Below are 115,343 nucleotides of genomic sequence, written 5' to 3' on the forward strand. Positions count from 1 at the left end.
ACGGCCACGCAATGGGAGCACCTACCGGATAGCTGTCAAAACGTGGGTCATCCCCCGCCGCCACTGTGTTGGGGGTCGTTCCCACATCCAATAACGCCGCGCCTTTCAGGGCCAAGTTTTTACGCGCGGTAAGAACGTCATGGACGTCAGACAAATTTTTATCTTTGCGCAAATAATCACTCTTACCCTGCTGTTCACCCAATGACCCTTTGGGACGCAGATCGGTAATAACGCCATCTTCGTCGATGCTGGCCAGTGCAAACACGTAATGCGCTACCCCATTGCTGGTGTAGTGGGCAAGTTCGGGGGCAATAGTGAATTTAATGCGCGTCTGGTAAGCGCTGGTTAGCGTCCCGCTGTAGCTCACATCCGCCCAGACTTTGGTCGGTATCGCCGTTAGCGCAATATTGGCGTTAGCCGCCAGTGACGCACGCAGACCGCCGATGTACCCCAGCCCCTGGGTAACAAAATGCTGGCTTCCTGTCTTGGCAACCAAAAAACCATCGTCAAAGAAGGCACCGGGACCGTAGGTGTCCACGTTGGCCAGTCGCAGGGCTTCATCCATGCCCGACAGGCGGGCGGTAAAATCAATCTGCCAGCTTTCGGCCGGTGTGGAGATTAACGTCTCGCTCACCGCGCCTTTGTACTCCATCAGGAATGAGCGAGTTAACACGTTGCCCTGCTGGCCGTTGGTGTTCTTCACTTTGCTTTGCAGCGGTGCATGCACAATCATGGCCAGCGTGCCGCTGGCTTTATTGACCAGACCAATCCAGTTAAAAGCAAAGTCGCCCACATCCGCGCCAATGGTCACGGAGTACACCACGGAATTATCGTTCACCACGCCGGTTTTGCTGACCGCCTGGCGATAAACGATGTGTGCCGCTGGCGGCAAGCCTTCTTTGCGGTCAATCCCTTTGGACGGATCCAGCCCCGGCACGTTGGCCAGCACAAATTCATCCAGGATCACCGGCTGGTTATCGGTAGCCTGCTGTGTCTTCCACTGTTCAAAGGCTTCGGTAATTACGGTCTGAGACATTTCTCGTCCTTACGATAATGTTGCGCCAAACGTGGCGGGGGTTGATTGAGTGCCAAGGGTCGCCGGATAACACACGTATTCGCCCTGATTCCACCCCGCCCGGATATTCAGCCCAGAGGTTGTGATGACTTCAAATTGATAGCGGCGGCAGGTCCGACCATATTTACGGATAATTTCTAAGAGTAAATCGCTGTTATCGGCGATCTGGCTGTCTGTCACCCGCACCATGATCACGTCCCAATCCACACCCTCCTGACGCTCCAGCAACTCAACGTAACCAATCCCCAACCGGTCAAAGATGGCGATAAATCCCGCCGCTGAACCGGCGTCACTGGCATTGATAAAGGCATAAGCCACGCGCTTTCTAAACAGGGTTAGCGGCTCACCGTTAAACCGGGTTATATCGCGGTCATAGGCCAACAGCTTTAGCAGCGGTTCCGCACACATCAGCGGATCAAACTGGCGCAGTGGCCAGCTCACCCACTCATAAACGCCCTGCCAAAACGTGCGACTTGCCCGCAGTAGCGCGGCCGGTTCGCCTTCACTCATCCATGAAGGCAACACCAAATTTTTTAATCGCGCTTTGAAATCAGGCACTCTTGATCTCCACCGCCAGTGAGTTTAATCGCGGCACCGTCAGCTCACTGACGATATCGCCCAGAGAAAAGGTGATGGAATCCACCTCAGCAAACGTCTTGTGGATTTCGCGGGCCAAATTAGAAAAAGAGAACCGCGAATAGGGCCAGGTCTGTTTCACGTCATAGTCCGTATTTTCCCGAAAAGCAGCGCGGATCAGGTCGCTGGCATTACCAACCAACGCGGCTTTTTGCTCATCGGTCATGTTGTCCGGGTTGGTGACAAACAGCTGAACGGCCAGATCGTGCCGGGTTTCCGGCATCGCCATACACTGCATATCGTCACCGTGGCCATGGTGGCCCTGGGTGTTAATGTGGTCGTTCACTGCGTCAATAAAAGGCTGGGAAATCACGCCACTATCCAGCAATAAATAAGCATTAGCCGTTCCGGGGCCACGTGGCGCGTCATGCTTAAAGAAAATACGCTCAACGCTCAGGCCCACAATGCTGGCGATCATGCTGCGGTAAACGGCATCGGTGTGGTAATTGCCAACCAGGTTGAACTGATTGCGGCAACGGTCACGCAAGTCATCATCCGATTCCTCATCGGCACCCGGCGTCAGCAGCCAATCATCTTGGTTTACCGCCTGGCTGATACCCGTCACCGCCACCGGCAAAATACGGTAATAGCCAGGGGCAAGGTTAAACGCACCGCCCGCCTGGCTTGCCGTGACGGGGATCAGTTCGCTAGCCAGTCCCGCCGCTAGCGTGGTGTCAGCATCTACCGTGACCGCGTAAATCACGCCGTTAATGCGCTCGGTCTGGATAACTGTTCCCGCTGGCACGGTGACGACATGTTTGGCGTCTTCTTTGATGAAGCGGATCGCCCCCCGGGCAAAGCTGGCGGGCTTAGCTTCCAGATTTACACCCCAGGCAAGCAGACGCAGCATTTGGCCGCTCGCCGTGGCCAAAAACATATTGGCCAGCACGGTATTCACCAGAACATCTTTTATCCAAAGTACCGGCGTTGTTACAATCGCCGTGACCAGCTTCCAGAACGGCGACATTTTTGACGTGTTGGTTATCATCCCTTCAGCGTCTACGATGGCGTTGAACTGGTCGCGGATCTCGTCCTTAGTCGTCGGCATCCCGCTATCACTCAGCACCTTTTCAAAATCAATCGTCGGTTTATTATTCATAATTCACTCCTACGGGGATTTTGCCAAAAGCATAAGTTTCTGCGTCAACCCAAAGCCGCTTTAATGATTCCTCGGTAATGTTCACAGTACCGGGAATAATGCGTTCATCTTCTTCAACTAAAAGTATTAATTGCGTGATGACGTCAGCGCGTAACGTGGGGCTTCTTTCTGCCACTAACTGAGTGGTTAATCCACTTTCAATAATGGCGTGGACAATATCCTGACCAATGCTGATTTTATTATTACAAAGTTCCGGCTCATTACCGGTATTTAAAGTAAAATTGCGCCCCGTAATTAGCAGGTCAATATATAACGCATCCGTCATGCTCCTAGCTCCTGCCATTCCATTAAGTCAGTCGGCGTCATTCCCTTTTGTGGGTAAATATTAACGGTATTAATTCTCTTGCTGTTATCAGTGGTGGTTTTCGCGTTGCTGTTTATTTCTTTGCTCAACCCGCCACGATCAATTCCCCGTGTAGCCCCCCCAGTAGACATTTCATTTTGCAGCGGCTTAGGCACATCGCCCACTTGTTTGGCTTCGATGTTTATACCTGGAATAAGATTTAACTTATCGATGATCCAGTTATAGGTCCCGGCAAAGGAATTCTTAAGCCATTCCCACAACCCGCTAAACACGTTGCCAATACTTTCCGCCATGGCGGCCATGCCGTCGAACGGGGACAAACTGCCCAGACTGTCAACCAACCACGTCCAGCCATCGGCGATCCACTTCCAGGCAGTCATAAACACGTCTGCCACCCAATTCACCGCAGCCGCCAGTGCCTGGAAAGCGTCGGTTTGCATGATGGCCGCCTTGACCGCATCCCAATGCTGAATGAGCAAGTACAGGCCCACGGCCAGTAATGCGATAGCGCCAATGATCAACAGGATTGGCCAGCTCAGGAAGTTAAAGGCGACACCAGTCGTCATAGCCGCTATACGGATAGCCAGCAACACACCGCGCAAAATGGCCATCCCCGCCGCCCAGGCACGAATAGCGCCGTTGTAAAGCCACACCGCCGCCGTTCCCAACTTCATCACCAGGGTGAAAGCGGCCCAAATCCCTTTCAGGCCGATCATGATAAATTTGGCCACGCCCATCACCAGGTTGGCCAGCGCACCGGCCCCTGCCAGACTTAAGATGGCCAACGCAACATATCCCACCACTTTGGCGATATTGGGGAACAAGGTCATCCAGCGGGCAAATTTCTGGCCGCCGTCTGCCAGGCCGTTCAACAAGGGATAAAGTACCGGCAACAGGGTTAACCCAATGGCAATTCTGATCGCCTCAAAAACAGCCATCAACCGATCCCAGGGTTTCGCCATCTTCTGCGCCATTTCCTGCGTGCGTTTAAGGCCATCACTTCCGCCCAGCACGGTGATATTGCGTTGCAAGGTGTCCACGTTGCCATAAAGCTGCTTCACCACCGCCGAACTGTCACCAAACGCCGCATCTAACTCCGCCTGGGCCTTAAGGTTGCCCTCAATGCTTTTACCGTATTTTCCCTGCAACTTTTCCAGCATGGCGGGCATTGAAAGCATGTGACCCTGTGCATCCAGGAAGCTTAAGCCCAGCTTTTTGGCCCCCTCCTGCGCACCGCTCAGGAAGCCTTCATAGGATCCACTCGCTTCTGTCCCAAGCGAACGTTGCAGTTCGCCCAGCACCGCCAGCTGCTCGTCCATGCCAACGCCAAAGTTTGAGCCGACGCCGCGTGAGCCTTCCATTAAATCTTTAATGACCCCCATGTCCGTGCCGAACTGCTGTTTCATGAAGGACATTTTCCCGGCCAGTTGCTCAGCAAACTGCACCTTGCCCATGGCATTGGCATCGGCGCTGAATTGGCTGAACATTTGGCCCATGAATTCCGCCGCGTCGCCCGATGTGCCTTTAAGCGCGGCGGCCACCGTGTTGGCCACCCTGACCACTTTCGGCAGTTCTTCGCTACTCAGCCCGGAAACGGCTGCGTTAATATCCGCCGTGGACTGCACGAACTCCACCGCCGACTTACCGTATTGCATACTGAATTTCAGAGCGTCGGCGGATACCTTGGCCAGCACATCATCACCAATGCCCCGCGCAGACGCCTCCTGCATCGTGTCATACATGTCGATCGCAGGGCCAAGCGCCCCTTTAATCGACATACCCACGCCCCACAGCCCGCCCACACCCACGGCAATTTTCCCAAAGGCGTCCTGACTGTGTTGCGCGAAGCCGGTCACCGACGTTTGCGCCTGTTTAAGCGGGCGCGTAATTCGGTCGATCAAGCTCAGCGTAAAATCTAAATCCGCCATCAGTCGCCTTTAAATGCCAGGGCAATGCCATTTGCAATAGCAATGCGTTGAAACTCCCAATGACGATTATCCAGCCACACGGCGCGGGCTAAATTTTCCGTATCGTCATTTTCATGCGGTAAATAATGGCGGCGCAAAATAAGATACTGCTCCAGACCGTTATTTTCGATGGCGCGAACCCGCGCCTCTAGTTTTTTAGTTCGATATCCAATTTAGGCGCATATTTATCATTCACCGCCGCCGCCAATTGCAGAGCCGAACCGGGAATATCCAGCACTTCATCCAGTGCCACTTTACTGTCTGCGGAAACAATACGGCGCAAATAGTTATTTGCCGGGGCCAGCTTATTGTCCATCGACATTTCATTGATGAATTTGTTATAGGCGGTGGTGTTTGGCTCAAAAATTAAAGCCTGACCGTTTACGGTTAATTCAATGGTGTGTACTTTGCTCATGATTTAATTTCCTTCGCTGGTTTATTTCGTCAATTAATTGGTTATGCCGTGCGGCACATTCCGCATATTGTGGGGTTATTTTTAAAAGCACCTCGGCAACGTCTTTACCTAATACACCGTTAAGGCGCGGTAATTGTTCCGGGCATTTCGTTAACAGATTTTCTTGATAGGGTTCGCTCGGCACTTTCGGCAGCGGCGTTGTACATCCTGACAAAATCGTCAGACACGCACTCGTTAGTAAATACCGGTTTAACCAATTCTGTCCTGATTTCCACAGGCTGCGCATGTTTCAACGCCTCCAACTTATCTTCTAACGCCCTGGCGGATTGGCGGCCTATCTCTTGGCTCTCAATCCGGGCCTTATCTCCGGCCACCGTAGCAGCGCGGTTGATCACCAAATCCAGACTATCGCGATACCAGTCGCCGACTTTCCACCCCGCCGTAAACACGGCCAGAAGGGCCAGGCCAATGACGGCCAGTTGCTTGGCCATCACTTCACCCCGTTATGTTCCAGGCTAAAATGATTGCCATCTGGACGGGTTTTAAAGCGCCCGCCCCAGGTGCCGCCGAGCGACTCCCAATATTCACCTAAAGGTAAATATGCCTCGGTTTTTGTCTGGTACTGGCCGCTGATAAACAGGTTAAAATCCACCGCCAGGCGCTGTGTGTGTAAACTGTTGCTGATCCCCTTACCGCTTTTGGCATTCAGTGCCGCCTGTTCCGGTGTGCGGTAGGCTTCGCCAAAGGTCAGCCGGTAGCCGCGTTCCCCTGCCCACTCAACAAGCTGGGCAATCAGCTGCGTAAACAGCTGCTGTTTTTCGTTCAGTGTCATTCTGGTTTTCCCTTTCCCGGTAACAAACTGCTTCCCCTGCGTTTAAGCCACACCTCGACAACCTGGTGGCCAGCAATCCCCAGCGCTGCACCTACGCCCGCGATGGCCAGCGGAGAAATGCCGGGGATCCAAATCAGGACGGCACCGGCCGCCACTGAGGTGGCCGAACCCAAAATAATGCGGCCAACAAAAAGCTTCGCCGTAATGGGTTCACTACTGTTGAGCGCCTTACCCAGGGCAATCAGTGCGCCCAGGATAATGAGGCTTAACAGGCTTTTTTCATGCTCTTGCATCCCTGCCATTCCTTATCCAATCAGGTTGCGCGTGTCTTCATCTTCCAGATATGGCACGCCGTTGATCCGTACAAAGTTCGGGTCGGTGATGAAGTACTTAATTTTGTGTGTCATGACGCCGCCACCCTTCGGATCAGCGTCCAGGATATTGCTCAACACCAGCTTGCAGCCGAAAGCCTCAATCTTTAATTCTTCGTTTCCGGCCTTGGCGTAGAACATCAGATCGACCGGTTCAATACCGCGCCATGAACCGGCACGGCGTGCAATGGCGGTCAACTGCCCCAATACCTTGGTAGTGACTTCAATCTCCCCCTCTCCAGCCACATCACCCGATACATGGCCATCAGGCACGCCCTGGGTTTGGGCGGCCGCCGTGTTATCGGTAATGTCTAAACTCACCTTTTCGATGTGGATCAGATCGCCGTCCATACGCACATCGGTGGATTGCCCTGAAATACGTTTCATCTGTTATTTGCTCCCTGCTGCGCCACTGTTCAGTAACAGGCTTACCGTGATGCCTTTCGGGCATTCATAGGTGCGCACCACAATATAAATCTCCACCTGCGTGGCGGATTTCCAGGTGATCGTCACGTCCCCATCCTGCGGCGTCATGACTTCACCGGGGAACGTCACACCGTTAATCTGCGTGGAGATCGCCATTTGACGTAGCACCTTGGCAAAATATCCCTGGTGCGCGGCGATACTGCTCGGCGTGCTGTTCAGCGAACGGTCCGCAATCTTGGCAATCGCCTGGAGACGCACGCGCCGTGCCGCTTTATCGACAATGCGCAGGTATTCAATGGCCTGATAATCCCCACCTTCTGCGTCCAGCGTGCGGCCGTCTGACCAATAAAAACCGTCGTAATCCGGGTACCACATCGGTACGCTAAAGCGCTTTTCCTGCAACGCTTGCAGCGTGGCCAGGTCCAGCACCGCACCACTGCCATCAACGGGTAAATCATCACGCCCCATATCCAGCAAAGCACCGGTTTGTACCCGCGCCGGACTATCGGCAATGGTCACCGCCCGATTGCATAAGCGCCCCGCCAATACGCCTGGCTCATTGCCAAACAGACGCGGCACCAGTTGCACGGACGGCGCGGCGATCTGCGCCTGTAATGTGGCTAACCGCGCCAGATAATCCGCCCATTCTTCGGCAACCTGCGGACCTTCTACCGCCAGGATAAACCAGCACCAGCGGCCCAACTTAGCCAGCAGATTGGCACGCAGACTGGCGGCTTCGTTGATCGGCTTTTTGTCGCTGATATCATCCGACAACACCACACCTTCCACCGATGCCACGGCCTGGGCAGTCATGACCGCCTCCACCCATGAGTCAGGTTCAATACCTTCGGCCGGTTCGGCCAGGACGTGCACAAAGCCGCTCCAGTTCTGCCCAGCATTCAGCATGGCGGCGTTAACATCACGCTTGAGCGCGCTATCAGCGCCCAGCAACACGTCTAAATCAGTCTGGGTATTCACCGGCAGCGTTTTGCCCGCGTTGGTCTTTCCTCTTCCTACGTACAACACTGCACGCTCAATCTCTTTGGTTTCACCCTGTAGCTGGTTAACCTGGTTAACGCCAACCGTTGGCCATGTCATGCCGTTCCCTCTTATCCTGCGCCGTAGCCAATGCCCTGCAATTGACGCGCTAACGCTTTGTTGAAATCCTCTTGCGAGATACCCAGGAAGGGACGCGCTGGCACATCAACCGACCACGACGTTTTCACCGCCTTGCCAGACAGCACCCGGATTAACAGGCCCGCTTTGGCCATCGTCATGCTTTCCTGAATTTCTCTAAACGCTGGCTTGCGCCACCGCTTGCCCTTTTTGACCTTGTACCCCAGCGCCCGCAGCCGTTTAGCCTGGCGCGTGGTGGCCGGTAAACTCGCCACCCGGCTTTTTTTCTCAACCTGACGGCGGTTCACCGTCACGCTCATGCCGTTTTGCTGGGCATAACCCACCGTGCCAGCCGCAATGGATTTCTTACCATTGCGATAGCCGCCGCCGCTTAAGTACACCCGCACGCCGTCGATTTCGGGCATTTCGCGGATGTGTAGCAGTTTGGGCATATTGCGCAGCATCTTCCCTTTGCGCTTGGTCTGGCGTCCCTGCCATTTCTGCCCGTCTGGCCCGGCCTGGTTGCGCACGTTACGTTTGGCCGCTGGCATTAATCCGTACTTGGCTAAGCGCCATAACAACCGCTGACGCTTTTTCTGCGGTAGCGCCAGGCTGTTCAGCTGCTTACGCAACGCTTTCAGTTGGGCGGCATCCAGTTCACCCCGGATCACGGTGTCTCGCCGCCAATCGGTGCGCCCTGGCTATCCACGCCGTAAACGTGCGCCTCGCTAGCCAGCCAGATTTCGGGATCTGCCAGCCGCCACATGGCCCCATCCATGGGGATATTTCCCTTTTCATCCTTGACCATGTTCAGCGCTTCAACCATCGGCACCGAAATGGCCAGCACCGCCGTTTCTTCATCGATCACATCAATGTCGAAATCCGGCAATTCATCATCAATGCCCATTTCTTCAAACAGTGACCGATCAACCTGACCCAGCCAGACCAGCAGCAACGCGGCCAGGTTGCGCGGGTCATACAATCGATATGGGAACCTGTCCCAGGTTAGCGCCGCGTCATAACGGATAACCGCCAGACGATACTGATCCAGCCCTAAATCCCGCTGTGCCGGGATGAATTTCATTTCATCCATGAAACTGGCAAACCCTGCGCCCTGAAAGGTACGTTTTGGCATGTACTCAGTGATGAAAGCGGTCAGCTCATCCAACTGGCTCATATTTTGCGTACTCCCACACGGCGCTTTCCTTTAATGGCCCGGATAGCAATCGAACCCTCTGACAGCAGGCTGTTACGGGTTTCCTCGCTTTCCTGCCCTGGGTGCGTTTCCCGGCGTCCAATGCTGGCAAACTCCCCCATCAAATCCGCCTTAGCGCGGGCATACACCGCACGCTTATAGCGGGCGCATAACAGATTCCCGTCCATCATGCTTATGCCTGGCGCTTCACTCGCCTGGCCAATTCCCTTGGCCTGGTATTTGTCCCTGACTGACACCAGCAAGTCATTCACTTCACCGGCTGCGGTCAGCAGCGCCGTGGCCACTGTCCCGGCGTCGATATCGGCCGGAATACTCCGCTGTTCCTGAAACTCTTGCAGGTTCAAGTCCGGCCAAAAATCCTCGTTTTTTAACGGCTCATCGTCGTATTCAATCGGTGTTCCGCTAAACATAAAATCCCCCCGAAAAGAGAAGCGGGCATAACGGGATCCACGGTACATAACCCAAGGGCATTACCTTCCCCGCGCCCGCCCCGGCTTGCGGTAGACTTTAAAAAGTGTGGGTATGAGAACCCGACACCGAATGAGTGTGCGCACCAGGCAAAGCATGACTGTGAACACCGGGCAGCTCATGGCCATGTTCGCCATATCGGTGGTGAAAACCATGCGCACTATCCTGGATCTCGTCTTCATCAAACCAGCTATCGACGGCGCGACCATCGGCCGCTTTGTAGTGGATCAGATAGGCGTTGGCGTGGTTGACGTATTCAGCACGGGCTTTAACCTGGCCAGCTTCACCGCTGATCAAAACCACAACTTTTGCGGCCAATTCGAACATGAATTTTTTCATTACTTTCCCTGATTTTTTTCAAGCGCCCGCACACGGGACGCAATTTGATTTCGCATGGTGCCAACGCCGCAGCCGCTATGCAGCTTGTGCGCCTGGGCCAGCAGTCCATCCACTTGTTTTAGCAATTCCACATCATCCGTCGCGGTGGCACGCGGTACGCCCTGCGGGTCAAACAGCTGGCGCATACCGGCGAATTTGAACCACTTGGCACGGATCACTTCATACAGCTCCCAGTTCTCCGTCACGTTGGTAAACGTGCGGGAGAAATACGGCTCAATCGGCTGGCCCTCCCTGGCCATGTTTTCCGCCCAGGCCAGCACCGTGTCAGCCGTGAAGGTGACAAAGTTACTTTTCAGCGCGGCCGGGGTGTCCTGCCCCTGCTCAATGGCGATATCCGCCAAATCCAGCGCGGCATCCAGATCGCCCACGTCAAACAGCCAGATAACGCACCAGGCCAGAACGGGATTACGTTGAATAACCCCCTCCGCCAGATACTTTTCAACCGTTGGCATCCAGCGCGGCAAATAGGTATCACGCTTGATGGCGACCTTTTGCGCCAGTGTCAGCCCGTGCAACGCCTCCACGTCCTTTTCCAGCGCGGCGGCCATCACGTGCATACTGTCCGAACTGTCCAACGCCTGGCGCTGTTTCAATTTGGCCTGTGCGGCACACCTGGCCGAATGGCGTTGCGCGGGTGACATCATGCTTATTCCCCTACTTTTTCGGCAGGTTCGGCCACTGTGCCAATGGTCACCGCGCTTTCATCAATCGCCGCGTACAATTCCAGGTACTCAACCGCGTAACCTTCATTGCGCAGGTATTTGTTTTCGTACTGCTTACGGTCTTCGACAAATTCCGCTTTACGCTGGCGGGTGTTGCGCTGGGTATAAATATGCAAGTTATTCAGCGTGGTCACGACCATGCGCTTGCCCGGCATAAACGGCGGGATAATGGCGCGGCGGCCTGCAATGGTGCTTTCCAGCATTTGCGCGGCGATTTTTTCCGTTGGACGGTCAGCCGCCTGGTAAAGACGGTACTGCTCTGCGGCCACCAGGTCAGCCCCAACCAGCACGACCATGCGCGGGTCATTGCGGTATTCCTGCGGAATTTTGGCGTTAATCAGGTCTGACGCCATGGCGTCCAATGACTTGTAATCACCGTTCTGATCCAGCGTGACCGGGTCAGTCATGATTTGCTTGCCGTCTTCGTACAGACGCACGATTTCATGCCAGCCAATATTCACATCTTCGCCGTTCGGGTTCTTTTCGTAGTCGGTGGATTTCGCCACGGATTTACCGTTGAAGCCGATACGCAGCATGTCCAGTGCGAAAGCCTGAGTGGTGAAAGCGGTGACGCGCTGGAAGAACTCCTCTTCTGAACCGGCATTCGCCCAGATAGACAGCAGATCCCAACGCAGTGCGGCGCAGGAGTCCGTTTCTACCAGCTTGTAATCGTTACCTGAAACGCCCACTTGGCGACGGAAACGGCCATCGGCAATACGGCCGGTATGCAGGCCAGAACTGCCCACGCTCACCACCTGACCAGACAGCTGATCAACGTCCGCGACGGTGATCCAATTCAGGAATTCAGAGCTTTCCAGCAGTGCATCACGCAGCTGGGTTTCTTTCGGGTCAGACAATGAGAAGTAATTAGAGACTTCTCCCACGTCCAGACCGTTGGCCGCAGCCAGGCCCGCCGCGAATTGCTTTAAAAAGCCACGCGCCTTTGCATTTAAAATCATTGCTTAATTGTCCTTAATCGCCATCGGCGGTTAATAATTTCCCTGGTCAAATTCTTATAAGAATTTAAATTCCGTCTTCGTGCCTTTTGGGTTACTTTTCGGCAGCGGTGTCACCTGCTTGCTAAAGTTTTTAACGATAGCCGGGAGGTTGTCACGCAGACGCGCAAACTCTTCGGTATCCACCACACCTTTTACGGTTTCCACATCGCTTTGAATATCATCTACGGTTGAGTCCGTTTCATCCGTTTTGGTTTCCAGTGCAGCAACGCGTGATTCCAATGACGCCAGCGCTTCGGCTAACGCTTGTAATTTATCATCGCCCTGCGGCACGTCTTCCACTACAGGTTGTTCGTCTTCAATACTGAAAAGACTGCGCCACGTTGATTTATTTTTTACTTTCCCTGCCATGTCCAGTTCCTTTATTTCGTTAATCACCAGCGGCGAACTATTACCGATGAAGTAATTATCTTTCCGCTTATTAAATCGCATTCGTGTAGTGCCAACGCTTGCGGGTTCATCTGTTACGCCCAACCCCTCCAGATAATGCCGCCCTGTGCCGCGAAAGTTACCATCAGGGGTTAATTCCACTGACGAAAACAAAAGCTTTCCATTGCGATTAGCATAAATTAAATCAGTCGATGGACATAAACGGGCATAGAGTTTTACCAGTCCCGCATCATCCTCACCGGCTTCCACTTCCAAGACTTCACCCGCGTTACCCGCCCAACGCTCATGTTCCGGCCAAAGCAATGCAGTGTATAAATCCGGGTTATAGGTTTCCGCTGCGTCAATTAACATTTCCCGTGTTAAAAAACGTTTATCAACTGTTTCCCCTTCGGTAGCGATACAGATCCAATTCGTCATTAATTGAGAGCCTGACATATCGGAATTTATCTCCTTTCTTCCGTGGATTGCAGTATCGCCAATTATTATCGCCCTCGCACCCTGTGAATATCGGATATAGCCATTAACCGAATCAGACCCGATATTAAGTTAAGAAATAAAGATTTAGGCATCGCATAATTACGGTTATGGACGTTATCCGAAGCCATGAAAATTAAGGGATTAATAAATGGCATATTATGCAGAAGAATTAATCGGGGTGGCGCGTTCGCTTTATTTGAAGCGTGCGACACCAAAAGAGATCGCCAGAGACTTGAATCTGCCCAATGCGCGAATTATTTACTATTGGGCAACAAAATGGAATTGGGCCGATTTACTTAGCCATGAATCCACCGAGGAGGCTATTGAGCGCCGCTATCAATTGCTGGCCGGACGCGATGGAAAAACTGAATTAGAAATAAAGGAAATGGACATCCTTATTTCTCACGCCGTAAAACTGCGGGCGCAATCCAATAAGCATAAAGAGAAGTTAGCCGCCGCAAAATCAGACAGTAAAGGAGAACACCAGGAGCAGGATAACGGCGCAGAGCCGGTGAAGAAACGCAAGTATAAGAAAAATGATATCTCCAGCCTGACCAAGGATGATTTTGATGCTTTCGCAGAAGAACATTTATTCGGCTATCAGAAACACCTACGCCTAAATCTGACGCAGCAGATCCGCAACATTCTCAAAAGCCGCCAGATTGGAGCCACCTGGTATTTTGCGGTTGAAGCCTTTGAGAATGCCGCGCTAACCGGTGATCCACAAATCTTTCTCTCCGCTTCCAAGGCTCAGGCGGAGGTCTTCCGTTCGTACATCGTGAATATTGCAGAGCAGTATTTCGGTGTGACATTGACCGGCAATCCGATCCGCTTAAGCAATGGCGCAGAACTGCGTTTTCTGTCTACCAACAAAAACACGGCGCAGTCCTACAGCGGGCATTTGTACTGCGACGAATATTTTTGGGTGCCGAACTTCGCCAGGCTCAACGAAGTGGCCAGCGCCATGGCCACGCACGACCATTGGCGCACCACTTACTTTTCCACACCCAGCGCCAAAACGCACCAGGCTTACCCGTTTTGGACAGGTGAAGAGTGGAAGCGTGGAGACAAAAACAGGACGGCCATTCAGTTCCCTGACTTCAAGGAAATGCAGGACGGCGGCCGCCTCTGCCCAGATGGCCAATGGCGCTACGTCATTACCCTGGAAGATGCGATCCGTGGTGGCTTCAACCTGGCCAGCATCGACAAGCTGCGAAACCGTTACAACCGCGACACGTTCAACATGCTTTACATGTGTGTGTTCGTGGACAGCAAAGACAGCGTTTTCAAGTTCAGCGACCTGGAGCGGTGCGGCGTTGACGTTGACGATTGGGACGACCATGACGAGGCGTTAGAACGGCCGTTCGGTAGCCGGGAAGTCTGGGGCGGCTTCGACCCGGCCCGCTCGGGGGACACGTCCACTTTTGTGATTGTCGCCCCGCCGATCCACGCCGTAGAAGTATTCCGCGTGCTGCGCGTTCTGCACTGGAAAGGGATGAATTTCAACTACCAGGCGGCGCAGATTAAAAAGCTGTTTGGTCAATACCACATGACGTATATCGGCGTTGACGTGACTGGCATCGGGCGAGGCGTGTTTGAACTGATTGAGCATTTTGCACTGCGTGAGGCGGTGGCCATTCACTACGGCATGGAAACCAAAACGCGCCTGGTCCTCAAGATGATTGATGTTATCGGAGCCAAGCGCCTTCAATGGAATAAAGATAACAAAGAGATCCCCGCGTCATTTCTGGCCATCCGCCACACCAGCACGGCCAGCGGCAACGCCATGACATTCAAAGCAGATCGCACCGTGGAAACCGGCCACGCGGATGCCTTTTGGGCTATTGCGCACGCCGTTATTAATGAGCCGATTAACTTTGAGCACAAACGTAAATCTAAATGGAAATTAGGGAAGAAAGCCGCATGAGCAAGCGCAAACCATCACGCCAGCAAAAAGACCAGAAGCCGAAAGATGCCGCCAGCAGCAAGAAAATGAGCATCATCACCCTGGGTAAGCCGGAACCGATTTTAACCACCGGCACGAATTACCGGGATATCTGGTACGACAATGAATTCGACCATTTCACGCTACCCATGGATCGCCTGGCCCTGGCGCAACTCAGCAATCTAAACAGCCAGCACGGTGGCGTGATTTACGCCCGCCACAACATGGTGGCCGCAGATTACCAGGGCGGTGGGCTAACGCATGAGCAGCTGCGCGGCGGCGTGTTTGATTATCTGTCTTTCGGTGACCTGGCCATCCTCAAGCTGCGCGATTGGTTTGGTAACGTGATTGGCCTGGCCCCGCTGCCCTCGCTGTATTTGCGACTGCGTAAAACCGGGGAATTTGTGGTTCTGCAGGACGGTGAACCGTTAGTTTACGAACCGGAAGATGTTATTTTTTTGAAGCAGTATGACCCGCAGCAGCAAGTTTATGGGCTGCCGGATTATATCAGCGGCATCCACTCCGCATTATTAAACAGCGAAGCGACAATTTTCCGCCGTCGCTATTATCACAACGGGGCGCACACAGGCGGCATTATTTATACCAATGACCCAAACATGACGGATGAAGTAGAAGACGAGATCGCCGACAGGTTGGAAAGCGCCAAGGGCATTGGTAATTTCTCCACCATCTTTGTGAATATTCCAGGCGGTGCCGAAAAAGCGATCCAGTTTATTCCGGTGGGCGATATTGGCGCGAATGATGAATTTAATAACGTGAAAAACATCAGCGCTCAGGACGTATTGAACGCGCACCGCTTCCCCGCTGGCCTGGCGGGCATCATCCCGGTAAACACAGGCGGCCTGCCCGACCCTGAGAAGTCCCGCACCACTTACCGAAAGGATGAGGTTATTCCCCTGCAACGGATGATCATGAATGCGGTTAATAACGCACCGGATATCCCACAACATTTATATTTGAATTTTGCGTTTGAAGATGAAAGCGGTGATGAAAAATGAGCCGAAAAAAGCTAAACTATCCGGGTTATTATTCCCCTGGAGCCATCAACATGCGCGTAATGAAAGTAGTGTGCCGTGAATGCGGGGCTAACGCAGTAATAAAAAAAACGGCGCGTAAACACCGTGATATCTCGGATATTTATTGCGCCTGTTCAAATTATGAGTGCGGTCATACCTTTGTGGTAAATATGACCTTCTCACACACTATTAGTCCTAGCGCAAAATCTCAAGGCAGCTTATTTAAAGGGTTGGTTGATTCTCTGAAAGGTGACGATAAACAACTTCTTCTTTCCCTACTGCAACAAACCGCCTGATCCTTTGCCCCCTTTTTGGGGGTTTTGTTTTTCAAACTCATCCAACTTTCGCACCAAGTCGGCTGACAACTCCGCCACCCAATCAACGACTAATTCCCTATCTCCGGCCTCACACTTCCCCAGTGACACAAGCCGGGTCACCAGTTCAATTCGTTGTAATGCAATGGCCTCAAAAAAAAAATCCCGCACAGAATCCTCCCTCCCTTACATAATCGTTACTGTATGCATGTACAGTACAATATTGTTAGCGTTGATGAAAGCACAACGCGCATGCTTTTTTTAAATTAACGACTTATTCTATATTCCTAATATGCTGAATGCGTTATCTAAATCCCGCTTAGATGCACAGTTTTTATGCTTTCCACCCTCTTCACAGGCAAGACAACACCCTTCCATATCGAAAGAAGATCTCCCCGGTTTTAAGAGGTCACCACATGATCGGCAATACAGCTGCCTTGGCCTGAGCCTTACTTCTCCATCCCGCAAAACCATCTCGGTTTCATCATCCAGGCGCACAATATTGCCTCTCAGCAGCGCTTTGGCCATCTGATCCCCATCCTGGTGCTGAATACCCAATCCCTTTTTCAACTCGGTGATCGTACCTTGAGTACAGTTATTGACAGAACTCCAAGGGGCGGCGGGGCCGCCAGAAAAAGCAGCAGCCGCTTCGCTGGCTGCCAACTTCGGAACAATCGCCCACTTAACCAGGCGTGTTTCTACTTCGGAACTACGGCCAAAGAGCGGGGAATAAATACCCTGCACGCGCTGCACGTCCTCGGCATACTCATTCCCGCACTCAGTAATTTCATACATCAGGCGCACAACCAGATCCCGGCGCTTCACCAAAGCACCGCCCTGGGCCTGAGTGTAAGATGCCCAGCAACCCACATCGGCGGCAGCCAGCACAGCGTCCATAGTTTTGTTTTCCAGAGTTGAGTCACCCATCCGGCGCAGCTCCCGCCAGACAGTGACCGGCGCACCGCCAATCTGCTGAAACTGACGGATACGCCAACGGCTGGCCCAGGCTGAAACCGCTTTGGCCATGTCCTTCATGTTCTCACCCGTTTCATCGTCTGCCTCACCGTCCAGGGCGAACCCGTCGATGTTTTTGGAAATGTATTTTGCGATGTACCCCGTTGCGCTGCCCTTCTCCGGATCGATTGGCTCAACGTGAAAACGCGCCTTAAGCGCGTTAGCTGATTGCAGTTCCTCGGAATCCTCCAGGCGGGCGTAATAGCAAAGAATATCGCGCACCTGTTCAACATCAGAGGGCCGCATAAATAGCAGCATATGCCAGTGCGGCGTCCCGTCATGGTGTGGTTCGACGACGCGGAAACCAAACACGCTGATACCGGCACGCGAAAACGCCGCACGGGCCTTGGCCCATACGCCGCAAAGGTATTTTTGTGTTTGGCGTGGGCTGGCGGCATTCCACTGAGAAACGAACCCGCCGCCGCTGTGCACGGCGTGATAACTGGACGGCGCGGTGATGGTATAAAACTCCCCCGCCATGCCCATTTCCGTGGCCAGGTCTTCAAACCCGCGCATACGCACCATCAGTTCACAGCGGCGTTTTGCCGGGTTGGCGTTGCTGCCGTCCACCCTGTCAGCCAGGGAAAAACGCTCCCCCGTTTCCTGATTTTCCAAATCGCATGATTTAAAAAACTCTCGGTTACGTTTCTTTTGTTCTACCCATTCGCCCATTGTTGAACGACTCACGTAAGCCGATGCCGCCTTTTGCACCTGGCCAACGGCAATCGCCATATGTTCACGCAACAGATCACGGCTTCGTTTCAACTTACCGCGCCACCATTCCGGTGCCATCATGCGTAGCAAACCTGACTCAGCATTTCGCACGGTGAAATTGTTACCCGCGTTGAAGGACTGCCAATAAGGCGGCGTGATATTGAATTGCTTCACCAACTCAGCCAAATGACGGTAAGCAGCTGTCGTGCGCCATTCTAATTCTTCGTGGGATTTGGAATCTTCCGGGAAAGCCGTGCGAGTGAAATCATTGAAGGATTCAGCCATAAAATCAGCAACTACGTGCGCCAGGTTGCGCACTTCATCACGGCCGTAGGTAGGGAGTTTTTCTAAATCTTTCAGGAACGGGATATGTACACCGCCCGCACCCTGGAAATCCGTTGTGTACTGTGCACGCACCTTTTGCAGACGTGGCAATACGTTTTTACCTACCGTAGTGCGTAAAAACGTATTAGCACGGCGGCGGCCCTGTGGGCCTGCCTCCATTAATTTTGTATAACGCTGGCCAAAATAACGCGCCAAATAATCCGGCATCCCTGCCAGATATTTAGCACGCCAGGTGTGATCGGTTTCATTCAGGTGCCATAACTTGCGCTCGGTCAGGCTAATGTCACTCGGGGCGCGGGGGCCAAAGAACTCTTGCTGTCTCGCACGCGCCTCATGGTGCTGGCCGTTAAAATCCGAAGTAATGATATCCATTTAGCAGTTTTCAAATTTCACATTACAAAACTGCTCAGACTCCTGGCGCATAAGCTCCACAATCTCGGCAGCGCTCAATCCTTCGTTGGCCACATGTGTGGCCAGGCGATCAAGGTGGCCGGAAAACTTCACAGCAGCATCGGCCATTGCCTCAGCGCGGGCGCTTCTAATCAATATGGCGGTTTGCTCACATCCAGCCTTTGCAGCATCAAAACCACTCCAGAGGGCTGGGAATTGGTTGCGGTCATTACGTTTCATTTGCATGGCAAAACTCCAAATTTTGGCGGCAAGAAACCCCGGCCACCAAGGGGAAGCCGTGGGAATTCTTAGCAGTTGGTTACTTAATGAAAGTGCTTAACTTCGATTCTTTGACGGGCAACGAGGGACACATTCAACGAATGCAGGCCGTGCAGCTGCTTGGCGCAATCCCACCAACGGGCGATCAATACCGTGATGGAACCCTGGCCAAGAAAATTGGCCAGGTAGTAAGTGGCGCGGATAGACGCAAGGGCTTCAAGCTGGCCTTTACTGGTTTCGGCCTCACGATAAACACGGCACCAAAATGCGCAGCTCACTGCAAACCACTGGTGCGGATTATCAAGATGCATCGAATCATTAAACATTTGCGGTGACAGCGCGATCAAACCGTCGAATTCCTGGCACTTATCCAGGAAAATACGGGCATAATTCGGCGCAACATTCCAGGCTATGAAATCTTCCTTAAGCCCTTCTTTCTCTACCATTATCATTTTCATACTTGCCTCAGTGCATTGAATTATTTGTGTCTTGTTCAACTTCTCGGCGGGCTACTCTGCAAGCTCCTGCACCTTTGAAATCCTCCGGGGTGAAGTAGTTAGTGCTTTTCTGCAACCGCCGAACCTTCAACACCGCGCCCCACAAAGAAACCTTTTCGGCTTCGGTCAACTCATCCCAGGCACATTCGATATGGCGTTGTTTGAGCCCTGCCAGAAAGCAGAGGTAACGCCGGTCTTCCTCATCGACATTGTTCCAGTAATGCTTTACCCGGCTATCACACCCGGAAATCATCTTGCGGGCCTCAGCTATCCACTTAGGTGTTTGTGTTTCCACGCTTACCCCTTTAATCCCATCAAGCGGAACCACCAAGGGCGGCGCTTTGTGTTAACTGTTGGAGAACGGCAGTCACTTAGAAACTGCACTTTGCTGGCCGCAGGCTGCCAGCGCTGACCGTTCGGCAACTCTAACCAACCGTGGCCATGGCTTGGCAGTTGGATAGACGGAGATTGCTTCTGTAAAAGTCGTGTGAAAACTTGCATCGAATTACCTCAGTTCAGACCCGGCATCACACCAAGCGCACCTAATACATCCATGGCGCTGGTTAATGCTGGGGCGGTATGAAAACGCGATTCAACGGACACAACGAGCAAGGACAGATCGCGGATCGCCTGATTGGCTCGGTCTAAAATGGCGTTTCTACGTGTCTGCGTCATAGGCGCAGTGGATATGGCTTCACCGGCGATAACGCCGATTGCAGCCGTGGCACTCAGTGTGTGCATAGATAAGTTATCGGGCTTGGCTTCATTCATTGGAACGGCGGGCAAGCATTTTAGCTGTGCCAGCAAACCATCCAACAATGTGGAATCATCGGTGTGATCGGTAATGACGATCAGCTCTACCAGTGTTAAACGGTGCGGTTGCATTGGATTCAGCTTGTTTCGTAGAACCTGTGCAGTTATGCCGACTTTCTCGGCGACTTCGGTCAGGTTGTGCGCCAGTGAAAAACGGCGGCAAGCTGTATCTAAATGCGGATGTATAGAGGTTTGGTAATCAAACATTGTTGCTTACCTCGAATTTTGGCAAGTTGCTACGCAGAAAGCGCAATATCGCATTCGCTTAAGGCCTGAACGGTCAAGGCAGCCATATTGATTTCTATAAGGCCATTTTTCTGTAAACCTTTGGGTTTAATAGGCAGCTTTCCGTATTCAATGAGGTTACGCGCGGTTTCAATCTTGAGACCGGTACGGCGGCAGTACTCTGCTAATGGAAGGTAGGGATCTGGTATGACGATTGTAATATTAGGACGCATAAGGCAAACTCCAGTTAGGGCCGAATACCGTAAATAGTCGGCAATACAGGGCAATATTCTAAATAACAAACACAGGTTAATGCGCAAAATGCGAATCGTCAACACAAGATTCTCTTTATGCGCATTATTGGCGACTAGAAATGGCAAACTTTGCAGTGAATTTTGATGCTGACAGCACTCCTGTGCTGGATCGCGTGATAGAAGCCTATGGCTTCACTCAAAAAATGCAGTTAGCTGAACATCTACAAATGGCGGCCAGCAGCCTTTCATCTCGCTATAAGCGCGGCGGCCTTCCCTCAGATATAGTGATCAGATGCATGGCTGATACGGGAGTAGAGCTTGAGTGGCTAATTACTGGGCAGGGTAAGAAATTTGATGATGACGAGTTGGACCTCATGAAATTCACTCGCCAGAAACTTATTGATGGCCAGCTGTATGATTCAGGGCATCTTCTATTCGATAAAGTCATGTTCCTGCCTGGCATCCCTTTGCCACACGATCCCGCTTGCATAATCGACAACTCTATCCAATACATCATTGACCGTAAGTTTTCGGAAGTTTACGACGGCGACTGGCTGGTAGAAGTTGAAGGAAAAATAAGCATCAGAACCCTAACAAGGATCCCAATTAAGCGCGTACGAGTAAGCGGCGTTGGCATGGCCTTTGACTGCAATCTTGAAGATGTGAATGTTATTGGCAGAGTAGTAATGAATTGTCGGTTTTGAGTAATAAGGAGCGATAGAGATGCCAGTAAGAAAACTCCCTACTGGTCAATGGGAAGCCGATTTTTACGCCGAAAACCGCAGCGCGGGCAAGCGGGGTAAACGTGTCCGCAAAAAATTTAGTACAAAAGGTGAGGCTCTCGCCTTTGAACGGTATGCCTTAGATAAGGCACAAAACAAGCCGTGGAATGGCGAAAAGAAAGAAAGCAGGCGCTTAAAAGAAATTGCCAAACTTTGGTATGACAATCACGGCACTACTTTGAAGGACGGTGAAAGGCGACTTAATGCCATGGAATGGGCGGCTGAATGCATGGGGCAACCCCTTGCAATAGAATTTAACGCTCAGCTATTTGCAACTTATCGTGCTAAACGACTATCGGGTGAATTTTCGAGAACAACACGGATTTCGAAAGTCACGCCACGAACCATAAATTTAGAATTAGCTTACTTCAGGGCAGCATTTAATGAACTCAGACGCCTTGGCGAATGGTTGCAGCCAAACCCACTAGAGAATGTTAGGGCTTTCCGCACAGAGGAAAGTGAAATGGCATATCTAACTCAAGAACAGATTACCGCTCTTCTAGAAGAATGCAGAAACAGTAGCGCCAAAGATCTAGAAACTATAGTAAAAATTTGTCTCTCAACTGGTGCAAGATGGAGCGAAGCAGAAAGTCTGACAAAATCACAAGTTTCTAATTACCGAATTACCTTCATTAAAACTAAAGGTAAAAAAAATAGAACGGTACCTATTAGTAATGAACTGGCTGAATCCTTACCCCAGAAGAAAGGGGGAAGGCTTTTTGAACCTTGTTATTATGCGTTCCGCTCGGCATTAGGTAGAACAAAAATCACACTTCCTGATGGCCAGTTATCACATGTTTTACGTCACACCTTTGCCAGCCATTTTATGATGAACGGCGGCAACATTCTGGTGCTACAACGTATTCTTGGCCATGTGGATATTAAAATGACAATGCGCTACTCACACTTTGCACCAGATCATTTGGAAGATGTATTGAATTTTAATCCTTTAACTAACCCAAAAGGCTAACATGGATAATATTACTCAATTCAAGGCATACATTAACTATTACAAAGAACTAAAAAGCCCCGGATTTGCAGTACTTATTACAGGAGAATGGGGATCAGGTAAAACTCATCAAATAACACATACTTTAAATAAAGATGAGTACTATTACATTAGTCTTTTTGACATTACAACCGTTGAAGATATCTATGCTGCCGTTTTTTATAAAATGTCTCCGGTTAAAGCATTTTCGAGAGGTGCTGCCGGTAGCCTAGAAGATTCGACCTTGGGTATAGACTCAATGACTTTCGGTCTGGGTAAACTTTTTGGAAAAATTGCCACTGCAATCATAAAGGAAGAAATAAAAAATGACCGAGTGATTATTTTTGACGACATTGAACGTTGCTCAGTTCATATCGATGCAATACTAGGCGTTATTAACAAGTATGTAGAGCACCATGATTGCAATGTTATTGCAATAGCTCATGATGAAAAGATAAAAGATACTTTCGACGATTCCAAAGAAAAAGTAATTGGACAAACATTAAAGATAGAACCAAATACAAGTGAAATATTTAATTACTTCATTGCTGCAGATTATGAAGGAAAAATACCATCAGAAATTCAAAACCATATATTAAATACATTCATTGCGTCAGATTGCAGATCAATGAGAATTCTAAAACATACAATAAAAGACGCTTTTCGTTTATTTGAATGCATAAAAAAAGAACATATAACTAATAGTCCCGCCATGTGTGAGATATTTACCTTTTTCACCGCATTGTCAATCGGATATAGATATGGAAAATTGAAAGAAAATGACATGTCGTTTAGGTCTGAAACTGCTATTAAATATTACTTGAACAAGGAAAAAAACGAAACGGTATTACCAGCGATTATTCAACTAAATAATGTTTATAAAAAAAATGGGTTAACTTTAGACCTTAGCCGTAACATACTAAGGGATGAGACAATAATAAACTGTTTTGCTAAAGGTTATTATGACCAAGTTGAAATATCTCAGGACGTTGAAGCAAATGAACACTTAAGTAATGGAAAGGTGGAGCCTTGGATTAAGTTAATGAACTTTGATAGATATATCCCTGAAGATGTAAATGATGCAATACAAGATATTGATGAACAATTACGAACACTCTCAGTGGTCGAAGATGGAAAAATTCTACACATATTCAATCTAAAACTTCTAATGGTATTAATAAAAGTAGATCCAAGAAGTTACAAAGATATTTATGACCAATTCCAAAATTATCTAAATAAATTACTATTCAATAATTTAATTGGAGCTTATGATCCAGATAGTAGATTTTCAAGATTCAGAGAATCTTCATTTGGTTATGGTTATTGGATTAAAAATGAATATAAAGAAATATCCAATAAGATGTTTGAATTCACAGATCATATAAAAAAAATGGCGCACCAAAAAAACTACCCATCATATATAAGGGAAATACTTGATGCTCTGGAAAACGATCCGTCCAGATTTAAATCATTAATTTCCTCTGGTTATATTGGTGAAGGTAAATATGCTTACATTGATATAATGAAATATATTAGACCTCATAAATTTGTCGAAAAATGGTTAAATAGCCCGATTATCAATTGGCAAACTATATGGGAGGGGTTAGAGGGAAGATACTCCACCGGCATGTTGCTCAATCAGCTATCAGGCGAGAAAATATGGATTTCTAGAGTAAACTTCCTTCTAATGAATTACGCAAAGCATCAGTCAGGTTTTGATCGCTTAAGAATCGAGAGGCTAGTCTGTCGCCCTCGCTAGAAGTGTCGCAAAAGTATCGCACTAAAATAGGAATATTGCCCTCTATTGCCTACTATTGGCTTTTCAACCCGTTGATAAATAGTTAAGTTCTTGTTTTTTCGTCACCTAGCACGATTCTCATAATCGCTTGGTCACTGGTTCAAGTCCAGTAGGGGCCACCAAATTTTAGCTTTAAATTCAGTACATTAAGCCACTTCTCGCGAGGTGGCTTTTTTGTTGGCATTTTTCAGTGGCGATGAAATGGCGATGTAATTTCTGCTGACCCGCCTAACCGCACTCTGCTGGAATGGGTCAAAGCCTGGTACACAGCGCACGGCATTACTTTAAAAGATGGCGAGAGGCGACAGACCGCAATGACTCATGCCTATGAGAGCATAGGTCAGCCGCTCGCACGGGAGTTTGATGCGCAGATGTTCTCTCGTTATCGTGAAAAACGCCTATCAGGGGACTATGCCCGATCCAACCGAGTGAAGAAGGTAGCACCGCGAACCATCAATCTTGAGCTGGCCTATTTTAGAGCTGTTTTTAATGAGCTTGGTCGCCTGGGGGAATGGAAAGGCGAGAACCCGATCAAGAATGTGCGCCCTTTCCGTACAGAAGAAAGCGAAATGGCATTTCTGACGAAAGAGCAGATCGGGCAGTTGTTGGATGAATGCGGCAGAGAAAATAATACTGACCTCGTTTGCATTGTTAAATTATGCCTATCAACCGGCGCTCGTTGGTCCGAGGCAGAAGAACTGAATAGAAGCCAGGTCACAAAATATAAAGTCACTTACACGAAGACCAAAGGCCGGAAAAACAGAACCATTCCCATCAGTGAAAGCCTTCATGACTCTTTGCCGGAAGTGAAAAAAGGCAGGCTATTCAGAAATTGCTACGGTGCGTTCCGTTCCGCGCTGGAACGTACAGATATTGAGTTACCCGCAGGTCAGTTAACGCACGTACTGCGCCACACCTTCGCATCTCACTTTATGATGAACGGCGGGAACATTTTAGTTCTCCAGCGCGTGCTGGGCCACACAGATATCAAAATGACCATGCGTTATGCTCACTTTGCACCAGAACATTTAGAGGAAGCTTTGAGGCTTAACCCTTTAACAAGTACCAACTGATGTGACAATATTCTATGGAAAAAATTTCACATTTTGAATCGATCTTAAGCAAAATGTTTGATTTACCTCTATTAGGATAAGGCTCGAAAACACCTGGAAATTAAATATGTAAGTTCGCATAATAAAATGTGTATGCGTGTTAAAAAAAGGTTAAAGGGCTACAAACTTCTGGACACAAAAAAATGAGGTAACTAAATGGCAATGAATCCAATTGTTAAAGCACAGCTTAAGACTTTCAAAGAAATGAACCCTAATGAAAATATGAACGAATCTGGCCTCTTTGAGGTGATGTCAATATTTGCATTGGAAAATGGCGTTCTTGGAGAGAACATAGATCCATTCAAAGCCCATCTTAAAGGTTCAGAGTTTGGTATTGACGGTGTCGCCATTTCCATTCAAGGAGCACTTTGTACTGATGTGGACGAGGCAGCAGAAATCCTATCAACAGGGAAGAATCACACATCAGAGTTTCATTTCTTTCAGTCGAAGACATCAGATAGCCTAGACTATGGCGACATCTCAAAATTTCTCGATGGGGTACATGACTTTTTTACTACTCAAACCTTAGTAAAAGGTCCGCAATTAGAGAGCCTTGTCGAAGTAAAAGATCAAATTTATGCTACGGCGACTAAAGTAAGCCCATCGCTGAGGTGTTACTATTGCACAACAGGTTCCGGTGAGGTTTCTGGTGTCATTCAACAATTGATTGAAATGAATAAAACCCGCCTAAGTGAATTAAATATCTTTAACGATATTCACATTGAATGTATCGGTGCCAAAGTTATTCAAAATGGATTTCGCTCTGCTACCAATTCATCATCGGCAAAACTAACCTTCCAAAAAGCAATAACCTTGCCAAGCCACGATAAAGTTGATGAGGCTTATATAGGATATGTTCCTGCATCAGAGATATTAGCAATAGCACTTGGAGAACCAGACCAAGAGGGGATTAGACATATAAATAGAGCACTGTTTTACGACAATGTCAGAGACTTTAACCCTGACTCAGAAATAAACAAGTCGATTATTTCTGAGCTAGAGTTAGGGGACGACTCCTCCTTTGTTTTCAAAAACAATGGAATTACAGTCGTTTCAAAAAGCATAGACCGTAAAGGTGATATATTTACTCTTGAAGACTATCAAATTGTAAATGGATGCCAAACCACTAATATACTGGCATATATTAAAAGCAAAGCTGACGGTATTTCGGTTCCACTAAGATTAATTGGCTGTAGCGATACTGAATTTATTTCCAGCGTAATCATTGGCACAAACCGCCAAAACGAAGTTAGGGAAGATCAGTTCTGGGCGATGCGTCCCTTCATGAAAGATTTAGAGGAATATTGCGCTTCACAAAGCAGTGATGCCAGAATTTATATTGAAAGGCGAGATAACCAGTATCGAGAGATTTTAATTGAACGCACGCGTATTCTTCGCCCTTCCGACTTGATGAAAGTTGCCGCAGCTATGTTCTTTTACCAGCCAAATCGCGCCGCACGAGACCATAGGGGTATACGAAAAGAATTCTCAAGCCGAATTTTTTCGGAAGGTCACAACGTTGAACTTTATCATATGGCTGCGCTTGCATTATATAAGTTTGACTATCTGGTACGCACGGCAAAAGTTGACCGGTCGCGAGTTATTTACCGTTTCTATGCCTTATATGCTCTAGTAAGAAAGCATTGGGAAACACCGAATATTCTAGATGCACCACCAAAAAGCCAGCAAAAAGTTAAAGATGCTATCCTGGTTATTTTGGATGATAATGATATATTTGCATCTCACATTGAGGAAGTAGCGAATCATCTCGAAAAGATAATATCTGAGTCAGAAATAAGTACTCGTGAAAAAATTCGAGACTATATTAGAACTGAAAGTGTAGTAGATGCGTTTACTCGTAGACTATTTCCTAAGCAGAGTTAATATCTTAAGTGAGAAGTTTTTATTGTGAAACACAAATCTTAATTAAAAAAATTGGTCAATAGCACTGATTCAGTTAGAGAATAGTTGGTTGATTCAATAATTGTGTAGAACCTGGAAATGCTAGTCATTTCCGGGTTCTTTTGCTCATTGCTCAGGTTCGTTCTCGGCGTTGTTACTGAAGTAGAGTACCAATTTTGTCCACCCACACAAAGATGAGTAAAGATCCGTTCAGGCACAGAGTTGGCAGTCATACCATAGCGCACGCACCCAATAAATGGCGATAAAGTGGCGACTCAATCGGTGTATGACGGCAAACCAAGGCAATCACTGGCAAGTTATTCCATTGATTATTATATTAATTATATGATTTCATTAGAGATAAGTTGATACTCATCATCGCTTGGTCACTGGTTCAAGTCCAGTAGGGGCCACCCAATTTTAGCTTTAAATTCATATAATTAAGCCACTTCTATCGGAGTGGCTTTTTTGTTTTATAGCGATAATGGGCCGCAGTAACGACGGCTAAAAATCTAACCCCGAATCTTCCGCTCAATCACTTTATCCATTCCCGCATCATAATACCGGCTCGGCCAGATCTCTTTGGGCGGTACTTTTAATGCGTCGGCGATCAGCTTTTCCCCTTTCGGCCAGGGGCGGCTTAGTGCGTTGGCGAGTGTCGATGAAGCCAGGCCAGATTCACGCGAGAGTGCGGCGAGCGTAGTGCCCTTTTTACGTAATCCGGCGATGATGTCTGCGGGGTGCCAGTCGGGTTTGATTTTCATTGCGCACCGCCTTTAGTCACAGAAAAAACAGTGAGAAACGGCAGGAAGGTCGGGCTGTGGGATGTTTTTTTCATAATGCAGATTCCAGTAGATGAGGTGTAAAGCTACCACTGGAGTTCTCACGCTCTTGGGTGGTAGCCCAGACGGGGGTGAGAATACCGGCTCTACTGGCTACCGGCCTGACCGAAGTCAGCCCCGCCTGAGCCACCATTGAGAGTTACAAATACAGTATAGAAAGTATTTCTAACAGGTAGGCAAAAGCAGTGACACACAAAGTTGTGTTGTCACCAGTAGATTCGACGAGTTCTCACGCCCGGCTGCGGATTTTGCCGCAGCGACGCCACTATACCGAAGTCAGAATAAGTAACCAAGTCAGCGAAATGCGTTTTGCGAGACGTATTCCAATGCCGCATAAAAAACCATCATATGTTATTTTTTGCACTTAATGGCGGTGCAAAAATCAGTTTATATTTTTGCAAACTAGCCGAAAAGGAGAGCGGTGACGTGAATGATAAAAATGAGGACTATCAGTCATTTCCGGGATCAATGGTTGGAGGTTTTTTTTCATACGGCTAAAAGCCACCGAAGAATGCCTGCTGATCTAATGTCTGTGCTGGCGAGGAAGTTGGACATCATTAATGCGACCGCTAGTTACAGGGATTTACGCTCGCCGCCGTCAAACCGTTATGAAGAATTATCACCACCACTGAATGAATATTCATCCATCAGAGTGAATGACCAATATCGGCTGATATTTATCTGGCGTGATGGAAAAGCCTGCAATGTGTACTTTGATTCACAGGCTTACAAAAAACACAGATAAGTCGTCGGTAATATATTCATTAATAAGTAAGGATCACCGCATGGTACAGGCACAACGCAAACCCACCTCTGTGGGTGACATTTTGTTGTATGAGTTTCTCGAGCCTACCGGCATGAAAATTAACCAGTTAGCAGAAATGCTGCGCGTGCACCGCAATACTGTCAGCGCGCTGGTTAATAACAATCGTAAGTTAACCACTGATATGGCGTTCAGACTCGCAAAAGCTTTTGATACCACTGAAGAATTTTGGCTGAATCTCCAAACCAATGTGGAGATCTGGGAAGTTATGAACGATAACCGTATTCAGGAAGAGATCGACCGGATCCTGCCAGTCGATGAGTTTATTAAACAGAGAAATGCCGCTCAGAATGTTGCATAGCAAGCGATATTGCCGGACCCAGCGTTCACCCACAAAAAAGCTGCCCCTATCGGCAGCTTTTCTATTAAGCCTGAATTAAACCCTACTTCAACCCCATCTGCCCGCGCAGCTCCGCTTTTGCAGCGTCGAATTCTGTCTGGAATTCCGGCTGTTCGGCCATCTTCTGGGCGATGAGTGCTGCGCCAGTGCGGCTCATGACGGTGTCAGAACGGTAGTGGAAACCAGCGACTAAGCGATTCTCGGCGTAGCCTGCAGCACGAGTGAACAGTTCGTTGCGTTTTTCCGGCACCATGTCAGCCAGAACGGTTGCCATCAGGTAGCCCACGGTAGAGTGACCGGACGGCCATGAGCCCGATGTTGATTTTTTCAGCAATGGGTGAATTTGCTCATCCAGCATGTACGGACGCGGACGGTGAAAGAACTTCTTGGCGGAGTCATCCACCACGTCTTCCGTTACCACGACGCGGGCAAACAGCGCTGCCACTTTTGGCAATTTATCAGCGGTGAACTCAGGGCCCATCACATCGGCAAAGCGCCAGACATCTTCCTGCGCATCAGCAATTGCGGCCTTTTCCTGCTCAGGTGTGCGGCTAGCCTGAATGGCCAGCAACTCTTTCAGTTCAGCTTTGGTCTGGGCTGAATCATCCGCCGGTGGCGCTGGCAGATACTTACTGAGATCAACCTCTTTGCTGGTGATAAAAGGTTTGGCTTCTTCCGCAGCCTGCACGGTAAACGCCGCGGAGGTGAAGGTTAAAAACAGTAATGCGACAAGGGACTTATGCAAAGGAGTGCTCCTGATGTTTTTTTGGAATATCAGGAGAGTAATGAGTCAGTGTGACAGCTTTATGACATCGCCCCGCCATGAGAGCGGGGCACGGGAGGTTTAGGCTAAAAGCGTACGGACAAAGTCTTCAATCTCTTTATTCTGGCCGTTTTCAAACAGGCATTTTTGGAAACGCGGACCGCTGACGGCGGTTTTCACCAGTTCCTGATCAATCGCGCGCAGGGTGTCGAGGTAGTTCTCTTTCACCACGGCAGCTTTAACCTGATTGAGGATCCCGGCATTGCGCACCTGCGGCTCTTTACGATCCGCCGGATAGCCTTCGCCTTTCACGCCGGTGAACGCTTTCTCAAAAATGAAGCGCACATTCAGCTCGGCGCCCCAACCGTAGCCTTTAGCGAACGGCAGTGACAACGCATTGCCGTTGTTGATCTGGGCGAACAGGTAAGCATCGGCCGGGTCGATGCAGTAACCGCAAATCACACCCGGATGAATATTCAGCGACATCATCGCACCCTGCCCGGTACCGCAGCCGGTGACCACAAAATCCACCGCTTTGGCGTTGAGCAAAATGCTCGCCATGATGCCTAGGTGAATGTAGGTCAGATGGTGGTCCTGCTCGTCGCTCATGCCGACATTGTAAACCGGGTAAGATTTCTCATCCGCCACGGTTTTCAGCTCTTTCAGAACCGATGCGTTTTTAGCGGCCTGGCTGTTTTCCATCATCAATGCAATTTTCATGTTCGCTCCAATTAATAAAACACCGTTTCATTTTTAAATGATAGCGTTTTATTGCCATGTTGAACAGCGCCATTGCGTGATATGGCTCCCAAACTTAACCCAGCAGCGGCGGTTTTCCGGCCAGCACAATGCCCATTCCCGTTCGATTTATCCTTAAATATAGGCATGATGTGGCCAGGCGGTACAGCAGGATAGTGACTATTCATGGTGATAATTGGCGAGGTCAACGCTAACGTGCGTTTGGGTATAACTGAGACTGTCAGACAGCCATATTTGCGGAGATTTTTCCACCGGGGGTTAACTGATCCTTGTCTTTAATAAATATTGCTTATATCAAAACAACACGAATTCATGTGTTTTATTCGCCCCTAAGTATAAAGGGCGAATAAAATAATAAGCAGTATCGAAATCAAAGAACGGTTCCCCCTTGCCGGGGGAGCTTAGCGATCAGTGCTTAACGCTTTCGATAAAGGTCTTACGGGCGGTTTTCGAACCCAGACGTTCGGCTTCATCCAGCAGTTTTAAGGCTTTATCGACATCACCGGCTTTCACGGCTTTCTTAATCGCGTCGTTAAAATAGGTTTCAGAATCCGACAGCAGCGGCTCGGCCGGTTTAGCCGGTGCAGCTGGAGCAGCGGCGCGCGCAGCCGGTGACTGACCGACGACAACCGGTGCAGCGGCAGGTGCATCTTCGGCGCTGTTAAAGCTCAGTGCCTGGCCAATCATGATGTTGCCGGACTTCTGCTCGGCGCGAACTTTAATGCTCAGCATGCCAGACGGCGTGTGGCGGGCTACCGGGTCCGGGATATCCGGCACCGCGTTACCGACACCAGCGGCATAGGCTTTAGCCGGGTTGGTCATCTGGGTGGTTTCAGCCAGATCCTGCTTCGTGGTGTACACCAGCAGGTAAATTTGTTTCTGACCCAGCGCTGGCGTCAGTTTCAGGGTACCTTCCAGACGGTCGCTGGAGACGATCCCTGGTTTTTCATACGGGAAGTAGCTCGACGGGTAATAAGCCGCCGGACGCATCTGTTCGTCCAGCACCAGCACATTCGGCGCATACACCGTTTTACCGGTCGCGATGCTGGTCAGGGTGATTTCGAGCGATCCCCGGTCCGCTGGCAGCGCAAATGCACCTACCGCGCCCTGAATATCGCCCTGATTAATTTGCACGCCCGACGTACTCAGCGTGACATCCTGCGTCACCGGCGGAACCAGCGGCGTCCACGATAAATTATGTAAAGTCTGAGCCGAGATCACCGGTGCAATCGACGCATCATTTTGCGCCGCATTCACTCCGGCAGGGACAGCAGCCATCAGGCTCAGCGACAGACACAGTGACAGCAGATTTTTTTTCATCGTTATTTCCTTTTGAATCACCATGAAGGCTGGCGGTCAGCCGAAACATCCCGCCAGCCAGCACATCTTAAAGCCAATATAGAACTCGGCTTTTCCCTATAGCCTTCGTGTTGTGGGAAGGCGGCAACCGGCCAAGTTCCCGGGAGCGTACATAAGTACGTGACCGGGGCGAGGACGGGCAGCCAACGCCCCCACAGCGCGAAGGATGACGGGAAAAGTTACCACCAGATTTCCATTTGGGCGCCGAAGGTTACTTCACTGTCATTACCGCGGCTGAAAGTACGGGTGCTGGTGTCGTTCATAGCCAGACCGTTGTTTGCGCCGCTGTCAGTGTCGTAACCCCATTTTTCATCCCAGTTGGCATACGTCGCGAAGACACGAATGGCCGGACGTGACCAGATACTGTTACCCGCCTGCCACTGTTGCGCCAGCGTCACTTTGTACTGACCGTTGGTATCGCTGGTCCGCTGGGATTTCACGTTGTCATAACCGACTTCCAGCAGGGTGCTCATGATTGGCGTCCATTTGTACATCGGGCGCACACCCACGGTGTACCAGGTGGTGCCGTTGTTGTTGTCACGGTCCACGTCCTGGTACATCGCCACGTACATCAGGCTCCAGGTGTCGTTGAAGTCGATAGCACCATGGTCAATGACACGCACCATGTGACCATTGTTGTTAATGCTGGCACCGTTTGAGTGGCCCGTTGCCGCACCGCTGGTCGGGTCGGTCATTGAGTCAGTGGCGTATTGCAGGACAAATTTGTTATAGCCGTTATAGATGCTTTGCGTGTGTTCCGCCGTCAGCATCGCGCCGTCTTTGGTGGCATCGTCAGAGAGTGAATAGCCGTCGCGCGCATTGGCACGGCCGTAATCCACACCCAGCTCCAGCACACCGCCCGGGTTGATATTCATACCGGCAAGACGCACGTCGAAGACGTCGTTGGAGGTCGGCATTTCGTTACGCTGGTCGGCGATATAGCCGTAAGAGCCGCCGCTTTCGGTGTTACGCGTTGCCGCGATGGACAATTTACCGAAGCCCAGATCAACATCTTCCAGACCCGCACCTGGGCCGGAGATATCCCAGTAGTAGAAGTCGATCATGTGGACGTCATGACGCTGGTAGAAACGTTTACCGGCCCACATGGTGGAGCCTGGCAGCCATTCGATCAGGTTCTTACCTTTAACGTTCGCTTCACGGAAAGCCGGATCGGTTGACTCCCAGTCGTTCTGTTGTGACACGGAGTACGCCACGTTGGTGTCGAAGTAGAAGCTCTTATCCCCTTCTTTCCATACTTCCTGTCCAAGCTTTAACTCAGCATAGGTTTCACATTCGTTACCCAGACGGTATTTGCTGTCAGCACCCGTTGCCTTGAAACATTGTTGCTCGCCGCCGCTGCCGGTCCAGCCAATGCCGGAACGCGCATAACCGGTGAAGTCCACTGCCATTGCCGGTGTAGAAAGAATACCCGCCGCAACAGCCAGCGGCAGAGAGTATTTACGCAGAGTTATCATCATTGTTCTCCTGTAGGGGGATGCGTGCTTTAAACGCCCGGCTCTGGGTGTAGCCGTCGGCACGCAGTCCCGTCCTCGCGGAACAAGTGACAGCGATGTGGCGGCAAGCCAATAGCGAATGTTGCACCTTCTTCTACCAGCACCACGTCGTTCTGGCGGTACACCAGGTTTTGACGAATTGCCGGGATCTCGATATGAATCTGGGTTTCGTTGCCGAGCTGTTCGACCACCTGCACCACACCGGACAGCGTCACTTCTGCGATATCGCTCGGTAATAAGTGTTCAGGGCGGATCCCCAGAGACAGGTTTGAACCGACCGTGACCTCGTGACCTTCCACCGGCAGCCAGATGCGCTGACGGTCAGGCAGTTCGATTTGCACACGCTCGGGTTCAGCACCGGTGACTTTCACCGGCAGGAAATTCATTTTTGGTGAGCCGATAAACCCGGCCACAAAGCGGTTGGCTGGGTAGTGGTAAAGCGCGAGAGGCTTACCGATTTGCGCCACGCGACCGGCATCCAGCACCACGATTTTGTCGGCCAGGGTCATGGCTTCGACCTGGTCATGAGTGACGTAAATCATGGTGCGTTTCAGGCGCTTATGCAGACGGGAGATCTCAATGCGCATCTGCACACGCAGCGCCGCATCGAGGTTAGAAAGGGGTTCATCGAGCAAAAATACGTTGGGTTCTGCCACCAGCGTGCGGCCAATCGCCACGCGCTGACGCTGCCCGCCGGAGAGCGCTTTCGGGCGGCGGTCCAGCAGGTGCGCCAGTTGCAGGATCTCGGCCACCTGATTGACCCGCTGGATAATTTCGGCTTTTTTAGTGCCGGCCAGTTTCAGGCCAAAAGACATGTTCTCCGCCACCGACAGGTGGGGATAAAGGGCGTAGGACTGAAACACCATCCCGATGCCGCGTTCAGCCGGCGGGACTTCATTCATGCGCTGTCCACCAATCAGCAATTCGCCGGAGGTAATGTCTTCAAGACCAGCAATCATGCGTAACAGGGTGGATTTCCCGCAACCGGATGGCCCGACAAATACCACAAACTCGCCCTCTTCAATCTCAATGTTCACGTCTTTTGAGATCACTGTGTCGCCAAAGGCTTTGTAGAGATTACGAAGTGATACGCCCGCCATACCCGACTCCTGAACTGACTGGTAAAAATGTCCTGTGAGGCAAGGCAACGACGAGGTGATGTGCCTTGTCAGCAAGGAAACTGAATGTCAGCAAGAGTGAGGGAACAGGCAGGTTTGGTAATCATCCGTAACAAAGTTTTTCATGGGGGAGGAGGAAGGAGGATGAGCATTTTGCGTAACCGGCTGAAAGTTCATAGCAAAGATCAAATTCGTGATCTGAATGGCAAAATACGACCCATATTTTTGAGTGATACCCCACAGAAAGCCCAGCAGTGTTAACTGGATCACACAACCAGAGCCGGGGGCGTAGAGAGGGGGATGATGAAGCCGCACGGCCTTATCGCCGACACTGGTCCGGCAAGCTTTTCTTATTTCCTCTAAGAACACGAACATCGAATAAGAACCCGACTCCCTACCGGACCTAAAAGGATTGGATTATGACTCTCAGCATCAAGACTCTTCATATAAAAACATTGGTCAAACACACTCTGGCCGTTTCGGCGTTGGCCACGCTGGTGTTGTCCTCTTCCGCGTTTGCCAAAATTGAAGAAGGCAAACTGGTTATCTGGATCAACGGTGACAAGGGCTACAACGGCCTGGCGGAAGTCGGTAAAAAGTTCGAAAAAGACACCGGCATTAAAGTCTCAATAGAACACCCGGATAAACTGGAAGAGAAATATCCGCAGGTGGCGGCTACCGGCGACGGCCCGGACATCATTTTCTGGGCGCATGACCGTTTTGGCGGCTACGCACAGTCTGGCCTGCTGGCTGAAATCAGCCCGGATCAGGCGTTCAAAGATAAACTCTTCCCGTTCACCTGGGACGCCGTCACCTACAACGGCAAGCTGATTGGCTATCCGGTATCCGTCGAAGCGCTGTCACTGATTTATAACAAAGACATTATCAAAGAAGCCCCGAAGACCTGGGAAGAGATCCCAGCGCTGGACAAAGAGCTGCGCGCCAAGGGTAAAAGCGCCATCATGTGGAACCTGCAAGAACCCTACTTCACCTGGCCGATCATCGCTGCTGACGGCGGCTATGCGTACAAATACGAGAACGGCAAATACAACATCAAAGACACCGGCGTCAACAACGCAGGTTCACAGGCTGGCCTGCAGTTCATCATCGATCTGGTGAAGAATAAGCACATCAACGCCGACACCGATTACTCCATCGCCGAAGCGGCCTTCAACAAAGGCCAGACCGCGATGACCATCGATGGCCCATGGGCGTGGTCGAATATCGATAAGAGCAAAATCAACTACGGCGTCACCCTGCTGCCTACCTTCCACGGTAAGCCATCCAAGCCATTTGTCGGTGTGCTGACGGCGGGGATTAACGCGGCCAGCCCGAACAAGGAGCTCGCCAAAGAGTTCCTCGAAAACTACCTGATGACCAATGAAGGCCTGGCCGCTGTCAATAAAGACAAACCGTTGGGTGCCGTCGCACTGAAGTCTTATCAGGAACAGCTGGAAAAAGATCCGCGCATCGCCGCCACCATGGCGAACTCCAAAACGGGTGAAATCATGCCAAATATCCCGCAGATGAGTGCTTTCTGGTACGCCGAACGCAGCGCCATTATCAACGCCATTAACGGCCGTCAGACCGTGCAGCAAGCACTGAAAGAAGCCGAAACCCGCGTCACCAAATAACACGTAAAAACTGGCGTGAAGCGCATTACCGCCTTCACGCCACAGCTTCAACCTGAAGGATGACGAGTCTATGCAAGCAGCTCAAACCGGACTGCCTCTTCGCAAAAAACGGCAGATAAGCGATGTCCTGAAATGGCTGATTGTCGGCCTGTTCGCCCTGATCACCGGTTACCTGATCGTACTGATGTATGCCCAGGGGGAATATTTGTTTGCCATGCTGACGCTGCTGCTCTCCTCCGTCGGCCTGTATATTTACGCCAACCGCCGTGCTTATTCATGGCGCTACGTCTATCCCGGCCTCGCCGGTATGTCGTTATTCGTGCTGTTCCCGCTGGTGTGTACCATTTTTATCGCCTTCACCAACTACAGCAGCACCAACCAGCTGACCTTCGAACGTGCGCAGTCAGTGCTGATGGACCGCCAGTTCCAGGCCGATAAAGCCTACACCTTTGGCCTTTACCCTGCCGGAGCCACTCAGTGGCGTCTGGCGCTGAGCATACCGGACAGCGGTGACACACTGGTCTCCGCCCCCTTTGAGTTCAACGCCACCACGCCACAAACCCTGACCCTCGCGCCAGACGCGATGCCGCAGGGCGACAAAGCCGGGCTGCGGGTGATCACCCAAAACCGTCAGGCGCTGGGGCAACTGACCGCCAAACTGCCCGATGGCGAAATGCTACGCATGAGTTCTCTGCGCCAGTTCTCCGGCAGCCAGCCGCTGTACAAAAAAGCCGATGACGGCAAACAGCTGACCAACGTGCAGACCGGCGTGATTTACCGCCCTAACATGGAGAGCGGTTTTTATCAGGCGGTGAATGCTCAGGGCGAATGGCAGGCAGAAAAACTCAGCCCCGGTTATACCGTGAATATCGGCTGGGCCAACTTCCTGCGCGTACTGCATGACGACGGCATCCAGAAGCCGTTCCTGTCGATCTTCGTCTGGACCATTATTTTCTCGCTGCTGACCGTGGTGCTGACCGTGGCCGTCGGCATGGTGCTGGCCTGCGTGGTGCAGTGGGAGGAGCTGAAAGGCAAAGCGGTTTACCGCGTGCTGCTGATCCTGCCCTACGCGGTACCGGCGTTTATTTCGATTCTGATTTTCAAAGGGTTATTCAACCAGAGTTTCGGCGAAATCAACCTGATGCTCAGCAGCCTGTTTGGCATCAAACCGGCGTGGTTCAGCGACCCGATGACCGCCAAAACCATGATCATCATCGTCAACACCTGGCTCGGATATCCGTACATGATGATCCTGTGCATGGGCCTGCTGAAAGCCGTGCCGGACGATCTCTACGAAGCGTCCGCGATGGACGGCGCCACGCCGATGCAGAACTTCTTCCGCATCACGCTGCCGCTGCTGATAAAGCCGCTGACGCCGCTGATGATCGCCAGTTTTGCTTTTAACTTTAATAACTTCGTGCTGATCCAGCTGCTGACCAACGGCGGCCCGGATATGCTTGGCACCACCACGCCAGCCGGCCACACCGATCTGCTGGTCAGCTACACCTACCGCATCGCCTTTGAAGGCGGCGGCGGGCAGGACTTCGGGCTGGCGGCGGCCATCGCCACGCTGATTTTCATTTTGGTCGGCGCACTCGCCATCATCAATCTGAAAGCTTCACGTATGAAATTCGACTAAGGAGAAACAGACATGCCCATGGTTAAACCGAAGTCGCAAAAACTCAGGCTGTTCGTCACACATCTGCTGTTGCTGTGTTTTGTGGCGCTGATCCTCTTCCCGCTGTTGATGGTGTTCGCCATCTCGCTGCGGCCGGGTAACTTCGCCACCGGCAGCATTATTCCGGATCAGGTGTCGTGGGATCACTGGAAACTGGCGCTCGGCATGGCGGTAACCAACGCCGACGGCAGCGTCACCCCGCCGCCGTTCCCGGTGATGTTGTGGTTGTGGAACTCCATCAAAATTGCGGTGATCACCGCGATTGGCATCGTAGCGCTCTCTACCACCTGCGCCTATGCCTTTGCCCGTATGCGTTTTCGCGGCAAAAGCACCCTGCTGAAAAGTATGCTGATTTTCCAGATGTTCCCGGCAGTACTGTCACTGGTGGCGCTCTATGCCCTGTTTGACCGTCTCGGCCAGTACGTGCCGTTCCTCGGTCTGAACACCCACGGCGGAGTGATTTTCGCCTACATGGGCGGCATTGCGCTGCACGTCTGGACCATCAAAGGCTATTTCGAAACCATTGATAACTCGCTGGAAGAAGCCGCCGCGCTCGACGGCGCCACGCCATGGCAGGCGTTCAGGCTGGTGCTGCTGCCGCTGTCGGTGCCAATTCTGGCGGTGGTGTTTATTCTGTCGTTTATCGCCGCGATTACCGAAGTGCCGGTGGCGTCACTGCTGCTGCGCGACGTCAACAGCTACACCCTGGCGGTCGGCATGCAGCAATACCTCAACCCGCAAAACTACCTGTGGGGAGATTTCGCCGCCGCCGCGATTCTGTCAGCAATACCCATCACCGCCGTGTTCCTGGTGGCCCAGCGCTGGCTGGTCGGCGGCTTAACCGCCGGGGGTGTGAAAGGCTAGATTGCCCTTTATTTCGAATTTACTGCAATGCCCTTGTTGTGGTTTGTTTGGTTCCTGGAAATACCTCTGTGTCTGAAGTCTTGAGCGGCCTGAAAAGGCCGTTTTTTTATGCCTGTTGCGCCTTGAGAAACACCGAGCTATACTGTTTCTCAAGGCGCAACAGTTAAAAGAAGATGTTAATGATTAAGGATTTCAAACATAAAGGATTGCGTAAGTTTTTTGAAACTGGAAGCGCCGAGGGAATCGATTCTCGTCTTGCTTCAAAACTTCGGCTGCGGCTGGCCTCTCTTGATGCCGCTGACGTTGTTGAGGATCTGGATTTACCCGGATACCGGCTTCACCCGCTAAAGGGCGACAGGCGAGGAATATGGTCCGTGACCATTACTGGAAATTGGCGCGTTACGTTTGAGTTCATTGACGGCAACGCATACATCGTAGATTACGAGGATTATCACTGATGACTATGTTTAACCCACCGCATCCGGGTGAACTGATTGCAGAAATGCTCGAAGAATTAAACGTCGGGATCCGTGAATTAGCCCGCGCGCTGGGTGTTGCTCCATCAACAGTTCAGCGCATCGTCGTTGGTACTGCGGCAATTTCTCCTGAGATGGCGATTAAGCTTGCCGCCGTTCTGGGTAGCTCCCCTAAATTCTGGATGAACCTGCAGAATAATTACAGTCTGTGGCAGGCCGAACTGGCGGTTGATACCAGCCATCTTCACCGCTTAGTGGCGGCATAAAAAAGGGTTTCCGCACACTGCCGGAAACCCTTTTATCCCGTCAAAAACAATCAACTCACGGACACTTTCCTGCGCCGTTTATCCAGATCCTTGATCAGTTTATTGACGTCGTCGTCGGCAAACATCTCTTCCAGCGTGCGGGTCAGTTTACGGCGCCAGTTGGGGTATTCGTCGCTGGTGCCGGGAATGTTGACCGGCTCCTGCATGTCCAGCCAGTCTTCGGGCTGAAGCCCCAACAGGGCGCAGGCGCTGTCGGCCACATAACGTTGCAGGCCACGGTTGAGCGTCGGCGTCATGCCCATCGCATCGGCTTTGTGGCCGGTGGCTTTCGGCACACAACCATAGTGATGCAAACCGTCAAGCAGACCCTGCCGTGCGCGGGCGCGGTCAGCGTAAAGTCCTTCCAGCACCTCTTCGTCACGGTACAGACCGAGTTTTTTACCCAGTGCCAGATCGTCGCTTTGCCAGTAGCCGCGCAGCGTCGGCAGGTCATGGGTGGTGATGGTCGCCATCGCCTGTACCGGGTAGGACTGCGGCGCGCGGAAGTTGTTCTCGGTGTCGCGCTCAAAATACAACACCTTGTAGGAGTAAACCCCGCCTTCACGCAGCTTGCTGACGATCTCCACCGGCACCGTGCCCAGATCTTCACCGATCACCATGCAGCGGTGACGCTGGCTCTCCAGCGCGAGGATCGCCAGCAGATCGTCCACCGGATATTGCACGTAGGCGCCGTTGTCCGCCGTTTCACCCTGCGGGATCCACCACAGCCGCAGCAGCGTCATCACATGATCGATACGCAATGCGCCACAGCTGGTCATATTGGAACGCAGCAGATCGATAAACGGCTGATAAGCGCGCTTCACCATGACGTGCGGATCCATCGGGCGCAGATCCCAGTTCTGTCCGAGCGGGCCGAGGATATCCGGCGGTGCGCCCACCGAGGCTTTCAGACAGTAAACATCACGGTCGCCCCAGGTTTCCGCGCCGCCTTCCACCACGCCGACCGCCAGATCGCGGTACAGGCCAATCGGCATGTCAGCCTGCTGGCTGTCGTGGTAACAGCGGGCAAATTGCCATTCGGCCAGCCACTGCAACCACAGGTAAAAATCGACTTCACTTTCGTACTGTTCACAATAGGCTTTCACCGCGGCACTTTGCGCGCTGCGGTATTTCTCCGGCCAGTGCGTCCAGCCATTAGGCGCTTCGCCCTGCCTGGCCAGATGGGCATACAATGCATCAAACGCCGCCTGCTGATAGAGGCTTTCGCCGCCTTCGCGGGCAAATTTTTGATAGGCCTTTTGCATCGGGTCGCTGGCGCTGCGCGTCACAAAACGCTGATGCGCCAGGTGTAATCCGGCCAGCTTTAACGGCATCACGTGGGCGTAATCCACCCAGGCGCTGTCGCGCACGGCTTTCAGGGTTTTCTGCGTCTGCGGCTCATGCCACCAGCGCTGAGCTTCTTCGCTCAGTTGGAAATCTTCCACCGCGCTGACGTCGATATAAATCACGTTCAGCCAGCGCCGCGATGACGGGCTGTAGGGGCTGGCCGCCACCGGGTTACCCGGATAGAGTGAATGAATCGGGTTGAGGCCGACAAAGGCCCCGCCGCGCTGGCCCATCTCATTGACCAGCTGGCGCAGATCGCCGAAATCACCGATACCCCAGTTATTTTCCGAGCGCAGGGTATAAAGCTGCACGCAGGCGCCCCAGAGTTTTTTGCCCGCCAGCAGCGCATCGGGTTCATAACAGCGTTTCGGGGCGACAATAATGCGGCACGTCCAGCTCTGGCTCTCCTGAGTGAGGGTCAGTTGGTGATAGCCGGTGGGAATTCTGCCGGGCAGCGCCAGCGTCATTTTCGCGCTGGTACGCCCCTGCTGGACCGCGCCCCCTTCCAGCGCTAACTGCCACTGGAATTCACCTTCACCGCCGACCGGCAACGCCAGACGGCTGCCTTTGACGAACACTTTCACCACCGGCACCGGCGCATCGCTGACCGGTTGCTGGCCCGGCTTCCAGCCCATCGCCTCCAGCAGTTCCCGTTTGGTGGCGGCAGCGATTGCCTGCTGCTTGCCATGTGCGTTGATGTAGCCGGCGGCGATCCCTGCTTCGATCGCCGCCTGCTCGAGTTGCTTGCTCTCCATTACTGCTCCTTTAGCGCTTCGCCTGCCAGATCCGCTGCTGATAATCGCGGATCGAGCGGTCTGAACTGAACATACCGACACGGGCAGTATTGAGAATGGTACGTCGCGTCCATTGCGTCTTATCACGGTACAACGCGTCCACCTGCTGCTGTGCCTGGCAATATTCGGCGAAGTCAGCCAGCACCAGATACGGATCACCGCCGGTCAGCAGGCTGTCGAGCATCAGGCTGAAAGCATTTTTGTCGCCATCGCTGAACAGGCCGCTTTCCAGATCTTTCAGCGCCGCGTTGAGGTGTTGGTCTTTTTTGCGCCACTTTAGCGGGTCATAACCACCCGCCTTGAGGGCTTTGACCTGATCGACAGTGTTACCGAAGATAAAGATGTTCTCTTCGCCAACCTGTTCGGCGATTTCAACGTTAGCCCCATCGAGCGTGCCGACAGTGATCGCGCCATTCAGGGCCAGCTTCATGTTGCCGGTACCGGACGCTTCGGTGCCCGCCGTTGAGATCTGCTCGGAGACGTCCGCCGCCGGGATCATCAACTCTGCGACTGAAACACGGTAATCAGGAATAAACACCACTTTCAGGCGATCGGCGACGATCGGATCGTTATTGATCTTCTCTGCCACCTTATTGATCGCATGAATAATATTTTTCGCCAGATAATAGCCCGGTGCCGCTTTGGCCCCGAACAGGAATACGCGCGGCACTATGTCCATCTGTGGGTTATCGCGCAGCTTACGGTAGAGCGACACAATGTGCAGCAGGTTGAGATGCTGACGTTTGTATTCGTGCAGGCGTTTAATCTGTACGTCGAAAATCGCCTCCGGGTTGAGCGTAATACCCATGCGCTGCTTAACGTAGGCGGCCAGGCGCACTTTGTTGTCATATTTGATCTGCTGATAACGCCCGCAGAAGGCGGCATCATCGGCGAATTTCTCCAGCCCCGCCAGCGCATCCAGATGGGTGACCCATTCGGTTTTCAGGCTCTCATCGATCAGCGCCGAAAGCGCCGGATTACACTGTTTCAGCCAGCGGCGCGGCGTGATGCCGTTGGTGACGTTGTGGAATTTATTCGGCCACAGCTGGTGATATTCGGGGAACAAGTCCTTCACCACCAAATCAGAGTGCAACGCGGCCACACCGTTGACCGCAAACCCGCTGACCACGCAGAGATTAGCCATGCGCACCTGTTTGTTCTGATGCACAGAGAGCTTTTCCCACACCGCGTTATCACCCGGCCACTGTTTCTCCACCACCTTCTTAAAGCGGGCATTGATCTGTTTGATCAGCGAAAAATGGCGCGGCAGCAGGCTGCGGACCAGTTTCTCATCCCAGCACTCCAGCGCTTCCGGCATCAGCGTGTGGTTGGTGTAGGCGAAGGTTTTGCTGACGACAGCCCAGGCGGCGTTCCATTCCAGCTGATGTTCGTCGAGCAGAATACGCAGCAGCTCAGGAATGGCGATGGTCGGGTGGGTATCGTTAAGCTGGATCACCTCAAAATCAGGCAGATCTTCAATCTTACGGCCAAGGAAATGATGGCGGCGCAGAATATCGCGCACCGAACAGGCGCACTGGAAATATTGCTGCATCAGGCGCAGGCGTTTGCCTTCCTGATGGTTGTCATTCGGATAGAGCACTTTGGTGAGCCTGGCAGCATCAATGCCCTTCTGCTCGGCCTTCAGGAACTGCCCGTCGTTGAACAGCGTCAGGTCAAACGGGTGGATATCCGTCGCCTGCCACAGACGCAGCGGCTGGGTGACACCATTGCGATAACCGACCACCGGCAGATCCCAGGCTTCGCCACGCAGGCTGAACGCCGGTTGCCACTGTTCGGCACCGTCGCTGTTTTTCACCAGCTTGCCGCCGAAGGAGACGTCCACCGCCAGGCGGCTGTTGTGGCTGAACCACGGATAGCTTTCGCGATGCCAGTCATCCGGCGCTTCCTGCTGCTGACCTTCGCTGAAGGACTGACGGAACAAACCGTACTGATAGTTAAGACCGTAACCGGTTGCAGGCTGGCCGACCGTCGCCATTGAATCGAGGAAACAGGCTGCCAGACGCCCCAGACCGCCGTTGCCCAGCGCCGGGTCGGTCTCCTGCTCCAGCACGTCGGCCAGTTCTGCGCCCTGCTCAGACAGCACATCACGCACCGTATCGTACCAGCCGAGGTTAATTAAGTTGTTGGCGGTCAGGCGGCCGATTAAAAATTCCATCGAAATGTAATTTACGTGACGCTGATCCTGTTTCTGTTTTTCCGCGACAGGCTGCGCGGCGAGTTGTTCAGACAGTGCACCGCTAACCGCCAGCCACCATTGGTGCGGCGTCATATCCTGTGCGCTTTGCAGGCCAAAGCCTTGCCACTGGCGGGTCAGGGCATCCTGAAACTGTATTTTTTCTAAGGTGAGTTGCGACATAAGCCCTCTCTGAGCAGGTAATTTTGCAGACGATAACGGTATGCTGAAGGTAAGCCTGCCGGGCGGCATCATCCCGCCGGGGATTAGAGAGGGAGGAGATAAAGGGCGTAGTACAGACGGGATTTAAAGGTGTAAAAACAACGGCTGAAACTGTGACAGAGTGCAACTTACCGGCACGTAAAAGTGTAACAATCTTGCAATACTTCCTGCATTGGCAGACCTTAGGAATAATATTAATTACGCGCTGTAAAATAAATACATCCTTCGTTCGTTTACAGTCATAAGAATGGATAACTATGCTGATCCCTTCGAAACTCAGCCGCCCGGTGCGGCTGCAAAATACCGTAGTGCGCGATCGTCTGTTAGCGAAACTGGCCTCTGCGCAAAATTACCGCCTGGTGCTGGTCGCCTGCCCTGCCGGTTACGGAAAAACCACGCTGGTTGCCCACTGGGCGGCAGGAAAAAGCGATCTCGGCTGGTATTCACTGGACGAAAGCGACAATCAGCCGGAACGGTTTGCCAGCTATCTGGTGGCCGCTATTCAGCAGGCCACCGGCGGGCACTGTGTTAAAAGCGAAGCGCTCAGTCAGAAGCATCAGTACGCCAGCCTGTCGGCGCTGTTCGCGCAGCTGTTTGTCGAACTGTCTGACTGGCACCGCCCGCTGCTGCTGGTGATTGACGATTATCATCTGATTTCCAATGACGCCATCCACGAAGGGATGCGCTTTTTCCTGCGTCACCAGCCGGAAAATGTCACCTTGATGGTGCTGTCGCGTACCCTGCCACAACTGGGCATCGCCAACCTGCGTGTACGGGATCAACTGCTGGAGCTGAATGCCGCACAGCTGGCCTTCAACCATGTTGAAGCGCAGCAATTTTTTGACTGCCGCCTGGCCGAGCCCATTGAACAAGCCGACAGCGGCCGCCTGTGCGACGACGTCGCCGGATGGGCCACGGCATTGCAGCTGATTGCGCTCTCGGCGCGCCAGTCCAGTGCCTCTACCGTCTCGGCGCAGCAGTCGGCCAAAAAATTGGCCGGGCTGAACGCCAGCCATCTGTCCGAATATCTGGTGGATGAAGTGCTGGACCGCGTCGATGCGCCGACCCGCGATTTTCTGCTGCGCTGCTCGCTGCTGCGTTCAATGAATGATTCGCTGATCGTCAAACTGACCGGCGAAGATAACGGCCAGCAACGGCTGGAGGAGTTGGAGCGTCAGGGGCTGTTTATTCATCGCATGGACGACAGCGGCGAGTGGTTCAACTTCCACCCATTATTCGCCACGTTCCTGCGCCAGCGCTGCCAGTGGGAACTGGCGGGCGAGTTACCGGCGATTCACCGTTCGGCGGCCGAGGGCTGGCTGGCGCTCGGTTTCCCGGCCGAAGCCATTCACCATGCGCTGGGGGCCGAAGACACCAATTTACTGCGCGATATCTTGCTGCAACACGCCTGGGCGCTGTTTAATCAGAGCGAGCTGGCGCTGCTCGAAGAGTGCCTGAATGCGCTACCGTATGAACGGCTGATTCAGAATCCGAAACTGGCGCTGCTGCAGGCCTGGCTGGCGCAAAGCCAGCACCGGTACAGTGAAGTGGAAATGTTGCTCGAACGCGCCGAAAACGAAATGCAGCGTGAGCACATCGAGATGGATAAAACCCTCAGCGCCGAGTTCGATGCGTTGCGGGCACAGGTCGCTATCAATGACGGCAAGCAGGATGAAGCCGAAAAGCTGGCGGCGCAGGCGCTGCGCTATCTGCCTTTTTCAAGCTATTACAGCCGCATTGTCGCCACCTCCGTCACCGGTGAAATTCAGCACTGCAAGGGCGATTTAAGCCGCGCCCTGCCACTGATGCAGCAAACTGAGCAGATTGCACGTCGTCACGAAGCTTACCACTACGCCCTGTGGGCACTGTTGCAACAGAGTGAAATCTTGATTGCCCAGGGCTTTTTACAAGCCGCTTATGAAACGCAGGACAAGGCGTTTGAATTGGTGCGTGAACAGCATCTCGAACAGCTGCCAATGCATGAATTCTTGCTGCGTCTGCGCTCACAACTTTTATGGTCCTGGGCGCGTCTCGACGACGCCGAAAGCGCCGCCCGGGATGGACTGGAAGTTTTGGCTAACTTCCAGCCTCAGCAACAGTTGCAGTGTCTGGCCATGCTGGCCAAATGTTCGCTGGCACGGGGCCATCTCGATAATGCCCACCGTTATTTACAGCGCTGCGAAACGCTGTTGCAAAATGGTCAATACCACACCGACTGGCTGACCAATGCCGACAAACCGCGGGTGATTTACTGGCAGATGGTCGGCGATAAAACCTCGGCGCGCAGCTGGCTGAACCAGACGTCCAAACCGGGCATGGCCGACAACCACTTCCTGCAAGGCCAGTGGCGCAATATCGCCCGGGTGCAAATTCTGCTGGAGCAGTTCGATGAAGCCGAAGTGGTGATTGATGAACTCAACACCAACGCCCGCCAGCTGAAACTGGTCAGCGATCTCAACCGTAACCTGATCCTCAGCAACCTGCTGTACTGGCATACAGGCCGTAAAAATGAAGCCCAGCGCGTACTTATTGAAGCTCTGGAGATTTCCAACCGTACCGGGTTTGTCAGCCATTTTGTGATGGAAGGCGAAATGATGGCCCAGCAGTTGCGCCAGCTGATTCAGCTCAACTTACTGCCAGAGATGGAACAGCGCCGGGCACAGAAAATCCTGCGGGATATTAACCAGCATCACCGGCATAAATTCGCCCATTTTGACGAAGGCTTCGTGAACAAATTGCTGACGCATCCGCAGGTGCCGGAGCTTATCCGCACCAGCCCGCTGACCCAGCGTGAATGGCAGGTACTGGGGCTGATTTACTCCGGTTACAGCAATGACCAGATCGCCGGTGAGCTGACGGTGGCCTCGACCACCATCAAGACCCACATCCGCAATTTGTACCAAAAACTCGGTGTCACGCACCGTCAGGATGCGGTGCAACAGGCGCAACACCTGTTGCAGGTCATGGGCTACGGCGCCTGAGGGTCAATATCTGCTCCGATGACGCCATCAATGAAACCGCCAGCCTTTGGCGGTTTCATGCCTGATAAATATCCCCTCTCCCCGCTACCGATGAATTTCTGCGCAATGAAATTTTGCGCTTCGAAATAATGCCCGCTACAATGTGACCCAAGTCACACTTTTAAATCTTCTGCCGCCCGTTTTGTTCCCGATAATACGCCGCGATGGCCATTAGGGTTTACAGGATGCGGGCAACAAATCTGCATAGGAATACGTTCGATGGGTACCTTAACGGCCAGTTTAATGATGATGCGCTGGGAATTACTGAGCGCTTTTCTGATGTTCTGCACCAGCCAGCTAAATATTGTTTGCCGTCAGTCCAGCCGTAATTCAATGGCCTTTATTTTCAGCGGTGCCGGTCTGATGGTAACCTGCTTTTTCGTTATGAGCCTGATGGGCATGACCTTCAACGCAGATGCCATCGCGCATTTCTGGGCTGTCACCAAAGACGTCTTTTTCGACACCATGAGCAAAACCCCCACCGACATGCCCTTCTATTATTAATTCAACCGGTTGCATGAATTCCTAAATATCAGAAATTGCGCGCCACATCTAAAGAGTTTTGTACAGAGACTCTCAATTCAGCGTAAATTGCGAGGTATGCCGCTTCGCTCTCCTGAAACTATTTTCTTATAAAAGTATTCATTGCTAATAGTCGAAGTGGCGTATTAGATTCACACTATAGTTTTCTTAGTATGATCATTACCTTGTTTGCTTTCTTGCTGCTGATTTCCGCCCTACAGCAGTTCGATTTTTGTCTGAAGGATACTCGATGAATACCCACCACCTGATTGGCGCATTAGTGTTAATGGCAGGTTCCACCTCGTTGTTTGCGGAGCAAACAGCGGGTATCCCACAAAATCAGGTGAAAGAGCGCGAAACGTTCGTCTCACATCTGATGAAACAAATGACGCTGGATGAAAAAATTGGCCAGCTCAATTTAGTCAGCGTCGGTCCTGACTACCCGAAAGAAGCCATCATGGCAGATATTCGCGCCGATAAAGTCGGCGGTATGTTCAATACGGTGACTAAACCCGACATTCGCCGCATGCAAGATCAAGTGCAGTACAGCCGCCTGAAAATTCCGCTGTTTTACGCCTATGACGTGGTTCACGGTCAGCGCACCATTTTCCCGATAAGCCTTGGCCTCGCAGCCAGCTGGGACATGAACGCCGTGGCGACCAGCGCACGTATTTCCGCGAAAGAAACCGCAGCCGATGGTCTCAACATGACCTTCTCACCGATGGTCGACATCACCCGCGATCCGCGCTGGGGCCGTGTTTCTGAAGGTTTCGGCGAAGATACCTACCTGACCTCACGCCTCGCACACGAAATGGTTTCCGCCTATCAGGGTAATGACCCATCCGCCCCCAACGCGGTAATGGCGAACGTCAAACATTTCGCGCTCTATGGTGCTGTCGAGGGGGGGCGTGAATACAACACCGTCGACATGAGCCTGACCCGCATGTTCAACGACTACATGCCCCCTTACAAAGCTGCACTGGATGCCGGTGCTGGTGGGGTAATGGTGGCCCTGAACTCTGTCAATGGTATTCCCGCCACCTCAAACCCATGGCTATTGCAGGAAGTGTTACGCGATCAGTGGAAATTCAAAGGCCTGACTGTCAGTGATCACGGTGCGATAGGGGGTCTGGTGTTGCATGGCGTCGCGCAGGATGATCGTCAGGCAGCGGCCATGGCGCTCAAATCCGGTGTCGATATGGACATGGCCGACAACATGTATGGAAAATACCTCAAAGGCCTGGTGGCTGACGGCATGGTGACGGAAAAAGAGGTCGACCGCGCAGTCCGTAACGTCCTGAATGCCAAATGGGACATGGGTCTGTTCGCTGACCCATACCGCCATCTGGGGCCGGTCTCCAGTGACCCGGCAGACACCAACGCTGAAAGTCGCTTACATCGCAAAGAAGCCCGCGAAGTGGCACGCACTTCACTGGTACTGCTGAAAAACGAACATGAAACCCTGCCGTTGCAGAAAAAGGGCACCATCGCCTTGGTCGGTGCACTGGCAGACAGCCAGCGTGACGTGATGGGCAGTTGGTCAGCCGCCGGTAAAGCCAATCAGGCCGTTACTGTGTTGCAGGGAATGAAAGAGGCCATCGGCGATAAAGCCACGCTGCTGTATGCCCGCGGTGCCAACATCACCAACGATCCGGCGATTGTCGATTTCCTCAATCAGTACGAAAAACAGGTGATCAACGATCCACGTCCGGCGCAGGAGATGATTGATGAAGCGGTGAAAGCTGCCAAAAAAGCCGATGTGGTGGTTGCTGTCGTCGGTGAAGCACAAGGCATGGCCCATGAGGCCTCCAGCCGTACCGAACTCAATATTCCGCAAAGCCAGCGTGACCTGCTGAAAGCCCTGAAAGCCACCGGCAAGCCGTTGGTGATTGTGCTGATGAATGGCCGCCCGCTGACCCTGACATGGGAAAACGAGATCGCTGACGCGATGCTGGAAACCTGGTTCAGCGGCACCGAAGGCGGCCACGCGATTACCGATGTCCTGTTTGGTGATTACAACCCGTCGGGCAAATTGCCGATGACCTTCCCGCGCTCGGTGGGGCAAATTCCGCTCTACAACAGCGTGCTTAACACCGGTCGTCCGTTTAATCCGCAAAAGCCCAACAAATATACCTCGCGCTATTTTGATATCACCAACGGCCCGCTGTTCGCCTTTGGTTACGGCCTGAGTTATACCCAGTTCAGCGTCTCTGCCGTATCGCTTTCAGCCACCACCATGAGCGCCAGCGCACCACTGACCGCCAGGGTGACGGTGAAAAACACCGGTAAGCGCAGCGGGGCAACCATCGTTCAGCTCTACCTGCAAGACGTGGCCGCTTCAATCAGCCGTCCGGTCAAAGAGCTCAAGAATTTTGAGAAAATCGACCTGGCACCTGGCGAAGAAAAAGTGGTGACCTTTACTGTCAATGAAAAAGATCTACGTTTCTTCAACGATAAGCTGAAATGGGCGTCAGAACCGGGTAAATTCAATGTATTCATTGGATTGGATTCGCAAGACTTGAAGCAAACCAGCTTCCTGCTGAAGTAAAATAGTGGAATAAATAATCTCGACACCCAAACAATTTCGGGTCGCCTGGCGGCGCCGACTTTTGGTGCAGAGCGTGGCTAACGCATCTGCAGCTCGAAATATGACGGGGATGGGGGGGTCGTTGTTCTTTGATCCCCCCTTCTTAATCTGAACAGATTTCGGCCTGGCTGCTGGATATATAATGAACAGTTGCTAACCTTAATTTCAATGCCTTAGGTCTTTACGGGGGTTTTCTGCAGCGCGGAGAACCGGTATGTCGAGCCCTGAACCTGACCAGAGTATGCTCCGCCATCAAGTCACGTTCGCCACGTGGCTCAGTGCGGTGTGCGGCTTTACATGCGGAGATGCTTCCAATGACCGACTCTCAAGATGACTCCATTCTGTACCTCCATTTTGGTACACCACGCCCTTATTGGCGCCTGGGTTCTGACAGTAATGCCCTTGAGTTATCCGCTGAGAAAGGTGTAGTCAACGTCGCCGTCTCCTTGACAGGCTATCAGGCGGCACGCATCCGTGAGCTGACCGGTATTACCTCCTGCTTTACGCTGGACGTATCCCTGTTTGGCACGCCTTTGTGTCTCTATTTGGTCGGCCGGAAAGTCGAGAATAAAGTCTGGGCCGGCACCGCCTCTGATTTTGAAGACACGGCTTCGGTCGCGCACGACCTTGAAGTCGGGCTGACGTTCGCCGAACAAGTGGTTTCAGAGGCTAACTCGGTGATTGTCATTATCGATCAGGAGGGCAAAGTTCACCGCTTCAACCGCCTGAGTGAAGAGTACACGGGTCTGCGCGAAGAGGATGTTATCGGGCGTAGCGCCTATGACCTTTTTATGTCGATGGAAGAAGGCATTGCCTCGCGTCAGAACATCAACGGCTTCTTTCAAAAAGAGCAGTCCTATGAGGTTGAACGCTGGATAAACACCGTCAAAGGCCAGCGGTTGTTTCTGTTTCGCAATAAATTTGTCCACAGCGGCAGCGGAAAACAGCAAAAATTTCTGATCTGTTCCGGTTCCGATATCACCGATGAACGTATGGCACAGGAGCGACTGCGGGTTCTCGCCAACACCGACCTGATCACCGGCCTGGCAAACCGCAATGCTTTGCAGGAGTTGCTGCGGACGGCGCTTGAAGAGCGCGGCGATCATCAGGTCGGGCTGATTTACCTTGATCTGGATAACTTCAAAAAAGTGAACGACGCCTATGGCCATATGTTTGGTGACCGTTTGCTCAAAGAGGTGGCACACGCCATTCAGGGCTGCCTGAAAGAGACGGAGACGCTTGCAAGGCTTGGGGGTGACGAGTTCATCATCCTCAGCCACAACACCTCTGTGGAGGCGCTGGAAGCCATCAGTCAGCAGATTTTGGGCCGTCTGAAAGCCCCATTCCGTATTGGCCTGATCGAGGTTTACACCGGTTGCTCAAGCGGCATTGCCGTTTGCCCGCAGCACGGTACCGATTCCGAAAGCCTGATCCGCAACGCTGACACCGCGATGTACGTGGCGAAAGAGACCGGCAAAAGCGCGCACTGCGTATTCTCGCCAGAGATGAACAAGAAAGTCGCTGAGTACATGTGGCTGGACACAAACCTGCGCAAGGCACTGGAAGAGCAACAACTGATGCTCTATTACCAGCCGAAAATAACCGCCAACGGGGAAGTACTGAGCGTGGAAGCCCTGCTACGCTGGCGTTCACCGGAGCGCGGCATCATTCAGCCGCAGGACTTTATTCCGTATGCGGAAGAGTCAGGCCTGATAGCCCCCCTCGGCAAATGGGTTATCGAAACGGCGACACAGCAAGCCGCCGAGTGGCAGCGTAAGGGGCTGAATTTGCGCATTGCGGTGAATCTTTCAGGGCGGCAATTAAATAACTCTTCACTGGTCACCGACTTTACTGAGGCCATGCAGAAGTCCGGGATGAAAAACTGCCTGCTCGATTTTGAGTTGACGGAAAGTTGTCTGGTAGAGGATGAAAAAGCCGCGGTAACCATGATCAATCAGCTGCATAAACTGGGCGCGGAAGTGCATTTGGATGACTTCGGCACAGGCTATTCCTCATTGTCACAGCTGGCGCGGATCCCGCTCGACTGCATCAAATTGGACCAGAGTTTTGTGCGCGGCATTAATCATAATACCGTGTCTCAGGCGCTGGTGCGGGCGATAGTGGCCGTAGCGAGAACCCTGCAATTAACGGTCATCGCGGAAGGCGTAGAAACGCGAGAAGAAGAGCAGTTGATTGACGAAATCGGTGTGGACAGCAAACAGGGTTTTCTGTTTGCCAAGCCAATGCCCGCAGAAGAACTGGAGCACTGGCTTGTACAGAAAGCAATTGCTTCACCCGGGAGTTTGGACACCGTCACGCAATAGACGTCAGAATTGACGGTTAATCAACGGGACGACAAGTATAGGCGGACTAACCGGTTTTACGCATGGAAGCAGTATGGCGATTTTGTAGCATCACCAGCCGTTCCATGTACGCGACGTCCTTTTCTTCCAGCGTAAAGGCCGCATCCACCCAATCCTCGGTAATATCCATCAACTCCGAGCGCGAAAGCTGCAATACCCGCTGACGCGCACGGATCATCGCTCGGATCCCGTTGAGCTTAGGCCGTAACGTATCGATAAAAGTGCGGGTCGCGATAAATGCATCGCCCGGCTGGAACAGCACGTCCACCAGCCCGCGGCTTTCGAACCACTCCGCCGTATGCGACTCACCGGTGGAGATCAACTCCTCCGCCAACCGCATGCCCGACTTGCGTGATACCAGCGAGTAACCGCCCATGCCGGGAAAAAGGTTAAACGCGATCTCCGGGAACCCCATCCGGGCGGTGTTCTGCGCCAGCACATAATGGTGCGCCAGCGCGGCTTCGAAACCGCCGCCCAGCGCCGTCCCTTCAATCATCGATAAACTGACCGCACCGACATCAAAACCTCGGGCAGCGGCATGTACACAGTCGATACAGGCACGAGCATAGGCACGCAATGCCTCGCGCTTGTTATTCAGTATTGAGTCAACGAAAAAACTCAGATCACCCCCTACGTTATAAATATTAGGCACCAAAGAACCGGTAACCCAAAAATCAAATCGTAGCCCTGAGGCTTTCGCCGCATAGGTCAGGTTCATGATGTCTTCAATTAAGGGCTGATTAAAACAAGGACGGGGAAAGGCTTTCAGCATCATCCACATGACGTTGCGACCTTCTTCGTAATAGGCAGCTATTTGAGATAATTGCCCGGCTTCGGTAAATGGACGGCATGCTGTATGGTCAATAAGATTCATAGTTAATATCCAGGTTAGATTAGGATTTTGGGTGAAGCAGGTCCAGCCTAGTCCAGCTCTAACCCGAACTGAATCGATTCGAGTTTGTGCGTTAAAAATAATCCTAACGGGATTAAATAATGTGTTTATAGGAAAAAAAGCAGAAAAATAAATAGCCTGGCCGCAGGGTAATTTTTATTCTGTGATGAAAGTATGAGTCAAAAGCAGAATGTTCGATCAAGAGAAGCGCGCTAATACTTAACGCTTCAGTTCAAACGGTTCCTTCTCTCTTTTTTAATTTTTTATGAGCGTTATCACAATCATCAGCGCAGGGCTTTTCAATCTCCGGTTCGACGGCTAAATTGATCCTTATCTCATCCGACCACTTAAGAGTCATGCCCTATGAGCAAACGCGACATGCCGTTTTATCCCCACCTGCTGGCACCGCTGGATTTAGGTTTTACTCAGCTCAAAAATCGCGTGCTAATGGGTTCGATGCATACCGGACTGGAAGAACTTGAGAACGGTGCTGAGCGGATGGCGGCATTTTACGCCGAACGTGCCGCAGCAGGCGTGGGGCTTATCGTCACGGGCGGCATCGCGCCAAACCCACAGGGCGTGGTATACCACGGCGGTTCGGTGCTTAATCAGCCGCACCAAACCGCACATCACAAAATAGTGACTGACGCGGTGCATCTGGCGGGCGGGAAGATCGCCCTGCAAATTCTGCACGCCGGACGTTATAGCTATCAGCCCAATCCTGTGGCTCCGTCAGCCCTACAAGCACCGATCAACCGTTTTTCGCCGCTGGCGCTGACGGGAGAACAGGTCGAAACGACCCTTGCCGATTTCGCCCGCTGTGCCGAATTAGCCCAGCAGGCCAATTACGACGGCGTGGAGATCATGGGTTCCGAAGGCTACCTCATAAACCAGTTTCTGGCTGCCCGCACCAATCAGCGCACCGACCAATGGGGCGGCAGCGCCGATAACCGCATGCGTTTCGCGCTGGAGGTGGTACGCGCCGTACGTGCCGCCTGTGGCCCACACTTTATTATTATTTATCGCCTGTCGATGCTGGATCTGGTGGAAGAAGGTTCGAGCTGGAGTGAAATCGAAACGCTGGCCCAGCGTATTGAACAAGCCGGTGCCAACATCATCAACACCGGTATCGGCTGGCATGAAGCCCGCGTGCCGACTATCGCCACCATGGTGCCGCGTGCCGGGTTCAGTTGGGTGACGCGAAAACTGATGGGCAAAGTGCATATTCCGCTGATCACCACTAACCGGATTAATGACCCGCAAGTGGCCGAAGATCTGCTGGCCAGCGGCTGTGCCGATATGGTGTCGATGGCCCGCCCGTTCCTCGCTGACCCGGCCTTCGTGCAGAAAGCGGCAGAGGGCCGTGCCGATGAGATCAATACCTGCATCGGCTGTAATCAGGCCTGTCTGGATCAGATTTTCGCCGGAGAACTGACGTCGTGTTTAGTCAATCCACGCGCCTGCCGCGAAACCGAAATGCCGCTTATCCCGGCGACCTATGCTAAACGGCTGGCGGTGGTCGGCGCAGGCCCTGCTGGCCTGGCTTTCGCGACCACCGCCGCCAGCCGCGGTCATCAGGTCACGCTGTTTGATGCTCATGCTGAAATTGGCGGCCAGTTTAATATCGCCAAACAGATCCCCGGCAAAGAGGAGTTTTACCAGACGCTGCGCTATTACTCGCGTCAACTGGCGATTTTACAGGTGACCCTGCGCCTGGGGGAAAAAGTCAGCGCCAGCCAGCTCGACGGTTATGATGAAGTGATCCTCGCCTGCGGGATTTCACCGCGCCTGCCGGAGATTGAAGGGATTGATCACCCCAGCGTGCTGACCTATCTCGACGTACTGCGTGACAAAAAACCGGTCGGCCAGCGCGTGGCGATTATCGGCGCAGGCGGCATTGGTTTTGATACGGCAGAATACCTGGTGCAGAGCGGCCCGTCGGCCAGCCTCGACAGCGCGGCTTTCAGTCATGAATGGGGAATCGATCAGACCCTGACTCAGCGCGGCGGCCTCAGCGCTGAGGGCCCGCACGCCGAACCTGCGGCGCGTGAAGTGGTGCTGTTGCAGCGTAAGAGCAGTAAAGTCGGTGCGGGTCTCGGCAAAACCACCGGCTGGATCCACCGTGCCAGCCTGTTACAGCGCGGCGTAACCATGTGCAGCGGCGTGACTTATGAACGTATTGATAACGACGGATTACACATCACGCGCGACGGTGTCAGCGAATGTCTGGCAGTGGATAACGTGATTATTTGCGCCGGGCAGGAACCCCAGCGGGCGCTGCATGAACCTCTGCTGGCAGCCGGGAAAAGCGTGCATTTGATTGGCGGGGCGGATGTCGCACTGGAGCTGGATGCCAGACGCGCTATCGATCAGGGAACAAGGCTGGCGATGGCGATCTGAGGGCGAAAAAAAAGCCGCGTGAGCGGCTTTTTCCTGCTTACCGAACACATCATCAATGTTGAGATGCGGTCTTAACTGCCCTCAACACCACAAACTTCTGGTTAGTGGCAATGGTCGTGCAGTTACCAAACAGGCGACGCAATTTCTGATAGTAATCCAGATGACGGTTGCCGACGATGCGCAGTTCGCCACCGGTTTGCAGGCAGCGTTTGGCGTCACAGAACATACGCCAGGCGGTATCATCGCTCATCACCGTGCCCTGATGGAACGGAGGGTTACACAGCACCGCGTGCAGGGTTTCTCGCTCAACACCGGCCAGCATATTGTTCACTTCAAAATGGCAGCGGTTGAGATCTTGCGGCAGGTTGTTCTCAATGTTGACCTTACTCGACTCCACCGCCATGTAGGACTCATCCACAAACAGCATTTCTGCATCCGGGTTTAGCGCCAGGGCGGTCATGCCGATCACACCGTTACCACAGCCTAAATCCGCCATGCGCCCTTCGATAGCTTCCGGCAGATGCTGCATAAAGAAGCGAGCACCAATATCCAGCCCGGTCCGTGAAAAGACGTTCGCGTGGTTGGTGATGCGGAACTCGCTGTCATCCAACGCCCATTCGGTGGTCACCGGCTCGGCTTCCTGCGCGGGTAATGTCGCTTCACAGTGAATCAGGCGAGCTTTTTTCCACGCCAGCGTGGTTTTGGTCGGCCCGAGGATCTGCTCGAACAATTGTAACGTGGACGTGTGTACGTCACGCGCTTTGGCACCGGCGATGATCTGCGTTTGCGGTGTCACCACTTCGCGCAGGGCCAATAGCTGTTGTTCCAGCAGAGCTAACGTTTTAGGAATTTTGATCACCACCAGACCGGGGTTGATCGGCAACGGCACCAGACTGCTTTGCTGTGCCACGCTCTCTTCGTCTAAACCGTTCAGGCGCAGGTTGTGGCGGGTTGCCAGCTGGCTCATAAAGGAGTCGCTGATGCTGGTCGGTTGGTACGGCTGCAGTGCACAGGCCAGCGTGCCGAAGGTGTCGTTGAAGATCAGTACAGGACGGCCATCGAGCGCGTCGGTGGTGAGGGTTTGCAGCAGATATTCGTCTGCAGCTTCCCATGCCTGAAGCTGCGTTGTAGCCTCTTCTTGCGGATAACGTTCCAGCTCCAGTTGCAGTCGCTGCTCACCCAGTTCGAGTTCGAATTGGCTCATTGGCCCTCCTCATTATTCAATTTGCGCTGTTTATCCCTTAAATTGGGCTATCAGTAAAATGTTTTTTCAGTTAAAAAGGGCTTTATCTGCCGTCATTAAGGATTAACGTCCGGTTTTCGATAAAAATCTGCGTTAACCCTGTGACCCTCCTTTTTGGATCAATGAGAGCTAAAGCAAACAGTTATGCCTGAATTGACCTATCTGCAAGGCTACTCTGAGTCTCTACAAGCTCAGGTTCACCAGTTGATCGACCAGCAGCGGCTGGGGCAAGTTCTGCTGTCGCGTTATCCGCAACCGCACGAACTCACCACGGACAAATCGCTGTACCAGTTTACGCTCGATCTGAAAAATCAGTATTTGCGCAGTTCATCGCCGCTGAGCAAAGTGGCCTACGACAACAAAATTCACGTGATGAAGCACGCTCTCGGGCTGCACACGGCCATTTCGCGGATTCAGGGCGGTAAGCTCAAAGCCAAGGCGGAGATCCGCGTGGCAACGGTGTTTAAAAGCGCGCCGGAAGCCTTCCTGAAAATGATCGTGGTGCATGAACTGGCACATCTGAAAGAAAAAGATCACAACAAAGCTTTTTACAGCCTGTGTTGTCATATGACGCCCGACTACCACCAGTTAGAATTCGACACCCGTATGTATCTGACACATCTGGAGATATTCGGTAAGTTGTACCCATAATAAACCACTAGGATGACTATGATTCGCTTTGGCATTATTGGAACTAATTGGATCACCCAGCGTTTCATTGACGCCGCGCACGAGAGCGGCAAGATGAAACTGACGGCGATTTATTCGCGCACGCTGGACGGTGCAAAAGCCTTCGGTCACGAGTATCCGGTCGAACACTATTTTGACTCGCCCGAGGCGATGGCCGCTTCTGACGAGATTGATGCGGTGTATATCGCCAGCCCGAACTCCCTGCACTGCCCGCAGACCCTGCTGTTCCTCAACCATAAAAAGCATGTGATTTGCGAAAAGCCGCTGTCGTCGAACCTGCGCGAAGCCGAAAGCATGATCGCCTGTGCCACACAAAATAACGTGGTGCTGTTCGAAGCGTTCAAAACCGCCTATCTGCCGAACTTCCTGCATATGAAAGGCGCGCTGAACCGCATTGGTAAACTGCGCAAAGCCATCTTCAACTATTGCCAGTACTCCTCACGTTATCCGCGTTACCTGGCAGGTGAAAACCCGAATACCTTTGATCCGGCGTTCTCTAACGGCTCAATTATGGATATCGGCTATTACTGTCTGGCCAGCACCGTATCGCTGTTTGGTGAGCCACTGTCGGTCACGGCGTCCGCCACGTTGCTTAAGAGCGGCGTGGACGGTCAGGGCACGGTCGTGCTGCGCTATGCGGATGATTTTGACGTGGTGATCAACCATTCGAAAATCGCCGACTCCCTGCTGCCAAGCGAAATTCAGGGCGAAGAAGGCACATTGCAGATGGAAAAAATCTCCGAATGCCAGACGCTCAGCCTGACGCCACGCGGCAGCCAGAAACTTGATCTCACCCAGCCTCAGCACATCAACACCATGCTGTATGAAGCCGAGACCTTTGCGTTGTTGGTGGAGAATAAGTTCGTCGGACATCCTGGACTGGAAGTGTCCCGCATCACCGCCAAATTATTGACAGAAATCCGCCGTCAGACCGGCGTGGTGTTCCCTGCCGATCACATCGTTTAAATACCAGTCACCTGTAGCGGGAGTTCAAGATGAGTACAGCCAGTCCAAAACCTTTGCTGATTTTGCAAACCGGCCATGCGCCGGAACCTATCCGTCGCGTACACGATAACTTCCCGCAGATGTTTATCCGTCAGGGCGATATCGACGCGCAGCAGGTGCAAATTATTGATTTACAGGCCGGTGAGCGGCCGCGACCGCCGGAGTATTACTGTGGTGCCATTATTACCGGTTCGCGCAGCATGGTGACCGAACACCTGGACTGGAGTGAAGATGCTGCAGACTGGGTACGTCTGGCGATGTTGCATGAGCTGCCGCTGTTTGGTGCCTGTTACGGCCACCAGCTCATGGCGTATGCGCTGGGTGGCGAAGTGGATTTCCATCCGCAGGGTATCGAAGTTGGCACCCATGATGTGACGCTGACGCCCGCCGGACATCTTGACCCGCTGGTGTCGCGACTTCCGGCGCAGTTCACCGCTAATCTGATCCACCTGCAAACGGTCATCACCCCGCCCGCCACCGCGACGGTACTGGCGAAAACATTGCATGACCCGCATCAGATCCTGCGTTATGGCCCGAATGCCATCAGTACGCAGTTCCACCCGGAATTCTCCGGTGCGGTGATGAAAACCTATCTGGAATGGCTGAGCGACCAGGCGCAGGACGACAAGGTGAACTACGCTAATAAATTACAGCAGCTTAGCGATACCCCGCTGAGCCAGGCCCTGCTGCTCTCTTTCGTCGATGCACTGGGCAAACGTCAGGCGCTGGCGGGTTAATGCACGAAAGTGTTTCTGAATGTTTGACTTGAGACACATTTTGTATTATTTTTCCGCTCGCAATGGGGAGTAACTTCTTCGTCGGATAATCGTCATTACGGTGTCTGGACCCGCGCTCACGCAGCGCTGTCTCAGCCACCCGGTTACCGGGCAACCCTGATAAAAGATTCAGCGATGAATCAACATCAGAGTTGTAAGTGAGACCTTGCCGGAAGGCGAGGTTTGCTTATAGCTCAGAGAGAGCGGCTAACGTCTTCCGACGCTGGCCGTTTTTTTTTGATGTTTTATTGAGGATTGCGTAATGATGAATTCCGTCGGAAACCCGATGCTGTGGGGCAGTTTTGCCGTTGTCGTGGTGATCATGCTGGCCATCGACCTGCTGTTACAGGGCCGCAAAGGCGCGCAGGTGATGACCATGAAAAGTGCCGCGATGTGGTCGCTGGTGTGGATTGGCCTGTCGCTGCTGTTTAACTTTGGCTTCTGGTGGTATCTCAACGGCGAGTTTGGCCGTGAAGTGGCTGACGCTCAGGCCACCATGTTCCTCACCGGCTATTTGCTGGAAAAAGCGCTGGCGGTGGATAACGTCTTCGTCTGGCTGATCCTCTTCAGCTACTTCTCCGTTCCGGCCAATTTGCAACGCCGCGTGCTGGTCTACGGTGTGTTGGGCGCTATCGTCCTGCGTACCGGCATGATCTTCGCGGGCAGCTGGCTGGTGGGTCAGTTCAGCTGGATCCTCTACGTGTTTGGCGCTTTCCTGCTGTTTACCGGTATCAAAATGGCGCTGGCGAAAGAGGATGACGGCGAGATTGGCGAAAAGCCGATGATCCGCTGGTTGCGCAGCAAACTGCGCATGACCGACGAACTCCAGGGTGAGAAGTTCTTTGTGCGCCGCAACGGCCTGCTGTTTGCTACCCCGCTGCTGCTGGTGCTGATTATGGTTGAGCTGAGTGACGTGATTTTCGCCGTCGACAGCATCCCGGCGATTTTTGCCGTAACCACTGACCCGTTCATCGTCCTGACGTCGAACCTGTTCGCCATCCTTGGCCTGCGTGCGATGTATTTCCTGCTGGCGGGCGTAGCCGAACGTTTCTCGATGCTGAAATACGGTCTGGCGGTGATCCTGATTTTCATCGGTATCAAAATGCTGCTGCTTGACGTGTTCCATATTCCGGTCGGCATATCGCTCGGCGTGATCGCCACGATTTTGGTGGGCACGCTGCTGATCAACGTCTGGGTAAATCGCCGTGCTGACCGCGCAAAATTAGAAAAATAATCGGGCATAGCTCGCAATATCCAATACCAAAACGGGCGCTGAAAGGCGTCCGTTATTTTTTGCGCCAGATAACGATCACCGGGCGGTCTCTGCCGCCCGGTGTACTCGGCTATTTCGTACTCTTCACGCCCTGCAACAACCTTTCCAGCGGATAGACCGCCGCGATCACCAGCTCATCCTGAACCTGTGCCGACGCATCCAGTTGGGCCTGCGCCTGCTGGCGTTGCTGCGCCGTCATGCTTTCGCCCTTCTGCATGTTATCCAGCCATTGCAGACCCAGCTCAGACAGTTTTCCAACCTGATCCGCCACCGGCTGAACAGGCTTGAGCACAGTGTTATGCGTCAGTTGCGGCTGCACTAATGGCGTATTACGCTGCCAGATGTCCAGCTGCGAACGGATAGCCGCTGCGGCGTCGGCGTCCTGCGGGTTAACAAGCAGTGCCGTGATGTGGTTATCCAGTTCACGTACCGCGTTGCTCTCGGCCGGTAAGGCGTCCACCAGCCGGTTCAGCGGTTCGAACTGGGTGTAATGACCGGCCTGGAATTTGATGTGCTGACGGGTGTAATACTGCGCCGGTTCCAGCGCGGTGGAGAGCGTCAGCAGCGGCGTAATGTCGGTGCTGTTCGCCAGACGGGTCATCATTCTGGCGGTTTGTGCGTGCTGTTGCAGACCGACAGACACCACCGACCAGCTGTCGATTTTCGCCAGCCGTTGATACATATTGCCGGTGTCTTTCACGTCCTGTGCGGACCACAACCGCTCCGCCACCACAAAGCCGCGCGGCCAGAGCCGCAGATCCAGAATTTGCGAGGTGATGTTCTCCTGCCACAGCGCCGCTTCGCCACCGAGAATATTTTTCATCCCCTGCGCGTCAGGCACCACCGGCGGCGTTCCGACGGGAACCGCGCTGAGCTGGCTGCCGGTCGCCGGATAGCGCGCATTACCAATCAGGAAGTAGCCGTCAAATTTGCCCTCTCTCAGCGTCAGCACCGGTCGCGTATCGCCCATCCAGGTATCTACGGCAAAACTGACTTTGCCGTCGTCCTGCCAGACAATATCGCGCACCGCACGACGGGTTTTCCCGCCGAAATCGATAAACCCGCGCCAGCCCTGTTTACCGTCAATCAGCGTGAAGCTGCCGTCCACCGGTTTGCCCTTCAGACGCGGCATGCTGAACTGCCAGCTTTGGGCTGTCTCGCCATCAGCCACGTTTTGGTCCACGCCCAGCGGCTGCGGCAAAATTTCATTGCGGTAGTGATAGGCCGAACTCTGCGGCTGATCGAGATAAAAGCCGGTGGACAAAATCCCCTGATATCCCTGCTGAGCACTGGCGCCGAGCGAGTCCGGCCCCTGCCACGACTGGATGACAATATCGTGCGGCAGATCCGGGTGGAAAATCTCGTCCCAGCCGACCATTTTGCGCTGATGCTGGTGCAAAATAACCTGCAAGCGCTTATTGAACGCGGCCTGCAAGGCATGGCTGTCGGCAATCTTATTCTTCTGCATATAGGCCTGAATGGCTTTCGAATTCACCCACTGCGTATCCTTCACTTCGTCGCCACCGATGTGCAGGTACGGGTCCGGGAAGATAGCGGTCAGCTCGCTGATAATCGTGTCGGCAAATTTATAAACCTGGTCATTGGACGGGTCGAGGGTCGGTTCATGTACGCCCCACTCGCGCTCCATTTTATACGGCCCCGGCGCGCTGATAAGTTCCGGGTAGGCCACGGCAATCGCCGAGGCGTGGCCCGGCATATCGATTTCCGGCACCACGCGGATACCGAGCGACGTGGCATACGCCACCACCTCTTTCATCTGCTCAACGGTATAAAACTCGCCGTCGCTGGCCAGCTGTTGCAGTTTCGGATAGTGCTGCGAGGCAAAGCGCCAGCCCTGATCGTCGGTCAGATGCCAGTGCAAAACGTTCAGCTTGGCCGCCGCCATGCCGTCGAGCTGGCGTTTGATGGTGCTGATGGGCAGGAAGTGACGGGCGGAATCCAGCAGCACGCCGCGCCAGGCAAAGCGCGGCTGGTCGTGAATGGTCACCAGCGGCAGGAAGGTGTTCTGGCCGTCATTTTGCAGCAACTGCAACAGCGTTTCCATGCCGTGCAGCGCACCAAAGCGGGTATTGGCGGTCAGGGTTGCGCCCTGCGGCGTGACCTGCAATTGGTAGCTTTCATCACTGTCCGGCATCGGCTGGGCAGCGACTTTCTGTTTAATCACAATCTGGATTTTGCTCTGCTTCGCCTCAGCCGGTTGCGGCTGTAAAGTCCAGCCGGTCTGCTGCTCAATCCTGTCACGCCAGCGGCTGACCGCCGGGCCTACATCATCCCCGCTGACGGCAATGGAGAGCGAATTATCCACTTCCCATTTTCCAGCATCCGGCGCGACCTCCACCTGCTGTGGCCACGGCATCAGCGGCAGGTTTCCTGCGGGGGCAGCAAACGCCGAAGAGGTGATAGCAAGGAGTAACGACGAGGCAAACAAGGAACGACGGAATGGCAAAGGCATGAGCAAGATCCCTCAGAGGAAATGAGCAAATCCATACCCAAAATCATTCGAGTCGCAGGAAGGCGGCAAATAAGCGAATCCCGATGAGCTTACTGAAGTAAGTGATTCGGGTGAGCGAATGCAGCCAACGCACCGGCGACTTGAAGGATGACGGGTATGGCGCTGAAACGTAAGGATTAACTATAGCCGTTGATGAAAAAAAGACGGTGACTGAGTTAACAATCACCGTCTTTTCTTAACAATTACTGTTTACAGCCTGTCAGTTACTGCCAGCCGTAGCGCCGTACGAACCAGCCTTTGACGCACTGGGTCAGCACCATGTAACCGGCCAGAATGGCGATCAGCCATGGGAAGTAGCTGAGCGGCAATGCCTGCAATTGCAGGAATCCGGCGGCCGGTGAGAAGATAAGCCCGATGCCGGTAATGATCACCATCAGGGTCATCACGCACAGCGGCCAGGAGGCGCGGCTCTGGATGAACGGCACTTTACGGGTGCGGATCATGTGCACAATCAGCGTTTGCGACAACAGCCCTTCGATAAACCAGCCGGACTGGAACAGCGTCTGCGCCTCCACCGTATTGGCCTTGAACACCCACCACATCAGGCTGAAGGTCAGAATATCGAACACGGAGCTGATCGGGCCGAAGAACACCATAAAGCGGCCGATATCACCGGCGTTCCAGCGCTGCGGTTTGGCCAGCTGCTCTTCGTCAACGTTATCAAACGGGATCGCCACCTGGGAGACATCGTAAATCAGGTTCTGAATCAACAGGTGCAGCGGCAACATTGGCAGGAACGGCAGGAAGGCGCTGGCCACCAGCACGCTGAACACGTTACCGAAGTTGGAGCTGGCGGTCATTTTTATGTATTTCAGCATGTTGGCGAAAGTTCTGCGCCCTTCGGTCACGCCCTGCTCGAGCACCATCAGGCTCTTTTCCAGCAGAATAATGTCGGCGGCTTCTTTGGCAATATCCACCGCCGAATCTACCGAAATCCCGATGTCCGCCGCGCGCAGCGCCGGCGCATCATTGATGCCGTCGCCCATAAAACCGACCACATGCCCTTCACCGCGCAGCACGCGCACGATGCGCTCTTTGTGCATCGGCGTCAGTTTGGCAAATACCGTGGTGGTTTCGGCGGCGGCCAGCAGCCGGACGTCATCCATCGCTTCGATATCGCTGCCGAGCAAAATATGGTCGACCTGCAAACCCACGTCTTTGCAGACTTTGCGGGCCACCAGCGGGTTGTCGCCGGTAAGAATTTTGACCGTCACGCCTTTGTTTTTCAGCGCTTTCAGCGCCGGTGCGGTGCTCTCTTTCGGCGGGTCAAGGAAGGCGATATACCCGGCCAGAATCAGGCTGGACTCGTCATTTACGCCATAGCCTTTCGTGCGCGACGGCATCACTTTATGCGCCACCGCCACCACCCGCAGCCCCTGCTGGTTGAGGTCATCGGTAATACGGCGGATCCGCGCCAGCAGCACATCGGTCAGCGGCACAATCTCACCGTTGAGCTGCACCAGCGTGGAGATTGACAACATCTCCTCCAGCGCCCCTTTGCAAATCAGGCGGTGGCTGTCAGCATTTTCAGAAACCACCACCGACATGCGGCGGCGGTCGAAGTCGAACGGGATCTCATCGACTTTCAGCCAGTTGCCGGCGTTGGTCATCTCGGTGGATTCCAGCACCGCCACGTCGAGCAGGTTTTTCAGGCCGGTCTGATAATGGCTGTTGAGCCACGCCAGATGCAGCACTTCATCACTGGTTTCCCCGAGCACATCGGTATGACGTTCGAGGACAATTTTATCCTGCGTCAGGGTGCCGGTCTTGTCGGTACAGAGGATGTCCATGGCGCCAAAGTTCTGAATCGCATCCAGACGTTTGACGATCACTTTCTGTTTCGACAGCTTCACCGCGCCTTTCGCCAGCGTGGAAGTGACGATCATCGGCAGCATTTCAGGCGTCAGCCCGACCGCCACGGAGAGCGCAAACAGCGCCGCTTCCCACCAGTCGCCTTTGGTATAACCGTTGATCAGCAAAACGATCGGCGTCATCACCATCATAAAGCGGATCAGCAACCAGCTGACTTTACTGATACCGGCCTGAAAAGCGTTCGGCTGCGTCTCTTCCTGCGTGACGCGCTCGGCCAGCTGACCAAACCAGGTTTCGCCACCGGTGGCGATCACAATCGCCATCGCCGTGCCGCTGACCACGTTGGTGCCCATAAAGCACAGGGTATCCTGCTCCAGCGGATCGCAATCCACCGGCATCCGGCTGTTGGCCTGTTTTTCGACCGGCAGGGATTCGCCGGTCAGGGCGGCCTGGCTGATAAACAGGTCTTTGGCGGAAAGAATGCGCAGGTCGGCCGGGATCATGTCACCGGCGGAGAGTTTAATCAGATCGCCCGGCACCAGCTGGCTTATCGGCAGTTCCAGGGTTTCACTGCGCCCGGTGTGCGCATCGCTGCGCAGGACGGTGGCGGTGTTGCTGACCATGGCTTTCAGCGCATCGGCGGCGCGGTTGGAGCGCGCCTCCTGAATAAAGTGCATCAGGGTAGAGATCAGCACCATCGCGCCAATCACCAGCGCAGCGGTCAGGTCGTCGGTGGCATACGAGACCAGGCCCAGCACGGTCAGCAGCAGGTTGAACGGGTTACGGTAGCAGTGCCACAGGTGCAGCCACCATGGCGCAGGCTGCTGATCGTCAGTTTGGTTTGGCCCGACGCGCTCGCGGATGGCCTCAGCTTCCGGCCCGGTCAGCCCTTCAGGATGGCTGCCAAATTGCAGATACAGGCTCTCTTCCGTGGCACGGGCGCACTGCATGCTGTGCGCGGCAATACTGGCAGGCACTTCAGGCATTTTGCTGCCGTTGAGGCTTTCCTGGATAGAGTCACCCAGCATCGGGTCACGACGAACCAGACGGCGCGGCAAATTACGGCTAAGTGCATCAAGCAGCCGTTGAGTAAAATTTTTGAACATGATTCGACCCTTTGTTGCGTCCACGGTTTAACACCACAGACATGGCAAAGATTGTTACACAGCGGGAAACAAGACAAGGATCGAGCGCCACCGCTTACCATTTTATTGCTTTTTAAAGCATTAATATCACGGCAAGCAGTAGCAAAAAGGCGGGTGCTTACCGGATCACAACGGACCTACAGAATTGGGGTCGGGTTCCATCAGGTTTTCACCTCCGGTAAGGAACGTTTAGGAAATCATACCCGTCAAGTATTACAATCCTTCGGGTAACAGCACGGGAATATTCAACTATCCTGCGAATATTCAGCGCACGCAGTGTACGCTTATCAACTGCAACCAAACATAAACCTGATCACTTATTTGTTGTAAAACAACCATGCAAAATCGCCTGACTATTAATGACATTGCCCGCCTCTGCGGTGTGGGGAAATCCACCGTGTCGCGCGTATTGAACAATGAGGGCAACGTCAGCCCGCAGACCCGTGAGCGCGTGCTGGCGGTGATTGAACAGCACAACTTCAGTCCGTCGAAATCGGCCCGCGCCATGCGCGGTTTCAGCGATAAAATCGTGGCGATCATTGTCTCGCGTCTGGATTCCCCGTCAGAGAATCAGGCGGTGCGCGCCATGCTGCCCCTGTTCTATCAGCAAGGTTATGATCCGATTGTGATGGAAAGCCAGTTCAGTGCCGCGCGGGTGGAAGAACATTTGCAGGTGCTCAAACAGCGCAATATCGACGGCGTCGTGTTGTTTGGTTTTACCGGGCTGGAACCCGCCATGCTCAGCGGCTGGCAAAATAAACTGGTGATGATGGCGCGGGCGATGCCGCAGTTTTCGTCGGTCTGTTATGACGACGCCGGTGCGGTCAGATTGCTGATGAACAAATTAATGCAGCAGGGACACCAGAAGATTGGTTTCATCGGCGTTTCCCCACACGACACCACCACCGGCCAACTGCGTTTCGAAGCCTATCAGGCGTATTGTGCCGAACATCAGCTGACGCCACGCATGGCGCTGGGCGAACTGAACTACCAGAGCGGTTTTGACCTGATTGCGCAGGTGCTGCTCCCCGGCACCGATGCCGTGATCTGCGCCTCCGATACCATTGCTCTCGGCGCAGAAAAATATCTGCAACAGCAGAATATCACCGGCATTCAGGTGTGCGGCATCGGTAATCACCCGCTGCTGAAATTCCTCTTCCCAAAAACTTTTTCGGTGGAACTGGGCTACGGCACGGGCGGCGAAGCGGCGGCGCGTCAGTTGCTGACACAGCTCGGCCAGCCAGCACCTTTGCAGCAAATTATCATCCCCGGTCAACTGGCGGACTGAGCCGCGAAGCGGCACTAAAGCAAAAACTTTGTGATCAACCGCTTAAAACCGGGAACGTTCCCGGACACTATCCCATCCCTTTGGCTATGCTTGTTGGCGAAACCTACTGTTAACAATTTTTATCATTTACCTACACGCATATAGGCATACATATGAGCAAAGTGAAGCAACAGGACGTCGACCGCCTGATCGCCCTGGTCGGCGGCAGCGCCAACATCGCGACGGTCACGCACTGCATTACCCGACTGCGCTTCGTACTGAATGACCCGGCGAAAGCCGATCCGAAAGCCATTGAAGCGCTACCGATGGTCAAAGGTTGCTTCACCAACGCCGGTCAGTTCCAGGTGGTGATTGGGCCGGAAGTGGATGATTACTACAAAGCGCTGATCGCCACCAGCGGCAAGGACGACACCGGCAAGGAAGCGGCCAAAGTGGCGGCCCGCCAGAATATGAGCTGGTTTGAACGCGGAATTTCGCACTTCGCGGAGATCTTCTTCCCGCTGTTACCGGCGCTGATCAGCGGCGGTTTGATTCTCGGTTTCCGCAACGTCATCGGCGATATTCCAATGAGCGACGGCCAGACGCTGGCGCAGATGCACCCAATGTGGAAAACGGTGTATGACTTCCTCTGGCTCCTCGGCGAAGCGATCTTCATGTTCCTGCCGGTGGCAGTGTGCTGGTCAACGGTGAAGAAAATGGGCGGTACGGAGATCCTCGGTATCGTGCTCGGTATCACGCTGGTTTCCCCGCAACTGATGAACTCCTACAACCTCGGTCAGCAGATCCCGGAAGTGTGGAACTTCGGCTGGTTTACCATCGAGAAAGTCGGTTATCAGGCGCAGGTGATTCCGTCGATGCTGGCCGGTATGGCACTGGCATTGATTGAAAACGGTATGAAAAAAATCATTCCGAATTATCTCTATCTGGTGATTGTGCCAGTGGTGTCGCTGATTGTGGCAGTGTTCCTCGCCCACACCCTGATTGGTCCGTTCGGCCGCATGATTGGTGACGGCGTGGCTTACGCAGTGAAAGCGGTGATGACCGGCAGCTTCGCACCGATTGGCGCGGCCCTGTTCGGCTTCCTCTACGCGCCGTTGGTGATCACCGGCGTGCATCAGACCACGCTCGCCATTGATATGCAGATGGTGCAAAGCACCGGCGGCACGCCGGTCTGGCCGCTGATTGCTATCTCCAACATCGCGCAGGCGGCGGCAGTGGTGGGCATCATCATTGCTTCTAAAAAACATAACGAACGCGAAGTGTCAGTGCCAGCGGCGATCTCCGCCTTCCTCGGCGTGACCGAACCGGCCATGTACGGGATCAACCTGAAATACCGTTTCCCGATGCTGTGCGCGATGATCGGATCCGCCGTGGCCTCACTGATTTGTGGCCTGAGCGGCGTGACCGCCAACGGGATTGGCGTCGGCGGGCTGCCGGGTATTCTGTCGATTAAACCGCAGTTCTGGGGCGTGTTTGCGCTGGCGATGCTGGTCGCGACGGTCATCCCTATCGTGCTGACGGTACTGGTTTATAAACGCAAAGCGCGCAAAGGCGAGCTGGCGGTAGTTTAGAAAAGGATATGACAATGAACAGCGAATTGCCGTGGTGGAAAGACGGCGTGATTTACCAGATTTACCCGAAGAGTTTTCAGGACACCACCGGCAACGGTGTAGGGGATATCAACGGCATTACCCAGCGTCTGGACTACCTGCAAACCCTCGGCGTGGACGCCATCTGGATAACACCGATGTACGTCTCTCCGCAGATTGATAACGGCTACGATGTGGCCGATTACTGCGCCATCGACCCGGCTTACGGCACCCTGGCCGATTTCGAAAATCTGACGGCGCAGGCGCATCAGCGTGGGATCCGCATCGTGATGGATATGGTGTTCAACCACTCATCCACCCATCATGAGTGGTTTAAGCAGTCGCAGGATCCGGCCAGTCCGTACCGCGATTTCTATATCTGGCGCGATGGCGACAGCGCAGGCGGACCGCCGAATAACTGGCGTTCAAAATTTGGCGGCGGCGCCTGGCAGTGGCATGAAGAGAGCGGACAGTACTATTTGCATCTGTTTGCCACCGAACAGGCGGATCTCAACTGGGAACACCCGCCGGTGCGAGAAGCGCTGAAAGAGATCTGCCGCTTCTGGGCGGAAAAAGGCGTCGATGGCCTGCGTCTGGACGTGGTGAATCTGGTCTCCAAGCAGCAGGATTTCCCCTCCGACGACAGCGGCGATGGCCGCCGTTTTTATACTGACGGGCCGCGGATCCATGAATTTTTGCAGGAGTTCAGCCGCGATGTGTTTACACCGCTCGGGCTGATGACAGTCGGTGAGATGTCTTCGACCCAGCTGGAACACTGCCGCCGCTACGCCGCCAATGACGGCAGCGAAATCTCCATGACCTTTAACTTTCATCACCTGAAAGTGGATTATCCAAACGGTGACAAATGGACCAAAGCCGCGCCGGACTTCGTGCAGCTCAAGCAGATCTTCAACCAGTGGCAGCAGGGAATGCACGGCCACGCCTGGAACGCACTGTTCTGGTGTAACCACGACCAGCCGCGCATCGTCACCCGTTTTGGTGAAGACGGCGAACTGCGCGTTCCGGCGGCCAAAATGCTGGCGATGGTGCTGCACGGCATGCAGGGCACGCCGTACATTTATCAGGGCGAAGAGCTGGGGATGACCAATCCGGGTTTCAAACATCTTGAGCAGTACCGCGATGTGGAAAGCCTGAATATGTTCGCCGAGCTGAAAGCCGCCGGGCGCAGCGACGCCGAGCTGCTGGAGATTCTGGCGTCGAAATCCCGCGACAACAGCCGCACGCCGATGCAGTGGGACGCGACCCCGAACGCCGGTTTCACCTCCGGTACGCCGTGGATCGCACCCTGCGCCAACTTTCCGCAGATCAACACGGAACAGGCGCTGGCCGATGCCGGTTCGGTGTTCTATACCTACCAGCATTTGATTCGTCTGCGTAAAACCTTACCGGTACTGACCCACGGTGATTATCAGGATCTGGCGCCAGCCAATCCGCAGGTGTGGTGTTATCGCCGTACCTGGCAACACCAGCAGCTGACAGTGATGGCCAATCTCAGTAATAAAATGCAGACGATAAATACAGAGCCCGGCCTGTCAGATCCGTTATTTAGCAACTATCCTGATGCCCCTGCGGCTCATTCTCTACGCCCTTTTGAATGTTTTTACCGGCTGGAAATAATATAACGGCTCGGCATATTCTCAATATTCCCCCAAAGGCATCTCACGATGCCTTTTTAATTTTCTCATTTTAGTCATTGAGGCCGTTAATTAGCGCCCCTCAGATGTTATCTCCGCATAAAAAAAACCAAAACCCCTCTCTCATTTTTCTCATCAAGATTAATTTTTTAATGTGATTTGTTGCCCTGCCTTTGCCTGCCGAAAATAAGGATGGCAGGAGCAAGCTCCGGGCTATTCAGGCTTCTGATATTGAAACAACCTTGAAATTGAAACCTGGTCTGAAAGCGTTACCCGCCAACAGCGTTGCTGACGACTGACTTCTTCTAAGGATTTATCATGAATGACACAACGGCATCATTACTGGCAACCCTCGCCACAAAATCTGATATCAAGACGCTGGCTCCTATTCCGCGCATGTCTTTTGCAGAATTCCTCGAAAAAACCACCGACACGCTCTCCTGGAGTGAAACCAAACAGCTGTATGAGGCCGCGCAGCAGGACCAGCGCAGCAACGTCCTGCTGGCCGCCAAAGTCACGTCACGCGCCAACCCGCAACTGCAAAGCGCAGTGAATCTGGGCATTGAGCCGATAATCAGCAACGTCGTGGTTGAAAGCACGGACGCGTCGCAGCTCCTGAGCGCTTCGCCGTCCGATGCCTCTGGCTATCAGGATATTTTCGCTAGCCGTGACAGCGCCTATGCTCCGTCGGGGTCGGTCGCGTCGGTGTTCTCTCCCGCCAGCTACCTGACCGAGCTCTACACCCAGGCCAAAGACCTGCACGCCACCTCATCGGACTATCATTTAGATAAACGACGCCCGGATTTGCAGTCCCTGACGCTCAGCCAGGCCAATATGACGCAGGAAGTCTCCACCCTCTCATTATCCAATGAGATTGTCTTAACCGGCATCAAAACCAAAACCGGCAAGAATGAGACCCAGGTGATGGAGCTGCTTTCTACCGACCGCTCCACCGGCGTCACGCCTTATCATCAGGCCTTTGATAACGTCCGCCAGTCGCTGCTGCTGGCCGACCCGGATTTAAGCCCGCTGACGCCGTCGGCGCTGTTGGTTTCCTCACTCGATACTAACGTGGCGCAGGGCCTGAACCTGAATATCTCCCCTGAGTTGAATAATATTCTGCTGGAGGAGATCACCGACGCCACCGCTGCTGCCTTGTACACCAAAAACTTCGGCACGCTGGATATCAATACCCTGCGCTCAGTGGATTATCTTTGCCGTTATTACAATATTACCCAGGATGAGCTGGCGGAGATTATTAACACCTGCAATGCCAGTTATGTCAGTAATAAGTTAGTCGCACCAGTGATGAGTGAAGGTCAAGTTGACGTTGTCACAATTATGCAAACACCCAAAGATAACTATACGACCCAGCTTAATTATTTAGACCTGTATCCAACAGGCAAAGAAACCTATAACATAAGTTATAGCATGAAGGACTATGCCATAGAAAAACCTGATTTCAAGTTATTATCCGACCCAACTGGGTTAGTGGTTTATTATCATAATCAGAATTTCGCCCCTCTGGCGAATAAACATTACATTAATAAAGTTAGCATCCCTACTTCAGTCTCGGAAAAATCTTTCAATATAGCGATAAAACGGCAAGAAGCCACTGGGAATATTTACAATTACACCGCTGTACAGTTTACTGTCACAGCAGCATCTGACATTAATACACAAGCATCCCTGCTGAAACTCAACAAAGTCATCCGCCTGTATAAAGCCAGCGGATTATCTCCGGCCGTTATCTGGCGGGTCATTAATAGCGCAGATGCCTCACAGATTGTGAATGCCGTCGTATTGAAAAGATTGTCGCAGGTGAAGTTATATTTACAGCAATATGCCGTTGATGCAGGCCAGGCATTGACATTAGCCAATGTGAATATTTCCGAGCAACCGATTCTGGATGCCCTGAGTCAGTTTGATCAGTTATTTAATAACCCACCGCTCAGCGGAATGACTCTGGTCACAGACACGACGAATATTGACTTCAGAGTAAACACTGCCGTTAAAGATCCGCGCGTTTCGTCCATAAAACGGGGGTTAAACGCCGATGACAACGAGATGATGACGCTCAATTACATCGTTGACTACGCAGAAGATGGCGTTGTTATTTGTAATATCGGGAATATCTCAGATTTTTATCGCGCCAGGTTATTAGCCGACGCCCATCATTTTTCCGTCAGCGAATTATATTTACTTCTGGACATACTGAATTACCGGGCAACCAGGTTGTATCAGATTACTGACGAGAAGCTGGCTGAAATTATTGATGCGGTATATAAAACCACCCAATGGTTAGCTGCCAATCACTGGACCGTCTATGACCTGTATATTATGGTCACCGACACCTACAGCACCACCCTCACCCCGGAAATCGAAAACCTGACCGCCACCCTGCTGGCCGGTCTGCCTGACCAGAAAGCCACCCGTGGCGACGCACTTAAACACGCCATGGCGCCCTACATTGCCGCCTCCTTACAGCTGGCCTCCGAAAACGTCGCCTATCAGTTGCTGTGCTGGAGCGACCAGGTTAAACCGTCCGGCATCACCGTCGATACCTTCTGGACGGAAGTGCAAACGAACAGCACCAGCGCCAAAGTGATCACCTTCTGTCAACTGCTGGCACAACTCGCCGTGATTTACAGCAACACCCAGCTCAGCGAAAACGAGCTGGCACTGGCCGTTACTCAACCGGCTAAGATGATCACCGGGGCTACCGCCCTCGGCCACTCCCTGGCGACGTTACAGGCGCTGACCGGCTTCCACGGCTGGATAAACAGCCTGGCAGACCAGGCCTCAGACACCCTCACCGCTTTTACTGCCGGTGCACTGACGGTCGAAAAACTTGCCGACGCCATGAACCTCGACAAGAACACCCTGACCCAGGCCCTCGCCCTGGTGCAGGCCGGCGCCGTCACCACCACACCGTTAACCTGCTGGTCGACGATTGACCTGGCACTTCAGTGGGTCACCCTCGCCACCGCCTGCGGTATCGCACCGGTCACGTTTACCTCGCTCAACGCGTTGAAATATGCTACCACCACCACCTACACCCAGTGGCAGGACGTCGCCAATGCGCTGGTCGCCGGGCTGAACGCCGAACGTAGCACACAACTGCACGCGCTGCAGGGCACCCTGCTCAGCGACGCCGCCTGCGGTTACTCGCTGGCAAACGTCATCAGCGCTTCGCTCAATATCCGCGACCGCAACGCGCTGTTCACCTATTTGCTCATCGACAACCAGGTCTCGGCGGACGTTCTCACCACCCCGCTGGCCGAGGCGATTGCCGGTATCCAGCTGTACGTCAACCGCGTGCTGCAACGCATTGAGGTCGACGTGGTCACCGCCGTCACCAGCCGCACATTCTTTGACGACTGGGACGTCTACAACAAACGCTACAGCACCTGGGCCGGTAAATCGCAGTTGCTCTATTACCCGGAGAACTACGTCGACCCGACCCAGCGCATCGGGCAAACCCACATGATGGGCGAGCTGCTGCAGTCGATTAACCAGAGCCAGCTCAATACCGACACCGTCGAGGATGCCTTTAAAACCTACCTCACCAACTTCGAACAGGTGGCCAACCTGAGCATCGTCTCGGCCTACCACGATGAGGTGAACGTTGACACCGGCTTCACCTACTTTATCGGCGCCAGCCAGAGCCAACCCACCGATTACTACTGGCGGCGCGTCAACCACGACCAGTTTGCCGCCGGCAGCTTCCCGGCCAACGCCTGGAGCGACTGGCTGAAAATTGAGTGCGCGGTCAATCCGTGGCAGGGGATGATCCGCCCGGTAAACTATAAGTCCCGCCTGTACGTCCTGTGGCTGGAGCGCAAAGAGCAGTCGACCCTCGACAGCACCGGTAAAATCAAAACGACCACCTACAACTTCGATCTGAAGCTCAGCCATATCCGTTATGACGGCACCTGGACCGCGCCGTTCAGCTTTAGCGCCGACGCACTGATCCCGTCCTTATCCGCCACCGGTGACGGCATCGGGCTGTACTGCTCAGAATGTACTGACGAAGATAAACTGGTGGTGCTGTTTTATACAAAAGTCGCCAAGGCGGCGGACACGAAGACGGCCAGCGGGATCTCTATTTTTGCCGATATGACCGGCGTCAATATGGATAAAACCCAGACTAATCTTTATCTGGACAATGCCAAAACCCAGTTTGATACCACTGCGATGAGCAGCGTGAATAATCGTTTTTCTGATAGCTATAGTGTACCCACGTCAGTCGTCACCAACAGCAGTTGGTCGGGCGGTGGCTATGAAATCAGCAAAGTCTATGGCGGAAATATTGCTGCTATCCGTTCTGTATTTTCAGACTCCAGCATCAGGTTATTTATTAAGCCTAGTGTGAGGGTTTGTTACGATGCTTATTCCGCAGCGCGGGATTATCAAACTCATCTAATTAAACACTTCGGTAATTATGGAGATAAATTTGTTGTTTATGATTTTGAGAAAAATATTTCATATAAAGATATAGACATGAACCAGGCACCACTCGGATTATATCACTCAAATAAACTAGACTCTTTACTTATCTATAATGGTGATTATTCTAACCCCTGGTATGCCTGCTGTGGTTTTTCTGAAGAAAAAGAAATGCTGGCATACAACAGCCTCAACACATATAAGATCACGTCATTATATAATTCAAAAACCCTACAAGGTGACGATTTAGTTTGTTTATCTACAATGGAGAACATACTCATTGGCCCCCTAGGAAGCGATGGTAATTTGTACTGCCCCAATCTACAAATGGACATAACGGCCAGGCATGACGTCAGCACCACCATTAATAACTCGGCAGTCACTATTACCGTTAAGGCCGGCAGCAAAACGCAGACCTTTACCGCCGATAAAAACTGCAGCACTTTCCCTGCCGGCAGTCTGAATGGCATGACCTACGTTTTCAATGAGCTGGAAATTGACATTTCAGGGCTGGTCTTTACCAATAATAAAGCGAATGTGGAAGTGACCTTCAGCGCCAAAGCCGATGACAACCGCTTTGTTGGCTCTGAAACCTTCGTCATTCCCGTTACCCGTAAAAGCGAGGACAGCAACAACATCCTCACCCTGCATAAAACCGATGCCGGTGCGCAGTATATCGAGATGGGTATTTACCGCACCCGTCTCAATACCCTGTTTGCCCATGAACTGGTCAGCCGTGCCGATAAAGGTATTGATTCTATTCTGAGCATGAATACGCAGAATATTGCCGAGCCGATGCGAGGAGAGGGGTTCTATACCCGCTTAGTGCTCCCAGCCTATAATGCGCAGGTTCACGGAAGCGAAGACTGGTTCAAAATATATCTTGGTAATATCCAGGGAAGCAGCACACTGCAATTATATTATGAAGGCACGCTGAGCCCGGTGGAAACTGAATTAATCCTGTTTGTTCCCTATGAAGATCACTCTTACGCCGGTGAAGGTGTACGTGTTGCTGTAGAGTATTCAGCACATTTTTATAATGGCGTATGGGAACCGGCTTTCTTTACTTATAATACATCGACCAAACAGGCCACGTTAATTAATGATGCAGACCATGCCTCTGGAACAGGTCAGTCTGGCCCGGTGACTAATGTTAAAAAATATAAAGGCTACTCTTCCGTCGCTGTTTTAGACACCTATCAGGAGCCGATGGACTTCACCGGCGCCAACGCCCTCTACTTCTGGGAGCTGTTCTATTACACCCCGATGCTGGTCGCACAGCGCCTTTTGCAGGAGCAAAGCTTCGACGAAAGCAACCGCTGGCTGAGCTACATCTGGGATCCGGCCGGTTATCTGGTCAACGGCCAGCCCGCTGACTACGACTGGAACGTCCGTCCGTTGCAGGAAGACACCAGCTGGAACAGCGACCAGCTCGATACCACCGACCCCGACGCCATCTGCCAGCACGACCCGATGCACTATAAAGTCTCCACCTTTATGCGCACCCTCGACCTGCTCATCGCGCGCGGCGACCACCAGTTCCGCATGCTCGAGCGTGACACCCTCGCCGAGGCCAAAATGTGGTACATGCAGGCCCTCAATCTGCTCGGCACTGAACCCTACGTCGAGCTCGACAGCAGCTGGGGCAATGCCACCCTGAGCCTGGCGTCAACCCAGACTCAGGCCGCGCTTACCGACCTGTTCCTCCCCGAACAGAACGCCCAGCTCTCCGACTACTGGCAGACCCTCAATCAGCGCCTGTTTAACCTGCGCCACAATCTGTCCATCGACGGTCAGCCGCTCTCCCTGCCGCTGTACGCCACCCCGGCCGACCCCAAAGCCCTGCTCAGCGCCGCGGTCATGGCCTCGCAGGGCGGCAGCACCTTGCCAACGGCGGTGCTGACGGTTCACCGCTTCCCGCAGATGCTCGACAGCGCCCGCGGCGTGGTCTCCCAACTGATGCAGTTTGGCGCCTCCCTGCAGGGCATTATCGAACGTCAGGACGGCGAAGCTCTCAATCAGTTGCTGCAGAATCAGGCCCGCGAACTGATGCTCACCAGCATCAGCATGCAGGACAAAGCCCTCAGCGAACTCGACGCCGAACGCGTGGTGCTCACGCAGTCGCTCAACGGTGCCCGTCAGCGATTAAACAGTTACACCAGCTTGTTTAACGAAAATGTCAGCAGCGGTGAAAAACGTGCCATGGACCTGCGCGCTACCGCTTCCGCCATCAACGCCAGCTCAAGCGCCCTGCACATGGCCGCCGCTGCGCTGGAGATGGTGCCGAACATCTACGGCTTCTCCATCGGCGGAGCACGCTGGGGCGGACTGGCCAACGCCGCCGCCATCGGCATCCAGATCACCACCTCCGGCATGATGATTGACGCCGACAAAGTATCGCAGTCCGAAGCCTATCGCCGCCGCCGTCAGGAGTGGGATATCCAGCGCAATAACGCCCAGTCTGAAGTCAGCCAGCTTGAAGCCCAGCAGGCGTCCCTGGCGGTGCGCCGCGAAGCCGCCGTTATGCAAAAAGGCTATCTCGAAACCCAGCAGGGGCAGATCCAGGCGCAGCTGGAGTTCCTGCAGCGCAAGTTCAGCAACCAGGCGCTGTACAACTGGCTGCGCGGCCGCCTCGCCGCCATTTTCTTCCAGTTCTACGACCTGGCGGTATCGCGCTGCCTGATGGCCGAGCGTTCTTACCAGTGGGAAGTCAATGATGCGGCGACCAGCTTCATCAAACCGGGCGCCTGGCAGGGGACCTACGCCGGCCTGCTGTGCGGCGAAACGCTGATGCTCAATCTGACCCAAATGGACCACGCCTGGCTGCAGTGGGATAACCGCGCGCTGGAAATCAACCGCACCGTCTCGCTGGCCGACCAGTACAACGGCCTGCCAACGGCAACGCGCTTCGTGCTGGCCGACAAAGTGTCCGCGCTGGTCACCGCAGGCAAGGACGGCAGCGCCGGTGACGGGAAAAACAACGTCCTCAAACTGGCCAGCGGTACGCTGTCGGCCTGCGTTGCGCTGGCCGATCTGAAGATTAAGGACGATTACCCGGTAGCCATGAACCTCGGCACCGTGCGGCGCATCAAGCAGGTCAGTATCACGCTCCCGGCGCTGGTCGGCCCCTATCAGGATGTCCAGGCCACCCTGACCTATGGCGGCACCAGTAAGTTGCCAAAAGGCTGCACGGCGGTGGCGATTTCGACCGGCATGAACGACAGCGGGCAGTTCCAGCTGGACTTCAACGACAGTAAGTTCCTGCCGTTTGAGGGGATAGATATCAGTGATACCGGCACGCTGGTGTTGAGCTTCCCGAACGCCACCGGGAAACAGAAAGCGCTGTTGCAGAGTCTTAACGACATCATTCTGCATATTCGCTACACCATTCGTTAACCGTTAATCCTTTTTATCAAAATCACAGGCTCCCTTCGGGGAGCCAGACGGGACAATATTATGCAAAATTTACCGACATCTGCGTCAACGGGCGTTCGCACTGCCAGCCTGTCACTTCCCAAAGGTGGCGGAGCGATTCAGGGCATGGGAGAAGCATTGAACAATGCTGGCCCAGACGGTGTGGCGTCACTTTCACTGCCGTTACCGATCTCCACTGGCCGTGGTTATGCACCTTCGTTAGCGTTGTCTTACAGCAGTGGTGCAGGTAACGGACCTTTTGGTCTGGGCTGGCAATGCGCCGCGATGAGTATCCGCCTGCGGACAGCCCATGGCGTGCCAAAGTACGACGGTCTGGATACCTTCATTGGCCCGGATGGTGAAATCTTGCTGCCAGCGCTCAATGCCAATGGCACGCCGGACACCCGCAAAACCAGCGTATTGATGGGGGCTGCGCTGGGCCAGATTTACAGCGTCACCCGGTATCAGCCACGTGTGGAAGACAGCTTTACGAAAATAGAGTGCTGGACACCAGCGACATCATCCGCGTCAGTTTTCTGGTTAGTGTCTACACCGGACGGGCAGATCCACTGTCTGGGCAAAAATGCCGTGGCACGAACGAGTGATCCTTCAGCTCCAGAGCATATCGCCGAATGGTGGCTGGAAGAGTCGGTCTCACCCACAGGCGAACATATCTATTATCAATATCAGGCAGAGGATGACGCCGGATGCGACAGCAGTGAAAAATCCATGCACGCGCCAGCTATAGCTCAACGCTACCTTTCTAAAGTCTATTACGGCAACGTCCTGCCCCAGAGCCGCCTGTTTGTTTTGGATGCCGCACTGCCCGCTGAAAACGCATGGTTATTCACTCTGCTATTCGACTATGGGGAACGCGACAGCACACTGTCTAAAGCCCCCTCTTTCGATGTTTCAACGGCATGGCCTTTGCGCGCAGACAGCTTCTCTCGTTATGACTATGGCTTTGCACTGCGTACCCGCCGTCTTTGCCGCCAGATATTGATGTTCCACCGCCTGCAGGCATTGGCCGGTGAAAATACCGTGGGTGAAAAACCACTTTTAGTCAGCCGGACCACCCTCGACTACGATCAAAACGCGGCGCTGACGACGCTGGTCGCAGTGCGCCAGTCCGCTTATGAAGCCAATGGCACTGTGCAGGCTCTCCCTCCGCTGGAGTTCGATTACGCGCCGATGGCGCTGGCAACCGGAGGTAACTGGCAAACGATGCCGGTACTGGCTGGATTTAACGGTCAGCAACCTTATCAGTTCGTCGACCTGTACGGTGAAGGGCTGCCAGGCATCCTGTACCAAGACAGCAACAGTTGGTGGTATCGCGAGCCATTGCGCCAGACCGGGGGGGATCTCAACGCCATAACTTACGCCGCGGCCAGCCGATTGCCGGTTATCCCCACCATGCGTGACAATGCCACGCTAATGGATATTGATGGGGATGGCAGGCTGGAGTGGCTCTGCACACAAGCTGGTGTGCAAGGCTGTTACCGCATCCAGCCGGACCGACGCTGGAGCGCTTTTACCCCACTCAATGCATTCCCGATTGAGTATCACCACCCTCAGGCACAACTGGCCGATTTAACCGGTGACGGTTTGTCTGATCTGGTGTTGATCGGTCCGAAAAGTGTACGAATGTATGCCAATGCTCAGGGGGGCTGGTCCCCCGCCAGTATCGTGGCGCAACCAGCAGGAGTCACGCTTCCAGGGCAAGACAGCGATGCACGCCAACTCATTGCTTTCAGCGACATACTCGGTTCAGGCCAACAACATTGGGTTACCGTCAGCGCGGCAGGGGTCACTTGCTGGCCTAATCTGGGACATGGAAACTTCGGCCAGCCTCTCACACTGGCTGGTTTTACTCAGCCGAGAGAGACGTTCAATCCTCGTCGGGTTTATTTGGCCGATATCGATGGCACGGGGGCCGATGATATTCTTTATCTGCAAAACAGTGCGGTGGTGATTTATCGCAATCAAAGCGGTAATGGTTTTGCTGACCCCGTAACACTTCCGCTGCCAGCCGGAGTGCATTTTGATGACACCTGCCTGTTGCAGATTGCCGATGTGCAGGGGACGGGGACGCTTAGCCTGATCCTGACCGTACCGCATAGTCAGCCCCAACACTGGTGCTATCCGCTGACGCCGGACAAGCCGGGATTACTACACGCGGCCAATAACAATATGGGGGCACATCATCAATTGCATTACCGCAGTTCAGCCCAGTTCTGGCTGGATGAAAAAGCGCAGGCGAGCCCCCCAAAAGCCAGTTATCTCCCTTTCCCACTACATTTACTGTGGAAAAGCAGGTTGCTCGATGAGGTCACCGGTAATGAAATCACCCATGAAACACGCTATCTCCACGGCGTATGGGACGGCAAAGAGCGTGAGTTCAGAGGGTTCGCTAAACTTGAGCAGATCGACAGCGATACGCTGTCTACCGATACGTCACTGGAGACTACACCGCCGTCGTCCGTCCACAGTTGGTTTGCCACCGGCCTCGCCGACGTCGATGACCTGCTGGCGGCTGAATTCTGGCGCAGCGATACTCAGGCATTCCCAGATTTTATTCACCGGTTTACACACTTCGATGCAACCCAGGCTCAGGATGTGGCTTTCACGCCTGCTACTGACGACGAACGTTACTGGTTAAACCGGGCGCTGCGCGGGAAGTTGCTGCGCACTGAACTCTATGGGTTGGATGGTAGCGCACAGCAATCCATCCCCTACAGCGTCAGCGAATCTCGTTATCAGGTCCGCCTGATCCCGAGTGCTGATGCTTCCTGCCCGGTGGTTTTCGCGAGCAGTTTAGAAACGCGTGATTATCACTATGAACGCATCACTCAAGACCCGCAGTGCAGCCAGACCGTGTTGCTGGCGCAGGATGCGTTTGGGTCGGTACTCCATAGCGTCAGCATAAATTATCCACGCAGAACTAAACCGGCCGCCAGCCCTTATCCGGCCACGCTGCCTGCAACCTTGTTTGCCAGCAGCTATGACGAGCAACAACAGCTGCTGCGTCTGACTCAGCAACAGGCCAGCTGGCACCACCTCACTGAGGGTGAAAACTGGCATTTAGGGCTTCCCTACCAACAACGCAGCAACCTGTTTACTTATCCTGCCAGCAATGTTCCCACCAAAGGCCTGTCACTCGAGTCGCTTCTGGCGGCGGACAGTCTCATTGCCAACAGTAAACCCTGCATTTTCGGTGGTCAGCAACAAGTGTGGTACACCGACGGCCCGGCAAAAAATTCGCAGGTACTGCCAACGGCTCAGGCCCTGGTGGCCTTTACTGACAGCGCCGTGTTGGACGATGTTTCGCTGTCAGCTTATGACGGCGTACTCAGTGCAGCCGAACTTAATAGCAAATTGCAGTCTGCGGGATATCGCTCTTCGGCGCGTCTGTTTAACCGGGGAACGGAAACTGCCGTCTGGTGCGTGCGTCAGGGCCTGACCGATCACGGTACCGCCACACAATTCTGGCAGCCCCAGGCTCAATGGAACACGGAACTGACCGGTAAAACACAGTTCAGCTGGGATACGCATTTCTGTGTGATGACCAAAATCGTGGATGCCGCAGGTTTTGTGATTCAGGCCAGTTATGACTACCGTTTTCTGGCACCCACCCGCTTAACCGACCTGAACGACAACCAGCACTTTGCGCAAATGGACGCGGTGGGCCGGGTGACGTCAGTGCGTTCCTGGGGAACGGAAGCAGGAAAAACAGCGGGTTATGCCACCCCAGAAACCCAACCTTTCACCCAGCCTGCCAATATCGACGCCGCTCTCGCACTCGGTAAAGGCATACCCGTGGCCCAGTGTCTGGTGTATGTGCCGGATAGCTGGATGCAGGTGATATCCGCCAGCCAGCTAAACGCGCAAATGAAAGACAACGGAGTGCTTTGGCAGTCGCTGCTGGCAGCCCATGCTGTCACGGAAGATGAACGGGTGTGCGCGCTGGGTTATCAACGCTGGGCGCAATCACATACCGTTCCTGCCGCTTTGCAAACCTTGCTCGATAGCGCATCACGCCAGCCACCGCATGGACTGACCATCACCACTGACCGTTATGACAGCGACCCGGCTCAGCAACTGCGTCAACAAATCCTGTTCAGCGATGGATTTGGCCGCGCATTGCAGACGGCAGTTCGTCACGAAAATGGCATGGCATGGCAACGAAGCAGCAGCGGATCACTGGTGGTCGCCAACGGCGTACCGGCAGAAACCAGTAGCGATAACCGCTGGGTAGTCAGTGGGCGTAGCGAATATGACAACAAAGGATTGTTAATCCGCAGCTATCAGCCCTACTTCCTCAATGACTGGCGCTATGTCAGCGATGACAGCGCCAGACTGGAGATGTACGCCGACAGCCATTATTACGATCCACTCGACAGAGAATATACCGTGATCACCGCCAAGGGCTACCAGCGCCACATTCACTATTACCCGTGGTTTGTGGTCAGCGAAGATGAAAACGATACCGCAGCAGAATAAGGGAGAGTTCCTATGACAACTTTCATTCCCCAACTCTATCAACACACGCCCTCGGTGGGCGTGTTAGACAACCGCGGGCTTGCCGTCCGCGATATTGCCTATAATCACGCGGCGGTGGCTGACCCTATTGTGGAGCTGATCAGCCGCAGCGAGTTCAGCCCTGCCGGTTACCTCACCAGCAGCATTGATCCCCGGCTGTTTACCGCTCGCCAGACTGACGCCAGCGTCACGCCAAACTTCCGCTATCAGCATGATTTGGCGGGCAGTGCGCTGCGCACTGACAGCGTCGACGCCGGCTGGCAGGTAACCCTCGTCGATGCCGAAGGTCGCCCCGTCTGGCATAGCGACGCCCGGGGAACGCTCCGCCGATATGAGTATGAGGCCATCGCCCTGCCCGGCCGCCCGCTGGCCCTGTATGAACAGCCCGCCGGCGAAGCGGAGCAGCTTGCGGAACACTTCGTTTACGCCGGCAATGCCGCCGCCGATAAGCAGTTCAACCTCGCAGGGCAGGTGCTGCACCACTACGACACCGCCGGCGTCACCCGCCTGACCAGCCAGGCACTCAGCGGGGCGGCACTCAGTCAGGAGCGTCAGTTACTGGCTAATCCTGAGCTGCCGCCAAACTGGTCGGGAAGCGATGAAAACGTCTGGAAGAAAGCCCTCAGCGCCACGATATTTATCACTCAATCGACCGCCGACAGCACCGGGGCACCGCTTACCCAGACCGATGCCAAAGGCAACCAGCAGCGCTTCGCGTACAACCGCGCCGGGCAACGGGTGGCCAGCTGGCTGACGCTCAAAGGCAAAACCGAGCAGCCAGTGATAAAAGCCCTCAGCTACAGCGCCGCCGGACAAAAGCTGCGCGAAGAGCACGGCAACGGCTGCGCGACAGACTACACCTACGAGCCGCAGACCCAGCGCCTGCTCGGCTGCAAAACCTCCCGCGCCAGCGGCGTATTGCAGGACCTGCGCTATGACTATGACCCGGTCGGCAATATTCTCAGCATCTACAACGATGCCGAAGCCACCCGCTTCTACCGCAACCAGAAAATTGACCCGGAAAATACCTATGCCTATGACGCGCTGTATCAGCTGATTAGCGCGACCGGCTATGAGTCCTCGGCCAACCAGCCGCAGGCCGCGCAGAACAGTAACTGGCAAACCCCCATCCCCACCGACCGCACCCAGTACGTCAACTACACCCGCAGCTACCGCTATGATAACGCCAGCAACCTGCTGCAACTCAGCCACACCGGCGCGGCCAGCTATACCCACAACATCAGCCTCAGTGACCGCGCTAACCACGGCGTGTTTAACCCGCAAAACACCGCACTGACCCGGCAGCAAATCGAGGCCAGATACGACGCAGCGGGCAATCAGCTGGATTTAAACAACGGCACACTGTTGAGCTGGAACCCGCGTAATCTGCTGGCGCAGGCCACGGTGGTGACACGAGACTCACAAACCTTCGACGGGGAAACCTATCTGTACGACGGCGGCAGTATGCGGGTACAAAAATGCACCCGCTCGCAGGCCGGTACCGTCGCCCATCTGCACACGGTAACCTATCTGCCGGGGCTTGAGCTGCACAGCAAAACCCAAAACGGCGTGGAAAAAGAGGGCTGGCAGGTGGTCACCGCCGGGGCAGCAGGCCATGCGCAGGTGCGCGCCCTGTGCTGGACGGTCGGAAAACCGGCCGGCCTCACCGACGGACAGCTGCGTTTTAGCATCGATAACCTGATTGGCAGCAGCCTGCTGGAGCTGGACGCCGACGGGCAAATTATCAGCCAGGAAGCCTACTTCATACTTTGACCCAGAGATGATTTAGTTTGTATGATAAAAAGTCGTCTTCTTGTGAAGGCGACTTACACTAAACATCACAGATAATGTGTGACCACCCCGCCGACGCCAGTGCAACGCCTCCCCTCAGATAGCCGTCTAAACGGCGAAAATTTGTCAGTCTTTTAAAAGCGTTTCATCATAATGTGATCCCACTAACAACCCCATACTGAAGCAAGTTCTGCGCCACCTTAAGCCCATTTTTACACTTCTGTTCATTCCCTAAACTTAAGCCAAAAATCTTTGTTTTAGGTCAATAAACCACGGATTACAGGTCAACGAAACTGGCACAGCACCTATATATGGTGTGTATAGTAGCCCACCAAACCCAATATGTAGCGTTTAGCTCAAAAACCCCGAATGAGGCCGCAGGCCGCACGGGGCGGGGCGTGACGCATAAAAGGAGTGAAATTGTGAAGGCAGACGTCTTGAAATCCGAACCCGCAAAAAACCAGAACCAGCAGCCAATTGTCATCAAGCGGGACGGGTGCAAGGTCCCTTTCGATCAAGTCCTGATTAAGCAAGCGGTGCAACGCGCAGCGATTGCTGCCGGTATCGACAACCCGGAATATTGTGCACAGGTTGCCGACGTCGTCACGACAGGATTACAGGGCAAAGCGCGTGTTGATATCAATGAGATTCAGGATGCGGTTGAAAACCAGTTGATGGCCGGGCCACACAAGAAACTGGCGCGTGCGTATATTGAATACCGCCACGACCGCGACGTAAAACGTGAATTACGCGGCCGCCTGAATCAGGAGATCCGTGGTCTGGTCGAGCAAAGCAATATGGCGCTGCTCAACGAAAATGCCAATAAAGACAGCAAAGTCATTCCCACTCAGCGCGATCTGCTGGCGGGGATTGTCGCCAAGCACTATGCCAAACAGCATATTTTACCGCGTGATGTGGTGCTGGCACATGAGCGCGGCGAAATTCACTATCATGACCTCGATTACTCGCCATTTTTCCCGATGTTCAACTGTATGCTGATCGACTTAAAAGGCATGCTGACTCACGGTTTTAAAATGGGTAATGCGGAAATCGACACGCCTAAGTCAATTTCCACCGCAACCGCGGTAACGGCACAAATTATCGCGCAGGTCGCCAGCCATATTTACGGCGGCACCACCATTAACCGCATCGACGAAGTGCTGGCCCCCTTTGTGACCGAAAGTTTTAATAAACATAAAGCGGTGGCGCAGGAGTGGAATATTGCGGACGCCGAAAAGTTCGCGCACAGCCGCACTGAAAAAGAGTGCTATGACGCCTTCCAGTCGCTGGAGTATGAGGTCAATACGTTGCACACCGCCAACGGCCAAACGCCGTTTGTCACCTTCGGTTTCGGCCTCGGCACCACGTGGGAATCACGTTTAATTCAGCAATCTATTCTGCGCAACCGTATTGCTGGTCTCGGCAAAAACCGTAAAACCGCCGTGTTCCCGAAACTGGTGTTTGCTATCCGCGATGGTCTGAACCATAAAGCCAGCGATGCTAACTACGACATCAAACAGCTGGCGCTCGAATGTGCCAGCAAACGTATGTACCCGGATATTCTCAATTACGATCAGGTAGTGAAAGTCACCGGTTCGTTCAAAACGCCAATGGGCTGCCGCAGCTTCCTCGGCGTGTATGAAGAAAACGGCGAGATGATCCACGAAGGCCGCAATAACATCGGCGTGATCAGCCTGAATCTCCCCCGCATTGCGCTGGAAGCCAAACGGGATGAAGCCGCGTTCTGGACACTGCTCGATGAGCGCCTGCTGCTGGCGAAAAAAGCCCTGATGACCCGTATTGCACGCCTCGAAGGCATCAAAGCCCGCGTCGCACCGATTCTGTATATGGAAGGGGCCTGCGGCGTGCGTCTGAAAGCGGACGATGATATTTCCGGCATTTTCAAAAACGGCCGCGCATCTATTTCGCTGGGGTATATCGGCGTACATGAAACCATTAATGCGCTGTTTGGCAATCAGACTCACGTCTTCGACGCCAGCTTGCTGCGTGAAAAAGCCGAAGCCATCGTTGGCCGCCTGAAAGACGCCACCGAGCAGTGGAAAGAGGAAACCGGCTACGGTTTCAGCCTCTACAGTACGCCAAGTGAAAATCTGTGCGACCGCTTCTGCCGCCTGGATGCCGCCGAGTTCGGGGTGATCCCCGGCGTGACCGATAAGAGCTATTACACCAACAGCTTCCATCTCGACGTTGAGAAGAAAGTGAACCCGTATGAAAAACTCGATTTCGAAGCACCCTATCCGCCGCTGAGCAACGGCGGTTTCATCTGCTATGGCGAATACCCGAACCTGCAACATAACCTGAAAGCGCTGGAAGACGTGTGGGATTACAGCTACACCCGCGTGCCTTACTACGGTACCAATACGCCGATTGATGAATGCTACGAATGCGGCTTTACCGGCGAGTTCGACTGCACCAGTAAAGGCTTTGCCTGTCCGAAATGCGGCAATCACGAACCGTCTCGCGTCTCGGTCACCCGCCGTGTTTGCGGTTATCTCGGCAGCCCGGATGCGCGACCGTTCAATGCGGGTAAGCAGGAAGAAGTGAAGCGCCGCGTGAAACATTTGGGTAATGGTCAATTAGGGTAAAATGTTGAACTTCCACCAGTACTATTCTGTTGATGTGGTCAACGGGCCGGGAACGCGCTGCGTGTTGTTCGTTTCTGGCTGTGTCCATGAATGCCGCGGGTGCTACAACAAAAGCACCTGGCGGCTGGATTCGGGCAAGCCTTTTACGCAGCAAGATGAAGACCAGATCATCGCCGATTTACAAAACACGGTGATCCCGCGCCAGGGCTTAACGTTGTCCGGCGGCGATCCGCTGCATCCGCAAAATTTGTCCGTTATCCGCCAGCTATTACTGCGCGTTAAGGCTGAATGCCCAGGAAAAGACGTGTGGATGTGGACGGGTTATAAACTTGATGAGTTAACGATAGAACAGCAGGCAGTGATTGCGTTGATCAACGTGTTGGTTGACGGCAAGTTTATGCAAGATTTAAAAGATCCTTCGCTGATTTGGCGGGGAAGCAGTAATCAGGTCATTCATACCCTTCGCTAGTCCTTAATGCGTTGTCTGATCGGGCAATGCATTTCACCTGTTTTTTCCCAGAATAGAGACAAAAAAAAGTGTGCTTCAGATGAAGCACACTTTTATATTTCAACTCGTTATGTGTTATCCGTTAGGCTACCGGACCACCACGCTGGTTGATTTTGGTATTACTGACTGACCATTCGGTGTCCTGATAAGTATGCTCAGAAGCCATCGTATGTTCAGGCAACAACGGCTGCCAGTTGGATGCACCATCAGGCAGTTGTTTCACTGGCTGACGAATCGGTTGCCCCTCATAGGTTCCCCCATTACTGGTGTTACCATCACGCGGTGTCGCATTTGACGGAACGTTGTTGGTGCTGGAACCCGGGCTAAGAATGATGCCTTTCGATGGCTCAACGGTTGCCCATTTTTTGCCATTATATTGGCTTGGATCGGTCTTTTTAGCCTCAGGCGTTGTTTCCTTAGCTGACGCTTTTGGCGCCGTATCAACTACTTTCGTCGAACCGCTTCTTGGTACACCTTCATAGGCCGTTCCGTTTTTACCGGTACCGCCTTTCGGTGGCTCAACCCAACTGGTGTTACCGGTAGCCGAACCTGGGGTTAACACCACGCGTTCCGGGGTTTTAACTTTAGGCCATTTTTTACCGCCATCAGTTGCATCTGGATGCGCAGGGTCCACCTTCGGATTCACAAGGTCTGCGGAAGAATCAGGGTTTACTTTAGGCACATCTTCAGAGTTTGACTTATGTGAATCCGGATCTTTTACTGGCTCGACCTTAGCATCTGCAGGTTCAGCCTTCGGATCTACCGTCGGTTTCACTGGGTCTGTGGAAAAATCCGGTTCTACTTTAGGCACATCTTCAGAGTCTGCATGCTGCTTAGGATCGACGACCGGCTCTACCGTAGAGTCTGCAGGTTCTGCCTTCGGATCTACCGTCGGTTTTACTGGTTCAACATCAGCATCGGCCGGTTTCGGCTTCACTGGCTCAACATCAGCATCGGCCGGTTTCGGCTTCGGTTTCACTGGGTCGACTGCATCGGCATCAATCGGTTTATGACTAATTGGCTCAACATCAGCAGGTTTCTTCGCGTCAGGCTGGTCAACATCATAACTTCCCTTCTTACTTGGCATAGGGACACTAACGGTCGCCGAGATATCACTCCCCCACTCTTTTTCATCCTGCACTACGGTGGATGTTTTGCTGCCATCGGTATTGAGATCACCGATAACTTTGGTTTTATCCAGGGTGCCAACATCAATAGTCGAATGTTGATCCTCCTTGTAGTGAATCTCATCCGTCGTTTGCGCATACATATTGACGCTGGCACCGGTCTTGGTAACACCGCCGCCGCCGCCGCCGTAGGCACCATCTTGTTCAGTGGTATCTTTCAGATCCTGAACGTTAATATTGCCTGCGGTATCTACCGTACCGGTATGGTCATCTGAAATCAGATGCCCGCCGGTCATGTTGAGATCACCACCGGTGGTAACATTCAGCGTACCGCTGGTATGAATACCTGACTGCTCAGCGGTTGTGGCGCTGTCGTGGTAATCAGACCCACCACCACCATTTGCTGAGAACGTTGGGATAACCCCACCATCAGTGGTCGCTGCAACACCCACAGACATACCGGCATGCCAGCTTGATGCATCATTGTCGACAGTATCCTGAACCGAGACAACGTTGAGATCGCCGCCAGTGGTAATATCTGCAGTCTTGGCCGTGATATCCGCGCCGATCAGGTTGGTATCATTACCACTCTTGATCGAGACGTTATCGGCCGTGATAGTGCTATTGGTGTATGACTTGGACCCGTTATTCTCGTGGTTATTTCCCCCTGATGCATCAAGTGATACCCCCGCACCTGCAGAGTCTTTGTCCACAGCAGCACCGACTGAAACCCCAACGCTGACATACATTCCATCTTCGTTAGAGCTGGACGTTTTTTCAGCCGCCCGCATATTCACATCACCACCGGCATCAATCGAAACCTCACCGGCCTTAATGTCGGTACCCGCCAGGGTAGTATCCCCTTTGGTTTTGATATTGACCTTACCGGCATCAATGTGGGTGATATTTTCGCTGGTGGTTTTCGAAGAACCTGAAGACTTGCTGTAATCGACACCCAGCGTGGTATTAATCGATGCATAGTCGTTAAAGATTAAGTTGGTAATATCACCAGCAGTCTGAGCCGCGGTGGTCAGACCATCAAAACCAACGTCAGGATTGTTAACTTTGTTCTCAATCATCCCTGCGTCTTTATCCGCTATATCAGAGAATACGCTGGACACACTGGTAGTGGCGCCGATAGACAGATTTTCATGGCTAAAGGTTTTCTCGTCTGTATCGGTATATTTCGTGGTCTTAAGCTCATCCGCAGTAATATTTAGCTCATTGCCGGCTTTAAGATCAGCCCCACCAATATCAACTGTTTTGGCATCAACATTTAAATTGTTACTAAAATTAAACGAGCCATTTTTGTTGGTTTTGGTATCTTCAGTGGACGTATCGGTTGAAGAGCGATAGCCGATAAAACTTTCAGCAATCGGCCCGACCGCTGACTTGCCTGGACTGTGCGAACCATTACCCGTCGCATCCGAACCGTAGTCATAGCCGTAATCACCCGATGAGGAGGTACTGCTCTTACCATCAAGACCACTATTTTCAGCCGAAGCAGAATACCCCATGGCATTCGCTTGCCCGGTAATGGAGAATTCACGGACTTTAACTGACTCTTCAGTATGCGAATAGTCCTGCGTTGCCTGCATATCCACATCACCAGCAGCGGTAATGCTGCCATCAGTCCCGCTGTATTCGCCACCTTTCATAATGACGTCTTTCGCAGAATCAATATTCAACTTACCACCCGCCGTAACCTGACCGGCAACGGAGGTCGCCGTTGTGGTCTCAATTTCAGTTTTCCGGTAGTTAATGGCGTTCTTAATATCCATATCATTCGTATAATCAGCAGAAATCTCATGCATATCATTGAAGGTAATATCACCTTCAGTTGATTTCATATTGATATCATCGCCCGCTTTAATATAGGCGCCATCATTGTTAATGGAACCATCAGTGCTGGTCAAATTGACGTCATTTTTAGCAATAATACCACCGCTGGCACCATTACTTTTGTTATTAATATCGCCTTCAGATTTTATGTTTACATCATTCCCCGCAGAAATAATCGCATTACTGTTATTCACTGAAGTGGCATCAATATTAACATCGCCCTTTGCGTGAATAACTGCGGATCCCGAGGATTCTTTGGCGCTGTTTGACATATCATCAAGCGTTGTATTTGCCAGATAGACAAACGGCACTAATACTTGCTCACCATCAACCGTCTGGTTTACAAACCAAACAATATCCTTATCCAACAATTTAAGCTGCTCGCTGGTTGGCGCGACGCCGACGACCAGACCAAGGTCCTGCATTTGAGGGGCTGTACCGGTTACCGTACTGGTTTCCGCACCGTTTGCCGCACTGTTTGTTGCACCGGTTATCGTACTGGTTTCCGTACCATTTGCCGCACTGTTTGCTGCACTGCTTGTTGCGCCGGTTATCGTACTGGTTTCCGTACCATTTGCCGCACTGTTTGCTGCACTGCTTGTTGCGCCGGTTATCGTACTGGTTTCCGTACCATATGCCGCACTGTTTGCCGCACTGCTTGTTGCGCCGGTTATCGTACTGGTTTCCGTACCATATGCCGCACTGTTTGCCGCGCTGCTTGTTGCGCCGGTTATCGTACTGGTTTCCGTACCATATGCCGAACTGTTTGCTGCACTGCTTGTTGCGCCGGTTATCGTACTGGTTTCTGTACCGGTTGCCTTACTGGTTTCCGGATCGGCTCCCGCATCGCTGACCTTAACCCCATGGGTAACCACGTATTTGGCGTTATCCATCAGCATCTGAACCATATCCACACCTTCAACGCCATCGCGGACGGCGAAATAGGTGCCCACAGAGTCGTTGACTTCACGGCGGATCAGTTCAGAAATATAATAATTATCACCAATAACGTAAACCGGCGTTTCAGGCGCGTAGCCTACTTCTTCGAAGAAATAATCAGACCCGTAGTATTTGCTCTGATCCACCATGCCTGCACGTGTTTCATAAACTGGCGTAATAGCATTACTCGGGCCATCCTTAAGTTTAGGGTCGGTACTTTTACGACTGTTCCAGCCATCTGAATACGGGAAGAGTGCCGGTAACTTGCTCATGGCATCAATGCTGGACATTGGCGAAATGCCCGCGCGGAACTCTTCAATATCCTTGAGATTTACCAACACTTCAGTACTGCCACCTATTGGGGCAATATCCTGGTCACCGACTTTTTCAACATTCACCGATTCCGAATGCCCGGTATCGGTAACGAAGTCACCTATACCGTTATCCAACGTACCGCCGTTCTGAGTAAAATTACCCATTGACACAATGCTGCCTTTTTCGTTAGGCAGGAAATAGAAACCTTTTTCTTTCAGCGCAGCATCAGTACCTATATCACTGCTGTCAGCCGATTTACCCAGATTTTTCCAGTCATCTTGTAGCGTCCCCAAATCCGTGGTCAACCAGCTTTCACCAAATATCATGGTCATCACAGTGTTGAGCTGTGGAGAAGCCTGGCTGTCACTCCCGCCAGCAGCTGCTTTGCGCAGTGTTTTGAGAAAATCGTCTTTGTCCAGCTCACTACCATCGACGGTGCTTGGGCTACCGTTACCAAACATCCAGTCGAGGAAGCAATAGACCGTATCGAAAGTCGCCGTGTTATCACCCCGACCAAGTGCCCCCCTCCACCAGTTATAATTAATGGATATAGGCTGCGCCAGTGGTTCAGTCAGGTAATCATACAATGTGGCTTCGGTATATTTAGGTTTGTTAGTGAGATTACCGGTAATAGTCATATCACCCGCTGATTGGATAATCCCCCCCTCGTTATTTACCTCTAAAGGATTCTCTGCGGTATTTTCAAAGATCCCCCCCTGATTGATCATCATTTTACCGCCAGAGGAAATTTCCGCCGTGGTTAATAATGAAATATCTGAAGATAACGTCGGCAAATACGTATTGATTGTCCAAAATACATGAGTGGCTACTTTCGAAATATCCGAAATATAACCAATACCTTCCTGAACTGGACCATTTTTCCAGTCACCACCGCTGTATTCACTGCGGTTCTGTATGCTTCTGGCATCCAATGACATATCGCCTTCGGAACGAATAATACCGGCGTCATTGATAATCTCATTAGCAATGATCCCCATTTTTCCGACACTCAGAACATTACCATTTTTTTCATTATGGAACGTTCCTTCGCGTGCATCAATATTGAGATTGCCGCCAGACCAGATAAGAGCACTCAATGCTGCATTGATAACATTACCATCACTATCCAGTGTGTCAGGGGTATACACGTTGGTAATGTTTTTCCCTTTCAGGGTGATATCTTTTGAAGCGAGAATAGCAGAGTAGTTAGTCAGATCTTTTCCGGCATCCAGAGTAAGATCACCACCACTTTCCATCGTATCATAGATAGAAATATTGCCATCAGAATGAATAACTAAATCAGATAAACTTTCAATGCTGCCAGAATTGTCATCAAAGACAAAATCTTTAGCCAAATTCAGAGACATCTTTTCATCGCCTCTGACTGTGCCATTTATATTGATGAAATCATTTTTTATTCTGAAATCAGCCGTCTTATAACCTTCAATGTTACCTGATGTGTTATCTAAATCATCTACATTCACCAGAACATTGTCAGCAAGCACATCCGCATTATTGACAATTTTACCGGCAGTAATATCGACATTACCACCATCACTAGTGATATCAGCGCCATAGGTTAATGGGTTGCCGTCTTCGTCTAAACCGCCTGAAGATGAAATATTCTGAATAATATTAGTGATTTTTAAAACGATATCACCATAACTCTGTATGCTACCGCCTAAGTTGGTTAAATCATTGGCACTGATTGATGTACCTTCTTCAGAACTGATGTTCGCCGCGTTGTTAATCAGTGTTCCGATAGAGTTTAAAATCAACTTAAGGCCGGCCGACAGCGTGGCCTTGTCCGTATTGGATAAACTTTCCACACTATCAATAGTCAGGTTATCCACCCCGGCGATCAAAGCATCCTGTCCGGTATTAAGAAGATTAACAACATTACTGATATTGAGATTAGAATTTGATTGGATCAGGCCTGCATTGGTAAGGCTGTCAGCATTAGAAATATTCAGCGATGTTTCACTAACTATTTGGCTATCTGCATCATTATGAATATTTTTTGCACTATCGATTGCCATCGAATCTTGTGATAACAACAAAGACCCGGTGTTATTTTCAAGCGTAGTCATCTGATTGATAAGTAACGCTGACGTTGCCTGGATAGTAGAATATGCCGTATTAAGAAGCTGCTCAACATTGGTCATATTCAGAACGTTGCCAGAACTAATCAACCCACCAGTATTCGTCAAAGCACTGACATTATTGATAGTGACATCGCCATCTGACTGGAGCGATGATTGATCATTATTCAGTTGATCAACATCAGCAATTTGCAAACTGCTGGTGCCTTCAATGAGAGAATTGTTGGTATTATTAACATTCTGGATCTGACTTAACAATACTGAATCGGCTTGAATAATTGAATCATCATTGAAAATATTACTGATATTTTCGAACTTCATCTCGCCAGTAGCAATCAGCGTTGCATTACCGGTGTTTTTGATCGTATCGAGATGATCAAAATGTAAATTACTTCCCTGAATCCAGCCTGATTCGTTGAATACATTCAGAGCATTATCTGTCAGATTACTGTAGATCAGCAAATCTTGCGCGACAATCTCAGCGTTAATTCCGCTATTTTTCAGCTCTTTTGTCAAGGCAATATCAGCAGTTTCTGCGACAGTCAGTTTACCGCTGTTATGCAGCGAATCTGTATTGATATGCAAAGAACCCGTGGTGTCAATATTACCTGCGTTGGTAAATACGGCACTTTTATCGCTTTGATTCTTTTGGTTAACAACGACATTTTTGGCAGAAATATTTCCGCTGTTATTTGCAACAGCACCATTGATATCCAGCTGGATATCACTGTCCGTTGAGCTCATCGCCCCAGTGTTATCAAGTGAATCCGTTGTTACATTAATGGCATTTTTCGCGTATGAGCCCCCCGCATTCTCAAAGGAACTCGTATTAATGAGCTGACTGTCAGTGAAGATAATGCCTTTATTTTTAAGCGCACGAGTATTAATCGTCAGTGAGCCTGACGCATTAATCATACCGTTATTTTCAACCAGATCGTCGATATTGAATACCAGTGCACCTTTTTGAGCGACAATACCGCCGTTATTATTATTAACAGATTTGGCAGTAATAGCGATATCACCGCTATTACTGACGACTTGCGCATTGGAAGCAATACTCGCATCAATGACCTGCCCGTTATAGCGAACAACATAATCGCCATTTTCCAATGAAATAACCGCTCCGGAAATGGCCTGGCCATTCTGGTCAACGGCATAGAGCATGCCGACAATTTGGTAGTCATTGGCGACATTAATCTGGATTGCAGGAACATTTACAGATGCCGACTGGCCATTCTTAGCCATCAGCGTAGCGGCATTTTGCAGTAATGAGCTGGCATTAATAACAATACGGCCTTGCTGTGAAACAGCGTCAGCCCCGAGATCAACGTGTGCTAACGCATTAATGATCAGATCCCATTGGCTATCAATCCCCCCCTCACCATTGGTATTTTTCTGCACACTGATATTATTACCACTGAGTGTCACGCCGCCCTGTTCACTCTTCAGCCCGCTCAAGCGCAGATCACCATTGGCGGATATCTCAATACCTTGGTTACCAATGATACTGCCTTCATGGCGAACGCCGGCGCCGCTTTCAGTACTGATCAGCTGGATACGACCACCATACATTGAACCCAATGCGCTACCGTCAATGGAGACTTCCGGACGGTCGCTGGCGTTCGCATCACGTACAGTATGTGTACGTGATTTCGGGTCATAGTCATTCAGACCGGTCAACACTTTAATATCTGCCTGGCCAGCGATTTCGCCGTCGAGTTTTGCTGAGCGACTGACAATATCGAAATAACCCAGCCCTTCGGTAGAAATCCCCTGCCCTTCAATATTGACCGCGCCTTTTTCCACGCTAATCTGCACGCTGCCGTCAGCCTGTGGGTTAATTTTACCGGTGGTCAATGTCAAGTTACTGGCATTAATAGTCGTTGCACCATTAACTGTAATACCATTTTGGTTAGCAACAATAAGGTCGGCTTTCTTACCAAAGACTTCCATAGCACCGTTAATTTGCGTACCTTTTGCGCCGGTGACTTCGGAAATAATGACATTGGATTCATTAGTTAAATTGTTATTTTTAATAACAGTTCCGCCGATTTGGCTTACGCCATCCTGCATGCTATTGTTGAATATCACGCCTTGTGAATCAACATTGAACTCATCGAATTTATTGTGTGAAACACCTTGTGAATTAGGATCGACGATGTTGATAACAGGAACGCCATTGATACTCTGATCCATTACCGGTGCATGATTGCCTGGAGTAGCCGGATAGATTGCCCCTGCAGATGCAATTGTTGGGAAAATACCTGCCATTGCCAGACAAATCGGTTTTAGCCGCATATTAAATCTCTGGCCAGCTGTGTTGCCAATATTCTTCTTGCTCATAACATCCTCTGTTTTTATGTTTGTAACTATATAACGCATGACATAGATTAAAAATTAATGGAAGCATTGTAATAAATGGCTTCCTGAGACATCCCGACGTTTCTTAATGATGATGGCTCTACTATTGGCCGACTATAGGTCAGCGAACTATTAAAATGACTTGCGCTAAACTTCAAACCTATAGCGGCACCCGTCATATATTCCTGATGACATAGGGAAATATCTGTTGAGCAGTTGTCTTTTACGACAGCCAGATCATAACCAACAAAGGGTGCTATTTGATTAATACCAAACCTGTAGATACTAATAGGGAATTTGAACGTATTGGACAGATATGCAGCGCTGTTAACTGACATGTAGCTGTCTTTATAACCACGGACAGTGAATTCATCACCAATGCTCATATTGGCATCGCTGACTAAAATATCATCCGTATACTGGAAACCTGAACCCAATTCGTATTCAATACCCACGCGATCATTTTTATAAAGAGATTTTGACCAGCTCAAAATACCATTATATTTAACAGAATCGACATCGAATCCAGTCAAATCAGGATCATCACTCCTGGCAGCACCGAACCACGGCACACCAAAAGTAGTACTCAAATCGGCATATAATGAACCATCGAGCAACGTACCAATACGGGTTAATCCTGCTGTGGCGTTAGTATAAAGTTTACTGCTTACATCAATTTGTGAACCCTCAATGCGGTTACTACTATTGCGACTTTCAAGCTTGGCGTAAGCGCTGGTTTTACCCGTGGCATTACGGAATAACATACGGCTCACTTTCAGTGATGCACGGTCAGAGTCACCATCGGACCCATAACCACCATAATCACCACCAATCATTTTGGCATAGCTCGAATGATAATATTGCGCATCAAAAGCCCAGTAACCGATAGGTATACTGTAGTTCAGGGACCAGGATTTTTGACTATCATCATTATGATTAAGATCATTGAACGAGTAGTAGAAATTTAATACATCGTTTAAACTAAGCAGGTTATTCACATTAAGGCTACTGAAATACTGACTCCAGCCATCTCTTTCAGTGCCTGAGTTATTCGTTCCCAGATTGCCCGAAAACTTTTGAATATCACTGTTTTGTAAATCCAGTGTGGAGTAACCGTTTTTTTTAGATGGGACAATAACTAATTTGTCTGTAGGTGAAACGCGCAAGAGATTATCCAGCCCCTGGTCCACGTCAGACATATTCAATACTTTATTTTTTGCAAATGGGATCGCACTAAACAATCGCATTGATTGAAAAAGGGTTGGGTCTTTACCTTCAACGGTAAACCCTGATACTTTTCCCCACAGCACTTTTAATTTTAACACTCCACTTTTTAGGCTACTCTCTTGAATCGTCAGAGCGGTAGTGGTATAGCCCTGACTAATATAAAAATCAGTCAGTTCTTTGATCAATGAAATAATTTCATACTGGCCCATTTTCTTATGGTTATAAGCATCGATTATTTTTTGACGTCGTGGTGAGTCGTTGAATTTATCATCACCCACTATCTGAATATCATTGATATCAAATTTATAACCAGACCCAGCTTTCGCGAAGCTATCTGGAACCTCCTCAGAATTCGTTCCTGAATTAATAACATCCGCTTCCCTTTTCTTCTGTTGCTCAATACTCATTTGAGTCTGACGACGTTCGAGTTGATCAAGGTCACGATTTGAATTCATAGGAGACAGCATCGCTGCTTGCCCGGCAAACGAGATGAAAAGTGCACCGACTCCCAATATTTTATACTTCCTGTACATATATAAAACTCCTTAATATAATTTACGTGAGTGGCTCACTAGTTCATTAATACATCAAAGACAACATGCGTATCTATTTTCCCCGCAGTCATTGTCTTAATATCAGATGGATATATTTGCGCTTTATAAGTAAACGATTTTTCACCGGTGATACTTGTTGTACCACCTTTTGTAGCGCCGGTGGCATCAACGGCTGTCCCATCGGTATACACAGCAGAGCTGGAGTTATTCAATAACCGAACACCAACTGATTGCGCACAATCATCATCATCACAGTTTGGAATATAACCTTTAGCAGAACCCGTAGGCCGATTAGAAGCCGTAAATTTAAACTGTACGGAACTTTTCTGAGGACAATCTACTGTCAGCTTAAAGGAAACTTCCCCCCCCATTCGTACCTTCCTGGACTGGAAATCAGCTAACGCATATTCACCAAGAGCAACATTTTGGCTGGTCGTTAAAATAGCGCAAGATTTTGCCGCCACATCAATAGGTGCTGCTAAGCTGATAGTCATAAGCGTCAAATCAGGGCCGGGGGCTGTATTGGCAGTTAAATTCACCTCACCAATAGTACCTGCAGGAATAGTGCCCATATCTATGACTCCTGTTTGTACAAACTCTACAGTAACCTTATCCGCGGGTTCTATGCATGAACTGATACACTCGGCAGTATTGGGAAAATACATACTCCTGCTGGCTGGCCAACTTAATCTAATACCAACACCCGCAACGTTGGTGTTATAAACATTATCCAATGCTTGTTGAGTCGACTCCGAGCGAGTAAAACGTGAACGCCAGGAGTCACGAATTAAATTACCACAGGTATAACTGATAGCCGCAGTAGGCACTTCCGCACTGGCTAATACAGTACCGCTCGTCCCATTCTTTGAGGGTCTGAGTGTCGGAATAGATAATGAGACATTAACGGCCTTACCCTGAGTAATAGTGCAATTATTCGCGGCCATTGCTACAGGCGCGGTTGCCAGCCAGGAAATCATGCCAAGAAGAATTGAACTCACAAATAACCTGAGAACACTTCCGTTCTTTATGTTATCGATTAATTCCTTTTTCATATTTTCTCACAAACCTTATTAATCGTAGTTATAGAAGCATTTTTTTCAACCGCTTCCTCTTCTTCAGGAATGTATTTAACATGACATGAATAAGGTGTTTTTTTCGCCACCCATTTTAGTGACAACCATTGCATCTCATTTTTTTCAGGCTGATCGACCATTGCCCGGCCACCTTGCCCTACAATACCTAGAACATTTCCTGCGTTATCTTTGATGATAGTGCCGTAAGGAATGGCATTACCTTGTTGATCCTTTATATGAAGGAACTTAGTTGCATTACTTTTTGTTTCGAAATAAAGCTTAACCGAAGCTCCTGCAGTAGGAACCAAACTGGCTTTGGTATCTTCAACCTCGATATCAACAGCGGCTCCTTTGGTATCAAGATAAATATCGTTATATTGATAAGGATTTAATGAGGAAATAATGGCATAACCGTTATCAGCAACCTGAGAAATCATATCTGGATAAACATGAGATCCGGCAGCACCTTTCGCTTCAATAATGCCAAACGTATCACTCAGTGAAGAGGTAAAGTTAATACCACCTTCATGCAATACTATGCCGCCGCTGCCATTCATACTGGTCATGTACGATGTTTCAGTTTGGCTATAACCCACATTGCCTTGCATGGCACTGCCGCTGTATCCCAGGTTTATACCGGCGTTAGTTTGGTGATCCTGAATGTAATTAACCCAACCACCATACGACATCTGGTTATATTGACCTGCCGTACCATTCAGCGCCGTTCTGACACTTGAATCTTGGTCGTTATAGCTGACAGATGCATTGAGCTTAGGCACCTTGGAACTCAACGTACCAAATGGCACCGACATGCTAAGATAAATCGCATTATCAGTATCACCGTCTTCATTTATTGTTTGGCTGACGTTAATGTTATAGCTCATTGCCTGCCAGGAATTTGAGTAACCAAACTGGTAGCTACTGATATTGCTTTGTTCTGTATCGCTTTCCCACTCAGTGCCGTAATAACCAGAGACATAAACATTCCCCCAGCCATCAATAAGATTCTGACTTATATTGATTTCAAGTTTATCGCGGTAATTTACCGGGAGATATTGATTGTTATTGTCTTTTAATGCCTGGGACGTCAATAAAGCATCAGTGAGAGAATAATAATCCGGGCTTGAATAACGATAACCTGCCAGGCTTAGGTTAGTTCCTGTTTCATTTATAAATTTTGCCAAACTTATTTTTAAGCTCATCTGACAAAAGCGGTCACACTCTTCCTGGTTATCGATATCAAAAGAGGTAAATGAGCGAGTAACATCCACCCCTAATGCGCCAATAGGGGTATTCAATGCAACCCCCCCCATGATGGCTGAGTACTCATTTCCATCCGTGGTTTGCACACCCGCATAGCCAGTTAACGCATTAGTGATACCGTATTGATAGGTCCCTTCAAAGACCATCGGTTTGTCACTTAGCGAATCATTACGTATCTCCCCTACCGTGGTAGAGAATTTTGAATGCCCTGCACGTAACAGCATGGGCACACTAGAGTACGGTGTGACAAAAGTGCGGACCTCACCCGTCGCCTCGGTGATTGTCACTTCAAGATCACCACCATAGCCGGTTGCATAAAGGTCCGAGATCTCAAATGCACCGGGTGGAACCGTCAGTTCTTTTAAAACATTGCCATTTTGTTTAATGGTGACTTTCGCATTGGTATTGGCAACACCACGAACCACCGGTGCATACCCCCGCAAAGATTCAGGCAACATACGATCATCGGTCGAAATACTGGCTCCTCGTAATGAAACCGTATTAAACAGCTCACCCGTGGTGTTAATGTCACCGGCTTTCATTTCAGCCTGAAGCGGCGCGATAGCCCGCTGGACATAGGAAGAAAGGTGGTCCCATTGGGTAGAAGTGCTGCTTTTAGTCACACTGTCAAAGGTATAAAAACGCCACGCTCCCATCTTTAATGAAGAGAGTGCATTACCGTAGTAATAATCATCTGAAGTATGGTCATTGCTCCGCGTATTACTGGCGCTGAGCGAATAATTGACAGCTAAAGACGGAACACCATTATCCCACAACGCTGGATTGACATAACCCTCTGGATTATTGAGCAAACTTACCTGAGGAACGGTAAAACTTAGCGCCTCTTCGTCGGTGTCATACTTAAACGAAGTCCCCGAAACCAGGTTGCTTAATAAAATACACTCGCCATTTTCCCAACCAGGCTGTAGTTTACTGGTATCAATATCAAACTGATATATCAACTCTTTAGTTAAACAGGGTTGAACAATGCCCTTTTGGTTAGTTGATATAAATTTTATTTTCTTAATGCCGATTTTTCTGTCATTAATCTGAATGTCAACATGATAGATACCCGGTTTTGTAACACTCTCGTTATTAAATTCAGAGAGATCCATCCCAGCAAGATTACCAACCATAAACCCATTATTAAAATGAACTGTCTTTTTTTCTTTTTTGGGTTCAGGGTTTACTATTTCCACGTTTTTCTCGTCCGATATAGTTGGGACTATTTCACAAAACGCGTTCATTGACACAAAGCCAAAGGTAATCAATAAAATTGAAGGCAAGACCCCTGATGTATGGTTAAAATAACTCACATGATATCCCTTTTATCAGTCTACATAATCAGATAATATGATTACTTAGGATCTGAATTCCTTTGTAACAAATGCACCAAGATCGGTTATGAAGGTATAACTCAATACAGGTGCTATTGCAGAATTTACATTTTTGAATTCAAACACCTTGCTGCTAAAGGGTTCTATGACATCGCCCTGCAAGATATTATCATCCTGTCCTGCTAATTTTATTGATGCATATGAGATGTAGTAAGGCGAGTTATTGGATCCTGTAAAACTGTATCCTCCTGCGGTCTTCTTCATACTCCAGGTAACTTGCTGTGATGCGGTCAATAAATCGCCTTTTAATCCTGCAGGGCGGTAGAAAAATTTTAACCGTGTTCTTACTGCAATATTCATCAGGTTTTTTCCAGCCGCATCTTCGTCTTCCGGTGGAACATCCAGAATATTGATCCATAATATGGATTCACGGTCCTGCGGATATTTAGTCGCTGTCTCATCCGTTGGAAAGATGCGTAACACCTTACCTTTACCCGTGTTGATTCGGCTAATCGGCGGATTAATAATAAAGGGAACGTTTTCTTTATCCTCTATTTTTGACTCTTTGCGGCTGTCGATCCATACCTGAATGAGTGCAGGTGCATCCCCCACATTATTTATGCGTACTGACTGCTCTTTTTCTTTCGCATTAAAAATAACACGCGTTCCCATTACCTGAATAGATGCATAAGCTGGTATTAGCAACGAGAAAATCAAAGGCAATGACACTGCCAACTTAGTTTTAATATTCATTATTCCGCCAGCATAAATAAATAGGGTGCCTAAACACCCTATTGGTTATTAGTTATATATAATTGAATAAACAATATCAGTATTGACTGTACCGGCAGTTGTTGCACCACCGGTCGCGATATATTGTGCCCAGTAATTAAAGATTGCGCTATTACCAGAAATCTCTTTCCCTGCGGCAGCAGAAGTCACAGGAACCCTTAAATCGATTGCTTTTTTACTTTCGTCAGATAAAACAACTTCTACTTTGGTTGCTGAACCCTCAGCTGTCGAGTTTTTTAAATTACCTGTTGCACTATTAATATTGGTGCTTGCTGCCTGTTCCCATGAAACATTAGCAAACTTTCCGTTTGGACAGTCAGCACCACTAAGAGTAATATGAAACGCTGTATCACCGGCTTTCATGCCTTCTGTCTTTAATGCCGTCGTGCTGACGTCTTTTAAGGCAACGGTGAAATCTCCGCCTGAAGACTCACTCCCGGTCGAACCACCAGTAATGACACAGGTGGCATCTTTGATATTACCTGTAAACGTAATAGTGCCATCTTCAGCACTAGCCGCCATACTGCTTGCTAAACAGCAAATAGGTAATAGAACAATTTTTGATACTTTTGAAATGGAAAATTTTGACATTTTAACTCTTCCTTGTCAGTGTTAATAAAATAGATCAGCCTCAGCGTGAGCAAATATACTTAAATCGTTTCCATTATAGAAATTCTTTTTTAGGTTAACAATTTAGCATCCCGCAAGAAATATTCATCATGGATATAATAAATAGTGATGTTATATATATATATTATGCATCATGTGCCAGACATCGATAAAACATCACAATTCAGCGTATCCCTCCCTTAAAACATAAAAAATAAATATATTAACCCTGCCATTGATTCAATAAATCAATATATACACAGTAACAGCAGGTTCTCTAAATGATTCATTAAGAGCCATTAATTAACAAGCAACATTAGATATTAACAAGCAGGATCTTTCCTTAATACAAGGAGATACAATAAAAATGAGAACATCAATAAATAAAAATAATAACTCCTATTAATACATATAAATATTGCATAACTTCTGCAAGCATCTTTTTTTGTTATTATCCAACTATTCACATCCCTGCAACCAGACCTTCACCAAACTGTCATTTCATACCGTCATTCTGATGCCATCACCGAACTGAGGTTTGCATCATGACGCCTTCATATCGATCTCCAAAGAATCGCCTGTCATTACGCATTTGCGCAACCCCACCCTTAGCCCGTCTGAACCGTGCGAGGTATTCATTATGATGCACTTATCTAGACCTCCGACCAGCCATGCCACTGTCTATCAGCAGATTGCCGCCGAACTGGAACAGGAGCTCCGCAACGGCTATCGCTGCGGAGATTATTTGCCACCGGAACAGCAACTGGCCGAACGCTTTCAGGTCAACCGTCACACATTACGCCGCGCCGTGGATGAACTTGTGGACCGTGGCTGGCTGCAGCGCCGTCAGGGCGTGGGCACGCTGGTGCTGATGCGCCCTTATGATTATCCGCTGCATTCGCAGGCCCGCTTCAGCCAGAACCTGCTCGATCAAGGCAGCCACCCGACCAGCGAACGTCTGCTGGCGGTACTGCGCCCCTGCACCGAACACGTGGCTACCGCGCTTTCATTACAGGAAGGCGATACCGTGATCCATCTGCGCACTCTGCGCCGGGTCAACGGCGTGCCAGTGTGCGTTATCGACCATTACTTGCCGGATCTAGACTGGTGGCCGTCGTTACAGAATTTTCACAGCGGTTCGCTGCACGATTTCATCCGCGACGAGATCAAACAATCCCTCAGCCGCCGCACTACCCGTATCAACGCCCGCCGGGCACTGGCAAAAGAGAGCAAGTTACTCGAAATCGTACCGCAGGCCCCGCTGCTCTGCGTGCGCACCCTCAACACCTGTGATGGCAGCGACCGGGTGGCGGAATACTCCGTCAGCCTGACCCGCGCCGACATGATTGAACTGACGATGGAGCACTGAATGGACGCCCTGAAAAACCGCCAGCGCTGGATGTCGGTGTTGGCCCACTGCCGCCCCGCTGAACTTCTCGCCCACTGGCAGCCGTTGAATTTATCCCCGCAGTTTGAACGGTTGCGCGCCGCAGAAACCGGCCTGACCCAACTTCAGGGCCGCATGGGCGGCACGGGTAAACGCTTTGTGATGGGCGACATGACCGTCACGCGCGCCGTGGTGCAGCTCGAGTGCGGCACCTATGGCTACAGCTACGTCACCGGTCGCGACAAAAAACATGCCGAACTTTGCGCGGTGATCGACGCACTGCTGCAGGTCAACGGTATGCACGAGCTTTTGCACAAAATGATTATCGCCCCGCTGGCGGCAACCCAACAGGCCCGCCGCGAACGGCGCGCCCGTGAAGTGGCTGCCAGCCGCGTCGATTTCTTCACCCTGGTTCGCGGAGAATAATCCATGTCACTTGTTGCCAGTTTTCAACACCCGGTGGCTGACGCCCAGTTCAGCTTCCGCCGAATTTTAAAAGCCCTGAGCGAGCCGGGTACCTGCGTCAAATTGCCTGCGATGGCGGGATTTGGTGCGCTCGGTTCGGCCAGCGCCTGCGTCCTGCTGACCCTGATTGATCAAGACACACCGCTGTGGATCAGCCGCTCGCTCAACGACGACATTCTGCGCAAGAATCTGCGTTTTCATACCGGCGCGCTGCTGACGGATGACCCGTCCACGGTCAGTTTTGCGCTGGCGGATCCGGCACTCGACAACGCAACGCTGATGGCTTTCCCCTGCGGCGATGAAATGTCACCGGAGCTGTCGACCAGCGTCATCGTGCAGCTTGACGGTTTGTCCGGCGGAACACCGCTGCGCCTGACCGGCCCCGGTATTGAGTCCGAACGGGTGATCACCCCGAAACTTCCAGAGGCGGTACGCAATTATCTGCTTAGCCGGCCGCACCGTTTCCCGCTGGGTCTGGACTTTATGTTCACCTGCGGTGACGAACTGATTGCGCTGCCGCGCACCACCCGCGTGGAGGTTTGCTGATGTACGTAGCCGTGAAAGGGGGCGAAAAAGCCATTGCGGCCGCCCATCAGTTGCTGGCGCATGAGCGCCGTGGCAATCCCGAAGTGAACGAACTCGCCTGTGAACAGATTGAACAACAGCTCGGTCTGGCGGTGGATCGCGTGATGAGCGAAGGCGGGATTTATGACCGCGAGCTGGCCGCGCTGGCGATTAAGCAGTCCGGCGGGGATCTGGTCGAAGCGATTTTCCTGCTGCGCGCCTACCGCACCACGCTGCCGCGCCTGGCCACCAGCCAGCCGCTGGATACCAAAAACATGCGCCTTGAGCGACGTATCTCCGCCGTCTACAAAGATCTGCCCGGCGGGCAGGTTCTTGGCCCGACTTACGACTACACCCACCGCCTGCTGGATTTCGCGCTGCTGGCCGAGGGCGAAGCGCCCTTTACGCCGCTGGCCGATGAAACCCTGCCGGAAAATTGCAGCCACGTTTTCGACCTGCTGACCCGCCAGCAACTGGCGGTGCAGGAAGAAGATGACGGCTCGGAACCGGAAGACATCACCCGCACGCCGCCGGTTTACCCCGCTTCCCGCGCCGCCCGTCTGCAACAATTGGTACGCGGCGACGAAGGCTTTTTACTGTCGCTCAGCTACTCCACCCAGCGCGGCTATGGCCGTACTCATCCGTTCGCCGGTGAAATTCGTACCGGCTGGGTGACGGTGGAGATCGTGCCGGAAGAACTGGGTTTTGCGATCGATATCGGCGAAATCCTGCTGACCGAATGCGAAATGGTGAACGGATTTGTGACGCCGGATGACAAACCGCCACACTTCACCCGCGGCTACGGGCTGGTGTTTGGCCGCGCCGAACGCAAAGCCATGTCGATGTCGCTGGTGGACCGCGCGTTGCAGACCAAAGAGTACAACGAGCAGGTAAGCAGCCCGGCGCAGGACGAAGAGTTTGTGTTATCCCACGCCGATAACGTCGAAGCCGCCGGTTTTGTTTCCCACCTCAAACTGCCGCATTACGTCGATTTCCAGGCTGAACTGGAGTTGCTCAAACGCCTGCGCCAGCAGCATGACGCCTCATCTTCACAGGATCCCGCTCATGAAAAACAGTGAACCCAACGCGCCGGTCATCGCGGGTTATAACCACGGTTATCTCGACGAACAGACCAAACGCATGATCCGTCGTGGCATTCTGAAAGCCGTGGCGATCCCCGGTTATCAGGTACCGTTTGCCGGGCGTGAAATGCCGATGCCTTACGGCTGGGGCACCGGCGGGATCCAGCTGACGGCCAGCATCATCGGCCAGCAGGACGTGCTGAAAGTGATCGACCAGGGCGCCGATGACACCACCAACGCAGTGTCGATCCGCAAGTTCTTCCAGAGCGTGGCCGGGGTAAAAACCACCGAAAAAACCGTCGAGGCGACGCTGATCCAGACCCGTCACCGTATTCCGGAAACGCCGTTACAGGAAGATCAGATCCTGATTTTCCAGGTGCCGATCCCGGAACCGCTGCGCTTTATCGAACCACGTGAAACCGAAACCCGCAAAATGCACGCGCTGGAAGAGTACGGCGTGATGCAGGTGAAGCTGTATGAAGACATCGCCCGCTTCGGCCATATCGCCACCACTTACGCCTATCCGGTGAAAGTGAACGACCGCTACGTGATGGACCCGTCACCGATCCCCAAATTCGACAACCCGAAAATGCACATGATGCCCGCGTTGCAGCTGTTCGGGGCCGGGCGTGAAAAACGGATTTACGCCCTGCCGCCGTTCACTAAAGTGGAAAGCCTCGATTTTGAGGATCACCCGTTCACCGTGCAGCAGTGGGATGAGCCGTGCGCCATTTGTGGTTCGCACCACAGCTATCTGGATGAAGTGGTACTCGATGACCTCGGCAACCGCATGTTCGTCTGCTCGGACACCGACTTCTGCGCGCAACAAGTCGAACTTCAGGAAAAGGCCAAACCGTGATGAATACCCCTCTTAAACTCAGCGGCGAACCGCTGCTGTCGGTCAACGATCTGACCCACCTGTATGCGCCGGGCAAAGGCTTTAGCGACGTTTCATTCAATCTTTATCCAGGCGAAGTACTGGGTATTTTGGGCGAATCAGGCTCGGGGAAAACCACGCTGTTGCAGTCGATTTCCGCCCGCCTGGCGCCACAGCAGGGACAGGTCATTTATAACAACGGCCAGCACCCCGCGCAGTCGCTGTATGACATGCCGGAAAGCGACCGCCGCCGCTTACTGCGCACCGACTGGGGTGTGGTGCATCAGCACCCGATGGACGGCCTGCGCCGTTCGGTCTCGGCGGGCGGCAATATTGGCGAACGCCTGATGGCCATTGGTGAACGCAATTACGGCAACATCCGCCAACAGGCCACCCAGTGGCTGGAAGATGTCGAAATTCCGGTGTCACGCCTTGATGACCTGCCGACCACCTTCTCCGGCGGCATGCAGCAACGCCTGCAAATCGCCCGCAATCTGGTGACCCATCCGCGTCTGGTGTTTATGGACGAGCCCACCGGCGGCCTCGACGTCTCGGTGCAGGCGCGTCTGCTGGATCTGCTGCGCACGCTGGTGGTGGAGATGCAGCTGGCGGTAGTGATTGTCACCCATGATTTGGGCGTCGCCCGCCTGCTGGCTCACCGCCTGCTGGTAATGAAACAGGGTCAGGTGGTGGAAAGCGGGTTAACCGACCGCGTGCTCGACGATCCGCATCATCCGTATACACAATTATTAGTCTCCTCCGTGCTGTCTTAAATGATGAAGAGTGACCAAAATGACGACAAAGCTCAGGGTCGAAAATCTCAGTAAAACCTTTGTACTGCATAACCAGAACAGTGCCCGTCTGCCGGTGTTTAACGACGCCAGCCTGCGGGTTGACGCCGGTGAGTGCGTGGTGCTGCACGGCCACTCCGGCAGCGGAAAATCGACGCTATTACGCTCGCTTTACGGCAATTATCTGCCTGACAGCGGCCATATCTGGGTGGAACATCAGGGCCAGTGGGTTGATATGGTGGGTGCCGAAGCGCGGGAAATTCTCGCCGTGCGCCGCCACAGCGTCGGCTGGGTCAGTCAGTTTCTGCGGGTGATCCCACGTATCAGCGCGCTGAACCTGGTGATGCAGCCGCTGCTCGAACTTGGTACCGATAAAGCAGAATGCGAAGCCCGCGCCAGCCGTCTGCTGGCGCATCTCAACGTGCCGGAACGCCTGTGGCACCTCGCGCCCTCGACCTTCTCCGGCGGCGAACAGCAACGCGTAAACATCGCCCGCGGCTTTATTGTCGACTACCCGATTTTGCTGCTCGATGAACCGACTGCCTCGCTGGACTCCACCAACCGTGCAGCCGTGGTCACGCTGATTGAACAGGCTAAAGCCCGCGGCGCGGCGATTGTCGGGATTTTCCATGACGCGGATGTGCGCGAACGCGTCGCCAACCGTTTATATGAAATGACCCCGGCCACAGCTTCGGCGGAGATACCATTATGATCATCAATAACGTCAATCTGGTGCTGGAAGATCAGGTGGTGAAAGGCTCGCTGGAAGTGCAGGACGGCATGATTACCGCCTTCTCCGACACCGCCAGCCAGTTGCCGCAGGCGCTGAACGCCGAAGGCGGCTGGTTGCTGCCCGGTCTGATTGAGCTGCACACCGATAACCTCGACAAATTCTTCACACCGCGCCCGAAAGTAGACTGGCCCGCGCACTCGGCCATGAGCAGCCACGATGCGCTGATGGTCGCCAGCGGCATCACCACAGTGCTCGACGCCGTGGCCGTCGGCGATGTGCGCGACGGCGGGCACCGTTTAGAGAATTTGCAAAAGATGATCGACGCGGTGGTCAACAGCCAGAAAGCCGGGCTAAACCGCGCTGAGCATCGCCTGCATCTGCGCTGCGAACTGCCTTATGAGAGTACGCTGCCGTTGTTTGAAAAGCTGATGGATACCGAGGTGCTGTCGCTGGTCTCGCTGATGGACCATTCGCCGGGCCAGCGCCAGTTCGCCACGCCGCAGAAATACCGCGAATATTATCAGGGCAAATACAACCTGAACGATGACCAGATGGAAGTGTTCCAGGCAGAGCAGGTGGAGAATTCGCGCCGCTGGGCGCAGCCCAACCGCCAGGCCATTGCCGCCCACTGCCGCCGTCTGGGAATCGCTCTCGCCAGCCATGACGACGCCACCACCGCCCACGTCGAGGAATCACTGGCGCTCGGCAGTGTGATCGCCGAATTCCCGACCACCGAGGAAGCCGCGCGGGCCTCGCACGCACTTGGGCTGCAAGTGCTGATGGGTGCACCCAATATCGTTCGGGGCGGCTCGCATTCCGGCAATGTCGCCGCGCATCATCTGGCCTCACTGGGTATTCTCGACATTCTGTCGTCGGACTATTATCCGGCCAGCCTGTTGGACGCGGTGTTTCGTATCGCGCAGGACGAGGGCAATGCTTTCACCCTGCCGCAGGCCGTCGGGTTGGTGACGCGTAATCCGGCCAAAGCGCTACGCTTAGACGATCGCGGCGTGATTGCCGAGGGCAAACGTGCCGATCTGGTGCTGGCGCGTGCGCACGGTGACCACCATTACGTACAGAACGTGTGGCGTCAGGGCCTTCAGGTGTTTTGATAGACGTAAACCCTAGCTACCCAATGGCATTGGCACTGGAGCAAGGCGGCAAGCGAAGGGATCCCGATGCGCTTACATCAGTAAGTGATTCGGGTCCGTGAGGGCAGCCAACGCCGCTATAGTGTCAAGGACGAAGGGTATGGAGACATGATGAGTCGTTTAGTATACCTGATGGGCGCGTCGGGAGCCGGCAAGGACAGCCTGCTGGATGCGCTGCGCCACGCACTGCCCGCCGGGCTGGTGGTGGCACACCGCTACATCACCCGAGCAGCCGATGCTGGTGCCGAAAACCACATTGCACTGCACGATGACGAATTCAATCAGCGCCGTGAGCAGGGACTGTTCGCCCTCGACTGGCAGGCGCACGGCTGCCGTTATGGTGTTGGCATTGAGATTGACCACTGGATGGCGCAGGGCTGCAGCGTGGTGGTTAACGGTTCACGGGCGCACCTGGAACGGGCGGTTGAACGTTATGGTCAGCGCCTGTTGCCGGTCTGTTTACAGGTTTCAGAACGTGTTTTAGAACAACGTTTGCAGCAGCGTGGGCGCGAAGACCAAGAGCAGATCCACCACCGTTTGCTGCGCGCCGCGCAATATGCCTGCGGGCTGCCCGCGCACTGTCAGCGGCTGGACAATGACGGCCCTCTGCATGAAACGCTGACCGCCTTCCTGCGTCTGTTGGAGCAGCCGGTATCAGCCAAAATTTACGACATCACATCGCAAAAGGTGAGCTATGAGTGACAGGGTTGAAGCAGGGCAGATGTTTGATAATGAAGAAATGTTTGCTGAGCCAAACATTGGCGCCAACGTGATCATGACTAAATCCCGCCTTGGCCAGTACGTGCATATTTCTGATGATGCAATACTCGAAGAGAGCGAGTTGGGCGACTACTCCTACACCGCCGGACATAACCAGATTTACTACGCCAGCATCGGTAAATTTGTCTCCATCGCCACCTATGTGCGCATCAATCCCGGCAACCACCCAACCTACAACCGCATTGCCCAGCATCACTTTACCTATCGCGCCTCGGCCTATGGGTTGGGGGAGGACGATAATGAGTTTTTCAACTGGCGGCGGGCGCACCCTGTCACCGTGGGCAACGATGTGTGGATAGGTCATAACGCAGTGATCATGCCCGGCGTGAGCGTGGGCAACGGCGCGGTGATTGGCACTTCGGCCGTGGTGACCAAAGACGTTGAACCCTACTCCATCGTGGCAGGCGTGGCGGCGAAAAAGATCGGCATGCGTTTTGATGATGCGTTGATCGAGAAGATCGAGCGCAGCCAGTGGTGGAACTGGGATCACGCGACGCTGAAAGCGCGTATGGCAGATTTTCGCGATCTGGATCTTTTTGTCGAAAAATATCTCTAGCACGCTATCGGTGAACTGCGGGAAGGAAAATCATGCAACTGACGTTTCTCGGCACCGGCGGTGCGCAACAGGTACCGGTCTTTGGCTGTGAATGTACGGCCTGCGGGCGGGCGCGTAAAGACCCGGCTTTCCGGCGCCAGCCATGCAGCGCAAAACTCGATTATGCGGGGGAAGTGACGTTAATTGATGCGGGATTGCCGGAGTTAGCGCAACAGTTTACTGCCGGTGAAATTCAGCGTTTTTGGCTTACACATTATCATATGGATCACGTCCAGGGGCTATTTCCGTTACGCTGGGGCGTGGGAAATGCGATCCCGGTCTATGGCCCGCCAGACGAGAACGGCTGCGACGATCTGTTCAAACACCCCGGTATTCTGGATTTTCAGCCGCCGCTTCAGCCATTTACTGCGCGTAAATTCGGCACCCTTGAACTGATACCGCTGCCGCTGAATCACTCAAAAATCACCTTCGGCTATCTGATCAAAACAGAGTGCGCGACGGTGGCCTACCTCACCGACACCGCCGGTTTGCCGCGGGTGACGGCCCGATTTTTAGCCGGGGTAAAACTCGACGCGCTGATCCTCGATTGCAGCCACCCGCCGCGCAATACACCGGATAAAAATCACAATGATATTCGTCAGGCGCTGGCAATCCACCGTCAGCTCAAACCGAAAAAAACCTATCTGACACACATCAGCCACCAGCTTGACCTGTGGTTGATGGATCACGCGCTGGAAGCCAACGTGATCGCCGCCCATGACGGGCTGCGGCTTGAATGGTCTTAAAGGGTAAACCTCACTCGCGGGCGATGGCGGCCAGCTGATTGGATTCAAGCACGGTAATACCGCCTAAACCGGCGTTGAATGCCTGCTGTTGCAGGGCTTTGGCAACATCTGCCGCGTCAATGGCTTTCCATTTACCGGGCAGCAGTTTGAACACCGGTGCACTGAGTTGTTCAAGCAGACGCGGCGGCTGGCGTTTACCCACCAACAACGAAGGCCGGGCCAGTGTCAGCAACGGCCATTTCTGCTGGATGAGCGCTTGTTCCATCTCGCCTTTGGTGCGGTTATACAAAAAGCGGGAGTGAGCATTTGCCCCGTTGGCACTGACTGCCAGACAGTGTTTGGCCCCATGCCTGCGCGCCGCTTTGGCACTGTTGACCACCAGATCAAAATCTACCGCGCGAAAAGCATCGGCGCTGCCCGCCTGCTTGCGCGTGGTGCCCAGACAGCTGAAAAACAGATCAATCGGCTCATCCAGCTCAGCCACCAGCGATGCGAGATCGCTGCCCTGAGGATTGAACAATTTGCTCAGTGGCGGCAAGGCCTGCCGGCTCGGGGCGATAATGCGGCTTACGCGTGCATCCTGCTGCAAAAGCCGCAGCAACTCCCTGCCGACCAGCCCGCTGGCCCCCAGTAAAAGTACCTTTGCCATATTATTTCCTTATGTTGATCCAGCCTGCCAGTGTTCGCTTATCCGAACCTGCGCGCCATGAGACATGTCCTGTTGCTGTCTATCTGGCAGCGAGTCATTCCATTTCATCAAACTTCACGCGTCCAAAACAGTTTTTTACCAAAGCCCAACGTGTTATCCGTCATCTTGATGTTATTCAGTTTCAGCGCCCATATCGGGGCTTTCATTGCGATAGCGATAGGGAAATGTTTGCAGTACAGATGCCGCGCCGTGATGTCTTCGTCACCGGTAAGCATGAACGCTTCGCCCCGATACTGGATGCCCTTGATTAGCGCGATAGTTTTCGGCTGCGGCGCAATGGTACCGACAACTTTAGAATTCTGCTGCATCAGCGTGCCATGCAGGGTTTTCAGTTCGGTCATAAAGTACAGCGTCATGCTGCTGACGTCCGCCACGTAAAAACAGTTCGCACTCCACATCTCACCGTCGGCGGCGGCGCACAGCGCTAAGAGGTGATTCTTGCCAAGAAACTTGCCGATATGTTGTAAGTCATCTGCGTCATTCATGCCCTGCTCCTCAAAATTCCCTGCCGTCAGTTTAGCGCGCCAGAAGCCGGTAAGGTAAACTTGCGCACTCCCCTTTTCTGCTGCGAGTGAATATGTCCGCCACGCCTGAACCCACCTCCTGGTATTTATATATGCTGCGCACGTCATCCGGCATGTTGTATACCGGTATCACAACGGATGTTGAACGCCGTCAGGCTGAGCATCAGGCAGGCAAAGGGGCTAAAGCATTGCGGGGAAAAGGCGAGCTGAAGCTGGCCTTTCACTGCCCAGCGGGCAACCGGTCGCTGGCTTCAAAGCTGGAGATCAAAGTGAAGAAACTGAGCAAAGCGCAGAAAGAGAAGCTGGTCAGTGAGCAACCTGCCTGCCTGGATAGCTATTTTGGCGAGCTGACGACCAAGACCTGAGCGGTTCTCACCGGATTTACCGCCGCCCAAACGTCAACAGCGTTACGCTTGGGCAATATAATTAACAATCAGTGCTAACCAGGGGTGGTTTTTAAAATGGATATTTACCTGCTATAAATGATTATTTATTCACCCCGCCGTTATCAGCAAATAACATAACCGCAACAACCACTGGTTTTACTCGATGTTCTTCAACGGATTTTATTTTAACCCTTTCCAGACCATTGAACTTAAGGCAAATAATAATAATCCCAGCTCATTATTGGCAGCATTTTGTTCACACGACCAATCCCTAAATAGTCAGTTTCTATTCACTATCTTGCATAATCAGTGAATAAAGATTTATCAAGAAATGAATATTTTTGATATTTGTCACGTTATTAGTCATTTTAAAGACTAATATACCGCCATCTTTTAAGACGAAGGTGGACCAGTAATGGAAAACAACAATCGAAAAATGGCGCATATACGCCGCACAACGCATCTTATGATGATGGCTCATC

At 52.2% G+C, this 115,343-nt stretch carries 92 protein-coding genes and 1 pseudogene (2 of these 93 cut by a window edge); 45 read left to right on the plus strand and 48 right to left on the minus strand.

Annotated elements, in window-relative coordinates:
• The 20 genes from EAH77_RS12630 to EAH77_RS12720 all read right to left on the minus strand — a co-directional run.
• Positions 1-1,036, minus strand: partial view of a phage tail protein gene (locus EAH77_RS12630; RefSeq protein WP_140473171.1) — the 5' portion only. 608 nt of this gene lie to the left of the window's left edge; only the first 1,036 of its 1,644 coding nucleotides appear in the window; it begins with the start codon at positions 1,034-1,036; its stop codon lies off the left edge, out of view.
• Between the two features lie 9 nt (positions 1,037-1,045).
• Complete coding sequence (locus EAH77_RS12635) at positions 1,046-1,633, minus strand: hypothetical protein (protein WP_140473172.1); 588 nt, start codon at positions 1,631-1,633, stop codon at positions 1,046-1,048.
• Positions 1,626-2,810: a baseplate J/gp47 family protein gene (locus EAH77_RS12640; protein ID WP_140473173.1), complete on the minus strand. Its 1,185-nt coding sequence runs from the start codon at positions 2,808-2,810 to the stop codon at positions 1,626-1,628. Before EAH77_RS12640 ends, EAH77_RS12635 begins: the two co-directional genes overlap by 8 nt.
• Positions 2,803-3,135, minus strand: coding sequence for a DUF2590 family protein (locus tag EAH77_RS12645; protein ID WP_140473174.1), 333 nt, complete (start codon positions 3,133-3,135; stop codon positions 2,803-2,805). The genes EAH77_RS12640 and EAH77_RS12645 overlap by 8 nt, the downstream gene beginning before the upstream one ends.
• A complete protein-coding gene (locus tag EAH77_RS12650; protein ID WP_140473175.1) occupies positions 3,132-5,102 on the minus strand; it encodes a phage tail tape measure protein in 1,971 nt (656 codons plus the stop codon). The genes EAH77_RS12645 and EAH77_RS12650 overlap by 4 nt, the downstream gene beginning before the upstream one ends.
• A complete protein-coding gene (locus EAH77_RS25810; protein WP_431306765.1) occupies positions 5,102-5,239 on the minus strand; it encodes a DUF6890 family protein in 138 nt (45 codons plus the stop codon). The genes EAH77_RS12650 and EAH77_RS25810 overlap by 1 nt, the downstream gene beginning before the upstream one ends.
• Before the next feature lie 50 nt (positions 5,240-5,289).
• Positions 5,290-5,556 (minus strand): putative phage tail assembly chaperone, encoded by a 267-nt coding sequence (locus EAH77_RS12655; protein WP_140473176.1) that lies wholly within the window; start codon positions 5,554-5,556, stop codon positions 5,290-5,292.
• Positions 5,534-5,740 (minus strand): hypothetical protein, encoded by a 207-nt coding sequence (locus tag EAH77_RS25815; RefSeq protein ID WP_140473177.1) that lies wholly within the window; start codon positions 5,738-5,740, stop codon positions 5,534-5,536. Before EAH77_RS25815 ends, EAH77_RS12655 begins: the two co-directional genes overlap by 23 nt.
• Complete coding sequence (locus EAH77_RS12665) at positions 5,676-6,047, minus strand: hypothetical protein (protein WP_140473178.1); 372 nt, start codon at positions 6,045-6,047, stop codon at positions 5,676-5,678. Before EAH77_RS12665 ends, EAH77_RS25815 begins: the two co-directional genes overlap by 65 nt.
• Complete coding sequence (locus tag EAH77_RS12670; protein ID WP_140473179.1) at positions 6,047-6,388, minus strand: M15 family metallopeptidase; 342 nt, start codon at positions 6,386-6,388, stop codon at positions 6,047-6,049. The genes EAH77_RS12665 and EAH77_RS12670 overlap by 1 nt, the downstream gene beginning before the upstream one ends.
• Positions 6,385-6,681 carry a phage holin family protein gene (locus EAH77_RS12675; protein ID WP_140473180.1) on the minus strand — a complete coding sequence of 99 codons (297 nt, stop codon included), beginning with the start codon at positions 6,679-6,681 and terminating at the stop codon, positions 6,385-6,387. The genes EAH77_RS12670 and EAH77_RS12675 overlap by 4 nt, the downstream gene beginning before the upstream one ends.
• 12 nt (positions 6,682-6,693) lie before the next feature.
• Positions 6,694-7,146, minus strand: coding sequence for a phage protein (locus EAH77_RS12680; RefSeq protein WP_140473181.1), 453 nt, complete (start codon positions 7,144-7,146; stop codon positions 6,694-6,696).
• Between the two features lie 3 nt (positions 7,147-7,149).
• Positions 7,150-8,283 (minus strand): DUF2586 domain-containing protein, encoded by a 1,134-nt coding sequence (locus EAH77_RS12685; RefSeq protein ID WP_140473182.1) that lies wholly within the window; start codon positions 8,281-8,283, stop codon positions 7,150-7,152.
• 11 nt (positions 8,284-8,294) lie between these two features.
• Positions 8,295-8,972 (minus strand): hypothetical protein, encoded by a 678-nt coding sequence (locus EAH77_RS12690; RefSeq protein ID WP_140473183.1) that lies wholly within the window; start codon positions 8,970-8,972, stop codon positions 8,295-8,297.
• Entirely contained in the window at positions 8,969-9,478 is a 510-nt protein-coding gene (locus EAH77_RS12695; RefSeq protein ID WP_140473184.1) for a phage tail protein, read from the minus strand. The genes EAH77_RS12690 and EAH77_RS12695 overlap by 4 nt, the downstream gene beginning before the upstream one ends.
• The gene (locus tag EAH77_RS12700) at positions 9,475-9,927 is read right to left on the minus strand and encodes a head completion/stabilization protein (protein ID WP_140473185.1); all 453 of its coding nucleotides are present in this window, start codon (positions 9,925-9,927) and stop codon (positions 9,475-9,477) included. The genes EAH77_RS12695 and EAH77_RS12700 overlap by 4 nt, the downstream gene beginning before the upstream one ends.
• Positions 9,928-10,024: 97 nt before the next feature.
• The gene (locus EAH77_RS25240) at positions 10,025-10,324 is read right to left on the minus strand and encodes a hypothetical protein (RefSeq protein WP_140473186.1); all 300 of its coding nucleotides are present in this window, start codon (positions 10,322-10,324) and stop codon (positions 10,025-10,027) included.
• Positions 10,324-11,028 carry a phage terminase small subunit gene (gpM, locus tag EAH77_RS12710; protein WP_140473187.1) on the minus strand — a complete coding sequence of 235 codons (705 nt, stop codon included), beginning with the start codon at positions 11,026-11,028 and terminating at the stop codon, positions 10,324-10,326. The genes EAH77_RS25240 and gpM overlap by 1 nt, the downstream gene beginning before the upstream one ends.
• Positions 11,029-11,030: 2 nt before the next feature.
• Positions 11,031-12,065 carry a phage major capsid protein, P2 family gene (locus EAH77_RS12715; RefSeq protein WP_140473188.1) on the minus strand — a complete coding sequence of 345 codons (1,035 nt, stop codon included), beginning with the start codon at positions 12,063-12,065 and terminating at the stop codon, positions 11,031-11,033.
• Between the two features lie 54 nt (positions 12,066-12,119).
• Positions 12,120-12,947, minus strand: a complete 828-nt coding sequence (locus EAH77_RS12720) for a GPO family capsid scaffolding protein (protein WP_140473189.1) — start codon at positions 12,945-12,947, stop codon at positions 12,120-12,122.
• A gap of 190 nt (positions 12,948-13,137) precedes the next feature.
• On the opposite strand from EAH77_RS12720, the gene EAH77_RS12725 reads away from it, so the two are divergent.
• The 3 genes from EAH77_RS12725 to EAH77_RS12735 are packed head-to-tail and all read left to right on the plus strand — an operon-like array spanning position 13,138 to position 16,267.
• Positions 13,138-14,916, plus strand: a complete 1,779-nt coding sequence (locus EAH77_RS12725) for a terminase large subunit domain-containing protein (RefSeq protein ID WP_140473190.1) — start codon at positions 13,138-13,140, stop codon at positions 14,914-14,916.
• The gene (locus tag EAH77_RS12730; RefSeq protein WP_140473191.1) at positions 14,913-15,953 is read left to right on the plus strand and encodes a phage portal protein; all 1,041 of its coding nucleotides are present in this window, start codon (positions 14,913-14,915) and stop codon (positions 15,951-15,953) included. Before EAH77_RS12725 ends, EAH77_RS12730 begins: the two co-directional genes overlap by 4 nt.
• Positions 15,950-16,267 (plus strand): ogr/Delta-like zinc finger family protein, encoded by a 318-nt coding sequence (locus EAH77_RS12735; RefSeq protein WP_140473192.1) that lies wholly within the window; start codon positions 15,950-15,952, stop codon positions 16,265-16,267. The genes EAH77_RS12730 and EAH77_RS12735 overlap by 4 nt, the downstream gene beginning before the upstream one ends.
• 297 nt (positions 16,268-16,564) lie before the next feature.
• Here EAH77_RS12735 and EAH77_RS12745 read toward each other — a convergent pair whose 3' ends face one another.
• From EAH77_RS12745 to EAH77_RS12775, 7 genes are all read right to left on the minus strand, one after another.
• Positions 16,565-18,730 carry a replication endonuclease gene (locus tag EAH77_RS12745; RefSeq protein WP_140473194.1) on the minus strand — a complete coding sequence of 722 codons (2,166 nt, stop codon included), beginning with the start codon at positions 18,728-18,730 and terminating at the stop codon, positions 16,565-16,567.
• Positions 18,731-18,994: a DUF2732 family protein gene (locus EAH77_RS12750; protein ID WP_140473195.1), complete on the minus strand. Its 264-nt coding sequence runs from the start codon at positions 18,992-18,994 to the stop codon at positions 18,731-18,733.
• 77 nt (positions 18,995-19,071) lie between these two features.
• Positions 19,072-19,485: a hypothetical protein gene (locus EAH77_RS12755; RefSeq protein WP_140473196.1), complete on the minus strand. Its 414-nt coding sequence runs from the start codon at positions 19,483-19,485 to the stop codon at positions 19,072-19,074.
• A 7-nt stretch (positions 19,486-19,492) separates the two neighbouring features.
• A complete protein-coding gene (locus EAH77_RS12760) occupies positions 19,493-19,819 on the minus strand; it encodes a hypothetical protein (protein ID WP_140473197.1) in 327 nt (108 codons plus the stop codon).
• Between the two features lie 2 nt (positions 19,820-19,821).
• A complete protein-coding gene (locus EAH77_RS12765; protein WP_140473198.1) occupies positions 19,822-20,025 on the minus strand; it encodes a phage filamentation protein Fil family protein in 204 nt (67 codons plus the stop codon).
• Between the two features lie 9 nt (positions 20,026-20,034).
• Complete coding sequence (locus EAH77_RS12770; protein ID WP_140473199.1) at positions 20,035-20,544, minus strand: phage regulatory CII family protein; 510 nt, start codon at positions 20,542-20,544, stop codon at positions 20,035-20,037.
• A 29-nt stretch (positions 20,545-20,573) separates the two neighbouring features.
• A complete protein-coding gene (locus tag EAH77_RS12775; protein ID WP_140473200.1) occupies positions 20,574-20,795 on the minus strand; it encodes a regulator in 222 nt (73 codons plus the stop codon).
• A gap of 140 nt (positions 20,796-20,935) precedes the next feature.
• On the opposite strand from EAH77_RS12775, the gene EAH77_RS12780 reads away from it, so the two are divergent.
• From EAH77_RS12780 to EAH77_RS12800, 5 genes and pseudogenes are all read left to right on the plus strand, one after another.
• Positions 20,936-21,520 carry a phage repressor protein CI gene (locus EAH77_RS12780; protein ID WP_140473201.1) on the plus strand — a complete coding sequence of 195 codons (585 nt, stop codon included), beginning with the start codon at positions 20,936-20,938 and terminating at the stop codon, positions 21,518-21,520.
• A 19-nt stretch (positions 21,521-21,539) separates the two neighbouring features.
• The gene (locus EAH77_RS12785; RefSeq protein ID WP_140473202.1) at positions 21,540-22,568 is read left to right on the plus strand and encodes a phage integrase; all 1,029 of its coding nucleotides are present in this window, start codon (positions 21,540-21,542) and stop codon (positions 22,566-22,568) included.
• Position 22,569: 1 nt separating this feature from the next.
• Entirely contained in the window at positions 22,570-24,345 is a 1,776-nt protein-coding gene (locus tag EAH77_RS12790) for a P-loop NTPase fold protein (protein ID WP_140473203.1), read from the plus strand.
• A 272-nt stretch (positions 24,346-24,617) separates the two neighbouring features.
• Positions 24,618-25,457: pseudogene (locus EAH77_RS12795) on the plus strand (phage integrase); the annotation flags it as partial.
• A 195-nt stretch (positions 25,458-25,652) separates the two neighbouring features.
• A complete protein-coding gene (locus EAH77_RS12800; RefSeq protein WP_140473205.1) occupies positions 25,653-27,380 on the plus strand; it encodes an AIPR family protein in 1,728 nt (575 codons plus the stop codon).
• Between the two features lie 530 nt (positions 27,381-27,910).
• On the opposite strand, the gene EAH77_RS12805 is transcribed toward EAH77_RS12800, so the two are convergent.
• Both EAH77_RS12805 and EAH77_RS12810 read right to left on the minus strand, forming a co-directional pair.
• Positions 27,911-28,162, minus strand: coding sequence for a helix-turn-helix domain-containing protein (locus tag EAH77_RS12805; protein ID WP_140473206.1), 252 nt, complete (start codon positions 28,160-28,162; stop codon positions 27,911-27,913).
• Positions 28,163-28,232: 70 nt separating this feature from the next.
• A complete protein-coding gene (locus EAH77_RS12810) occupies positions 28,233-28,373 on the minus strand; it encodes an ash family protein (protein ID WP_140473207.1) in 141 nt (46 codons plus the stop codon).
• Between the two features lie 297 nt (positions 28,374-28,670).
• On the opposite strand from EAH77_RS12810, the gene EAH77_RS12815 reads away from it, so the two are divergent.
• Together EAH77_RS12815 and EAH77_RS12820 are read left to right on the plus strand one after the other, a co-directional pair.
• Positions 28,671-28,985 carry a type II toxin-antitoxin system RelE/ParE family toxin gene (locus tag EAH77_RS12815; protein ID WP_140473208.1) on the plus strand — a complete coding sequence of 105 codons (315 nt, stop codon included), beginning with the start codon at positions 28,671-28,673 and terminating at the stop codon, positions 28,983-28,985.
• A 40-nt stretch (positions 28,986-29,025) separates the two neighbouring features.
• Positions 29,026-29,364, plus strand: a complete 339-nt coding sequence (locus tag EAH77_RS12820) for a HigA family addiction module antitoxin (RefSeq protein ID WP_140473209.1) — start codon at positions 29,026-29,028, stop codon at positions 29,362-29,364.
• Between the two features lie 82 nt (positions 29,365-29,446).
• Here the strand turns inward: EAH77_RS12820 and EAH77_RS12825 are convergent, their stop codons facing one another.
• From EAH77_RS12825 to malK, 5 genes are all read right to left on the minus strand, one after another.
• Complete coding sequence (locus EAH77_RS12825; protein ID WP_140473210.1) at positions 29,447-30,148, minus strand: acid phosphatase; 702 nt, start codon at positions 30,146-30,148, stop codon at positions 29,447-29,449.
• A 99-nt stretch (positions 30,149-30,247) separates the two neighbouring features.
• Entirely contained in the window at positions 30,248-30,886 is a 639-nt protein-coding gene (locus EAH77_RS12830) for an RpiB/LacA/LacB family sugar-phosphate isomerase (RefSeq protein ID WP_140473211.1), read from the minus strand.
• Positions 30,887-31,333: 447 nt separating this feature from the next.
• Positions 31,334-32,245, minus strand: coding sequence for a maltose operon protein MalM (gene malM, locus EAH77_RS12835; protein WP_140473212.1), 912 nt, complete (start codon positions 32,243-32,245; stop codon positions 31,334-31,336).
• A gap of 218 nt (positions 32,246-32,463) precedes the next feature.
• Positions 32,464-33,759 carry a maltoporin gene (locus tag EAH77_RS12840; RefSeq protein ID WP_140473357.1) on the minus strand — a complete coding sequence of 432 codons (1,296 nt, stop codon included), beginning with the start codon at positions 33,757-33,759 and terminating at the stop codon, positions 32,464-32,466.
• A 29-nt stretch (positions 33,760-33,788) separates the two neighbouring features.
• Entirely contained in the window at positions 33,789-34,898 is a 1,110-nt protein-coding gene (gene malK, locus EAH77_RS12845) for a maltose/maltodextrin ABC transporter ATP-binding protein MalK (protein WP_140473213.1), read from the minus strand.
• A gap of 437 nt (positions 34,899-35,335) precedes the next feature.
• Between malK and malE the strand changes: the two genes are divergently transcribed.
• The 5 genes from malE (at position 35,336) to EAH77_RS12870 (ending at position 39,834) form a co-directional block, all read left to right on the plus strand.
• Entirely contained in the window at positions 35,336-36,550 is a 1,215-nt protein-coding gene (malE, locus tag EAH77_RS12850) for a maltose/maltodextrin ABC transporter substrate-binding protein MalE (protein ID WP_140473214.1), read from the plus strand.
• A gap of 70 nt (positions 36,551-36,620) precedes the next feature.
• On the plus strand, positions 36,621-38,189 hold the full coding sequence (gene malF, locus EAH77_RS12855; RefSeq protein WP_140473215.1) for a maltose ABC transporter permease MalF: 1,569 nt from the start codon (positions 36,621-36,623) through the stop codon (positions 38,187-38,189).
• 12 nt (positions 38,190-38,201) lie between these two features.
• Positions 38,202-39,092, plus strand: coding sequence for a maltose ABC transporter permease MalG (gene malG / locus EAH77_RS12860; protein WP_140473216.1), 891 nt, complete (start codon positions 38,202-38,204; stop codon positions 39,090-39,092).
• Positions 39,093-39,271: 179 nt separating this feature from the next.
• Entirely contained in the window at positions 39,272-39,550 is a 279-nt protein-coding gene (locus EAH77_RS12865; protein WP_140473217.1) for a type II toxin-antitoxin system RelE/ParE family toxin, read from the plus strand.
• On the plus strand, positions 39,550-39,834 hold the full coding sequence (locus EAH77_RS12870) for a HigA family addiction module antitoxin (RefSeq protein ID WP_140473218.1): 285 nt from the start codon (positions 39,550-39,552) through the stop codon (positions 39,832-39,834). The genes EAH77_RS12865 and EAH77_RS12870 overlap by 1 nt, the downstream gene beginning before the upstream one ends.
• A 50-nt stretch (positions 39,835-39,884) precedes the next feature.
• Here EAH77_RS12870 and malQ read toward each other — a convergent pair whose 3' ends face one another.
• Positions 39,885-41,975 carry a 4-alpha-glucanotransferase gene (gene malQ, locus EAH77_RS12875; RefSeq protein WP_140473219.1) on the minus strand — a complete coding sequence of 697 codons (2,091 nt, stop codon included), beginning with the start codon at positions 41,973-41,975 and terminating at the stop codon, positions 39,885-39,887.
• Between the two features lie 10 nt (positions 41,976-41,985).
• Positions 41,986-44,391 (minus strand): maltodextrin phosphorylase, encoded by a 2,406-nt coding sequence (gene malP / locus EAH77_RS12880; RefSeq protein WP_140473220.1) that lies wholly within the window; start codon positions 44,389-44,391, stop codon positions 41,986-41,988.
• A 296-nt stretch (positions 44,392-44,687) separates the two neighbouring features.
• On the opposite strand from malP, the gene malT reads away from it, so the two are divergent.
• From malT to pdeR, 4 genes are all read left to right on the plus strand, one after another.
• A complete protein-coding gene (malT, locus tag EAH77_RS12885) occupies positions 44,688-47,411 on the plus strand; it encodes an HTH-type transcriptional regulator MalT (RefSeq protein WP_140473221.1) in 2,724 nt (907 codons plus the stop codon).
• A gap of 258 nt (positions 47,412-47,669) precedes the next feature.
• Positions 47,670-47,954, plus strand: coding sequence for a YjcB family protein (locus tag EAH77_RS12890; RefSeq protein WP_140473222.1), 285 nt, complete (start codon positions 47,670-47,672; stop codon positions 47,952-47,954).
• A gap of 268 nt (positions 47,955-48,222) precedes the next feature.
• Positions 48,223-50,520: a beta-glucosidase BglX gene (gene bglX, locus EAH77_RS12895; protein ID WP_140473223.1), complete on the plus strand. Its 2,298-nt coding sequence runs from the start codon at positions 48,223-48,225 to the stop codon at positions 50,518-50,520.
• A gap of 353 nt (positions 50,521-50,873) precedes the next feature.
• Positions 50,874-52,883, plus strand: a complete 2,010-nt coding sequence (pdeR, locus tag EAH77_RS12900; RefSeq protein ID WP_140473224.1) for a cyclic di-GMP phosphodiesterase — start codon at positions 50,874-50,876, stop codon at positions 52,881-52,883.
• A 46-nt stretch (positions 52,884-52,929) separates the two neighbouring features.
• Here the strand turns inward: pdeR and EAH77_RS12905 are convergent, their stop codons facing one another.
• Positions 52,930-53,796, minus strand: a complete 867-nt coding sequence (locus EAH77_RS12905; RefSeq protein WP_140473225.1) for a crotonase/enoyl-CoA hydratase family protein — start codon at positions 53,794-53,796, stop codon at positions 52,930-52,932.
• A 396-nt stretch (positions 53,797-54,192) separates the two neighbouring features.
• Here EAH77_RS12905 and EAH77_RS12910 point away from each other — a divergent pair, with 396 nt between their 5' ends.
• Positions 54,193-56,214, plus strand: coding sequence for an NADPH-dependent 2,4-dienoyl-CoA reductase (locus tag EAH77_RS12910; protein WP_194150512.1), 2,022 nt, complete (start codon positions 54,193-54,195; stop codon positions 56,212-56,214).
• 52 nt (positions 56,215-56,266) lie between these two features.
• Here EAH77_RS12910 and rlmG read toward each other — a convergent pair whose 3' ends face one another.
• Complete coding sequence (gene rlmG / locus EAH77_RS12915; RefSeq protein WP_140473227.1) at positions 56,267-57,418, minus strand: 23S rRNA (guanine(1835)-N(2))-methyltransferase RlmG; 1,152 nt, start codon at positions 57,416-57,418, stop codon at positions 56,267-56,269.
• Positions 57,419-57,601: 183 nt separating this feature from the next.
• On the opposite strand from rlmG, the gene EAH77_RS12920 reads away from it, so the two are divergent.
• The 4 genes from EAH77_RS12920 to EAH77_RS12935 all read left to right on the plus strand — a co-directional run bounded on the left by EAH77_RS12920 (position 57,602) and on the right by EAH77_RS12935 (position 61,162).
• Positions 57,602-58,108 (plus strand): M48 metallopeptidase family protein, encoded by a 507-nt coding sequence (locus EAH77_RS12920; protein ID WP_140473228.1) that lies wholly within the window; start codon positions 57,602-57,604, stop codon positions 58,106-58,108.
• 18 nt (positions 58,109-58,126) lie between these two features.
• A complete protein-coding gene (locus tag EAH77_RS12925; protein WP_140473358.1) occupies positions 58,127-59,113 on the plus strand; it encodes a Gfo/Idh/MocA family protein in 987 nt (328 codons plus the stop codon).
• A 29-nt stretch (positions 59,114-59,142) separates the two neighbouring features.
• Complete coding sequence (locus EAH77_RS12930; protein WP_140473229.1) at positions 59,143-59,889, plus strand: glutamine amidotransferase; 747 nt, start codon at positions 59,143-59,145, stop codon at positions 59,887-59,889.
• Between the two features lie 301 nt (positions 59,890-60,190).
• Positions 60,191-61,162, plus strand: a complete 972-nt coding sequence (locus EAH77_RS12935; RefSeq protein WP_277752562.1) for a TerC family protein — start codon at positions 60,191-60,193, stop codon at positions 61,160-61,162.
• Positions 61,163-61,271: 109 nt separating this feature from the next.
• Here the strand turns inward: EAH77_RS12935 and EAH77_RS12940 are convergent, their stop codons facing one another.
• Together EAH77_RS12940 and mgtA are read right to left on the minus strand one after the other, a co-directional pair.
• Positions 61,272-63,674 (minus strand): beta-N-acetylhexosaminidase, encoded by a 2,403-nt coding sequence (locus tag EAH77_RS12940; protein WP_140473230.1) that lies wholly within the window; start codon positions 63,672-63,674, stop codon positions 61,272-61,274.
• A gap of 263 nt (positions 63,675-63,937) precedes the next feature.
• On the minus strand, positions 63,938-66,652 hold the full coding sequence (gene mgtA, locus EAH77_RS12945; protein WP_161985798.1) for a magnesium-translocating P-type ATPase: 2,715 nt from the start codon (positions 66,650-66,652) through the stop codon (positions 63,938-63,940).
• Between the two features lie 376 nt (positions 66,653-67,028).
• Here mgtA and treR point away from each other — a divergent pair, with 376 nt between their 5' ends.
• From treR to nrdG, 8 genes are all read left to right on the plus strand, one after another.
• Positions 67,029-67,979 (plus strand): trehalose operon repressor TreR, encoded by a 951-nt coding sequence (gene treR, locus EAH77_RS12950; RefSeq protein WP_140473231.1) that lies wholly within the window; start codon positions 67,029-67,031, stop codon positions 67,977-67,979.
• A 152-nt stretch (positions 67,980-68,131) separates the two neighbouring features.
• Complete coding sequence (gene treB, locus EAH77_RS12955; RefSeq protein WP_140473232.1) at positions 68,132-69,550, plus strand: PTS trehalose transporter subunit IIBC; 1,419 nt, start codon at positions 68,132-68,134, stop codon at positions 69,548-69,550.
• A gap of 14 nt (positions 69,551-69,564) precedes the next feature.
• On the plus strand, positions 69,565-71,211 hold the full coding sequence (gene treC / locus EAH77_RS12960) for an alpha,alpha-phosphotrehalase (RefSeq protein ID WP_140473233.1): 1,647 nt from the start codon (positions 69,565-69,567) through the stop codon (positions 71,209-71,211).
• Between the two features lie 330 nt (positions 71,212-71,541).
• Positions 71,542-79,068, plus strand: coding sequence for a neuraminidase-like domain-containing protein (locus EAH77_RS12965; RefSeq protein WP_140473234.1), 7,527 nt, complete (start codon positions 71,542-71,544; stop codon positions 79,066-79,068).
• Positions 79,069-79,128: 60 nt separating this feature from the next.
• Positions 79,129-83,586, plus strand: coding sequence for a SpvB/TcaC N-terminal domain-containing protein (locus EAH77_RS12970; protein ID WP_140473235.1), 4,458 nt, complete (start codon positions 79,129-79,131; stop codon positions 83,584-83,586).
• A 12-nt stretch (positions 83,587-83,598) separates the two neighbouring features.
• On the plus strand, positions 83,599-85,398 hold the full coding sequence (locus tag EAH77_RS12975) for an RHS repeat protein (protein ID WP_140473236.1): 1,800 nt from the start codon (positions 83,599-83,601) through the stop codon (positions 85,396-85,398).
• A gap of 494 nt (positions 85,399-85,892) precedes the next feature.
• Positions 85,893-88,022: an anaerobic ribonucleoside-triphosphate reductase gene (gene nrdD, locus EAH77_RS12980; protein WP_431306767.1), complete on the plus strand. Its 2,130-nt coding sequence runs from the start codon at positions 85,893-85,895 to the stop codon at positions 88,020-88,022.
• Between the two features lie 4 nt (positions 88,023-88,026).
• On the plus strand, positions 88,027-88,491 hold the full coding sequence (nrdG, locus tag EAH77_RS12985) for an anaerobic ribonucleoside-triphosphate reductase-activating protein (RefSeq protein ID WP_161985801.1): 465 nt from the start codon (positions 88,027-88,029) through the stop codon (positions 88,489-88,491).
• A 121-nt stretch (positions 88,492-88,612) separates the two neighbouring features.
• Here nrdG and EAH77_RS12990 read toward each other — a convergent pair whose 3' ends face one another.
• Genes EAH77_RS12990 through EAH77_RS13015 form a run of 6 tightly spaced genes read right to left on the minus strand, consistent with a single transcriptional unit; the run spans position 88,613 to position 104,038 of the window.
• A complete protein-coding gene (locus tag EAH77_RS12990; RefSeq protein ID WP_161985799.1) occupies positions 88,613-97,198 on the minus strand; it encodes a hemagglutinin repeat-containing protein in 8,586 nt (2,861 codons plus the stop codon).
• A gap of 47 nt (positions 97,199-97,245) precedes the next feature.
• A complete protein-coding gene (locus EAH77_RS12995; RefSeq protein ID WP_140473240.1) occupies positions 97,246-98,976 on the minus strand; it encodes a ShlB/FhaC/HecB family hemolysin secretion/activation protein in 1,731 nt (576 codons plus the stop codon).
• 38 nt (positions 98,977-99,014) lie between these two features.
• Complete coding sequence (locus EAH77_RS13000) at positions 99,015-100,049, minus strand: fimbrial protein (protein ID WP_140473241.1); 1,035 nt, start codon at positions 100,047-100,049, stop codon at positions 99,015-99,017.
• A complete protein-coding gene (locus EAH77_RS13005; protein WP_140473242.1) occupies positions 100,046-102,649 on the minus strand; it encodes a fimbria/pilus outer membrane usher protein in 2,604 nt (867 codons plus the stop codon). Before EAH77_RS13005 ends, EAH77_RS13000 begins: the two co-directional genes overlap by 4 nt.
• A 45-nt stretch (positions 102,650-102,694) precedes the next feature.
• Positions 102,695-103,423, minus strand: coding sequence for a fimbrial biogenesis chaperone (locus EAH77_RS13010; RefSeq protein ID WP_140473243.1), 729 nt, complete (start codon positions 103,421-103,423; stop codon positions 102,695-102,697).
• 48 nt (positions 103,424-103,471) lie between these two features.
• Positions 103,472-104,038: a fimbrial protein gene (locus EAH77_RS13015; protein WP_431306768.1), complete on the minus strand. Its 567-nt coding sequence runs from the start codon at positions 104,036-104,038 to the stop codon at positions 103,472-103,474.
• A gap of 676 nt (positions 104,039-104,714) precedes the next feature.
• On the opposite strand from EAH77_RS13015, the gene phnF reads away from it, so the two are divergent.
• From phnF to phnP, 11 genes are all read left to right on the plus strand, one after another.
• Positions 104,715-105,440 carry a phosphonate metabolism transcriptional regulator PhnF gene (gene phnF / locus EAH77_RS13020; protein ID WP_140473361.1) on the plus strand — a complete coding sequence of 242 codons (726 nt, stop codon included), beginning with the start codon at positions 104,715-104,717 and terminating at the stop codon, positions 105,438-105,440.
• Positions 105,441-105,884 (plus strand): phosphonate C-P lyase system protein PhnG, encoded by a 444-nt coding sequence (phnG, locus tag EAH77_RS13025; RefSeq protein ID WP_140473245.1) that lies wholly within the window; start codon positions 105,441-105,443, stop codon positions 105,882-105,884.
• A gap of 3 nt (positions 105,885-105,887) precedes the next feature.
• Entirely contained in the window at positions 105,888-106,469 is a 582-nt protein-coding gene (phnH, locus tag EAH77_RS13030; RefSeq protein WP_140473246.1) for a phosphonate C-P lyase system protein PhnH, read from the plus strand.
• Positions 106,469-107,566, plus strand: coding sequence for a carbon-phosphorus lyase complex subunit PhnI (locus tag EAH77_RS13035; RefSeq protein ID WP_140473247.1), 1,098 nt, complete (start codon positions 106,469-106,471; stop codon positions 107,564-107,566). Before phnH ends, EAH77_RS13035 begins: the two co-directional genes overlap by 1 nt.
• On the plus strand, positions 107,553-108,428 hold the full coding sequence (locus EAH77_RS13040; RefSeq protein ID WP_140473248.1) for an alpha-D-ribose 1-methylphosphonate 5-phosphate C-P-lyase PhnJ: 876 nt from the start codon (positions 107,553-107,555) through the stop codon (positions 108,426-108,428). Before EAH77_RS13035 ends, EAH77_RS13040 begins: the two co-directional genes overlap by 14 nt.
• On the plus strand, positions 108,428-109,219 hold the full coding sequence (gene phnK, locus EAH77_RS13045; protein WP_140473249.1) for a phosphonate C-P lyase system protein PhnK: 792 nt from the start codon (positions 108,428-108,430) through the stop codon (positions 109,217-109,219). Before EAH77_RS13040 ends, phnK begins: the two co-directional genes overlap by 1 nt.
• A 19-nt stretch (positions 109,220-109,238) precedes the next feature.
• On the plus strand, positions 109,239-109,949 hold the full coding sequence (gene phnL, locus EAH77_RS13050; RefSeq protein WP_140473250.1) for a phosphonate C-P lyase system protein PhnL: 711 nt from the start codon (positions 109,239-109,241) through the stop codon (positions 109,947-109,949).
• On the plus strand, positions 109,946-111,082 hold the full coding sequence (phnM, locus tag EAH77_RS13055) for an alpha-D-ribose 1-methylphosphonate 5-triphosphate diphosphatase (protein ID WP_140473251.1): 1,137 nt from the start codon (positions 109,946-109,948) through the stop codon (positions 111,080-111,082). Before phnL ends, phnM begins: the two co-directional genes overlap by 4 nt.
• A gap of 150 nt (positions 111,083-111,232) precedes the next feature.
• Positions 111,233-111,823 (plus strand): ribose 1,5-bisphosphokinase, encoded by a 591-nt coding sequence (gene phnN, locus EAH77_RS13060; protein ID WP_140473362.1) that lies wholly within the window; start codon positions 111,233-111,235, stop codon positions 111,821-111,823.
• Entirely contained in the window at positions 111,816-112,457 is a 642-nt protein-coding gene (locus EAH77_RS13065) for a DapH/DapD/GlmU-related protein (protein ID WP_140473252.1), read from the plus strand. Before phnN ends, EAH77_RS13065 begins: the two co-directional genes overlap by 8 nt.
• Positions 112,458-112,489: 32 nt before the next feature.
• Positions 112,490-113,242 carry a phosphonate metabolism protein PhnP gene (gene phnP / locus EAH77_RS13070; protein ID WP_140473253.1) on the plus strand — a complete coding sequence of 251 codons (753 nt, stop codon included), beginning with the start codon at positions 112,490-112,492 and terminating at the stop codon, positions 113,240-113,242.
• 10 nt (positions 113,243-113,252) lie between these two features.
• Here phnP and EAH77_RS13075 read toward each other — a convergent pair whose 3' ends face one another.
• Positions 113,253-113,891: a hypothetical protein gene (locus EAH77_RS13075; RefSeq protein ID WP_140473254.1), complete on the minus strand. Its 639-nt coding sequence runs from the start codon at positions 113,889-113,891 to the stop codon at positions 113,253-113,255.
• A 107-nt stretch (positions 113,892-113,998) separates the two neighbouring features.
• A complete protein-coding gene (locus EAH77_RS13080; protein ID WP_140473255.1) occupies positions 113,999-114,436 on the minus strand; it encodes a YhbP family protein in 438 nt (145 codons plus the stop codon).
• A 92-nt stretch (positions 114,437-114,528) separates the two neighbouring features.
• Here EAH77_RS13080 and EAH77_RS13085 point away from each other — a divergent pair, with 92 nt between their 5' ends.
• The gene (locus tag EAH77_RS13085) at positions 114,529-114,840 is read left to right on the plus strand and encodes a GIY-YIG nuclease family protein (RefSeq protein WP_140473256.1); all 312 of its coding nucleotides are present in this window, start codon (positions 114,529-114,531) and stop codon (positions 114,838-114,840) included.
• A gap of 490 nt (positions 114,841-115,330) precedes the next feature.
• A protein-coding gene (locus tag EAH77_RS25820) for a hypothetical protein (RefSeq protein WP_431306769.1) crosses the window boundary here: on the plus strand, positions 115,331-115,343 show its beginning. The gene runs 38 nt beyond the window's last position; 13 of the gene's 51 nt are visible here — the first part of the coding sequence; the start codon lies at positions 115,331-115,333; its stop codon lies off the right edge, out of view.

Source organism: Ewingella americana, from assembly GCF_006438725.1.
Classification (GTDB): Bacteria; Pseudomonadota; Gammaproteobacteria; order Enterobacterales; family Enterobacteriaceae; genus Ewingella; species Ewingella americana_A.

What these genes read in the sequence shown, in the direction of transcription:
- EAH77_RS12640 (WP_140473173.1), bottom strand. Translation starts at nt 2,810, where the DNA reads ATGAATAATAAACCGACGATTGATTTTGAAAAGGTGCTGAGTGATAGC.
- EAH77_RS12645 (WP_140473174.1), bottom strand. Translation starts at nt 3,135, where the DNA reads ATGACGGATGCGTTATATATTGACCTGCTAATTACGGGGCGCAATTTT.
- EAH77_RS12650 (WP_140473175.1), bottom strand. Translation starts at nt 5,102, where the DNA reads ATGGCGGATTTAGATTTTACGCTGAGCTTGATCGACCGAATTACGCGC.
- EAH77_RS12655 (WP_140473176.1), bottom strand. Translation starts at nt 5,556, where the DNA reads ATGAGCAAAGTACACACCATTGAATTAACCGTAAACGGTCAGGCTTTA.
- EAH77_RS12665 (WP_140473178.1), bottom strand. Translation starts at nt 6,047, where the DNA reads ATGGCCAAGCAACTGGCCGTCATTGGCCTGGCCCTTCTGGCCGTGTTT.
- EAH77_RS12670 (WP_140473179.1), bottom strand. Translation starts at nt 6,388, where the DNA reads ATGACACTGAACGAAAAACAGCAGCTGTTTACGCAGCTGATTGCCCAG.
- EAH77_RS12675 (WP_140473180.1), bottom strand. Translation starts at nt 6,681, where the DNA reads ATGCAAGAGCATGAAAAAAGCCTGTTAAGCCTCATTATCCTGGGCGCA.
- EAH77_RS12680 (WP_140473181.1), bottom strand. Translation starts at nt 7,146, where the DNA reads ATGAAACGTATTTCAGGGCAATCCACCGATGTGCGTATGGACGGCGAT.
- EAH77_RS12685 (WP_140473182.1), bottom strand. Translation starts at nt 8,283, where the DNA reads ATGACATGGCCAACGGTTGGCGTTAACCAGGTTAACCAGCTACAGGGT.
- EAH77_RS12695 (WP_140473184.1), bottom strand. Translation starts at nt 9,478, where the DNA reads ATGAGCCAGTTGGATGAGCTGACCGCTTTCATCACTGAGTACATGCCA.
- EAH77_RS12700 (WP_140473185.1), bottom strand. Translation starts at nt 9,927, where the DNA reads ATGTTTAGCGGAACACCGATTGAATACGACGATGAGCCGTTAAAAAAC.
- EAH77_RS25240 (WP_140473186.1), bottom strand. Translation starts at nt 10,324, where the DNA reads ATGAAAAAATTCATGTTCGAATTGGCCGCAAAAGTTGTGGTTTTGATC.
- gpM (WP_140473187.1), bottom strand. Translation starts at nt 11,028, where the DNA reads ATGATGTCACCCGCGCAACGCCATTCGGCCAGGTGTGCCGCACAGGCC.
- EAH77_RS12715 (WP_140473188.1), bottom strand. Translation starts at nt 12,065, where the DNA reads ATGATTTTAAATGCAAAGGCGCGTGGCTTTTTAAAGCAATTCGCGGCG.
- EAH77_RS12720 (WP_140473189.1), bottom strand. Translation starts at nt 12,947, where the DNA reads ATGTCAGGCTCTCAATTAATGACGAATTGGATCTGTATCGCTACCGAA.
- EAH77_RS12725 (WP_140473190.1), top strand. Translation starts at nt 13,138, where the DNA reads ATGGCATATTATGCAGAAGAATTAATCGGGGTGGCGCGTTCGCTTTAT.
- EAH77_RS12730 (WP_140473191.1), top strand. Translation starts at nt 14,913, where the DNA reads ATGAGCAAGCGCAAACCATCACGCCAGCAAAAAGACCAGAAGCCGAAA.
- EAH77_RS12735 (WP_140473192.1), top strand. Translation starts at nt 15,950, where the DNA reads ATGAGCCGAAAAAAGCTAAACTATCCGGGTTATTATTCCCCTGGAGCC.
- EAH77_RS12745 (WP_140473194.1), bottom strand. Translation starts at nt 18,730, where the DNA reads ATGGATATCATTACTTCGGATTTTAACGGCCAGCACCATGAGGCGCGT.
- EAH77_RS12750 (WP_140473195.1), bottom strand. Translation starts at nt 18,994, where the DNA reads ATGCAAATGAAACGTAATGACCGCAACCAATTCCCAGCCCTCTGGAGT.
- EAH77_RS12755 (WP_140473196.1), bottom strand. Translation starts at nt 19,485, where the DNA reads ATGAAAATGATAATGGTAGAGAAAGAAGGGCTTAAGGAAGATTTCATA.
- EAH77_RS12765 (WP_140473198.1), bottom strand. Translation starts at nt 20,025, where the DNA reads ATGCAAGTTTTCACACGACTTTTACAGAAGCAATCTCCGTCTATCCAA.
- EAH77_RS12770 (WP_140473199.1), bottom strand. Translation starts at nt 20,544, where the DNA reads ATGTTTGATTACCAAACCTCTATACATCCGCATTTAGATACAGCTTGC.
- EAH77_RS12775 (WP_140473200.1), bottom strand. Translation starts at nt 20,795, where the DNA reads ATGCGTCCTAATATTACAATCGTCATACCAGATCCCTACCTTCCATTA.
- EAH77_RS12780 (WP_140473201.1), top strand. Translation starts at nt 20,936, where the DNA reads ATGGCAAACTTTGCAGTGAATTTTGATGCTGACAGCACTCCTGTGCTG.
- EAH77_RS12785 (WP_140473202.1), top strand. Translation starts at nt 21,540, where the DNA reads ATGCCAGTAAGAAAACTCCCTACTGGTCAATGGGAAGCCGATTTTTAC.
- EAH77_RS12790 (WP_140473203.1), top strand. Translation starts at nt 22,570, where the DNA reads ATGGATAATATTACTCAATTCAAGGCATACATTAACTATTACAAAGAA.
- EAH77_RS12800 (WP_140473205.1), top strand. Translation starts at nt 25,653, where the DNA reads ATGGCAATGAATCCAATTGTTAAAGCACAGCTTAAGACTTTCAAAGAA.
- EAH77_RS12805 (WP_140473206.1), bottom strand. Translation starts at nt 28,162, where the DNA reads ATGAAAATCAAACCCGACTGGCACCCCGCAGACATCATCGCCGGATTA.
- EAH77_RS12810 (WP_140473207.1), bottom strand. Translation starts at nt 28,373, where the DNA reads ATGGTGGCTCAGGCGGGGCTGACTTCGGTCAGGCCGGTAGCCAGTAGA.
- EAH77_RS12815 (WP_140473208.1), top strand. Translation starts at nt 28,671, where the DNA reads ATGATAAAAATGAGGACTATCAGTCATTTCCGGGATCAATGGTTGGAG.
- EAH77_RS12820 (WP_140473209.1), top strand. Translation starts at nt 29,026, where the DNA reads ATGGTACAGGCACAACGCAAACCCACCTCTGTGGGTGACATTTTGTTG.
- EAH77_RS12830 (WP_140473211.1), bottom strand. Translation starts at nt 30,886, where the DNA reads ATGAAAATTGCATTGATGATGGAAAACAGCCAGGCCGCTAAAAACGCA.
- malM (WP_140473212.1), bottom strand. Translation starts at nt 32,245, where the DNA reads ATGAAAAAAAATCTGCTGTCACTGTGTCTGTCGCTGAGCCTGATGGCT.
- EAH77_RS12840 (WP_140473357.1), bottom strand. Translation starts at nt 33,759, where the DNA reads ATGATAACTCTGCGTAAATACTCTCTGCCGCTGGCTGTTGCGGCGGGT.
- malK (WP_140473213.1), bottom strand. Translation starts at nt 34,898, where the DNA reads ATGGCGGGCGTATCACTTCGTAATCTCTACAAAGCCTTTGGCGACACA.
- malE (WP_140473214.1), top strand. Translation starts at nt 35,336, where the DNA reads ATGACTCTCAGCATCAAGACTCTTCATATAAAAACATTGGTCAAACAC.
- malF (WP_140473215.1), top strand. Translation starts at nt 36,621, where the DNA reads ATGCAAGCAGCTCAAACCGGACTGCCTCTTCGCAAAAAACGGCAGATA.
- malG (WP_140473216.1), top strand. Translation starts at nt 38,202, where the DNA reads ATGCCCATGGTTAAACCGAAGTCGCAAAAACTCAGGCTGTTCGTCACA.
- EAH77_RS12865 (WP_140473217.1), top strand. Translation starts at nt 39,272, where the DNA reads ATGATTAAGGATTTCAAACATAAAGGATTGCGTAAGTTTTTTGAAACT.
- EAH77_RS12870 (WP_140473218.1), top strand. Translation starts at nt 39,550, where the DNA reads ATGACTATGTTTAACCCACCGCATCCGGGTGAACTGATTGCAGAAATG.
- malQ (WP_140473219.1), bottom strand. Translation starts at nt 41,975, where the DNA reads ATGGAGAGCAAGCAACTCGAGCAGGCGGCGATCGAAGCAGGGATCGCC.
- malP (WP_140473220.1), bottom strand. Translation starts at nt 44,391, where the DNA reads ATGTCGCAACTCACCTTAGAAAAAATACAGTTTCAGGATGCCCTGACC.
- malT (WP_140473221.1), top strand. Translation starts at nt 44,688, where the DNA reads ATGCTGATCCCTTCGAAACTCAGCCGCCCGGTGCGGCTGCAAAATACC.
- EAH77_RS12890 (WP_140473222.1), top strand. Translation starts at nt 47,670, where the DNA reads ATGGGTACCTTAACGGCCAGTTTAATGATGATGCGCTGGGAATTACTG.
- bglX (WP_140473223.1), top strand. Translation starts at nt 48,223, where the DNA reads ATGAATACCCACCACCTGATTGGCGCATTAGTGTTAATGGCAGGTTCC.
- pdeR (WP_140473224.1), top strand. Translation starts at nt 50,874, where the DNA reads ATGACCGACTCTCAAGATGACTCCATTCTGTACCTCCATTTTGGTACA.
- EAH77_RS12905 (WP_140473225.1), bottom strand. Translation starts at nt 53,796, where the DNA reads ATGAATCTTATTGACCATACAGCATGCCGTCCATTTACCGAAGCCGGG.
- EAH77_RS12910 (WP_194150512.1), top strand. Translation starts at nt 54,193, where the DNA reads ATGCCGTTTTATCCCCACCTGCTGGCACCGCTGGATTTAGGTTTTACT.
- rlmG (WP_140473227.1), bottom strand. Translation starts at nt 57,418, where the DNA reads ATGAGCCAATTCGAACTCGAACTGGGTGAGCAGCGACTGCAACTGGAG.
- EAH77_RS12920 (WP_140473228.1), top strand. Translation starts at nt 57,602, where the DNA reads ATGCCTGAATTGACCTATCTGCAAGGCTACTCTGAGTCTCTACAAGCT.
- EAH77_RS12925 (WP_140473358.1), top strand. Translation starts at nt 58,127, where the DNA reads ATGATTCGCTTTGGCATTATTGGAACTAATTGGATCACCCAGCGTTTC.
- EAH77_RS12930 (WP_140473229.1), top strand. Translation starts at nt 59,143, where the DNA reads ATGAGTACAGCCAGTCCAAAACCTTTGCTGATTTTGCAAACCGGCCAT.
- EAH77_RS12935 (WP_277752562.1), top strand. Translation starts at nt 60,191, where the DNA reads ATGATGAATTCCGTCGGAAACCCGATGCTGTGGGGCAGTTTTGCCGTT.
- EAH77_RS12940 (WP_140473230.1), bottom strand. Translation starts at nt 63,674, where the DNA reads ATGCCTTTGCCATTCCGTCGTTCCTTGTTTGCCTCGTCGTTACTCCTT.
- mgtA (WP_161985798.1), bottom strand. Translation starts at nt 66,652, where the DNA reads ATGTTCAAAAATTTTACTCAACGGCTGCTTGATGCACTTAGCCGTAAT.
- treR (WP_140473231.1), top strand. Translation starts at nt 67,029, where the DNA reads ATGCAAAATCGCCTGACTATTAATGACATTGCCCGCCTCTGCGGTGTG.
- treB (WP_140473232.1), top strand. Translation starts at nt 68,132, where the DNA reads ATGAGCAAAGTGAAGCAACAGGACGTCGACCGCCTGATCGCCCTGGTC.
- treC (WP_140473233.1), top strand. Translation starts at nt 69,565, where the DNA reads ATGAACAGCGAATTGCCGTGGTGGAAAGACGGCGTGATTTACCAGATT.
- EAH77_RS12965 (WP_140473234.1), top strand. Translation starts at nt 71,542, where the DNA reads ATGAATGACACAACGGCATCATTACTGGCAACCCTCGCCACAAAATCT.
- EAH77_RS12970 (WP_140473235.1), top strand. Translation starts at nt 79,129, where the DNA reads ATGCAAAATTTACCGACATCTGCGTCAACGGGCGTTCGCACTGCCAGC.
- EAH77_RS12975 (WP_140473236.1), top strand. Translation starts at nt 83,599, where the DNA reads ATGACAACTTTCATTCCCCAACTCTATCAACACACGCCCTCGGTGGGC.
- EAH77_RS12990 (WP_161985799.1), bottom strand. Translation starts at nt 97,198, where the DNA reads ATGAGCAAGAAGAATATTGGCAACACAGCTGGCCAGAGATTTAATATG.
- EAH77_RS12995 (WP_140473240.1), bottom strand. Translation starts at nt 98,976, where the DNA reads ATGTACAGGAAGTATAAAATATTGGGAGTCGGTGCACTTTTCATCTCG.
- EAH77_RS13000 (WP_140473241.1), bottom strand. Translation starts at nt 100,049, where the DNA reads ATGAAAAAGGAATTAATCGATAACATAAAGAACGGAAGTGTTCTCAGG.
- EAH77_RS13010 (WP_140473243.1), bottom strand. Translation starts at nt 103,423, where the DNA reads ATGAATATTAAAACTAAGTTGGCAGTGTCATTGCCTTTGATTTTCTCG.
- phnF (WP_140473361.1), top strand. Translation starts at nt 104,715, where the DNA reads ATGCACTTATCTAGACCTCCGACCAGCCATGCCACTGTCTATCAGCAG.
- phnG (WP_140473245.1), top strand. Translation starts at nt 105,441, where the DNA reads ATGGACGCCCTGAAAAACCGCCAGCGCTGGATGTCGGTGTTGGCCCAC.
- phnH (WP_140473246.1), top strand. Translation starts at nt 105,888, where the DNA reads ATGTCACTTGTTGCCAGTTTTCAACACCCGGTGGCTGACGCCCAGTTC.
- EAH77_RS13035 (WP_140473247.1), top strand. Translation starts at nt 106,469, where the DNA reads ATGTACGTAGCCGTGAAAGGGGGCGAAAAAGCCATTGCGGCCGCCCAT.
- EAH77_RS13040 (WP_140473248.1), top strand. Translation starts at nt 107,553, where the DNA reads ATGAAAAACAGTGAACCCAACGCGCCGGTCATCGCGGGTTATAACCAC.
- phnK (WP_140473249.1), top strand. Translation starts at nt 108,428, where the DNA reads ATGAATACCCCTCTTAAACTCAGCGGCGAACCGCTGCTGTCGGTCAAC.
- phnL (WP_140473250.1), top strand. Translation starts at nt 109,239, where the DNA reads ATGACGACAAAGCTCAGGGTCGAAAATCTCAGTAAAACCTTTGTACTG.
- phnM (WP_140473251.1), top strand. Translation starts at nt 109,946, where the DNA reads ATGATCATCAATAACGTCAATCTGGTGCTGGAAGATCAGGTGGTGAAA.
- phnN (WP_140473362.1), top strand. Translation starts at nt 111,233, where the DNA reads ATGAGTCGTTTAGTATACCTGATGGGCGCGTCGGGAGCCGGCAAGGAC.
- EAH77_RS13065 (WP_140473252.1), top strand. Translation starts at nt 111,816, where the DNA reads ATGAGTGACAGGGTTGAAGCAGGGCAGATGTTTGATAATGAAGAAATG.
- phnP (WP_140473253.1), top strand. Translation starts at nt 112,490, where the DNA reads ATGCAACTGACGTTTCTCGGCACCGGCGGTGCGCAACAGGTACCGGTC.
- EAH77_RS13075 (WP_140473254.1), bottom strand. Translation starts at nt 113,891, where the DNA reads ATGGCAAAGGTACTTTTACTGGGGGCCAGCGGGCTGGTCGGCAGGGAG.
- EAH77_RS13080 (WP_140473255.1), bottom strand. Translation starts at nt 114,436, where the DNA reads ATGAATGACGCAGATGACTTACAACATATCGGCAAGTTTCTTGGCAAG.
- EAH77_RS13085 (WP_140473256.1), top strand. Translation starts at nt 114,529, where the DNA reads ATGTCCGCCACGCCTGAACCCACCTCCTGGTATTTATATATGCTGCGC.